At 69.6% G+C, this 109790-nt stretch carries 118 protein-coding genes and 2 tRNA genes (1 of these 120 running past the window's edge); 32 read left to right on the plus strand and 88 right to left on the minus strand.

The window, feature by feature from the left end; all coding sequences use genetic code 11:
• Positions 1-96 precede the first annotated feature (96 nt).
• The 3 genes from ACFW16_RS11760 to ACFW16_RS11770 all read right to left on the minus strand — a co-directional run bounded on the left by ACFW16_RS11760 (position 97) and on the right by ACFW16_RS11770 (position 8411).
• Positions 97-1887, minus strand: coding sequence for an ABC transporter substrate-binding protein (locus tag ACFW16_RS11760; protein ID WP_380305035.1), 1791 nt, complete (start codon positions 1885-1887; stop codon positions 97-99).
• Positions 1888-2149: 262 nt separating this feature from the next.
• A complete protein-coding gene (locus ACFW16_RS11765; RefSeq protein ID WP_380305037.1) occupies positions 2150-2911 on the minus strand; it encodes a GntR family transcriptional regulator in 762 nt (253 codons plus the stop codon).
• Between the two features lie 289 nt (positions 2912-3200).
• Entirely contained in the window at positions 3201-8411 is a 5211-nt protein-coding gene (locus ACFW16_RS11770) for an MG2 domain-containing protein (protein WP_380305039.1), read from the minus strand.
• Positions 8412-8572: 161 nt separating this feature from the next.
• Here ACFW16_RS11770 and ACFW16_RS11775 point away from each other — a divergent pair, with 161 nt between their 5' ends.
• Positions 8573-8932: a hypothetical protein gene (locus ACFW16_RS11775; RefSeq protein WP_380305041.1), complete on the plus strand. Its 360-nt coding sequence runs from the start codon at positions 8573-8575 to the stop codon at positions 8930-8932.
• A gap of 83 nt (positions 8933-9015) precedes the next feature.
• Here the strand turns inward: ACFW16_RS11775 and ACFW16_RS11780 are convergent, their stop codons facing one another.
• The 6 genes from ACFW16_RS11780 to accD (ACFW16_RS11805) form a co-directional block, all read right to left on the minus strand.
• Entirely contained in the window at positions 9016-9909 is an 894-nt protein-coding gene (locus ACFW16_RS11780) for a DMT family transporter (RefSeq protein ID WP_380305043.1), read from the minus strand.
• 151 nt (positions 9910-10060) lie between these two features.
• Positions 10061-10930 carry a polyprenyl synthetase family protein gene (locus ACFW16_RS11785; protein WP_380305045.1) on the minus strand — a complete coding sequence of 290 codons (870 nt, stop codon included), beginning with the start codon at positions 10928-10930 and terminating at the stop codon, positions 10061-10063.
• Positions 10931-10963: 33 nt separating this feature from the next.
• Positions 10964-11215: an exodeoxyribonuclease VII small subunit gene (locus ACFW16_RS11790; RefSeq protein ID WP_380305047.1), complete on the minus strand. Its 252-nt coding sequence runs from the start codon at positions 11213-11215 to the stop codon at positions 10964-10966.
• Positions 11216-11278: 63 nt separating this feature from the next.
• On the minus strand, positions 11279-12598 hold the full coding sequence (locus ACFW16_RS11795) for a bifunctional folylpolyglutamate synthase/dihydrofolate synthase (protein ID WP_380305049.1): 1320 nt from the start codon (positions 12596-12598) through the stop codon (positions 11279-11281).
• Positions 12591-13532: an acetyl-CoA carboxylase, carboxyltransferase subunit beta gene (accD, locus tag ACFW16_RS11800; protein ID WP_380305051.1), complete on the minus strand. Its 942-nt coding sequence runs from the start codon at positions 13530-13532 to the stop codon at positions 12591-12593. The genes ACFW16_RS11795 and accD (ACFW16_RS11800) overlap by 8 nt, the downstream gene beginning before the upstream one ends.
• 50 nt (positions 13533-13582) lie before the next feature.
• Positions 13583-14455, minus strand: coding sequence for an acetyl-CoA carboxylase, carboxyltransferase subunit beta (accD, locus tag ACFW16_RS11805; RefSeq protein ID WP_380305053.1), 873 nt, complete (start codon positions 14453-14455; stop codon positions 13583-13585).
• Positions 14456-14601: 146 nt separating this feature from the next.
• Here accD (ACFW16_RS11805) and ACFW16_RS11810 point away from each other — a divergent pair, with 146 nt between their 5' ends.
• The gene (locus ACFW16_RS11810) at positions 14602-14820 is read left to right on the plus strand and encodes an AbrB/MazE/SpoVT family DNA-binding domain-containing protein (RefSeq protein WP_380305055.1); all 219 of its coding nucleotides are present in this window, start codon (positions 14602-14604) and stop codon (positions 14818-14820) included.
• Positions 14817-15221, plus strand: a complete 405-nt coding sequence (locus tag ACFW16_RS11815) for a type II toxin-antitoxin system VapC family toxin (RefSeq protein ID WP_380305057.1) — start codon at positions 14817-14819, stop codon at positions 15219-15221. Before ACFW16_RS11810 ends, ACFW16_RS11815 begins: the two co-directional genes overlap by 4 nt.
• Positions 15222-15248: 27 nt before the next feature.
• Here ACFW16_RS11815 and trpA read toward each other — a convergent pair whose 3' ends face one another.
• The 12 genes from trpA to ACFW16_RS11875 form a co-directional block, all read right to left on the minus strand.
• On the minus strand, positions 15249-16070 hold the full coding sequence (gene trpA / locus ACFW16_RS11820; RefSeq protein WP_380305059.1) for a tryptophan synthase subunit alpha: 822 nt from the start codon (positions 16068-16070) through the stop codon (positions 15249-15251).
• Positions 16070-17302 carry a tryptophan synthase subunit beta gene (trpB, locus tag ACFW16_RS11825; protein WP_380305061.1) on the minus strand — a complete coding sequence of 411 codons (1233 nt, stop codon included), beginning with the start codon at positions 17300-17302 and terminating at the stop codon, positions 16070-16072. Before trpB ends, trpA begins: the two co-directional genes overlap by 1 nt.
• A 145-nt stretch (positions 17303-17447) precedes the next feature.
• Positions 17448-18107, minus strand: a complete 660-nt coding sequence (locus ACFW16_RS11830; protein ID WP_380305063.1) for a phosphoribosylanthranilate isomerase — start codon at positions 18105-18107, stop codon at positions 17448-17450.
• Positions 18104-18856, minus strand: coding sequence for an orotidine-5'-phosphate decarboxylase (gene pyrF, locus ACFW16_RS11835; RefSeq protein WP_380305065.1), 753 nt, complete (start codon positions 18854-18856; stop codon positions 18104-18106). Before pyrF ends, ACFW16_RS11830 begins: the two co-directional genes overlap by 4 nt.
• Positions 18853-19989: an NAD(P)/FAD-dependent oxidoreductase gene (locus tag ACFW16_RS11840; RefSeq protein WP_380305067.1), complete on the minus strand. Its 1137-nt coding sequence runs from the start codon at positions 19987-19989 to the stop codon at positions 18853-18855. The genes pyrF and ACFW16_RS11840 overlap by 4 nt, the downstream gene beginning before the upstream one ends.
• A 13-nt stretch (positions 19990-20002) precedes the next feature.
• The gene (locus ACFW16_RS11845; protein ID WP_380305068.1) at positions 20003-20251 is read right to left on the minus strand and encodes a toxin-antitoxin system HicB family antitoxin; all 249 of its coding nucleotides are present in this window, start codon (positions 20249-20251) and stop codon (positions 20003-20005) included.
• A 214-nt stretch (positions 20252-20465) separates the two neighbouring features.
• The gene (locus ACFW16_RS11850) at positions 20466-21413 is read right to left on the minus strand and encodes an ornithine cyclodeaminase family protein (protein WP_380305070.1); all 948 of its coding nucleotides are present in this window, start codon (positions 21411-21413) and stop codon (positions 20466-20468) included.
• A gap of 10 nt (positions 21414-21423) precedes the next feature.
• Positions 21424-21780 (minus strand): lipopolysaccharide assembly protein LapA domain-containing protein, encoded by a 357-nt coding sequence (locus ACFW16_RS11855; protein WP_380305072.1) that lies wholly within the window; start codon positions 21778-21780, stop codon positions 21424-21426.
• Positions 21781-21823: 43 nt separating this feature from the next.
• Complete coding sequence (locus ACFW16_RS11860) at positions 21824-22108, minus strand: integration host factor subunit beta (protein WP_342235324.1); 285 nt, start codon at positions 22106-22108, stop codon at positions 21824-21826.
• Between the two features lie 149 nt (positions 22109-22257).
• Positions 22258-23556 carry an MFS transporter gene (locus tag ACFW16_RS11865; RefSeq protein WP_380305074.1) on the minus strand — a complete coding sequence of 433 codons (1299 nt, stop codon included), beginning with the start codon at positions 23554-23556 and terminating at the stop codon, positions 22258-22260.
• A 166-nt stretch (positions 23557-23722) separates the two neighbouring features.
• Positions 23723-25450, minus strand: a complete 1728-nt coding sequence (gene rpsA / locus ACFW16_RS11870; RefSeq protein ID WP_380305076.1) for a 30S ribosomal protein S1 — start codon at positions 25448-25450, stop codon at positions 23723-23725.
• Between the two features lie 123 nt (positions 25451-25573).
• Positions 25574-26218 (minus strand): (d)CMP kinase, encoded by a 645-nt coding sequence (locus tag ACFW16_RS11875; RefSeq protein WP_380305078.1) that lies wholly within the window; start codon positions 26216-26218, stop codon positions 25574-25576.
• Between the two features lie 237 nt (positions 26219-26455).
• Between ACFW16_RS11875 and ACFW16_RS11880 the strand changes: the two genes are divergently transcribed.
• Positions 26456-26926, plus strand: coding sequence for a TIGR02300 family protein (locus tag ACFW16_RS11880; RefSeq protein WP_380305080.1), 471 nt, complete (start codon positions 26456-26458; stop codon positions 26924-26926).
• 116 nt (positions 26927-27042) lie between these two features.
• Positions 27043-27118: transfer RNA gene (locus ACFW16_RS11885), tRNA-Ala, on the plus strand.
• A 46-nt stretch (positions 27119-27164) separates the two neighbouring features.
• Here ACFW16_RS11885 and ACFW16_RS11890 read toward each other — a convergent pair.
• A complete protein-coding gene (locus ACFW16_RS11890) occupies positions 27165-27872 on the minus strand; it encodes a GntR family transcriptional regulator (RefSeq protein ID WP_380305082.1) in 708 nt (235 codons plus the stop codon).
• A gap of 33 nt (positions 27873-27905) precedes the next feature.
• On the opposite strand from ACFW16_RS11890, the gene ACFW16_RS11895 reads away from it, so the two are divergent.
• The 3 genes from ACFW16_RS11895 to ACFW16_RS11905 are packed head-to-tail and all read left to right on the plus strand — an operon-like array spanning position 27906 to position 31204.
• Positions 27906-28811, plus strand: coding sequence for an alpha/beta hydrolase (locus ACFW16_RS11895; RefSeq protein ID WP_380305084.1), 906 nt, complete (start codon positions 27906-27908; stop codon positions 28809-28811).
• Between the two features lie 18 nt (positions 28812-28829).
• Entirely contained in the window at positions 28830-30377 is a 1548-nt protein-coding gene (locus ACFW16_RS11900; protein WP_380305086.1) for an ABC transporter substrate-binding protein, read from the plus strand.
• A complete protein-coding gene (locus ACFW16_RS11905) occupies positions 30374-31204 on the plus strand; it encodes a carbon-nitrogen hydrolase family protein (RefSeq protein ID WP_380305088.1) in 831 nt (276 codons plus the stop codon). Before ACFW16_RS11900 ends, ACFW16_RS11905 begins: the two co-directional genes overlap by 4 nt.
• Positions 31205-31229: 25 nt before the next feature.
• Here the strand turns inward: ACFW16_RS11905 and ACFW16_RS11910 are convergent, their stop codons facing one another.
• The 6 genes from ACFW16_RS11910 to ACFW16_RS11935 form a co-directional block, all read right to left on the minus strand.
• Positions 31230-31721, minus strand: a complete 492-nt coding sequence (locus tag ACFW16_RS11910) for a GNAT family N-acetyltransferase (protein WP_380305090.1) — start codon at positions 31719-31721, stop codon at positions 31230-31232.
• The gene (locus ACFW16_RS11915) at positions 31718-32008 is read right to left on the minus strand and encodes a DUF1778 domain-containing protein (RefSeq protein ID WP_380305092.1); all 291 of its coding nucleotides are present in this window, start codon (positions 32006-32008) and stop codon (positions 31718-31720) included. Before ACFW16_RS11915 ends, ACFW16_RS11910 begins: the two co-directional genes overlap by 4 nt.
• A 73-nt stretch (positions 32009-32081) precedes the next feature.
• A complete protein-coding gene (locus ACFW16_RS11920; RefSeq protein ID WP_380305094.1) occupies positions 32082-33590 on the minus strand; it encodes a Ppx/GppA family phosphatase in 1509 nt (502 codons plus the stop codon).
• A 14-nt stretch (positions 33591-33604) separates the two neighbouring features.
• The gene (locus tag ACFW16_RS11925) at positions 33605-35797 is read right to left on the minus strand and encodes an RNA degradosome polyphosphate kinase (protein WP_380305302.1); all 2193 of its coding nucleotides are present in this window, start codon (positions 35795-35797) and stop codon (positions 33605-33607) included.
• 111 nt (positions 35798-35908) lie between these two features.
• Positions 35909-36826, minus strand: coding sequence for a polyphosphate kinase 2 (gene ppk2, locus ACFW16_RS11930; protein WP_380305096.1), 918 nt, complete (start codon positions 36824-36826; stop codon positions 35909-35911).
• Between the two features lie 105 nt (positions 36827-36931).
• A complete protein-coding gene (locus ACFW16_RS11935; RefSeq protein ID WP_380305098.1) occupies positions 36932-38470 on the minus strand; it encodes a helicase HerA-like domain-containing protein in 1539 nt (512 codons plus the stop codon).
• A gap of 110 nt (positions 38471-38580) precedes the next feature.
• Here ACFW16_RS11935 and ACFW16_RS11940 point away from each other — a divergent pair, with 110 nt between their 5' ends.
• Positions 38581-39096 carry a SixA phosphatase family protein gene (locus ACFW16_RS11940; protein ID WP_380305100.1) on the plus strand — a complete coding sequence of 172 codons (516 nt, stop codon included), beginning with the start codon at positions 38581-38583 and terminating at the stop codon, positions 39094-39096.
• Positions 39097-39353: 257 nt separating this feature from the next.
• Entirely contained in the window at positions 39354-39500 is a 147-nt protein-coding gene (locus ACFW16_RS11945) for a hypothetical protein (RefSeq protein WP_380305102.1), read from the plus strand.
• 9 nt (positions 39501-39509) lie between these two features.
• On the opposite strand, the gene ACFW16_RS11950 is transcribed toward ACFW16_RS11945, so the two are convergent.
• From ACFW16_RS11950 to parA, 5 genes are all read right to left on the minus strand, one after another.
• Positions 39510-40613 carry a cis-3-hydroxy-L-proline dehydratase gene (locus ACFW16_RS11950; RefSeq protein WP_380305104.1) on the minus strand — a complete coding sequence of 368 codons (1104 nt, stop codon included), beginning with the start codon at positions 40611-40613 and terminating at the stop codon, positions 39510-39512.
• A gap of 103 nt (positions 40614-40716) precedes the next feature.
• Positions 40717-41922, minus strand: coding sequence for an NAD-dependent formate dehydrogenase (locus tag ACFW16_RS11955; protein WP_380305106.1), 1206 nt, complete (start codon positions 41920-41922; stop codon positions 40717-40719).
• 289 nt (positions 41923-42211) lie between these two features.
• A complete protein-coding gene (locus tag ACFW16_RS11960) occupies positions 42212-42661 on the minus strand; it encodes a nucleoside 2-deoxyribosyltransferase (protein WP_380305108.1) in 450 nt (149 codons plus the stop codon).
• Positions 42661-43434: a histidinol-phosphatase gene (gene hisN / locus ACFW16_RS11965; RefSeq protein ID WP_380305110.1), complete on the minus strand. Its 774-nt coding sequence runs from the start codon at positions 43432-43434 to the stop codon at positions 42661-42663. The genes ACFW16_RS11960 and hisN overlap by 1 nt, the downstream gene beginning before the upstream one ends.
• A gap of 63 nt (positions 43435-43497) precedes the next feature.
• Positions 43498-44112, minus strand: a complete 615-nt coding sequence (gene parA / locus ACFW16_RS11970) for a ParA family partition ATPase (protein ID WP_380305112.1) — start codon at positions 44110-44112, stop codon at positions 43498-43500.
• 132 nt (positions 44113-44244) lie between these two features.
• Here parA and ACFW16_RS11975 point away from each other — a divergent pair, with 132 nt between their 5' ends.
• Complete coding sequence (locus ACFW16_RS11975; protein ID WP_380305114.1) at positions 44245-45216, plus strand: L-threonylcarbamoyladenylate synthase; 972 nt, start codon at positions 44245-44247, stop codon at positions 45214-45216.
• Positions 45217-45318: 102 nt separating this feature from the next.
• A complete protein-coding gene (locus tag ACFW16_RS11980) occupies positions 45319-46023 on the plus strand; it encodes a DUF899 family protein (protein WP_380305116.1) in 705 nt (234 codons plus the stop codon).
• Between the two features lie 39 nt (positions 46024-46062).
• Here ACFW16_RS11980 and ACFW16_RS11985 read toward each other — a convergent pair whose 3' ends face one another.
• Together ACFW16_RS11985 and ACFW16_RS11990 are read right to left on the minus strand one after the other, a co-directional pair.
• A complete protein-coding gene (locus tag ACFW16_RS11985) occupies positions 46063-46344 on the minus strand; it encodes a hypothetical protein (protein ID WP_380305118.1) in 282 nt (93 codons plus the stop codon).
• Positions 46345-46621: 277 nt separating this feature from the next.
• Positions 46622-47839 (minus strand): OpgC family protein, encoded by a 1218-nt coding sequence (locus tag ACFW16_RS11990; RefSeq protein ID WP_380305120.1) that lies wholly within the window; start codon positions 47837-47839, stop codon positions 46622-46624.
• A gap of 120 nt (positions 47840-47959) precedes the next feature.
• On the opposite strand from ACFW16_RS11990, the gene ACFW16_RS11995 reads away from it, so the two are divergent.
• Both ACFW16_RS11995 and ACFW16_RS12000 read left to right on the plus strand, forming a co-directional pair.
• Positions 47960-48877: a dienelactone hydrolase family protein gene (locus ACFW16_RS11995; protein ID WP_380305304.1), complete on the plus strand. Its 918-nt coding sequence runs from the start codon at positions 47960-47962 to the stop codon at positions 48875-48877.
• Complete coding sequence (locus ACFW16_RS12000; protein WP_380305122.1) at positions 48874-50628, plus strand: acyl-CoA dehydrogenase; 1755 nt, start codon at positions 48874-48876, stop codon at positions 50626-50628. The genes ACFW16_RS11995 and ACFW16_RS12000 overlap by 4 nt, the downstream gene beginning before the upstream one ends.
• A gap of 17 nt (positions 50629-50645) precedes the next feature.
• Here the strand turns inward: ACFW16_RS12000 and ACFW16_RS12005 are convergent, their stop codons facing one another.
• The 7 genes from ACFW16_RS12005 to ACFW16_RS12035 all read right to left on the minus strand — a co-directional run bounded on the left by ACFW16_RS12005 (position 50646) and on the right by ACFW16_RS12035 (position 57266).
• Positions 50646-51383, minus strand: a complete 738-nt coding sequence (locus ACFW16_RS12005; protein ID WP_380305124.1) for a hypothetical protein — start codon at positions 51381-51383, stop codon at positions 50646-50648.
• Positions 51349-51861 carry a DUF488 family protein gene (locus ACFW16_RS12010; RefSeq protein WP_380305126.1) on the minus strand — a complete coding sequence of 171 codons (513 nt, stop codon included), beginning with the start codon at positions 51859-51861 and terminating at the stop codon, positions 51349-51351. Before ACFW16_RS12010 ends, ACFW16_RS12005 begins: the two co-directional genes overlap by 35 nt.
• Before the next feature lie 103 nt (positions 51862-51964).
• Positions 51965-52666: a hypothetical protein gene (locus ACFW16_RS12015; RefSeq protein ID WP_380305128.1), complete on the minus strand. Its 702-nt coding sequence runs from the start codon at positions 52664-52666 to the stop codon at positions 51965-51967.
• 65 nt (positions 52667-52731) lie between these two features.
• Complete coding sequence (locus tag ACFW16_RS12020; protein WP_380305130.1) at positions 52732-53676, minus strand: ABC transporter permease; 945 nt, start codon at positions 53674-53676, stop codon at positions 52732-52734.
• Entirely contained in the window at positions 53673-54722 is a 1050-nt protein-coding gene (locus tag ACFW16_RS12025) for an ABC transporter permease (protein WP_380305132.1), read from the minus strand. The genes ACFW16_RS12020 and ACFW16_RS12025 overlap by 4 nt, the downstream gene beginning before the upstream one ends.
• On the minus strand, positions 54712-56277 hold the full coding sequence (locus ACFW16_RS12030) for an ABC transporter ATP-binding protein (RefSeq protein ID WP_380305134.1): 1566 nt from the start codon (positions 56275-56277) through the stop codon (positions 54712-54714). The genes ACFW16_RS12025 and ACFW16_RS12030 overlap by 11 nt, the downstream gene beginning before the upstream one ends.
• Complete coding sequence (locus ACFW16_RS12035; protein WP_380305136.1) at positions 56274-57266, minus strand: BMP family protein; 993 nt, start codon at positions 57264-57266, stop codon at positions 56274-56276. The genes ACFW16_RS12030 and ACFW16_RS12035 overlap by 4 nt, the downstream gene beginning before the upstream one ends.
• A 192-nt stretch (positions 57267-57458) precedes the next feature.
• Between ACFW16_RS12035 and ACFW16_RS12040 the strand changes: the two genes are divergently transcribed.
• Positions 57459-58058 (plus strand): DUF433 domain-containing protein, encoded by a 600-nt coding sequence (locus tag ACFW16_RS12040; protein ID WP_380305138.1) that lies wholly within the window; start codon positions 57459-57461, stop codon positions 58056-58058.
• The gene (locus ACFW16_RS12045) at positions 58055-58447 is read left to right on the plus strand and encodes a DUF5615 family PIN-like protein (protein WP_380305140.1); all 393 of its coding nucleotides are present in this window, start codon (positions 58055-58057) and stop codon (positions 58445-58447) included. The genes ACFW16_RS12040 and ACFW16_RS12045 overlap by 4 nt, the downstream gene beginning before the upstream one ends.
• A 42-nt stretch (positions 58448-58489) precedes the next feature.
• Here ACFW16_RS12045 and ACFW16_RS12050 read toward each other — a convergent pair whose 3' ends face one another.
• Positions 58490-59662, minus strand: coding sequence for an isovaleryl-CoA dehydrogenase (locus ACFW16_RS12050; RefSeq protein WP_380305142.1), 1173 nt, complete (start codon positions 59660-59662; stop codon positions 58490-58492).
• 170 nt (positions 59663-59832) lie between these two features.
• On the minus strand, positions 59833-62310 hold the full coding sequence (locus ACFW16_RS12055; RefSeq protein WP_380305144.1) for a calcium-binding protein: 2478 nt from the start codon (positions 62308-62310) through the stop codon (positions 59833-59835).
• A gap of 785 nt (positions 62311-63095) precedes the next feature.
• On the opposite strand from ACFW16_RS12055, the gene ACFW16_RS12060 reads away from it, so the two are divergent.
• Complete coding sequence (locus ACFW16_RS12060; RefSeq protein WP_380305146.1) at positions 63096-63371, plus strand: hypothetical protein; 276 nt, start codon at positions 63096-63098, stop codon at positions 63369-63371.
• Between the two features lie 126 nt (positions 63372-63497).
• Here ACFW16_RS12060 and mgtE read toward each other — a convergent pair whose 3' ends face one another.
• The 3 genes from mgtE to ACFW16_RS12075 all read right to left on the minus strand — a co-directional run bounded on the left by mgtE (position 63498) and on the right by ACFW16_RS12075 (position 67446).
• Positions 63498-64889, minus strand: coding sequence for a magnesium transporter (gene mgtE, locus ACFW16_RS12065; protein ID WP_380305148.1), 1392 nt, complete (start codon positions 64887-64889; stop codon positions 63498-63500).
• Position 64890: 1 nt separating this feature from the next.
• Positions 64891-67227 (minus strand): NADP-dependent malic enzyme, encoded by a 2337-nt coding sequence (locus ACFW16_RS12070; RefSeq protein WP_380305150.1) that lies wholly within the window; start codon positions 67225-67227, stop codon positions 64891-64893.
• A gap of 132 nt (positions 67228-67359) precedes the next feature.
• Positions 67360-67446 (minus strand) — tRNA-Leu (locus ACFW16_RS12075).
• Between the two features lie 87 nt (positions 67447-67533).
• On the opposite strand from ACFW16_RS12075, the gene lipB reads away from it, so the two are divergent.
• Entirely contained in the window at positions 67534-68220 is a 687-nt protein-coding gene (lipB, locus tag ACFW16_RS12080; RefSeq protein ID WP_380305152.1) for a lipoyl(octanoyl) transferase LipB, read from the plus strand.
• A gap of 1 nt (position 68221) precedes the next feature.
• On the opposite strand, the gene ACFW16_RS12085 is transcribed toward lipB, so the two are convergent.
• From ACFW16_RS12085 to ACFW16_RS12095, 3 genes are read right to left on the minus strand one after another with little or no spacing between them, the layout of a single operon-like run.
• Positions 68222-68524 (minus strand): CcdB family protein, encoded by a 303-nt coding sequence (locus ACFW16_RS12085; protein WP_380305154.1) that lies wholly within the window; start codon positions 68522-68524, stop codon positions 68222-68224.
• Positions 68524-68799 (minus strand): type II toxin-antitoxin system CcdA family antitoxin, encoded by a 276-nt coding sequence (locus tag ACFW16_RS12090; protein ID WP_380305156.1) that lies wholly within the window; start codon positions 68797-68799, stop codon positions 68524-68526. The genes ACFW16_RS12085 and ACFW16_RS12090 overlap by 1 nt, the downstream gene beginning before the upstream one ends.
• 51 nt (positions 68800-68850) lie before the next feature.
• Positions 68851-69021, minus strand: coding sequence for a type II toxin-antitoxin system CcdA family antitoxin (locus ACFW16_RS12095; RefSeq protein ID WP_380305158.1), 171 nt, complete (start codon positions 69019-69021; stop codon positions 68851-68853).
• 42 nt (positions 69022-69063) lie between these two features.
• Here ACFW16_RS12095 and ACFW16_RS12100 point away from each other — a divergent pair, with 42 nt between their 5' ends.
• Entirely contained in the window at positions 69064-70602 is a 1539-nt protein-coding gene (locus tag ACFW16_RS12100) for an ABC-F family ATP-binding cassette domain-containing protein (protein WP_380305160.1), read from the plus strand.
• A gap of 192 nt (positions 70603-70794) precedes the next feature.
• Positions 70795-72366: a methyltransferase regulatory domain-containing protein gene (locus tag ACFW16_RS12105; protein ID WP_380305162.1), complete on the plus strand. Its 1572-nt coding sequence runs from the start codon at positions 70795-70797 to the stop codon at positions 72364-72366.
• Positions 72367-72377: 11 nt separating this feature from the next.
• Here ACFW16_RS12105 and ACFW16_RS12110 read toward each other — a convergent pair whose 3' ends face one another.
• The 6 genes from ACFW16_RS12110 to ACFW16_RS12135 form a co-directional block, all read right to left on the minus strand.
• The gene (locus tag ACFW16_RS12110; RefSeq protein ID WP_380305306.1) at positions 72378-72737 is read right to left on the minus strand and encodes an NUDIX domain-containing protein; all 360 of its coding nucleotides are present in this window, start codon (positions 72735-72737) and stop codon (positions 72378-72380) included.
• Positions 72738-73048: 311 nt separating this feature from the next.
• Positions 73049-73336, minus strand: a complete 288-nt coding sequence (locus ACFW16_RS12115) for an acylphosphatase (RefSeq protein WP_380305164.1) — start codon at positions 73334-73336, stop codon at positions 73049-73051.
• The gene (locus tag ACFW16_RS12120) at positions 73333-73803 is read right to left on the minus strand and encodes a hypothetical protein (protein WP_380305166.1); all 471 of its coding nucleotides are present in this window, start codon (positions 73801-73803) and stop codon (positions 73333-73335) included. The genes ACFW16_RS12115 and ACFW16_RS12120 overlap by 4 nt, the downstream gene beginning before the upstream one ends.
• Complete coding sequence (locus tag ACFW16_RS12125) at positions 73800-74102, minus strand: hypothetical protein (protein ID WP_380305168.1); 303 nt, start codon at positions 74100-74102, stop codon at positions 73800-73802. The genes ACFW16_RS12120 and ACFW16_RS12125 overlap by 4 nt, the downstream gene beginning before the upstream one ends.
• 16 nt (positions 74103-74118) lie before the next feature.
• Positions 74119-76080 (minus strand): acetyl-CoA carboxylase biotin carboxylase subunit, encoded by a 1962-nt coding sequence (locus ACFW16_RS12130; protein WP_380305170.1) that lies wholly within the window; start codon positions 76078-76080, stop codon positions 74119-74121.
• A gap of 90 nt (positions 76081-76170) precedes the next feature.
• A complete protein-coding gene (locus ACFW16_RS12135; protein WP_380305172.1) occupies positions 76171-76629 on the minus strand; it encodes an Lrp/AsnC family transcriptional regulator in 459 nt (152 codons plus the stop codon).
• A gap of 120 nt (positions 76630-76749) precedes the next feature.
• Here ACFW16_RS12135 and ACFW16_RS12140 point away from each other — a divergent pair, with 120 nt between their 5' ends.
• From ACFW16_RS12140 to glgB, 3 genes are all read left to right on the plus strand, one after another.
• Positions 76750-77382 (plus strand): LysE family translocator, encoded by a 633-nt coding sequence (locus ACFW16_RS12140; RefSeq protein ID WP_380305174.1) that lies wholly within the window; start codon positions 76750-76752, stop codon positions 77380-77382.
• Between the two features lie 113 nt (positions 77383-77495).
• The gene (locus tag ACFW16_RS12145; RefSeq protein ID WP_380305176.1) at positions 77496-78812 is read left to right on the plus strand and encodes a hypothetical protein; all 1317 of its coding nucleotides are present in this window, start codon (positions 77496-77498) and stop codon (positions 78810-78812) included.
• 106 nt (positions 78813-78918) lie between these two features.
• Positions 78919-81159, plus strand: coding sequence for a 1,4-alpha-glucan branching protein GlgB (gene glgB, locus ACFW16_RS12150; protein WP_380305178.1), 2241 nt, complete (start codon positions 78919-78921; stop codon positions 81157-81159).
• Positions 81160-81290: 131 nt separating this feature from the next.
• On the opposite strand, the gene ACFW16_RS12155 is transcribed toward glgB, so the two are convergent.
• Complete coding sequence (locus ACFW16_RS12155; RefSeq protein WP_380305180.1) at positions 81291-81971, minus strand: hypothetical protein; 681 nt, start codon at positions 81969-81971, stop codon at positions 81291-81293.
• 152 nt (positions 81972-82123) lie between these two features.
• On the opposite strand from ACFW16_RS12155, the gene glgX reads away from it, so the two are divergent.
• The 4 genes from glgX to ACFW16_RS12175 all read left to right on the plus strand — a co-directional run bounded on the left by glgX (position 82124) and on the right by ACFW16_RS12175 (position 85780).
• Positions 82124-84223: a glycogen debranching protein GlgX gene (gene glgX, locus ACFW16_RS12160; protein WP_380305182.1), complete on the plus strand. Its 2100-nt coding sequence runs from the start codon at positions 82124-82126 to the stop codon at positions 84221-84223.
• Between the two features lie 100 nt (positions 84224-84323).
• Positions 84324-84800, plus strand: a complete 477-nt coding sequence (bfr, locus tag ACFW16_RS12165) for a bacterioferritin (protein ID WP_380305184.1) — start codon at positions 84324-84326, stop codon at positions 84798-84800.
• 124 nt (positions 84801-84924) lie between these two features.
• Positions 84925-85272 carry a DUF6152 family protein gene (locus ACFW16_RS12170; RefSeq protein WP_380305186.1) on the plus strand — a complete coding sequence of 116 codons (348 nt, stop codon included), beginning with the start codon at positions 84925-84927 and terminating at the stop codon, positions 85270-85272.
• Between the two features lie 4 nt (positions 85273-85276).
• On the plus strand, positions 85277-85780 hold the full coding sequence (locus ACFW16_RS12175; protein ID WP_380305188.1) for a hypothetical protein: 504 nt from the start codon (positions 85277-85279) through the stop codon (positions 85778-85780).
• An 18-nt stretch (positions 85781-85798) separates the two neighbouring features.
• Here ACFW16_RS12175 and phaR read toward each other — a convergent pair whose 3' ends face one another.
• Positions 85799-86440, minus strand: coding sequence for a polyhydroxyalkanoate synthesis repressor PhaR (gene phaR / locus ACFW16_RS12180; protein WP_380305190.1), 642 nt, complete (start codon positions 86438-86440; stop codon positions 85799-85801).
• 360 nt (positions 86441-86800) lie between these two features.
• Between phaR and ACFW16_RS12185 the strand changes: the two genes are divergently transcribed.
• Positions 86801-88126 (plus strand): alpha/beta fold hydrolase, encoded by a 1326-nt coding sequence (locus ACFW16_RS12185; protein WP_380305192.1) that lies wholly within the window; start codon positions 86801-86803, stop codon positions 88124-88126.
• Here the strand turns inward: ACFW16_RS12185 and ACFW16_RS12190 are convergent.
• Positions 88014-88868, minus strand: coding sequence for a 2-keto-4-pentenoate hydratase (locus tag ACFW16_RS12190; protein ID WP_380305194.1), 855 nt, complete (start codon positions 88866-88868; stop codon positions 88014-88016). The two genes, ACFW16_RS12185 and ACFW16_RS12190, sit on opposite strands and share 113 nt — an antisense overlap.
• Before the next feature lie 130 nt (positions 88869-88998).
• Between ACFW16_RS12190 and ACFW16_RS12195 the strand changes: the two genes are divergently transcribed.
• Entirely contained in the window at positions 88999-90171 is a 1173-nt protein-coding gene (locus tag ACFW16_RS12195; protein WP_380305196.1) for an acetyl-CoA C-acetyltransferase, read from the plus strand.
• A gap of 98 nt (positions 90172-90269) precedes the next feature.
• Complete coding sequence (gene phbB, locus ACFW16_RS12200; protein ID WP_380305198.1) at positions 90270-90992, plus strand: acetoacetyl-CoA reductase; 723 nt, start codon at positions 90270-90272, stop codon at positions 90990-90992.
• Between the two features lie 38 nt (positions 90993-91030).
• Here phbB and ACFW16_RS12205 read toward each other — a convergent pair whose 3' ends face one another.
• The gene (locus ACFW16_RS12205; RefSeq protein ID WP_380305200.1) at positions 91031-91384 is read right to left on the minus strand and encodes a winged helix-turn-helix transcriptional regulator; all 354 of its coding nucleotides are present in this window, start codon (positions 91382-91384) and stop codon (positions 91031-91033) included.
• A gap of 132 nt (positions 91385-91516) precedes the next feature.
• Between ACFW16_RS12205 and ACFW16_RS12210 the strand changes: the two genes are divergently transcribed.
• Entirely contained in the window at positions 91517-92533 is a 1017-nt protein-coding gene (locus ACFW16_RS12210; protein WP_380305202.1) for an NAD(P)-dependent alcohol dehydrogenase, read from the plus strand.
• Positions 92534-92587: 54 nt separating this feature from the next.
• Here ACFW16_RS12210 and ACFW16_RS12215 read toward each other — a convergent pair whose 3' ends face one another.
• From ACFW16_RS12215 to ACFW16_RS12225, 3 genes are all read right to left on the minus strand, one after another.
• Positions 92588-93118: a carboxypeptidase-like regulatory domain-containing protein gene (locus ACFW16_RS12215; RefSeq protein WP_380305204.1), complete on the minus strand. Its 531-nt coding sequence runs from the start codon at positions 93116-93118 to the stop codon at positions 92588-92590.
• Between the two features lie 204 nt (positions 93119-93322).
• Positions 93323-93523, minus strand: a complete 201-nt coding sequence (locus tag ACFW16_RS12220) for a hypothetical protein (protein WP_380305206.1) — start codon at positions 93521-93523, stop codon at positions 93323-93325.
• Positions 93520-93927, minus strand: a complete 408-nt coding sequence (locus tag ACFW16_RS12225; RefSeq protein WP_380305208.1) for a RidA family protein — start codon at positions 93925-93927, stop codon at positions 93520-93522. Before ACFW16_RS12225 ends, ACFW16_RS12220 begins: the two co-directional genes overlap by 4 nt.
• A gap of 104 nt (positions 93928-94031) precedes the next feature.
• Between ACFW16_RS12225 and ACFW16_RS12230 the strand changes: the two genes are divergently transcribed.
• Positions 94032-94925, plus strand: coding sequence for a LysR substrate-binding domain-containing protein (locus ACFW16_RS12230; RefSeq protein ID WP_380305210.1), 894 nt, complete (start codon positions 94032-94034; stop codon positions 94923-94925).
• A gap of 48 nt (positions 94926-94973) precedes the next feature.
• On the opposite strand, the gene ACFW16_RS12235 is transcribed toward ACFW16_RS12230, so the two are convergent.
• From ACFW16_RS12235 to fusA, 25 genes are all read right to left on the minus strand, one after another.
• Complete coding sequence (locus ACFW16_RS12235) at positions 94974-95564, minus strand: adenylate kinase (RefSeq protein ID WP_380305212.1); 591 nt, start codon at positions 95562-95564, stop codon at positions 94974-94976.
• On the minus strand, positions 95561-96913 hold the full coding sequence (gene secY / locus ACFW16_RS12240) for a preprotein translocase subunit SecY (protein WP_380305214.1): 1353 nt from the start codon (positions 96911-96913) through the stop codon (positions 95561-95563). The genes ACFW16_RS12235 and secY overlap by 4 nt, the downstream gene beginning before the upstream one ends.
• An 80-nt stretch (positions 96914-96993) precedes the next feature.
• On the minus strand, positions 96994-97509 hold the full coding sequence (rplO, locus tag ACFW16_RS12245) for a 50S ribosomal protein L15 (RefSeq protein WP_380305216.1): 516 nt from the start codon (positions 97507-97509) through the stop codon (positions 96994-96996).
• Between the two features lie 26 nt (positions 97510-97535).
• Positions 97536-97727: a 50S ribosomal protein L30 gene (gene rpmD, locus ACFW16_RS12250; RefSeq protein ID WP_342241628.1), complete on the minus strand. Its 192-nt coding sequence runs from the start codon at positions 97725-97727 to the stop codon at positions 97536-97538.
• Positions 97720-98328: a 30S ribosomal protein S5 gene (gene rpsE / locus ACFW16_RS12255; protein WP_380305219.1), complete on the minus strand. Its 609-nt coding sequence runs from the start codon at positions 98326-98328 to the stop codon at positions 97720-97722. The genes rpmD and rpsE overlap by 8 nt, the downstream gene beginning before the upstream one ends.
• 11 nt (positions 98329-98339) lie before the next feature.
• Positions 98340-98705, minus strand: a complete 366-nt coding sequence (gene rplR / locus ACFW16_RS12260; RefSeq protein WP_034836977.1) for a 50S ribosomal protein L18 — start codon at positions 98703-98705, stop codon at positions 98340-98342.
• Between the two features lie 11 nt (positions 98706-98716).
• The gene (gene rplF / locus ACFW16_RS12265; RefSeq protein ID WP_380305221.1) at positions 98717-99250 is read right to left on the minus strand and encodes a 50S ribosomal protein L6; all 534 of its coding nucleotides are present in this window, start codon (positions 99248-99250) and stop codon (positions 98717-98719) included.
• An 11-nt stretch (positions 99251-99261) separates the two neighbouring features.
• The gene (gene rpsH / locus ACFW16_RS12270; protein WP_380305223.1) at positions 99262-99660 is read right to left on the minus strand and encodes a 30S ribosomal protein S8; all 399 of its coding nucleotides are present in this window, start codon (positions 99658-99660) and stop codon (positions 99262-99264) included.
• 12 nt (positions 99661-99672) lie between these two features.
• On the minus strand, positions 99673-99978 hold the full coding sequence (gene rpsN, locus ACFW16_RS12275; protein ID WP_380305225.1) for a 30S ribosomal protein S14: 306 nt from the start codon (positions 99976-99978) through the stop codon (positions 99673-99675).
• Between the two features lie 17 nt (positions 99979-99995).
• Positions 99996-100535: a 50S ribosomal protein L5 gene (gene rplE / locus ACFW16_RS12280; protein ID WP_380305227.1), complete on the minus strand. Its 540-nt coding sequence runs from the start codon at positions 100533-100535 to the stop codon at positions 99996-99998.
• An 8-nt stretch (positions 100536-100543) separates the two neighbouring features.
• On the minus strand, positions 100544-100864 hold the full coding sequence (gene rplX, locus ACFW16_RS12285) for a 50S ribosomal protein L24 (protein WP_225767065.1): 321 nt from the start codon (positions 100862-100864) through the stop codon (positions 100544-100546).
• On the minus strand, positions 100861-101229 hold the full coding sequence (gene rplN, locus ACFW16_RS12290; RefSeq protein ID WP_380305230.1) for a 50S ribosomal protein L14: 369 nt from the start codon (positions 101227-101229) through the stop codon (positions 100861-100863). Before rplN ends, rplX begins: the two co-directional genes overlap by 4 nt.
• Positions 101230-101232: 3 nt before the next feature.
• Positions 101233-101514 carry a 30S ribosomal protein S17 gene (gene rpsQ / locus ACFW16_RS12295; protein ID WP_380305232.1) on the minus strand — a complete coding sequence of 94 codons (282 nt, stop codon included), beginning with the start codon at positions 101512-101514 and terminating at the stop codon, positions 101233-101235.
• 14 nt (positions 101515-101528) lie between these two features.
• Complete coding sequence (gene rpmC / locus ACFW16_RS12300; protein WP_138892691.1) at positions 101529-101735, minus strand: 50S ribosomal protein L29; 207 nt, start codon at positions 101733-101735, stop codon at positions 101529-101531.
• Positions 101736-101737: 2 nt separating this feature from the next.
• Positions 101738-102157 carry a 50S ribosomal protein L16 gene (gene rplP, locus ACFW16_RS12305; RefSeq protein WP_088152687.1) on the minus strand — a complete coding sequence of 140 codons (420 nt, stop codon included), beginning with the start codon at positions 102155-102157 and terminating at the stop codon, positions 101738-101740.
• A gap of 5 nt (positions 102158-102162) precedes the next feature.
• Positions 102163-102915, minus strand: coding sequence for a 30S ribosomal protein S3 (gene rpsC / locus ACFW16_RS12310; RefSeq protein ID WP_380305234.1), 753 nt, complete (start codon positions 102913-102915; stop codon positions 102163-102165).
• Complete coding sequence (gene rplV / locus ACFW16_RS12315) at positions 102915-103292, minus strand: 50S ribosomal protein L22 (RefSeq protein ID WP_034837015.1); 378 nt, start codon at positions 103290-103292, stop codon at positions 102915-102917. The genes rpsC and rplV overlap by 1 nt, the downstream gene beginning before the upstream one ends.
• 3 nt (positions 103293-103295) lie before the next feature.
• A complete protein-coding gene (rpsS, locus tag ACFW16_RS12320; RefSeq protein WP_342239776.1) occupies positions 103296-103574 on the minus strand; it encodes a 30S ribosomal protein S19 in 279 nt (92 codons plus the stop codon).
• 12 nt (positions 103575-103586) lie between these two features.
• The gene (gene rplB / locus ACFW16_RS12325) at positions 103587-104411 is read right to left on the minus strand and encodes a 50S ribosomal protein L2 (protein WP_380305237.1); all 825 of its coding nucleotides are present in this window, start codon (positions 104409-104411) and stop codon (positions 103587-103589) included.
• Between the two features lie 4 nt (positions 104412-104415).
• Positions 104416-104742 (minus strand): 50S ribosomal protein L23, encoded by a 327-nt coding sequence (locus ACFW16_RS12330; RefSeq protein WP_380305239.1) that lies wholly within the window; start codon positions 104740-104742, stop codon positions 104416-104418.
• Positions 104739-105359 (minus strand): 50S ribosomal protein L4, encoded by a 621-nt coding sequence (gene rplD, locus ACFW16_RS12335; protein WP_380305241.1) that lies wholly within the window; start codon positions 105357-105359, stop codon positions 104739-104741. Before rplD ends, ACFW16_RS12330 begins: the two co-directional genes overlap by 4 nt.
• 2 nt (positions 105360-105361) lie before the next feature.
• Positions 105362-106120, minus strand: a complete 759-nt coding sequence (gene rplC / locus ACFW16_RS12340; protein WP_380305243.1) for a 50S ribosomal protein L3 — start codon at positions 106118-106120, stop codon at positions 105362-105364.
• 10 nt (positions 106121-106130) lie between these two features.
• A complete protein-coding gene (gene rpsJ, locus ACFW16_RS12345) occupies positions 106131-106439 on the minus strand; it encodes a 30S ribosomal protein S10 (protein WP_026873858.1) in 309 nt (102 codons plus the stop codon).
• Between the two features lie 340 nt (positions 106440-106779).
• Positions 106780-107970 (minus strand): elongation factor Tu, encoded by a 1191-nt coding sequence (tuf, locus tag ACFW16_RS12350; protein ID WP_380305245.1) that lies wholly within the window; start codon positions 107968-107970, stop codon positions 106780-106782.
• A 29-nt stretch (positions 107971-107999) separates the two neighbouring features.
• On the minus strand, positions 108000-109790 hold the 3' portion of the coding sequence (fusA, locus tag ACFW16_RS12355; RefSeq protein WP_380305247.1) for an elongation factor G. 285 nt of this gene lie beyond the right edge of the window; only the last 1791 of its 2076 coding nucleotides appear in the window; its start codon lies beyond the right edge, outside the window; the stop codon is at positions 108000-108002.

Consider the following 109790-nt stretch of genomic DNA (forward strand, 5'->3'; position numbering starts at 1 on the left):
GGTCTCTGCCCATTCGCGCGCGGACGCGCGCAGACCCCTCCCCCTGCCCCCCTCCCGCAAGGGGAGGGGGGACAAGAAAAGAAGGGGCTCCAGCCACTACGGCGCGCCCGTCGGCTGCAGCGACGTGATCACCAAGAGGCCGGTATGGGCCCAGAACGCGCCGTTGGTGCCCAGGGCAGGGTTCGAGGCGCTCGGCCAACCCTTCCAATAGTGGTTGTTGTACGGGATCCGATGCAGCCACTGGATGACCGGCACGTCGATCACGTCGCGCCAGTAGATGCCGAGAGCCTTCGCCGCGCCTTCCTGGAACTTCGGGTCGTCGGAGGCGAGCGGCGAGATCTCGTCGAGGATCTTGTCGAGCTCGGGGTTCTTGTAGCGCGAGAAGCGGTTGTTGCCGGCCGCCGAGCCGATCGTGTTGCTGTACTTGCCATGGAACAGGTTCATGGCCTCGAACGGATCGTAGAGGCTGGCGCCGTGGCCGAAGAGATAGAGGCCGGGCTTGCCGTCCACCATCGCCTGATAGGCATCGGTGCCGAAGTTGACATTCGCGTCGAAGCCGGCCTGGCGCAGCATCTCCGCCAGGACCGGGGCGATGTCGCCATGGATGTTTTCGAAGGCATGGATGGTGGCGTCGAAGGTCTTGCCGTTCTTCTCCCAAAGGCCGTCGCCGTTCTTGGTGAAGCCGGCCTCGGTCATCAGCGTCTCGCTCTCCGCGACGTCGAACTTGCCGGGCTGGTACTTCGCCTGCTCGGCCTTCACGGCCTCGGACTCGGCGAATTTCTGCAGGTTCGGGTAGAGCGGGAACGGATAGATGGTCGCGATCTTGGCGCCGTCATACAGCACCTCGTCGATGCGATCGCGGTCGATCGCGAGGCTGATCGCCTTGCGCACCCGCACATCGCTGTAGGGCTCGAGCTGGGTGTTCATCCACAGCGAGTTCGGCCACCAGTCGAGATAGCCATAGGGTGATTCCGTGCCCGTCCAGGACTGGATGTCCGTGTTCTGCTCGACGATGTTGCCGATCACCTGGGCCCGCATGTCGACCGAGGAATCGAACTCGTTGTTCACCAGCCGCTGGGCCACCGTGTCGATCGGCTGGTTCAGCACGTTGACGATGACGACGCGCTTCACCGCCGGCTCGGCCATCCGCCCCGCCTTCACCGCCCACCAGTCGGGACGCAGGTCCATGATCTTCTGATTGGCGTTCCAGGCGACGACGTCGTAGGGGCCCGAATGCGGGATCTGGTCGAGGCCCACGGCCGCCGTCGGGTTCGGCTGGGCCGATTCCCATTCCGCCGGCACGATCGGCAGGCCGGTGTCGAACTTCTCGGTCAGCACCTCGAACTTGAAGCGCGGCGCCGGCTGCTTGAACTTGACCTCGACGGTCAGGTCGTCCTTGGCGCTGACGCTGTCGACGAATTGCTGGAAATGCGCGTGATAGGGCAGAGTCTCATACTTCATCTGTCCTTCGAAGGTGTAGACCACGTCCTTGGACGTGACTGGCTTGCCGTCGCTCCATCTGGCATCCTTGTTGAGCTTGATCTCGAGCGTCTTGAAGTCCGGCGTGTATTCCATGCTGTCGGCGAGCCACGGGATGAATTCGCCCTTGAAGATGGCGAAATACATCAGCGGCTCGAACAGCAGGTTGTTGCCTTCCTGATGCGTATAGCCCGGCAGCACCCAGGGGTTGGTGGTGCCGACGGAGGTGCCGCCCGCGACCCCCCAGCCGAGGACGAGCGTCTGGTTGCGGGGAACGCTCGGCAGCGCGCCCTTGGGCGTGATCTCCTGCGCGGCCGGCAGGCCGGCGCTCTGCGCGAAGGCCGCGGCCGGCGCAATGATCGCCGCCGCGGCGAGCACAAGGCCGGCAAGGCGTCTCAGATCGAACATAGGACAGATCTCCTCCCTGTGATTATCGAACGGTGCAAATGTCGTCTTTGCACCTCCCGGGCGCTTTTCCGGCGCGGCGATGCGCCTTCCCATTTTCACGAAGTCAAAAGATCTCACCACCCGACCGACAGTCGTCGATCGACCAAAAATCAACCTTCCCTTCCGGAAACGTGATGTCCGGCAGCTGCCTGCTTTCCTCCTCCTGCAGCGATATTGCCAGTCTTAAGCAATTCGCGTCTTGTATATTTTGCGACAGCCTAAGTCAGTTTCCTGATACGCTCAACTCTTTCCGACTGTTGCGGCGCGACGCACGCATCTGTTCGATGATGTGGCGGCCGGATCCCTCGACATGACGGGCGATCACGGCCGCCGCCGCATCGGCGTCATGGGCCTTGATCGCGTCCAGGACCTCCTGGTGCTCCCGCATCACCGCGGCCTGGCGGCCGAGCGAGATCGGCAGCCGCCGGCTGATCGCGCGCAGGATCTCGCGGTGCTTCCACCACAGATCGACCGCGTGCCGGTTGTAGTGGCGTTCGTACATCGTGTGGTGGAACTGGGTGTCGAGCAGCCCGTGCCGCACCGGGTCCGAGTAGTTGAGCCGCAGCATCTCGGCGTGCAGCGCCTCCAGCGCGGCGATGTCGGCATCGGTCGCGATGCCGACGAACCAGCGCGTCAGCGCCGGCTCGATCAGGACCTCGATCTCGTAGATGTCGCGGATGAAGTCCTCGTCGATCGGCCGCACGCGCGCCCCGCGATTGGGCGTCATCACGACGAAGCCCTCGCCGCGCAGCTGCTGCAGCGCCTCGCGCACCGGATTGGTCGAGGTGCCGTGCCGCCCGGCGAGATCGGCGACGATCAGGCGGGCATTGGCCGGGATGCGGCCCGAGATGATGTCCTCGCGGATCGCCTCATAGACCGAGGCCTCGCGGTCCGGCGCCTGGAAGGCCGGCAGGTCCAGGCCGGGAATGATGCTCATGGCCTGCGCTTCCATGCCGCCGTCGATGTCCAGCCTGGTGGCCGACACGCGATCCTCCGGATTTCGTGTACGATCTTTGTCGGAGTTGACGTGAAATGTCGAGTCTGGAGCATCGCGGGACGGGCCGATGATGATGTTCCATGGCCGTCAAGAGCGGAAAGCGGTCATCACCGCAATCAGCTGGACGGCAGAATCCGCCCGGAAGCCGGCGGGGAATTCGGAACATGGAATCCCACGGGAGATTCGCGGAATACTGAGCGCCTCTGACGAGGCGGCTGGCAGCAGATCTTGAAACCGGCATCCTCCCCGTCCGGGGACGGGGAGGATGAGCGGCCGGCTACTTCCGCGGCTCGATGGTCAGCGCCCCGAAGCCGCCGCGGGCGTTGTATTGCGGGCGGTACATGTCCTCGACATAGGGCGCCGGCAGGGCGAAGCGGCCCGGCGTCACGGCGCGGGCGAGATAGGCGACCGTGAAGTACCGGGTGTCGCTGGTCAGGTCGATCGCCGCAACGTAGCGGTCGTCGCGCATCTCGACATGCTGCGTGTCCGACAGCGTGTCGGCGATGTCGCCGAGCTGCGCGCCCTTGCCGACCGACGGGTTCTCGATCTCCAGCCCCGCCGGCAGCAGGTCGACCACCAGTGCCTGGTGGTCCAGGTCGTCGGTGGCGCGGCCGCGCAGCAGCACGGTGACGAGGTCGCCCTGCTTCACCGCCGTCTTGGCCGGGTCGAAGGGGCGGCCGTCGCGGTCGAGATAGGTGCGGGTGATCTCGAAGCCGTCGCCGCCCGCCGGCAGCGGCGCCGAGGGCACGCCGCGGACGGTCAGCACCTGCCGCATCGGCCCGTCGCCAGTGTTCTTCACCGGGATGCCGGCGGCCAGGGCCGCGGCGTCCGGGTTGAACCGGTAGACCGTCCCCGGATCCGCCACCGCGCGGCCGGCGACGTCGAGCGACAGCGGCGCGGCGCCGTCCAGCGCCGCGTCGGCCGCGATCAGCATCCAGGTCATGTCCTGGGTGCTCCACCACCGGTCCTTGGCGAACAGATCGGCGGCGATGTCGACCTGCTGCAGCACCGCGTCCTGCGGCTGCCTGGCTTCGTGCAGCAGCGCCGCGGTGGCGGCATGGTCGCGCAGCGGCGAGCCGTAATCGCCGTAGAAGTTGGTGGGACGCTCGGTCGAGGTCGCCGCGGCGAAGGCCTTGGCGGTGCGCGCCGTGTCGCCGAACTGGGCGGCGGCCGCGGCGATCTGCGCCTGCGACACCGGCGTCTGGTACTTCGGCAGGCAGTTGTCGACGTAGTAGCGCATGGTGCCGACATCGCCGCCGCCGGCCCGGGCCACGACATAGAGTGCATAGGCGCTGGCCGGGGTGCATTCCGTGCGCGCCTCGTACCAGTCGAGATAATTCGACAGGAACTTGATGCCGCGCTGGTAGGAGCGCTCGGGGATGCGGTAGCCGCCCTCGGCGCGCGCCCGGGTCAGGAAGTCGAGCGCATAGGCGGAGAGCCAGGGGTTGGCGTTGCCGAAGGGCGACCACATGCCGAAGCCGCCGCCCGGCTGCTGCGCCGTCATGATCCGGTCGATCGCCCCCTGCACCCGGCGGCGGACGTCGTCCGGCCGGAAGCCGCTGTCGACCTTCTCCGCCACCTTGGAGACGTAAAGCAGCGGCAGGGCGCGGCTGGTGGTCTGCTCGACGCAGCCATAGGGGTATTCGTCCAGCGACTTCAGCAGGCCCGGGATGTCGAAGGTCGGGCGGGTGGAGAAGCTGGCGAAGACCTGCACCGTGTCGGGCAGGAAGCCTTTCACGAGGTCGGCGTTCAGCACCGCCGACTGGCCGGGGTTGACGATGGTGGCGATGCGGTCGGTGGTCAGCGCCTGGGCCGGGCGCACCGACAGGTCCCAGTCGCGGTCGCGCTGGAAGCCGTCGGGACCGGTGACGCTGATCTTGATCTTGCCGACGCCGGTGGCGGTCGCGGTCAGCGGGATCGCCCGCCGCGCCTCCGCCCCGGCCGCGACGGTCTCGGTGAACTGGGATGCGGCGGCCGAGAGCGGGCCTTCGACCGCGACGCGGATTCCGTAGTCGCCGGCCGGGCCGGACAGGTTGCGCAGCGAGAAGGCCAGCTGCGCCTCGTCGCCCGGCGCCAGGAAGCGCGGCACGCCGATCTCGGCGATCACCGGGTCGCGCACCTTCATCGCGGTGGAGGCGGCGCCGAGCGCGGTCGGCGTCCAGGCCACCGCCATCAACCGCAGCTCGCCGTCGAAATCCGGCAGGTCGAGCGGCACGGAGACGCGACCGTCGGCGCCGACCGGCAGGATGCCGCTGTAGAGCGCGACGGTGCGGGTGGAACGCTTCGGCAGGCCGGACATCTGCGAGGCCGCGGCGTCGCCGCCGGTGCGGACCTGGCCGCGGCGGCCGTCGCTGACGATCAGCCTTCCGTAGGCGTCGCGCATCTCGACCCCGAGGGCGCGGCGGCCGAAATAATGGTCGGTCGGGTCCGGCGACTGGAAGTCGGTGAGCAGCAGGATGCCCTCGTCCACCGCAGCCAGGGTGACCCAGGCGCTCTGCCCCTGCGGCACGCCGGTGACGGTGAGCGGCAGGTCGAGCCGCTGGTTCGGCCGGATCTCGGCCGGCGCATCGATCGAGACGCCCAGCACCCGTTCGGTGACGTCGATGCCGAACCAGGCGACGCCGACGGCGCGGCCGGGGCCGTGCCGGCGCTGCCCGCCCTCGCCCGAGGGGCGGAAGGCGGTGGCCAGGACATAGGCGCCGGCGCCCCAGTCGGAGGAGACCGGGATCTCGACGGTGGCGCCGTCGGCCGGGACGGAGACGTCCCGCGTCTCCAGCACCCGGTCATTGGCGATGAACAGCAGCACGTCGCCGGCGAAGGGCGGCTCGATCCGCACCCGGGCGGTGTCGCCGGCCTTGTAGCTGGTGCGGTCGAGGGCGACGGTCAGCTTGTCCGGCGTCGGGTTCGGGTCGTCCGACACCCACCAGCCGGCATAGAACCGGGCCGAGGTGGCGCCGCCGCCCTTCGGGTCGTAGACGTCGAGCCGGAAATTGCCCCAGCCGACCGCCTGGCGGATCGCCGCCGGCGCGTTCGGGGCCACGTCGAGGGTGCCGTCCGCCACCTTGCGGTCGCGGGTGACGACCTTGTAGTCCCAGCGGCCGTCGGTTGAATACCACTGGTAGTCGTGGATCTCCTCCACCAGGTCCCAGCGCAGGCCACGGAGCGCGGCCGGGCGGCCGCCGGCGTCGAGGCCGATGACCTCGAAGCGCGCGTCGGAGCCCTCGGCCAGCGAGCCCGAGAACAGCGGCTTGACGCCGATCCAGGGATGCTCCTGCCGGACCGGCAGGGTCGTGGTCTCGTTGGCGGTGCGGCCGCTGGAATCGAACACCGCGGTGCGTAGTTCCGCCTCGAGCGGCACGGTGGTGTCGGGCAGGCCATCCAGGAGGATGTCGACCCGGCTCTGGCCCGCGGCGTCGGTCGCCGGGGTGGTGATCGGGCGGGTGCGGGGCGAGAAGGCGTCCTGCACCAGGCCGAACTGGTAGTCGGAGAAGTCCGGGAAGGGCTGGGCCGCCTGGCGCAGGGTCAGGCTGGCCTCGGTGGCGAGGTCGGCCGCTGGGGCGCCGTACAGGAACTGGGCGTCGATGGTGACGACCGCCGGCTTGGCGACGCGCAGGTCCTTGACCTCGGTCTTCAGGTCGACGCGGATCCGCGCCGGCACGAAGTCCTCGACCTGAAAGGCGGTGCTGCCGATCGCCTGGCCCTTCGGGTCGACATAAGCCTCCGCCATCCAGGTGCCGGTATAGGCGCTGTCGGCCAGCGGCACGTCGAGGCTGTAGGAGCCGCCGCCCTGGTCCGACACCTGCTGCACCCGGGCCTCGACCCCGTCCGGCCGGCTGATCTTGACGGTCAGCGGCACGCCGTCGATCGCCGCCGCGCGCTCGTTGCGCAGCAGCGTGGTCAGATGCACCGTCTCGCCCGGGCGGTAGACGCCGCGCTCGGGGTAGAGGAAGGCGTCGAGCGGCCCCGGCTCGGCCCGGCCGCTGACGCCGCGGTCGGACAGGTCGAAGGCCGGGCCGGTGAGATCAAGGAAGGTGAAATCGCCGGAGCCGTAGGCATAGACCGCGGCCGGCCGGTTGCCGCCCTGCCCGGCCATCACCCCGGCCGGGAAGGTGGCCAGGCCGCCGGCGTCGGTCTCAGCCTCGCCCAGCACCGAGTTGTTGCGGGCCAGCAGCGCCAGCTTCACGCCGGACTGGGCCTTGGCCGAGGACAGGGAGCGCGCCGTCACGGTCAGCCCCTGCTGGCCGGAGAAGGTGGCGAGGCCGAGATCGGTGACCACGATCCACTGCGTACCCGGGGTCTGGTAGCTGTCCCCCTCATCCGAGTTGTCTGCGGCCTTGGCGTCCACCGCCGCGAGCAGGTAGACGCCCGGCTTCGGCTGCGGCAGCAGCGTGTCCATCGGCACGCCGGTGATCGCCGCCTTGTTGGTCTCGCCCTCGACCGGCATGGCGCCGGACCACACCTCCTCGCCCGCATCCTGGGCCAGGCTGTCGACGTCGTAGCTTTCCAGCATCTGGCCGATGCGGCCCTGGGCCACCTGGTCGATCAGGTTGCGGTCGTTGATGCGCAGCAGGCGCAGCTTGACCTCGGAGACGTTGACCGTGGTCAGCGGCACCGTGCCCTCGCCGCCCTTGGGCAGGACATAGGCGCTGCCGCGGAACACCACGCTGGGCGCCCGGTCCTCGACCGTCAGGTCGAAGCTGTCATCGGCGGTGAGCGCGTCGCCGTCGACCGACTTGATGCCGGCCAGGAGCGTGACGGTGTAGGTCTGGCCGAAGGACACGCCTTCGAGGCACAGCTGCTTGTCCGACGGGATCACCTCGACCGGCACCGCCGGCTCGATCCGGACATAGTCGGAATAGCGGACGGTGCGGCCGTCGACGATCGGGTCGGAGAAGTCGGCGCAGAGCTGCGGCGCGTCGCGGTCGTTCTGGGCATAGGTCGAGGTGACGCGGAAGCCGTATTGCTCGCGCAGATTGGCGGCGTATTCGGTGTTGTCGTCGGTCGGCGCCAGCTGCGCGCCCTCGGCCGCGACCTTGATCGCCTCGCGGCCCTTGTCCTGCTGCTCCAGCCCCCGGGCCAGCAGGATCAGGGCGGCGCCGCGCAGCTTGTCGGTGCCGGCGTTGCTGTAGGCGGCGAAGGCGGCGTTCAGCCCGTCCTGCGAATAAGGCGAGGTCTGCTGCAACGCCTGGGCCAGGCCGTACCAGGCGCCGGCGTCGGCGGGACGCTGGCCGAGAATCAGCTGCCAGGCCGTGACCGCATCGCCCCAGCGCTCGCCCTGGGCGGCGTCGGCGGCGCGGGACCGCAGCACCTTCAGGTCGGCCCGCTGGTCGGCGGGGACGGCGCTGGCCTGCTGCTCCAGCTTCCTGGCGTAGGCCGCGGCGCCGGCGGCGAAGCCCGGCGCCTGGTAGGCGGAGGCGACGGGAGGGAGAGCCAGGGTCGCGGTCAGGAGCGCCGCCGCCGCGGCAAAGGTGGCGAAACGCAGCTTCATGGCCATGACATCCCCCATCACGGCGCCCCGACGGGCGGAGCCCCTGCGACAAACTATACGCGAGATCGCGTCGAAACCATGACGCAGCGGGGGCGACGGAACGGCCCTCCCCCTGCCGCGGCGACGCGACTATGATCGCGCGTCCTTCGCGGAGCCGCCCCATGATTCGACCCCTGGCGATCGTCCTTCCGTTGCTGCTGCCGGCCGCGGCCTTGGCCGCCGATACGCTGACCGCCGCCGAGATCCAGGCCCGGATCGTCGGCAACACCATCGAGGGCACGGCCGGCGACGTGGAATACACCGAGTTCTACGCCACGGACGGCACCATCCACGGGCTGGGCGACGACGGCCCCTATGCCGGGCAATGGTCGATCGAGGGCGACCGGATGTGCTTCGACCTGGGCGAGACCAAGGAATGCGACAAGATCCAGCTGGACGGCACCAAGGTGCAGCTGCTCGGCGATGACGGGTCGCTGGTCGCGGTCGGGGAGCTGAAGCCGGGGAATCCAGGGAATTTGTGAACCCGTAGGTCGGGTTCGCGATCGCGAACCCGACAGCGGATCATCCCGGCGTCAACATGTTGGGTTTGCCACGCGAACCCAACCTACTCTCCTTTGAGCTGCCGCTCGCGGTAGTAGATGAACAGGCCGGAGGCGATGATCACCAGGTTGCCGATGACGATGTTGGTCGTCGGCACGTCGCCCCAGACCGCCCAGCCGAGCGCCGCGGCAATGACGATGGTGGAGTACTGATAGGGCGCGACCACCGCGGCCGGGGCCAGAGACAGCGCCTTGTTCAGGCACAGATGCGCGCTCATCGCCACCACGCCGAGGCCGAGCAGCAGCGCCCAGTCGAACGGGGTCGGCGGCACCCAGGCGAAGGGCACGGTGGCGGCGCCGGCCAGGCCGGTGCCGACGATCTGGTAGGTGATCAGGCCGAGCCCGCCGGTGTGGCGGACGCGGCGGGTGACGATCAGGATCAGGCTGAACAGGGTGGCGCCGGCCAGCGCGATCAGGGCCGAGGAGGACAGCGCCGCCCCGGTCGGGCGCAGCACGATCAGCACGCCGATGAAGCCGATCAGCACCGCCGCCCAGCGCCGCGGCCCGACCTTCTCGCCGAGCAGCGGCACCGACAGCGCGGTGACGATCAGCGGCGAGGCCATGTAGAAGGTCATGACGTCGGCCAGCGGCAGGCCGCGCACGGCGAGATAGAAGATCGCGACCTCGGCCGCCATCAGGCTGACCCGCAGCAGGTTCATCCAGGGCTGGTCCGGCGTCAGCAGGCCGCGGAAGCCGCGGATCACCCAGGGCAGCAGCAGGATGAAGGCGCCGATGCTGCGGATCAGCAGCACCTGGCCGACCGTGTAGTCGGCGACCAGCCACTTGCCCAGCGCGTCATTGAAGGTGAACAGCGACATGCCGAGGAAGAACAGCAGGATGCCGGGCCCGTGCCCGCCCTCCGCCCGACCATCCAGCTTCTGGGCGCCGATCGCCGCCATTCCCGCGTTTCCCCCGTTCCGTTCGCCCCTCTCTGCCCGAGGAAATTGTCGGACGGAAGCGGTAAGGGCACGGGCCGGGCATGCAAGGGCGTCGGGGGCTGGTCCCACAAGTTGGGTTCGCTTGCCGGCGAACCCGACCTACGCGGTCACGTCAGGCCTTGCGTTCGACCACGAAGCGGGCGACGGCGCGCAGCGCCTCGGCCCGGTCGCCGAACACGTCGAGATGGCGGCAGGCCTGGTCGGCCAGCATCCGGGCCTGGGATTCGGCGCGCTCGAGGCCGAGGATCGAGACGAAGGTCGCCTTGCCCGCCGCCTGATCCTTGCCCGGGGTCTTGCCGATCTCCTCGGCCCGGCCGCGGACGTCGAGCAGGTCGTCGGCGATCTGGAAGGCCAGGCCCATGTCATGGGCATAGGCCTGCAGCGCGCCGCGCCGCGAATCCTCGATCTTGCCGAGGATCGCCCCGGCCTCGCAGGAGAACTCGAACAGCGCGCCGGTCTTCAGCCGCTGCAGCCGGGTGATGGCGCCGATCTCGGTCAGCGGCGCCTGCTCCGCCTGCATGTCGAGCGCCTGGCCGCCGACCATGCCGGCGGCGCCGGCCGCGCGGGCCAGGGCGGCGACCAGCGCGATGCGGACCTTCGGGTCGGCATGGGTCTCGGCGCCGGCCAGCACCTCGAAGGCCTGGGTCAGCAGCGCGTCGCCGGCCAGGATCGCGGTGGCCTCGTCATAGGCCTTGTGCGTCGTCGGCTTGCCTCGGCGCAGGTCGTCATTGTCCATCGCCGGCAGGTCGTCATGGACCAGCGAGTAACAATGGATCATCTCGACCGCCGCGCCGACGCGCAGGGCGCAGCTTTCGGCGACGCCGAACAGCCGCGCGGACGACACCACCAGGAACGGGCGCAGCCGCTTGCCGCCGCCCAGCGAGGCGTAGCGGATGGCGTCGGCCAGCGGCGGTTCGCCCGCCTGGGGCTTGGGCAGCAGGCGGTCCAGGACGCGCTCGAGCTGCGCGCCCGTCTCGGCCATGGCTTTGCTCAGATCAATCGACAAGACACGGCCTCAATCGAAAGTCGTGGGTTTGGCGGTGACGGTGCCGTCGGCGGCGCGCGAGATCATCTCGACCCGCGCCTGCGCCTCGCGCAGCTTCGCCTCGCAATGAGCGCGAAGCAAGGCACCGCGCTCATAGGCCGATATGTTGTCATCGAGCTTGCCCTGCCCCGCCTCGAGCTGGCGGACGATCGTCTCCAGCTCGGCGAGGGCGTCCTCGAAGCTCAGGGCGGCGATGTCGGCGGGAATGGGTCGGTCGGCCATGGGCTGTCCGTTCATATTCGGGCGGCGACAATAGGCGCGGCGGAGGAAAGTGGCAACGGGGCCTCAGCCGTTGCCGGCCAGCACCCGGCCGGCGAGGTAGAGCGAGCCGCAGATCAGCACCCGGCCGGGCGGGTCGCCGGGCCGGGCCGCGGCGGCGACCGCGGCTTCGAGGTCATCGGCCGCGGCGACATCGGTCAGCCCGACGGCGCGGGCGTGATCGGCCACGGCTTCGGCCGGCAGGCTGGCGTCCTCGCCCGGGATCCGCACGGCGCGGATCGACCGGACGAAGGGCGCCAGGGGCCGCAGGAACTCCTGCGGCTGCTTGCTCTCCAGCATGCCGCAGACCAGGTGCAGCGGCCGCGGGTCGAGCCCGCCGAGCCATTGCCCCAGCACCTCGCCGGCGCTGTCGTTGTGGCCGCCGTCGAGCCACAGCTCCCAGCCCGGCGGCAGCAGGGCGGCCAGCGGGCCGCGGGTCAGGCGCTGCAGCCGCGCCGGCCATTCGACCGAGGCGAGGCCGCGGCGCACCGCCTCCTCCGGGATGTCGAAGCCGGCGAGAAGGTCGCGCAGCCGGATCGCGGTGGCGGCGTTGGCGAACTGATGGTCGCCGGGCAGCGCCGGGCGGGAATAGGAGCGCTCTCCTTCGGCCGTGCGAAGAAGGAAGCCGGCCGCCGCGGGAGTCACCGACCAGTCACGGCCGGCGAGGTGCAGCGGCGCCCCGGCCGATTCGATCTCCCGGGTCAGGACGGCCAGCGCCGCGGCGTTCTGCTGCGGCGCCACCACCATCGGCACGCCGGGCTTGGCGATGGCCGCCTTCTCCGCCGCGATCGCCTCAATCGTGTCGCCGAGGAACTGCATGTGGTCCATGGAGATGCGGGTGACCGCGGTCGCGGCCGGGCGCGGCACCACATTGGTGCTGTCGTAGCGCCCGCCGAGGCCGACCTCGAGCAGAACCGCGTCGGCCGGGACCTCGGCGAAGGCCAAGAAGGCCGCGGCGGTCGTCGCCTCGAAGAAGGTCACCGGCTGGCCGGCATTGGCGGTCTCGACCCGCTCCAGCAGGTCGACCAGTGCCGCGCTGTCGATCAACGACCCGGCGAGGCGGATGCGCTCGTGGAACCGCACCAGATGCGGCGAGGTGTAGACATGGACGCGATAGCCCGCCTGCTCCAGGAAGGCGCGCAGGAAAGCGGTGGTCGACCCCTTGCCGTTGGTGCCGCCGACATGGACGACCGGCGGCAGGCGTAGCTGCGGGTCGCCCAGCGCCGCCAGCAGCCTTTCGGTGCGGCCGAGCGACAGGTCGATCCGCTTCGGATGCAGATGGGTCAGCCGGTCGAGCGCGGCCTCGACCTGCGCCAAGCGGGCCGCGGCCGCGCTTGCCTCAGGCACGATAGGCGGGCTCGCCCTCGATCACGGCCGCAGCGGCGAGGTCGGCCGGGTCGACCTCGATGTCGGCCGGGACCGGATGCAGCCCACCCGTCAGGTGGCCGAGGGTGCGGATCAGCGTCTCCCGCAGCTCCTTGCGCGTCACCACCACGTCGACCATGCCGTGGTCGAGCAGGTATTCGGCGCGCTGGAAGCCCTCCGGCAGCGTCTCGCGGATCGTCTCCTCGATCACCCGGGCGCCGGCGAAGCCGATCTGCGAGCCGCGCTCGGCGATGTGGATGTCGCCGACCATGGCGAAGGAGGCGGTGACGCCGCCCGTGGTCGGGTCGGTCAGCACCACGATATAGGGCAGGCCGGCTTCCTTGACCTGCTCGACCGCGATGATCGAGCGCGGCATCTGCATCAGCGACAGGATGCCTTCCTGCATGCGGGCGCCGCCCGAAGCCGGCACCACGACCAGCGGCGCATGCTGCATCACCGCCAGCTTGGCGGCAGCGACCAGCCCCTCGCCCACCGCCATGCCCATCGACCCGCCCATGAAGCTGAAGTCGAAGGCGGCGACCACGGTGTCGTGGCCGCCCATCTTGCCATGGGCGACGACGAGGGCGTCGCCGGCGCCGGTCTTGGCCTGCGCCTTCTTCAGCCGGTCGGTGTAGCGCTCGGTGTCGCGGAACTTGAGCGGGTCGACGGCCGGCTTCGGCAGCTCGATGGTCTCGTACTTGCCGTCGTCGAACAGCATGGCCAGCCGCTTGGTCGGCGACAGGCGCATGTGGTGGCCGCAATGCTGGCAGACGTAGAGATTCGCCTCCAGGTCGCGATGGAACAGCATCGCCTCGCAGTTCCCGCACTTCGTCCACAGATTGTCCGGCGTCTCCGGCCGGGACGAGGAGACGAGAGCCCGGATCTTCGGGCGGATGTAGTTGGTCAGCCAGTTCATGGCGCGGTTTTCCGCCTTTCGGCCCGGCGCGTCAAGATGAGGGGCGCCGGCTATGCCGCGGCCGCCCGGATGCCGCCGGTCAGATGGCCGAGGGTGCGGATCAGCGTGTCGCGCAATTCCTTGCGCGCGACCACGACATCGACCATGCCATGGTCCAGTAGGTATTCGGCGCGCCGGAAGCCTTCCGGCATGGTTTCGCGGATCGTTCCCTCGACCACGCGGCCACCGGCGAAGGCAATCTCGGCGCCGCATTCGGCGACATGCACGTCGCCGACCATGGCGAAGGAGGCGGTGACGCCACCGAAGGTCGGGTCGGTCAGCACCACGATATAGGGCATACCAGCGTCCTTCACCTGCTCGACCGCGATGATCGAGCGCGGCATCTGCATCAGCGACAGGATGCCTTCCTGCATCCGGGCGCCGCCCGAGGCCGACACCACGACCAAGGGCGCGTGCTGCGCCACCGCCAGCCTGGCGGCGGCGACCAGCCCCTCGCCCACCGCCATGCCCATGGTGCCGGCGATGAAGCTGAAATCGAAGGCGGCGACCACGGTGTCGCGATCGCCTAACTTGCCGTGGGCGACGACAATGGCGTCGTTGCGGCCGGTCTTGGCCTGGTCGTCCCTCAGCCGATCGGTGTAACGCTTGGTGTCGCGGAACTTGAGCGGATCGACCACCGGCTTCGGCAGCTCGATCGTCTCGTATTTGCCGTCGTCGAACAGCATGGCCAACCGCTTCGGCGGATCCAGCCGCATATGATGGCCGCAATGCTGGCAGACACGGAAGTTGGCCTCCAGGTCGCGATGGAACAGCATCGCCTCGCAACTCGGGCACTTCGTCCACAGATTGTCCGGCGTCTCCGGCCGGGACGAGGAAACGAGCGCACGGAGTTTCGGCCGAATGTAGTTGGTCAGCCAGTTCATGGCGCGGTTCTCCGCCTTTCGGCCGGGCGCGTCAAGATGAGGGCGCGTCTTGAGGGTAAGGAGATATCGCCTTATATGTAAGGCTGCAAAGCCTTACAGGGCCTTTACTAATGATGACACTCCTCACCGTCACAGCGAAGGGTCAAGTGACCCTCCGCAAGGAGCTGCTCCAGCATCTCGGCGTGGCGCCAGGGGACAAGATCGCCGTCGACCTGCTGCCGGATGGCCGGGCGGAGGTCCGGTCGGCAAAGGCATCGGGCACCATCGATGATTTCTTCGGCTGCCTAGCCGGGCCCGGGACGCCCAAGCTGTCGATCGAGGAAATCGGTGAAATCGCCGCTGCAGGATGGGCCGGCGAAAAGTGAAGATCATCGCCGACACCAACCTGCTGGCCCGAGCCGCTGTGCAGGACGATCCGGAGCAGGCCGCGCTGGCGGAAGCGACACTCCGCGACGCCGACAGCATCGCCATCACCCTGCCGACATTGTGCGAATTCGTCTGGGTATTGATGCGCGGCTACAAGAAGACACCGAGCCAGACCGCCGCGGCGATGCGCCGGTTGCTGAGCAGCGCCACCGTGGCGGCCGACAGGCCGGCCGCCGATGTGGGCCTTACCATCCTCGAGGCCGGCGGCGATTTCGCCGATGGCGTTATCGCCTTCGAGGGCCGCCGCCTGGGCGGCGAGGTGTTCGTGACCTTCGACCGCAAGGCGGCATCGCTGATCGAAGAGACCGGCACGAAGACGCAGCTTCTGTCCAGGACCTGACCTGCCGCCACCGACGGCAAGCAGCGCTCACCGTGCCCCGCGGACACCCTCGGCCAGGCGGCGCACCAGGGCCAGCGGCGACTCGACCGTAGCGGCGGTCGGGCGGCCATCGGCGTGCAGCGAGTGGCGGATCTCCTCGACGATGGCGGAGCCGACCACCGCGGCGTCGGCGATGCGGGCGATGGCGGCCGCCGCCTCCGGCGTGCGGATGCCGAAGCCCACGGCCACCGGCAGGTCGGTATGGCGCCGCAGCCGGTCGACCGCCGGCTGCACCGCCGCCGCATTGGCCGCGGCCGCGCCGGTGATGCCGGTGACCGAGACGTAATAGATGAAGCCCGAGGTGTTCCGCAGCACGGCCGGCAGCCGGGCGTCGTCGGTGGTCGGCGTCGCCAGGCGGATGAAGTCGATCCCCGCCGCCAGCGCCGGCAGGCACAGCTCGGCATCCTCCTCCGGCGGCAGGTCGACCACGATCAGCCCGTCCACCCCGGCCGCCTTGGCGTCGGCCAGGAAGCGCTCGACGCCGTAGGAATAGACCGGGTTGTAGTAGCCCATCAGCACCACCGGCGTGGCCTGGTCGCCGGCGCGGAAGCGGCGCACCAGGTCAAGCGTCTTGGCCAGCGTCATGCCGGCGGCCAGCGCCCGCAGGCCGGCTGCCTGGATCGCCGGGCCGTCGGCCATCGGATCGGTGAAGGGCATGCCGATCTCGATCAGGTCGGCGCCGGCCTGGGGCAGGCCTTCGAGGATCTTGAAGCTCGTCTCCGGATCCGGATCGCCGGCGGTGACGAAGGCGACCAGGGCGGCCCGATCTCTAGCCTTCAGCTCGGCGAAGCGTGCGGTGATGCGGGTCATCAGATCTGCACTCCGAGCGCGTCGGCCACCGTGAAGATGTCCTTGTCGCCGCGGCCGCTGAGGCACATGACGAGCAGGTTGTCCTGGGGCAGGTCGGGCGCGATCTTCATCACATGCGCCAGGGCATGGGCCGATTCGAGCGCCGGGATGATGCCTTCGAGCCGGGCGCAGAGCTGGAACGCCTCCAGCGCCTCCGTGTCGGTGACGGAGACGTATTTCACCCGGCCGACATCGTGCAGCCAGGCATGCTCCGGCCCGATGCCGGGATAGTCGAGGCCGGCGGAGATCGAATGCGCCTCCTCGATCTGGCCGTCGGCGGTCTGCAGGAGATAGGTGCGGTTGCCGTGCAGCACGCCGGGGCGGCCGCCGGTCAGCGACGCCGCATGCTGGCCGCTGTCGAGGCCGTGGCCCGCCGCCTCGACGCCGTGGATCGCGATCTCGGGCATGTCGAGGAAGGGGTGGAACAGGCCGAGGGCGTTGGATCCGCCGCCGATCGCCGCCACCAGGGTGTCCGGCATGCGGCCTTCGGCCTGCATGATCTGGTCGCGCGTCTCGTTGCCGATCACCGACTGGAAGTCGCGCACCAGCAGGGGGTAGGGATGCGGGCCGGCGACCGTGCCGATGATGTAGAAGGTGTCCTCGACATTGGTGACCCAGTCGCGCAGGGCCTCGTTCATCGCGTCCTTCAGCGTCCGGCTGCCGGAGACGACGGGCACCACCTCGGCGCCCAAGAGCTTCATCCGGAACACATTCGGCTTCTGCCGCTCGATATCGACCTCGCCCATGTAGATGGTGCAGGGCAGGCCGAACAGGGCGCAGACCGTGGCGGTGGCGACGCCGTGCTGGCCGGCGCCGGTCTCGGCGATGATCCGGGTCTTGCCCATGCGCCGGGCCAGCAGCACCTGGCCCATGCAGTTGTTGATCTTGTGCGCGCCGGTGTGGTTCAGCTCCTCGCGCTTGAAGTAGACGCGGGCGCCGCCGAGCTGCTCGGTGATCCGCTCGGCGAAATAGAGCGGGCTGGGCCGGCCGACGTAATGCGTCAGGTAATAGCGCAGTTCGCTGCTGAACTCGGCGTCCTTGCGGGCCGAGGCGTAGGCCTTCTCGACCTCCAGGATCAGCGGCATCAGCGTCTCGGCGACGAAACGGCCGCCATAGAGGCCGAAGCGGCCGTTCTCGTCCGGGCCCGTGCGGAAGCTGTTCGGACGGGGCTGGAAGGGTGCGGTCTCGGTCACGCGGGGCGGCTCCCGGCACAAATCGTGGCATCAATGGGGCGGAGGGAGCCGTGACCTTAGCGGCGACCGCGGCGCGCGCCAAACATTTGTGGCGAATGCCCGAGGCGCGCGCATCGCAGACCCGCATGGAGTGCAGGGCGGGCGGTCAGACCTTGGCGTCGGCCAGGGCCCGGACCGCGGCGAGGAAGCGCTGCACCCGCTCCGGGGTCTTGTGGCCCGGGCGCTCCTCGATGCTGGAGGAGACGTCGACCACGGTGGCGCCGGTGCGGGCCACCGCCTCGGCGACATTGGCCTCGGTCAGGCCGCCGGCCAGCATCCAGGGTTTCGACCAGGTCCGGCCGGACAGGATCGACCAGTCGAAGGCCAGGCCGTTGCCGCCCGGCAGGGCCGTGACGCCCGGGGGCGGCTTGGCGTCGAACAGCAGCCGGTCGGCCACCGCCTCATAGGCCGGGATCGCGGCCAGGTCGTCGACGGTCGCGATCTTGACCGCCTTCATCACCGGCATGGCCCAGCGGCCGCGGATCTCGGCCACCCGCTCCGGCGTCTCGGCGCCGTGCAGCTGGATCATGTCGAGCGGCACCCGGCCGAGCACGGAGGCGAGCTCGTCCTCCGTCGGGTCGACGAACAGGCCGACGCTGCGCAGCCCCGTCGGCACCTGGCGCGCCAGCTCGGCGCCCAGATCCGGCGCCACCGACCGCGGGCTGGGCGGGTAGAAGTTCAAGCCGACCCAGCGGGCCCCATGCTTCGCCGCAGCCTCGAGCACCTCGGGGGTGCGGATGCCGCAGATCTTGGCTTCGACGGTCATGACTCAGGAGTCTGGGGTGCCGCGGCCTCGGCATCAAGCGCGAGGCCGAGCTGGGCCGCTATGTCGCGCGCCGCGGCGGCGGGGTCGGCGGCGCCGGTGATCGGGCGGCCGATGACGAGATGGGTGGCGCCCGCCTCCATCGCCTCCTTCGGCGTCATCACCCGCTTCTGGTCGCCGGCGGCCGCGCCGGGCGGGCGGATGCCGGGCACCATCAGCACGGTCGAGGGCTTCAGGATGCGGCGCAGCCGGGCGATCTCGGTCGGGGCGCAGACGATGCCATCGAGGCCGCTCGATTCGGCCAGCCGGGCCAGACGCTCGACCTGGCCTGCGACCTCCATCCCCTGCCCCACCGCCTCGAGATCGGCGACGTCGAGGCTGGTCAGCACGGTGACGCCCAGCAGCTTCGGCCGCGGCACGCCCAGCTTGTCCGCCTCGCTCGCAGCCGCCTCGGCCGCCGCCTGCATCATCGCCCGGCCGCCGGCGGCGTGGAGGGTGATGTAGGTCGGGGACAGCGGCACCACCGAGCGGATCGCGCCGGCCACGGTGTTCGGGATGTCGTGCAGCTTGATGTCGAGGAACAGCGGCACGCCGGTGGGCCGGGCCGCCCGCACCCCTTCCGGCCCCGCCGCCATGAAGAATTCGAGGCCGAGCTTGATGCCGCCGACGGCGTTTGCGACCAGGCCGGTGAGCCGCTTCGCCTCGTCCAGCGTCGGCGCGTCGATGGCGCAGAAAACCGGATTCGTGGTCATGCTCGATCTCCCTCCGCCGGCAGGTGGCCGGCCGCCCAGGACGTCAACTCGTCGGCGGCGCGCCGGCCGAGCACGCCGTCGGCCACTGCCCGGCCGATCAGCGCCCCGAACTTGAAGCCGTGGCCCGAGCAGGGGCTGACCAGCCAGGCCCGGCCGCGCCGCTCCAGCACGAAGCGGCTGTCCGCGGTGAAGATATAGCGGCAGGGGCGGGCTTCGAGAATGCGATACTCGTCAAGGCTGCGCAGCACCGGCCGATAGCGCTCGCGGAAGGCCTCCGCCTCCCCCGCCGCGACGGCCGGGTCGGCCTCGGGGTCGGCCCGGCGCTTCCAGGCGCCGACGCCGATCTTCAGCCGGGTGCCGCCGACCGGCGGGATCGCCCAATGGTCGTCGGGGAAGCCGCAATCGATGATGCCCGGCGCCGCGGCCCAGGCGGCGGCGACTTCGGCCGGCGGATCGAGATAGACCACGAGCTGGCGGTAGGGCGTGAGCCGCCCGGCCAGGTCCGGGAACAGCCCGCCGACCCAGGCGCCGGCCGTGACCACGACCGAATCGGCCTGCAGGGTCTCGCCCGAGGCCAGGGTGCCCGAGGCCAAGGTGACGGTGCCGGCCTCGGCATCGACCGCCCGGACCGGCGCGTCCGGCCGCAGCGTCACGCCGGCGGCGCGGCACAGATCGACCAGGGTCGCGACGATGCGGTCGGCGAACAGCACGCCGCCCTCGGGCATGAACAGGCCCCAGCGGATGCCGTCCGGGATCAGGAACGGGAAGCGGCGTGCCAGCTCGTCCGGCGGCAGCAGCTCATAGGCGGCGCCGAGCGCGTCGAGCGGGGCGCGGCAGCCATCGGCCCAGTCGCCCTCGGCCCGGCTGAAGGCGATCGAGCCGCAATTCTCGTAGTGGCGCACGCCGGCGGCGGCCCAGACCTCGTCCCAGGCGGCATAGGCGTCGAGCGCCATGCGGGTGTAGCCGGGCCGGCCAGGATAGAGGGCGCGGATCAGCCGGTGGCTGTCCCAGGAAGCCGCCGACGGGTTCGGGATCGGCCCGCGCTCCAGCAGCGTGACGGCCTCTCCGGCCCGGGCCAGGTGCCAGGCGGCGGCCAGCCCCATCACCCCGGCGCCGACGACGATGCTGGTCATGCTGTCTTCCCGATCAGGATTCGATCTGGTCGTCGGCCCGCGGCGGATTGCCGATGCCGGCCTTCTCCAGAACGGCTTTGGCCCGGCCGGGCGCGACACGGGCGGCCCGCGCGGCGAAGTAGCGTTCCGCCTCCGCCTGGGCACCGACTCGGGAGGCCACGGCCACCGCGATGAACTGGTTCAGGCTGACGCCGGCCTCCGCTGCCTGGGCCGCTGCCTTGTCCTTCAGATCGTCCGGCAATCGCAGGGGAAAGACGCTCATGTCCTGATCCTCTTGAGAACCGTCCCAGGCCGCTCGACGGCGATGCCGATCATCTGCGACGCCGCCTCATTCAAGCACACTCGCACCCCACACTGTCATGCCCGGGCTTGACCCGGGCATCCATGGAATGTCGATGCCGCTCCGGGGGGCCCCTGGATTGCCGGGTCAAGCCCGGCAATGACAGAAAGGGGAAGCGCGTGCGTGATCCGCTTTGCTAAGCCCCCTGCCCTTCCAGCGTCGCGACCGCCAGGCGGGCGGCGGCGAGGTCCTCGAGGGCGGTGCCGACCGATTTGAACAGGGTGATCTCGTCCGGCGAGCCACGGCCCGCCGCGGTGCCGCGGGTCAGGTCGTGCAGGTCGGCCAGGATCGCGTCCGCGCCGATCACCCCGGCCTGGATCGGCTGCAGCAGGTCGCCGGCCTCGGCCAGCGCGCCGGCGCGGGTGTCGACGAAGATCCGCGCCCGGCGCACCGCCTCGTCGTCGCTCTCGCGCATCGCGGGCAGATAGGCGCCGGCGAGGTCGAGATGGGCGCCCGGCTGCAGCCAGGCGCCGCGCACGATCGGCTGGCGCGACTGGGTGGCGCAGGAGACCAGGTCGGCCGCGCGCACCGCCGCCTCGAGGTCGGCGACGGCACGGACCGGCAGGCCCTCCGCCGCCAGTGTCTTCGCGAGCTCCGCCGACTGCTCCGGCCGGCGTGTCCAGATCGCGATGTCGGTGAGCGGCCGCACCGCGGCATGGGCGCGGATGAAATGCGGCGCCAAAGCCCCGGCGCCGACCATCACCATGCGCGACGCGTCCGGCCGGGCCAGATAGTCGGCGGCCAGCGCCGAGGCCGCGGCGGTGCGGCGGTTGGTCAGCGTCGGCCCGTCCATGATCGCCCGTGGCACGCCGGTGGCGCCGTCGAGCAGCAGGTAGGAGCCGACGATGAAGGGCAGGTCCTTCGCCGGGTTGCCCGGCATCAGCGACACCAGCTTGATGCCGATCGCCTGCTCACGCTCCCAGGCCGGCATGATCAGCAGGGTGGCGTCGCCGGCCGCGGTCGGCATGGTGTGGTGGTGGCGCAACGGTGCCTCCACCTCGCGACGGAAGGCCTGGCGCAGCGCCTCGATCAGGGCGCGTGTGTCGATCGCCCGGTCCAGGGCGGCAGCGTCGATGGCGAGCATGATGATGTCTTCAGCGCTGGCCGGCGGCAGGCAGGGCCGGGCGGGCCGGATCGCCGTTGCGGTTGGCGGTGGCCGGGATGCCGGGGCGCTGCCGCGCCTTCAGCCCCTCCAGATCCTTCTGGGTCGCGGCCAGCCGGGTCTCCAGCCGGCGCATGCGCAGGCCGGTGGCAAAGCGGCCGAACCAGAGGACGAGGCCGCCGATCACGACGCCGAACAGCAGCGGCAGCAGCGCCACCAGATAGACCGGCGCGTCGATCCGGAACGGCAGCGGCCAGAGGCCGAGCGTCACCGCCTCCCGGTTGCTGATCGCGAAGGACAGCAGCAGCAGGGCGAAGGGGATGGTGACGATCCAGGCGATGTACCGCACGGGCTATCCCTCGTGGTGGGCCGGGCCCGGCGTCGCCGGCCCGTCAGTCATCGGTGTTCAGCCGCTCGCGCAGCTGCTTGCCGGTCTTGAAGAACGGCACCAGCTTCTCCGACACGTCGACCGCCACGCCGGTGCGCGGGTTGCGCCCGGTGCGGGCGTCGCGGCGCTTCACCGAGAAGGCGCCGAAGCCGCGCAGCTCGACCCGCTGGCCTTCCGCCAGCGCCGCGGTGATCCGGTCGAAGATGGTGGTGACGATGCGCTCGACGTCACGCTGGTAGAGATGCGGATTGCGCTCGGCAAGCCGCATGATCAGTTCGGACTTGGTCATGTCTCCCGAATCCCTGTCCGCCGCCTTTTTGTCGACACGGGTCACAGCCGCATCGCCTCGCTTGAGTTGACGGCAGCCGGATGGTGCCAGCACGGCCGCGCGAAAGCAAGGGCAAGTGCTTCTGGACAAAGGGATTTCCGCCCCGAGGATCACTCCGCCGGGCGCATCTCCGGGGCCGTGCCGCGACGGCCGCGGACCACCAGCAGGGTCGCGACCAGGCCGCACAGCGCCGCGAAGGACACCCACAGCCCGGGCATCGCCGAATTGCCGGTGGCGTGGATCAGCCAGGTGCAGATCGCCGGGGTGAAGCCGCCGAAGGTCGCGGTGGCCAGGCTGTAGGCCAGCGAGAAGCCGCTGGTGCGCACATCCTCCGGCATGATCTCGGTCAGGAACGGGATCATCGCGCCGTTGTAGCTGCCGTAAAGGAAGGACAGCCACAGCTCGACCTCCAGCAGCCGGCCGAAGGACGGGGCGTCGACCAGCCACAGCATCGCCGGATAGGCGGTGACCAGCATCAGCACGGTGCAGGCAACCAGAATGGGCGTGCGGCCGACGCGGTCGGACAGGGCGCCGGAGAGTGGCAGCCAGATCAGGTTGGTGATGCCGATGCACAGCGTCACCACCAGGCTGTCGATGCCGGCCAGGTGCAGCGCCTGGTTGCCGAAGGTCGGGGTATAGGCGGTGATCAGGTAGAAGCTGACCGTGGTCATCGTCACCAGCATCATGCCGAGCAGGACGATGGCCCAGTTGTCGGCCAGCGAGCGCAGGATCTGCGACACGGTCGGGCGGCGGTGCGCCCGGGCCTGGAAGGCCTCGGTCTCCTGCAGCGAGCGGCGCAGCAGGAAGATCAGCGGCACGATCAGGCAGCCGACCAGCAGCGGCACCCGCCAGCCCCACAGGGCGACCTGGTCCGGCGGCAGCAGCGCGCTGAGCAGCACGCCGAGGAGGGCGGCGACGATCACGGCCACCTGCTGGCTGCCCGACTGCCATGCGGTATAGAGGCCCTTGTTTCCCGGCGTCGCGATCTCGGCCAGATAGACCGAGACGCCGCCGAGCTCGACCCCGGCCGAGAAGCCCTGCAGCAGCCGGCCGAGCAGGACCAGGACGGGCGCCAGCAGGCCCAGGGTCTCGTAGCCCGGCAGCAGACCGATGGTCAGGGTGCCGACCGCCATCAGCCCGAGCGTCAAGAGAAGGCCGGCGCGCCGCCCGTGCCGGTCGATATAGGCGCCGAGCACCAGGGCGCCGAGCGGCCGCATCAGGAACCCGGCTCCGAAGGTGCCGAGCGACAGCATCAGCGAAGCGAACTCGTTCCCGGTCGGGAAGAAGACCTTGGCGATGTACGCGGCGTAGTAGCCGTAGACCATGAAGTCGTACATCTCCAGGAAGTTGCCGCTGGAGACGCGGAGGACGGCCATCGCCTTCGATCGGGAGGTCGCGGCTGCGCTCATGATGGGGCCTTTCGGAATCGGAACCGGCGCTTTCTTTCCCCCCGATCCCGTCCCTCGGCTTCTGAAGGCCGGTTGTCAATGGCCGGATTGGTCGAAGCTGAGCCCAAAAAGGAAAAGGCCCGCCTCCTTGCGGAGGCGGGCCCGGCCGAGGCCGTGAGGCCCAGGCTTACTTCTCTTCGGTCGTATTCTCGCGCGCCTTGCGCAGGGCAGCGCCGAGGATGTCACCCAGCGAGGCGCCCGAGTCGGACGAGCCGTACTCGGCCATCGCCTGCTTCTCCTCCTCGACCTCCTTGGCCTTGATGGAGAGCGAGACCTTGCGGGCGGCGCGGTCGACCTGCATCACCTTGGCGTCGACCTTGTCGCCGACGGAGAAGCGGTCCGGCCGCTGCTCCGACCGGTCGCGCGACAGGTCGGACTTGCGGATGAAGCCGATCAGCCCGTCGCCGACCGAGACCTCGACACCGCCGTCGTTCACTTCCGTGACCGTGCCGGTGACGACCTCACCCTTGCGCAGGCCGCCGGTGGTGGCCGCCTTCTCGAAGGTGTCCTCGGTGAGCTGCTTCATGCCGAGGCTGATGCGCTCCTTCTCGACGTCGACGTCGAGGACCTTGACCTTGACCTGGTCGCCCTTCTTGAACTCCTGGATCGCCTCTTCGCCCGGACGGTCCCAGGCGATGTCGGAGAGGTGAACCATGCCGTCGATCTCGCCCGGCAGGCCGACGAACAGACCGAATTCGGTGATGTTCTTGACCTCGCCCTCGAGCTCGGTGCCGGCCGGGTACTTCTCGGCGAACACCTCCCACGGGTTCGGCAGGCACTGCTTCAGCCCGAGGCTGATGCGGCGCTTCACCGGATCGACGTCGAGCACCATCACCTCGACCTCCTGGGAGGTGGAGACGATCTTGCCCGGGTGGACGTTCTTCTTGGTCCAGCTCATCTCCGAGACATGGACCAGGCCTTCGATGCCCGGCTCCAGCTCGACGAAGGCGCCGTAGTCGGTGATGTTGGTCACGCGGCCGCGGAAGCGGGCACCCGCCGGGTACTTGGCGACCACGCCCTCCCACGGATCGGCCTCGAGCTGCTTCATGCCGAGGCTGATGCGCTGGGTCTCCGGGTTGAAGCGGACGACCTGGACCTTGACGGCCTGGCCGATCTGCAGCGCCTCGGACGGGTGGTTGATGCGGCGCCACGCGATGTCGGTGACGTGCAGCAGGCCGTCCACGCCGCCCAGATCGACGAAGGCGCCGTAGTCGGTGATGTTCTTGACCACGCCCTCGAGGACCTGGCCTTCCTTGAGGTTGGCGACCAGCTCGGAGCGGGCCTCGGCGCGGCTCTCCTCGAGCACGGCGCGGCGCGACACCACGATGTTGCCGCGCGAGCGGTCCATCTTGAGGATCTGGAACGGCTGCGGCGTGCCCATCAGCGGGCTGATGTCGCGCACCGGCCGGATGTCGACCTGGCTGCCCGGCAGGAAGGCGACGGCGCCGTTCAGGTCGACGGTGAAGCCGCCCTTGACCTTGCCGAAGATCACGCCGGTGACGCGCAGCTGATCGGTGAACGACTTCTCGAGCGCGGTCCAGGCCTCTTCACGCTTGGCCTTCTCGCGGGACAGCACGGCCTCGCCGTTCTTGTCCTCCATGCGCTCGATGAACACCTCGACGGTGTCCCCCGGGACGAGCTCGACCTGCTGGCCCGGAACGGCGAATTCCTTGAGCGCCACGCGCCCCTCGGACTTCAGCCCCACATCGATCAGCACCATGTCGTTGTCGACCGAGATCACCCGGCCCTTGACGACGGTACCCTCGAAGCTCTCGGACTGGCCGAGCGACTCCTCGAGAAGGGCGGCGAAGCTTTCCCTCTCGGTCGATTTGACGGCGGCGGAACTAGTAGCCATGAAAACTCCCGTTAGAGACAAACCGGTCGCCGCGCCGGCGGGTCGTCCCGCCTGGGAGAGCGCGATGTCCGGGTCGGGCCCGATGCCCGAATCTCCATCATTCGATCGACGACGGCCCGAGGGTCAGACGGCGTCGCGCGGGGGGCCGATCCGGCGGGACACATAAGCCAGAGCCTGATCGAACACCTGGTCCGCCGTCAGCTGGCTCGTATCCAACAGAAAAGCGTCGCTCGCCGGGACCAATGGGGCCACGGCGCGGCGACGGTCGCGCTCGTCTCTCTGTCTCAGGTCGTCGAGGACCTCCTTGTATATAGACTGGTGGCCGCGGTCCCGCAACTCCTTCCACCGGCGCGCGGCGCGGGTCTCCAGCGTGGCGGTGACGAAGATCTTGGCCGGGGCGTCCGGGCAGATCACCGTGCCGATGTCGCGGCCGTCGAGGACCGCCCCCGGCGGATGCGCGGCGAAACGGCGCTGGAAGTCGAGCAGCGCGGTGCGCACCCCGGGGATGGCGGAGACCCGGCTGGCCGCCTGGGCCGCGGCGTCGCCGCGCAGATCGGGGTCCCCGAGCGTCGCCGGGTCCAGCGCCAGCACCGCGGCGAGGCCGGCGATCGGATCGTCCGGGCTGCCGCCGGCGCGCAGCACGGCGACGCCGACGGCGCGGTACAGCAGGCCGGTGTCGAGATGATCGAAGCCGTAGGCGGCAGCCAGGCGGCGGGCCAGCGTGCCCTTCCCCGAGGCGGCGGTGCCGTCGATGGCGATGACGGTCATGCCGCCGGCTTCCAGGCGCCGGACGGGCGCGAGATCACGAGTTGCAAGGCGACCTTCCCCATCACCGGCCCCGGGTTGCGTCCCGGGGCGAGAGCTGCCGAACCCGCGGGCTGATAGCATGGCAGGGACGGCGGTGGAACGGCGAGCCGCGATCATCGCGGCGTTTTGTTTTTGACAGCCGGCATTCCGCGTGGCAGATGGCGCCCTCTATCCCGACATGACCCGAGGAGGCTCGGCGTGGCGAAGCCTGAATGGGGCGCCAAGCGCATCTGCCACAATTGCGGGGCCCGCTACTACGATCTGCAGCGTGACCCGATCATCTGCCCGAAATGCGGCACCGAGTACGACCCGGAGGCCTTCCTGAAGTCGCGCCGGTCGCGCTCGACCATCATCGACGAGCCGGTCGAGAAGGTGCGCGCCGTCAAGAACGACAGCGACGCGTTGCTCGAGGACGAGACCGAGGAGGAAGAGGCCGTCGAGGACGAGGCGGCCGAAGAGGTCGAGGTGATCGACGAGGGCGACCTCGACGAGACCTTGGTCGAGGAGGACGAGGACGTCCCCGTCAAGGAGAAGGCGCCGGCCGACGAGTTCGACGCCGAGGAGGATCTCGGCGAGGACGAGGACGTTCTGATCGAGGACGCCGACGACCTCGCGGAAGAGGATGTCGACGTCGAAATCGAGGATGACGGCGAGGAGCGGAACCGCTGATCGCGGGGCCAGAAAAAATCCCGCAAAAAACCTCTTGCATAGGCGGGGCGGTTGAATAATATCCGCCCCCGCCGACGCCACCCGGAAAACACGCCGGACGCGTCGCCCAGAGTTTCGGGGCCATAGCTCAGCTGGGAGAGCGCTACAATGGCATTGTAGAGGTCAGGAGTTCGATCCTCCTTGGCTCCACCAAGACAGGGCCCAGCCGGCAACGGCTGGGCCCTTTCTGTTCGGGCCCTCACCGCCGGTTGATGTGGTGGTCGATCAGTTGCCGCAGCACCGCCGCGTCGCGGGCGCGGATGGCGGCGACCATGGCGTGGTGCTCCTGCGCGCTCAGGCGCAAGCCCGCCAGGGTGAACCAGCGGCCGGTGGTGCCGGACTGGCCGCGCTCGCGCATGTCGTGGATCAGCGCCGCCAGCACCGGGTTGCCGGCGATGTCGTAGAGCCGGCGGTGGAAGGCGTAGTTCAGCTCGGTCCGGGTCGGCGGGTCGGCGGTCTCGATCGCCTGCTCGAAGCGCGCGGCGATGTCGCCGAGCTCCGCCAGGTCGGCCGCGGTCGCCCGCGCCACCACCGGCTCCGCCGCGCCGGTCTCCAGGATCGTCCGCACCGCCTTCAGATGCAGCAGTTCCTCCGGGTCCGGGGCCGCCACCCGGAAGCCGCTGTTGACCTTGTGCTCGACCAGCCGGCGGTTCTTCAGCTCGACCAGCGCCTGCCGCACCTCGAAGCGGTTGGCCTCGTAGCGCTCCTGCAGGTCGATCTGCTTCAGCCACTCCCCGGCCCGGTAGACGCCGTAGAGGATGTCGTCCCGGATCGCCTCGACCAGCGTCTCGACCCGCCCCCGGTCCATGCCCTGCCGCTTCATCTTCTTCGGTGTCTCGTTCTGCGCCTGCTTGCGGCCCTTGTAGCATGCCGGGTTGTCGTCCGCGATTTTGACGTCTATCGTCACGGAAAAATTGGCGCCAATTTTGGAGAATGCCAGATGGCCGATGGCGGCGTGCCGAAGGCGGATCTCGAAACCGGGCGTGCGGCGGGTCCCGGAGCGGCAGTGCGGCCTGCGCCGGCCGGTCCGCGTCGGACAGGCACCACGCCCCTGCTCTCCTGCCGGGCCGATCCGCGCTTCGGCTACAGCCTGTTCGTCCCGCCCCGTCTGCGCGGGACCGACCGGGTGCCGCTGCTGGTGTCGGTGCATGGCAGCCTGCGGGGCGTGGAGTCGAGCCGCGACGCCTTTGCCGACTTCGCCCGCTGGCACGGCGCCGTGGTGCTGGCGCCGCTGTTCCCGGCCGACCCGCTCGGCGACGGCAACGAGGACGGCTACAAATACATGGTCGAGGGCGACATCCGGTACGACCGGCTGCTGCTGACCATGGTGGCGGAGGCCGAGGCGCGCACCGGCCTGGGCTTCGACCGCTTCTGCCTGGCGGGCTTCTCCGGTGGCGCCCATTTCGCCCACCGCTTCCTGTATCTGCATCCGGAGCGGCTGCGCGCCGTGTCGATCGGCGCGCCGGGATCGGTCACGCTGATCGACCCGAAGCGCGACTGGTGGGTCGGCACGCGCGACATGGAGCGGCTGTTTGGCCGCGCCCCGGATCTGGAGACGATGCGCCGGGTGCCGGTGCATCTGGCGATCGGCGACAGCGACCTGGAGACGGCGTCGATCACCCACCGCCCCGGCAGCCGGCACTGGATGGAGGACGCCAACCGCGCCGGGGCCAACCGCATCGCCCGGCTGACCAGCCTGCGCCGCAACCTGCAGGCCCATGGCCTGGCGGTGCGGCACGACATCATCCCCGGCGCCGCCCATGATTTCGCGGCGGTGGCGGAGCGGGCGCGCGACTTCTTCCACGACGTGCTCGGCCCCGGCCGGGCACCCACTTTCGGCTCATAACCACAAACAGGGGGCAGAATGAACCGGCTCATGCTTCTGGCCACGGCGGCGGCGCTTGCGGCCCTCCCCGCGGCAGCCGAGACGCCGCCACGCGGCGGCACCATCAGCACCGTGCTGTCGGCCGACATCCGCAGCACCAATCCCGGCGTCGACCGCGACGGCGCCACCGACATCGTGCACCAGCACATCGTCGAGGGGCTGGTCGGGTTCCGCGAGGACCTGGAGGTCGGGCCGATGCTGGCCGATCGCTGGGACGTGTCGCCGGACGGCAGGACCTACACCTTCCACCTGCGCCGCGGGGTGAGGTTCCAGAACGGCGCCACCATGACCTCGGCCGAGGTGAAATGGTCCTGGGACCGGCTGATGGACCCGGCCACGAAATGGCGCTGCCGCGACGTCTACACCGGCGACAACGGGCTGAAGGTCGAGAGCGTGACGGCGCCGGACCCGGACACCGTGGTCTATGTCCTGGACCGGCCGAGCGCCGGGTTCCTGTACAACCTGGCGCGGATGGATTGCGGCGGCACGCCGGTGCTGCATCCGTCCTCGGTCAAGCCGGACGGCAGCTGGGACAAGCCGGTCGGCACCGGCCCCTTCATCCTGTCCGACTGGCGGCCCGGGCAGTACATCGAGCTGACCCGGTTCGACGGCTACACCCCGCGCGACGACGCGATGAGCGGCTATGTCGGCCGCAAGGAGGTGTTCGTCGACAAGGTCCGCTTCAACGTCATGCCGGATTCGGCGGCGAAACTGACGGCGCTGCAGGCCGGCGCGCTGGACACCGCGCCCTTGGAATCGCAGGACCGGATCCAGCTGCGGGAGAATCCGGCCTTCGCGGTGCAGTCCAGCATCACCCCGGGCTGGGAGGCGCTGATCCTGCACTCCGAGGATCCGATCCTGCAGGACAGGCGGGTGCGGCAGGCGATCGTGATGGCGCTGGACCGCGCCGCCATCGCCGAGGCCGTCACCTTCGGCGGCTCCAAATTCCAGGCGACGCCGGTGCCGGAGTTCAGCCCCTACCACTCCCAGGCCCAGACCGACGCCCTGCCCTACGACCCGGAGCGGGCCAAGGCCCTGCTGGCCGAGGCCGGCTACAAGGGCCAGCGCATCGTCATGACCGCGAACAAGCGCTATGCCGAGATGTATGATTGCGGCGTGCTGATGCAGGACATGCTGCGCAGCGTCGGGCTGAACATCGAGCTCGAGGTGCTGGAATGGACCGCCCAGCTGGACGCGTACCAGACCGGCAAGTTCCAGACCCAGTCCTTCTCCTACTCGCCGCGGCTAGACCCGCTGGGCCAGTGGGAGCGGATCATCGGGCCGCAGCCGCGCAAGATCTGGAAGGACCCGCGCGCCATCGACCTGCTGGCCCAGGCCAACGCCACCACCGACCGGGCGCAGATGCAATCGGTGCTGGACCGGATCGGCCGGCTGTTCACCGAGGAGGTGCCGGCCGCCAGCCTGTATCTGCACGCCTCGGACTACGCCGTGGCCAAGCGAATCGAAGGCTTCAAGGTCTGGCCGGCCGACGCGCCGCGCTACTGGAACGTCCGGGTGGTCAAATGACCGTGATCCGCGCCGCCTGCATCCAGCTGAATGTCGGCCCCGAGGTCGGCCCCAACCTCGCCGCCGCCGGCCCCTTGATCCGCGACGCCGCCGCCCGCGGCGCGACGCTGATCACCCTGCCGGAGGTGGCGGATGCGATCATCGAGGACCCGGCGCTGCTGCGCGAGCGGGCGCAGCCGGAGGAGCGTCACGAGGCGCTGGCCGGCTACCGCGCCCTGGCGCGGGAGACCGGGACGGCGCTGCTGCTCGGCTCCGCCGTGGTGCGCACGGACGGGCCGCGCTTCGCCAACCGCTCCTACCTGCTCGGCCCCGATGGGGCGATCCTGGCCCGCTATGACAAGATCCACCTCTACGACGCCGATTTGCCGGACGGCGAGGTGCATCGCGAGAGCGCGCAGTTCGCGCCCGGCGGCACCGCGGTGGTGGCGCGGCTGCCGGGCGGCGGCCGGCTAGGGCTGACCATCTGCTACGACCTGCGCTTCCCGCAGCTGCACCGGGCCCTGGCCAAGGCGGGGGCCGAGATCCTGGCGGTGCCCGCCGCCTTCGCCTGCGCCACCGGCGCCGCGCATTGGGAGGTGCTGCTGCGGGCCCGGGCGATCGAGACCGGCTGCTTCGTCCTGGCCCCGGCCCAGACCGGCACGCATCACCTGGGCCGCCGCACCTGGGGCCATTCGCTGATCGTATCGCCCTGGGGCGAGGTGCTGGCCGATGCCGGGACCGAGGTTGGGGCGATCCTGGCCGATCTCGACCTCGATCGCGTCCGCGCCGCCCGCGCGGCCCTGCCGACGCTGACGCACGACCGGCCATTCGAGGTGGTGGAGGCCTGAACGCGCCCTCGCCGTAGATGGCCGGTTACAGGCTCGCCTTCAGGTCGGCCAGCGGGAGCATCAGCGTCATCGGATCGAGCGGCGACGGCTCGAAGCCGATCCGCTCGTAGAACGCCCTGGCCTCGGCCGACAACGCATGCACGATCATGCCGCGAATCCCGATGATGTCGGCCGCCTGGATGACACGCAGGCCAGCGTCCTTCACCAGCGCGCGGCCGAGGCCCCCGCCCTGACGGGACCGGTCCACCGCGAGCCGGCCGAGGACGACCACCGGGATCGGGTCCGGCATGTTGCGGCGGAAGCTGCCGGGCGCGGCGTCGATAGCGATCGCGCTCGATGCCAGGGCGTAGTAGGCCAGCACGCGACGACCGTCACAGGCGACGAAAGTGCGGGACGCGCCGGTCGTCTGGTTCTTGAGGGCCCGGCGCTTCAGCCAGTTGTCCAGGCTCTCGACGCCCGACCCGAACGCTTCGACATCATGATCCGGTGCCAGCGGCTCGGGCGCCGAGATCGTCATGCCTTGTCCCAGGGAGCCTTGGTCTGCATCGTCCGGCGCAGCCGCTCATTGGGCTGGGGCGGCATGTCCAGCCGGGCCAGGAACGCGGCATAGGCTTCGGGGCTGGCCAAAATGATGGTCTGGTCGAGCAGCGCCTCTTCAGCGGCTGCACGCGCGGCGTCCAGCACGAAGTCCGTGCGGTTCTTCCCCCGCGCCTTCGCCGCGCGGTCGATCAGGCTGCGTTCCTCGGGCTTGATGCGGATGTTCAGCGTTTCACGCTTGCTGGACGCGGCGCGCGGCGTGGGCATGGCTCGGCCTCCTACGGGTCCAGCCATCATAGCACGACCGTAGTGTCGACGTCATTACGCCACGGACTTCGCCCTACCCCGCCGCCCGGCGCGTTTCCTCGATCACGACGCGGCCGGGCTTGCCCAGGGCCTTGGCGACGGCGTCGAGCCGGCGGTCGACGGCGAGGCCGGTCAGCGCCTCCTCGTCGGCCGGCAGGGTCAGCACCACCGATTCGCCCGAGACCGTGAGGCTGGTGCGCTCGAGCAGCGAGGTGGCACCGCCGGTCAGGGTGTGGGCCAGGCGCAGGGCCTGGCCGAGCAGCAGCACCCGGCTGCGCATCCCCTCGGTCAGCAGCTCCAGCACCGGACCGGTCAGCGCGTCGCCGAGGCTGCCGCCGTAACGGACATAGACTGCGGCCGCCAGGAACACGCGCTCGGCATGGTCGAGCCCGGCGACCGGCATGCGCAGCACCCGGAGCCAGGCGTGCTCGGCGCGATAGTCGGGATGCTCGAACCAGCCGATGTCGGAGAGCAGGCTGGCCGCCTGGCGCAGCCGCGCGTCGTCCGCCGTCTCCTCCGGGAACACCGACCGGGTCCATTCCGCCACCACCTCGGCATGGCCGAAGCGGTCGAGCCGGTGCGCCAGCTCGGCGGCGGCGAAGATCAGCGGGTCGCGCGCCTGGTCCTCCGGCGGCAGCAGGTCGTAGAGATGGCCCTCGCGCAGGCCGAGGGCGGAGAACACCACCCGCGCCGGCTTCAGCGTCTTCAGCACGCCTTCCAGCACCAGCGCCGCCATCGGCAGCATCTCGACCCGGCGGCGGGAGATCGAGGCGCCGGACAGGGCCCCCTTGCTCTGCTTCGCCACCAGCCCGACGAAATCGGCCAACGCCCCGGTCGGCACCGTGTACTGGTGGATGATGTGCAGCGGGTGGTTCACCCGCTCCATGTAAAGCTTGGCGATGGCACGCCAGGCGCCGCCGACCGGGTAGAAGCTGCGGCCGGCATAGGCGGGCAGCCAGTCCTGCTGGCCCAGCGTGTCGAGCACGACGCTGCGCGCCTCCTTGCGCGCGCCGGTCTCGTCCATCAGCCGGAACGGGCCGAGCGGCAGGGTCACCTGCTCGTCGATCTCGCCGCGGTCGAGGCCGACCAGCTCGAGCGAGCCGCCGCCGAGATCGCCCATCACGCCGTCGACGTCGCGGATGCCGGAGAGGACGCCGAGCGCGGACAGCCGCGCCTCCTCCACCCCGCTGATCACAGTGACCGGCAGGCCGCAGCGGCGCTCGACCTCGGCGACGAAATCGGCGCCGTCCTCGGCCTCGCGCACCGCCGCGGTGGCCAGCACGTCGACCCGGTCGACGCCCATGCCTTCGAGCAGGCGGGTGAAGCGGGAGAGATTGTCGAGCGCCTGGACCACGCCCTCCGGCGACAGGCGGCCGGCCTGGCCGAGGCCGCGGCCGAGGCCGCACATCACCTTCTCGTTGAACACCGGAACGGGCGACCGGGTCACCCGGTCATAGACGACGAGGCGGATCGAGTTCGAGCCGATGTCGATGACGCCCACCCGCCCCGGCCGGGACGGCACGATCGGTCCGATACGGAACACCGAGCCTCTGATCCTTATTCCGCGGGCTTGACCAGGCGGCGCGGGGCCCGTTTCGCATCCTTCAGCGCGCTGCCCCGGCCGGACAGGCTGGGGTTGGTCATGAAGTACATGTGTGCGCTGAAGGCATCCTCCGGCGCGTCGAGCCGATGATAGCGGCCATCGGGGTCGAGCATCCAGGTGTTCGATTCATCCTTCAGATTCGCCAGCATGATCTGCTCCATCACCTGCTGGCGGACCGTCGCGTTCTCGAGCGGCACCAGGCTCTCGATCCGGCCGTCGAGATTGCGCGGCATCCAATCGGCCGAGGACAGGAACACCTTGGCCTGGCGGGACGGCAGCTTCTGGCCGTTGGCGACGCACAGGATGCGGGCGTGCTCGAGGAAGCGGCCGACGATCGAATGCACCCGGATGTTCTCCGACAGGCCGGGCACGCCGGGACGCAGGCAGCAGATGCCGCGGATCACCAGGTCGATCTCCACCCCGGCCTGCGAGGCCTGGTAGAGCTTGTCGATGATGCTGGCGTCGACCAGGGCGTTCAGCTTGACCCAGATCTGGGCGGGCTTGCCGGCCCTGGCGTTGTCGATCTCGGCCTCGATCAGCTCCATGATCCGGCTGCGCAGGAACAGGGGCGCGATCGACAGCTTGTCCAGCTTCGCCGGCTTGGCGTAGCCGGTCATGTAGTTGAACACCGCCGCGGCGTCGCGGCCGAGGGCCGGGTCGCAGGTGAAGAAGCTGAGATCGGTGTAGATCTTGGCGGTGATCGGGTGGTAGTTGCCGGTCCCGAAATGGGTGTAGGTGCGCAGGCCGCCCTGCTCGCGCCGCACCACCATCGAGACCTTGGCGTGGGTTTTCAGATGGATGATGCCGTAGACCACCTGGGCGCCCGCCCGTTCCAGGTCGCGGGCCCAGCGGATGTTGGCCTCCTCGTCGAAACGGGCCTTCAGCTCGACCATCGCGGTGACCGACTTGCCAGCCTCCGCCGCCTCGACCAGGGCCTGGACGATCGGCGAGTCCTTCGAGGTGCGGTACAGGGTCTGCTTGATCGCCACGACGTCGGGGTCGCGCGCCGCCTGGCGCAGGAACTGCACGACGATGTCGAAGCTCTCATAGGGGTGGTGGACGACGATGTCCTTGGCCCGGATCGAGGCGAAGCTGTCGCCGCCGAAATCCCGCACCCGCTCCGGGAACCGGGCGTTGTAGGGCGAGAACAAGAGCTCCGGCCGCTCGTCGACGATCAGCTTCCTGGTGTCGCTGAGGCCGAGCAGCCGGTCCATGGCGAAGACGTCGTCCTCCTTCACCTTCAGCTTCTCGCAGACGAAGCGGCGCAGCGAATCCGGCACGTCGGCGGAGACGGCAAGGCGGATGACGATGCCCTTGCGCCGGCGCTTCAGCGCGCTTTCGAAGGTCTTGACCAGGTCCTCGGCTTCCTCGTCGATCTCCATCTCGCTGTCGCGGATCACCCGGAACACGCCGCTGGCGACCGGCGTGTAGCCGGGGAAGAGGCGGTCGAGGAACAGCTTGACCACGTCCTCGATCAGCACGAAGCGGATCGGCGACCCCGGCAGGCGGGTGAAGCGGTCGAGCTGCGGCGGCAGCGGTACGATCGCGTCCATCTCGTCCTGCGTCTCTTCCCCGCTGTTGACCAGGGTCAACGCCAGGCACAGGCCGAGATTGGGGATGAAGGGGAAGGGATGCGCCGGATCGATGGCGAGCGGCGTCAGCACCGGGAACATCTCGTTGAGGAAGCGCTCCTCGAGCCAGGCCTTCTCCGGCCTGGTCAGCTCGTCCTGCCCGACCACGGCGATGCCGGCGGCGCGCAGCTCCTCGCTCAGCGCCCGCCAGCAATGCTGCTGGTCGCGCATCAGCTCCTGCACCCGGATGCTGATCTCGCCGAGCTGCTGCGCCGGGCTGAGCCCGTCCTGGCTCGGCGAGACGACGCCGAGCGCGACCTGCGCCTTCAGCCCGGCGACGCGGACCATGTAGAACTCGTCCAGGTTGGAGGCCGAGATCGACAGGAAGCGCAGCCGCTCCAGGAGCGGGTAGCGGGTGTTGTAGGCCTCCTCCAGGACGCGCTGGTTGAAGGCCAGCCAGGACAGCTCCCGGTTGATGAAGCGGTCGGGCGAATCCGCGGGGATCGCGGGCAGGGCGGGAGCGCGGACGGCCTCCGGCGCCTCGGCGGACACGGCCTCGGCGGTGCTCTGCAACATGCTCACGGGTCGCCTCCGAACCTTCATCGATCGCAACAAAACTGTAATATCAAGCCCTTACCAGGCCGATCTCAGCGCCACTATACACAAGCCCGGACCGGAAGCGCCACGTCAGTAGCGCTGGGGCACGTAGAGCTCGGCCGGCAAGGTGCGACGCTCGTAGTTCGGGTCGAACATCCGCTCCGGCAGCGTGATCTCCTCATGCGGCACATCCCCGTAAGGCACCATCGAGAGCAGGTGCGAGATGCAGTTCAGGCGCGCTCGCTTCTTGTCGTTGCCTTCCACGATATGCCAGGGCGCCTCGGGGATGCTGGTGCGCTCGAACATGGCCTCCTTGGCCTTGGTGTACTGCTCCCAGCGCACCCGGGACTGCAGGTCCATGGGCGAGAGTTTCCACTGCTTGATCGGGTCGTGGATGCGCATGAGGAAGCGCAGCTGCTGCTCCTCGTCGGTGATGGAGAACCAGTACTTCACAAGGATGATGCCGGAGCGCACCAGCATGCGCTCGAACTCCGGCACGTCGCGGAAGAAATCCTCCACCTGGCCTTCGTTGGCGAAGCCCATGACGCGCTCGACGCCGGCGCGGTTGTACCAGCTGCGGTCGAACAGCACGATCTCGCCCGCAGCCGGCAGGTGCGGCACGTAGCGCTGGAAGTACCACTGGGTCTTCTCGCGGTCGGAGGGGGCGGGCAGAGCCACCACCCGGCAGGTGCGCGGATTGACGCGCTGGGTGATGCGCTTGATGGCGCCGCCCTTGCCGGCGCTGTCGCGGCCCTCGAACAGGACCACCATCTTGAGGCCCTTGTGGTGCACCCAGTCCTGCAGCTTCACGAGCTCGCCCTGAAGGCGCAGCAGCTCGTTGAAATAGGTGTGCCGGTCGAGGGTGTTCTTCTGGCGCCTCTCGAGCAGAGCGCGCAGCTCCGGCGGGACGCGGGCGTCGTCGAGCGCCTGCTCGAGCTCCTCGTCCATGTCGTCCTCGAGTTCGATCTCGAGCCAGCTGCGGGTCTCGGTGTCTTTCAGTTCAGCCATGTGCCTGCCTCCTGCTGCCGCCCACCCGTGTACCCGGAAGCTACTGCAGTTTGGTGACAGTGGTCGCCGGCCGGGCTCCCCGCCCCTCCCTCCGGACGCTTCGCCTCAGCGCCTCCCGCCGAAGATCGAGCCGAGGATGCCGCGGACCACGGCGCGGCCGATGGTGCCGCCGAGCGTGCTGGCGCCCGAGCCGCCGACGCTGCGACCGAGGCTGCGGCCGAGCTGGGTGCCGACCGAGCTGCCGGCGTTGCGGATCACGTCGCGGAAGATGCTCTCGGCCATGCTGGGGCTTTCCTTGACCTGGCCCTTGGCCTCGGCCTTCGCCTGGGTCTTGGCCTCCGCGGCGGCCGCCACCTCCTGCTGCGCGTCGGCCGCCTTGGCGCTCAGCTTCTCATAGGCGGAGTCGCGGTCGACCGCGGTGGCGTATTTCGTGCCCATCCCCCCGGCCGCGATCGCCGCCTGGCGCTCGGCGTCGGTGATCGGGCCGAGGCGGGAGACCGGCGGGCAGACCAGCGCCCGCTCGACCACCTCGGGAATGCCCTTGGGGTCGAGAAAGGAGACCAGCGCCTCGCCCACCGCCAGCTCCTGCAGGGCGCGGGCGACGTCGAGCCCGGCCTCGGTGCGGAAGGTGTCGGCGCTGGCCTTCAGCGCCTTCTGGTCGCGCGGGGTGAACGCGCGCAGCGCGTGCTGCGCCCGGTTGCCGAGCTGGGCCAGCACCTTGTCCGGCACGTCGATCGGGTTCTGGGTGACGAAATAGACGCCGACGCCCTTGGAACGGATCAGCCGCACCACCTGCTCGACCTTCTCGACCAGCGCCTTGGGCGCATCGTCGAACAGCAGATGCGCCTCGTCGAAGAAGAACACCAGCTTCGGCTTGTCCGGGTCGCCGACCTCGGGCAGGCGCTCGAACAGCTCGGACAAGAGCCAGAGCAGGAAGGTGGCGTAGAGCCGCGGCGCCTGGATCAGCGTCTCCGCCGCCAGCACGTTGATCACGCCGCGCCCGTCCGAACCGGTGCGGATCAGATCGAGCAGGTCCAGCGCCGGCTCGCCGAAGAAGGCCTCCGCCCCCTGCTGCTCCAGCACCAGCAGCTGGCGCTGGATGCTGCCGACCGAGGCCTTGGAGACGTTGCCGTAGACGCCGGTGAACTTCGACGCGTTCTCGGCCATATGGGCCAGCAGCGCCTGCAGGTCCTTGAGGTCGAGCAGCAGCAGCCCTTCCTCGTCCGCCGCCTTGAAGGCGATGTTGAGCACGCCCTCCTGCGTGTCGTTGAGCTGCAGCAGGCGGGACAGCAGGAGCGGCCCCATCTCCGCCACCGTGGCGCGGACCGGCGTGCCCTGCTTGCCGTAGAGGTCCCAGAACACGGTCGGGAAGCCCTGGTATGTGAGCTCGCCGAGGCCGAGCGCCTTGGCGCGCTCCTCGATCTTGGGGTTGGCCGCGCCGGGCTGGCTGATGCCGGCGATATCGCCCTTCACATCGGCGACGAAGACCGGCACGCCGGCCTGGCTGAAGCCTTCGGCCAGAACCTTCAGCGACACCGTCTTGCCGGTGCCGGTGGCGCCGGCGATCAGCCCGTGGCGGTTGCCGAGGCCGAGCAGCAGCCGGTGCTCGCGCTGGCCCTTGGCGAAATAGAGTCCGTCGGTCATGTCCGTCTCCTCGGCCCGCAGCCCGGCATAACGGGCGCATCGCCGCATGGTGCCTCGCGCCTGGACGCGGCGCCAGATGTTGCGCGAGGGTAGGCCCGCGAGGAGGCGCGATGAAGACCCTGATCCTGCTGCGGCACGCGAAATCCGACTGGGCCGATCCGACCCTGGCCGACCACGACCGGCCGCTGGCGGCGCGCGGCCGCGACGCCGCGCCCCGGATGGGCGCCTGGCTGAAGGCGCACGGACCGATGCCGGACCTAGTGCTGTGCTCGACCGCCGCCCGTGCCCGGCAGACGCTGGCGCTGGCGCTCGAAGCGCTGGGCGCCGCCCCCGAGACCCGCTTCGACCGCGGCCTGTACCTGGCCGGCGGCGCCGGGGTGCTGGCCCGGCTGCGCCGGACGCCGGATGAGGCGGCGACGGTGCTTCTGGTCGGCCACAACCCGGATCTGGAACAGCTGGCGCGCCGGCTGGCGACCACGGGCGACGCGGCGGCACGGACCCGGCTGGCGGAGAAATATCCGACTGCCGGCCTGGCGGTAATCGAGCTGCCGGTCGAGCGCTGGGCCGAGACCGGCCCGGGCGGGCGGCTGGTGGCGTTCGAGACACCGAAGACGATGAAGAGCTGATCGCCTCAATTTCGCCCAAATCAGGGACAGGCGATCGAAAGACCCGAAATAACAATCGGACTTCTCAACCGTTCCAACCTTTCAAATTATTCATCATATCTGAACTCTCCGGCGATCTGACACCCACACGGAGACGCGCTATCCTTTGAATGAACTTATCGTAAGATGACAGATACTGACGACGGGACGAAATCTCAGAGGCGTGGAAACGACACCGCGTCCCCATCGGGCGCGGACGTCAGCAGAGGATGTTCGCCATGTCGCGTCTCTCCGCCCGCCTGCTCAAGACCGGTGCGGCCCTGATCGCAGCCTCCACCCTGGCCGGCTGCGTCGTCTATCCCGCCTATCCGCACCCGGTCTACTACCACCACTACTACTACCACCCGTACTATCACGGCTGGTGAGCCGGCCTCCTACTCGACCACGAAGACCGGATCGCCGATCACCGCCGGGTCCGGGGTCACGCCCAGGCCCGGCGCGGTGCCGGCGGCCATCCGGCCGTGCCTGCGGCGCGGCGCGTCGGGTGCGGTCGAGACGGTGACGTAGGAGTTGAAGTCGGTCGCCGAGAACAGGAGCTCCGGCGGGGTCGAATGGGCGAGATGGGCGATCGCCGCCGTGGCGACGTCGCCGCCCCAGGTGTCCTCGATGGTCATGGCGATGCCGAGGGCGGCGCAGAGGTCGCGGATCTGCCTCGCCCGGGTCAGGCCGCCAACCTTGGAGATCTTCAGGTTGATCACGTCCATGGCGCCGTCCGCCACGCCGCGCAGCACCGCCGGCAGCCCGTCGATCACCTCGTCCAGCACGAAGGGCCGGGCGGTGCGGCGGCGGATCGTCAGGCACTCCTCGTAGCTGCGGCAGGGCTGCTCGATGTACACGTCGACATCGCGCACGGCGTCGACCACCCGCGCCGCCTGGTGCATCAGCCAGCCGGTGTTGGCGTCCGCGATCAGCACGTCGCCCGGCCGCAGCTTCGCGGCCACGGCGTGGATGCGGGCGATGTCGGTGTCCGGGTCGCCGCCGACCTTGAGCTGGAACTTGGCGTAGCCCTGGGCGCGGTATTCCGCGACCCGCGCGGCCATGGCTTCCTGGCTCTCCTGGCTGATGGCGCGGTAGAGGGCGAAATCGTCGCCATAGCGGCCGCCCAGCAGGTCGCAGACCGGCAGGCCGGCGGCCTTGCCGAGGATGTCCCAGCAGGCGATGTCGATCGCCGACTTGACATAGGGATGGCCGCGCATCGACCGGTCGAGATGGCGGTCGAGCACGCCGAGCTGCCGCGGGTCGAGCCCGATCAGCCCCGGCGCCAGCTCGCGCAGCCCGGCGCGGGCGCCGGCGGCATAGGCCGGGAGGTAGGCAGGGCCGAGCGGGCAGACCTCGCCCCAGCCGGTCAGGCCGGCATCGGTGTCGATCCGCACCAGGGTGCTGTCGAACACGGCGACGGCGTTGCCGCCGGACCATCTGTAGCTGCCCTCGTGCAGCGGCAGGTCGACCTGATGGACGGCGATCCGGGTGATGCGCATGGGGCCCTCGGAGCAGTGGCGCGGAACCTTCGCGCGCCCTGCCCCGGGCTGTCAAACCGCCGGGGACCGGCCGGTGCGGACCGCGCCGGCCGGCCGCACGGGCTCAGGCAGGCTTCTTGAACCGGGCGGCCTCGCCCGAGCCGCCGGTGGCGTTGCCGGCGCTGTAGGAATGGGCGCCGGCGCCCGCTAGCTTGCCGCCATCCACGATCAGGTATTCCTCGCGGATCGGCCGGCCCTCGAACCAGCACTCCAGGATCTCGCGCACGCCGGCGGCGTAGCGGGCCTGGGCCGACAGCGACGTGCCGGAGATGTGCGGCGTCATGCCGTGATGCGGCATGGTCCGCCAGGGATGGTCGGCCGGAGCCGGCTGCGGGAACCAGACGTCGCCGGCATAGCCGGCCAGTTGGCCGCTCTCCAGCGCCGCGGCGACGGCATCGCGGTTGCAGATCTTGCCGCGCGCGGTGTTCACCAGATAGGCGCCGCGCTTCATCTTGGCGATCATCGCGGCGTCGAACAGGTTCTCGGTCTCCGGGTGCAGCGGCGCGTTGATGGTGACCACGTCGCAGACCTTGACCATGTCCTCCGCCGTCGGGTGCCAGTCCAGCTTCAGCTCCTGCTCCACCGCCTCCGGCAGGCGGTGCCGGTCGGTGAAGTGCAGATGCACGTCGAAGGGCTTCAGCCGACGCAGCACGGCGAGGCCGATCCGGCCGGCGCCCACCGTGCCGACATGCATGCCCTCGATGTCGTAGGACCGGGCCGCGCAGTCGGCGATGTTCCAGCCGCCTTTCACCACCCATTGGTAGGAGGGGATGTAGTTGCGCACCAGCCCGAGGATCATCATCACCACGTGCTCGGCCACGCTGATCGAGTTGCAGTAGGTGACCTCGGCCACGGTGAGGCAGCGGTCGATCGCCGCCTGCAGGTCGACATGGTCGGAGCCGATGCCGGCGGTCAGGGCCAGCTTCAGCTTGGGCGCCCTGGCGATGCGCTCCGCCGTCAAATAGGCCGGCCAGAAGGGCTGCGAGATCACCACGTCGGCGTCCGGCAGCTCCTGGTCCAGCCGGGAATCGGCGCCGTCCTTGTCGGAGGTGACGACCAGGGTGTGGCCGAGGGATTCGAGCCAGCGCCGCAGGCCGAGCTCGCCCGAGACGCTGCCCAGCAGCGTGCCGGGGACGAAATCGATCGCCTTCGGCGTCGGCAGGGTCTGGCCGCCGGGATAGCGCTCGAGCTTCGGCAGGTCGTCGCGGGCGTAGGAGGTCGGGGTGCCCGTCACCGGGTCGTCGTAGAGAACGCAAACGATCTTGGCCATTCCAGTCTCCTCCCTTGGAGAAGAGCCGGTCCGATCCGCCGCCGCGGCGGGATCGCCGGGCGGTCCGGCGGGATGGCGAAGGGCTGAGCCCGTCTGGTCTCGCGGAACTCTGGGGGCCGGGCCCGGATCGGACCGTGACACCGCGGCCACGATGCGACAGGCGAGGCGCCATGTTCAAATCGATACTTCCGATCGAATGATCGACGTTGTTTATCAATCGTGAGCATTCGACGGGCTCAGGACCGCAGTGAGGCGGGCCGCGGACGAAGCCGCCCGGCGGCCGTGCCGCTCAGCGGATGCCCGCGAGATAGCCCAGCAGCGCATCCGCGTCGTCGAACACGGCGTCGAGCGGCATCGCCAGCATCGGGTTCAGCTTGGCGCCGAGGAAGGCGGCGCGGGAATCGGTGTGCAGCCCGACCAGCCGGCGCCCGGGTTTGGCCAGCTGGCGGTGGGCATAGGCCATGCCGAGCTCCAGCGCCGCGCCCTCGTCCGGCACCCGGCCGTCGAGCACGAACAGCAGCACGTCGCAGGCGAAGACCTGGTCGCGGTCGATCTCGAAGATCGCCCGGCGCCGCTGCTCCGGCGGCATCGACGCCCAGGGCTCGCGGCTGCTCTCCACCCCGTCGCGCTGCGGCAGGAAGACGGTGAAGCCCAACGCCTCGATCCGCTCCGCCAGCACGGCGTTGAATACCTGCTCAGCGGCCGAAAACAGCGGCCCGGCGAAGTACAGGCGCGGCATCAGCCGCGGCCGATCACGTCCAGCGCCGCCCGATGCAGGTCCGGAGTGGCGGCGGCCAGGACCTCGCCCGAGGAGTCGAGCCCGAGCGGCCGGCCCTGCCAGTCGGTGATGACGCCGCCGGCCCCCTCGATCACCGGCACCAGGGCCATGTAGTCGTAGGGCTGCAGGCCGCGCTCCATCACCAGGTCGATGCAGCCCAGCGCGACCAGGGCATAGCCGTAGCAGTCGAGGCCGTAGCGCCGGTGCTTCACCGCCCCGGCCAGCCGCGCGAAGGCCTCGAGGGAGTCGCCCGAGAACACCTCCGGCGAGGTGGTGGTGAGGATGGCGTTGCCGAGGCCGCCGCAGTCGCGGGTTCGGCAGGGCTTGCCGTCGGCCAGCGACGGCTGGCCGGCATGGCCGACGAAGCGCTCGCCCAGCGCCGGCATCTCGATCACGCCGACCCGCGGCTGCCCCTTCTCGACCAGGGCGATCAGCGAGCCGAACAGGGGCACGCCGGCGATGAAGGCGCGGGTGCCGTCGATCGGGTCCAGCACCCAGACCAGGTCGCGGTCGAGGCCCTCGCGGCCATGCTCCTCGCCGAGGATGCCGTGATCGGGGTAGCGGCCGTTGATCATCTGCCGCATCAGCTGCTCGACCGAGCGGTCGGCCATGGTCACCGGTGAGTCGTCGGCCTTGTCCTCGACCGCGAGCCCGGTGCGGAACCAGCGCATCGCCGCCGGGCGGGCGGCATCGGCGAGGCTTTCGGCGAAGGCGACGAAGGGATCGGCGGTCATGGCGCGGACTCGGGGCTTCGGGCGGAGGCCGCAGCCTCGCCGGAAACGCAGGCGGGGGCAAGCCTACGCGCGAAGGGCGGCAGCCAGAGCCGCGATCTCCTCCGCCCCCTTGGTCGCCGGCGCGGCCTCGACCAAAGTGCGGCCGGACAGCATCGCCGCGGCGAAGCCGGTGCGGTTGCCGATCCGGGCCGGCAGCACCGGGATGCCGAGCCGGCCGATCTCGGCCTCCAGCGCATCGGCGACCCTGGAGCGCGGCGGCACCCGGTTCAGCACGATCCGGGCCGGTACCTTCTCCTCCGCCGCCAGGTCGAGCGTCGGTTGAGTGGCCCAGAGGTCCATCGGGCTGGGCTGGATCGGCACCAGCACCAGCTGCGCCGCCCGCACCGCGATGCGGGCGTCGGAGGCGGCATGCGGCGGGCTGTCGATCAGCACCAGGTCGTGCTTGGCCCGCGCCCGGTCGACCTCGGCCGGCACCCGCCAGCCGGTGATCCTGAGATGGGTGAAACCGGGGTCGTCGCCCCGCGCGTCGACCCAGCGGCTGAGGCTGCCCTGCGGATCGATGTCGACGGTCGCGACCGTGAGGCCGGAACGGACGAAGGCGGCGGCGAGATGCGCGACCAGCGTGGTCTTCCCCGCCCCGCCCTTCTGCTGCGCCACGGTGATCGTCCGACCGGCCATTCGCACCCTCCGTTTCGCGGAAGTGTCGCCCGGCTTTTGCTGCAGCGCAACATGAGATCTCCGGCCGGGAGATGGCGGCCTCCCCCTGAGCGCATTGGCACCCCGGCGGCGGATCGGGCTATTAGAGCGGGCATGGACACCGACCCGATCAAGACCGAGATCGTCGATGACGGCCCGGCGGGCATCGCCCGCGCCGCGGCGCTGCTGCGCGAGGGCCGCCTGGTCGCCTTCCCGACCGAGACGGTCTACGGGCTGGGCGGCGACGCCACCGATGACCGGGCCGTGGCCGCGATCTTCGAGGCCAAGCGACGCCCCAGCTTCAACCCGCTGATCTGCCATCTGGCCGATGCCGAGCAGGCCGAGGATCTGGTGCTGTTCGACGATCGCGCCCGGCGGGTGGCCGAGACGCTGTGGCCGGGACCATTGACGCTGGTGCTGCCGCGGCGCAACGGCTGCCCGGCATCACTCTTGGCCTCCGCCGGGCTGGACAGCCTGGCGATCCGAGTGCCGGCACATCCGGCCGCGCGACGCCTGCTGGCCGCGGTCGGCCGGCCGGTGGCGGCGCCCAGCGCCAATGTCTCCGGCGCTGTCAGCCCGACCACTCCACAACATGTTTTGGACGGGCTGTCCGGCCGGGTGTCGCTGGTGGTGGCCGGCGGGCGCTGCGCCGTCGGGCTGGAATCGACGGTGCTGGACCTGACCGGCGAGCGGCCGGTGCTGCTGCGCCCCGGCGGGGTGACGATCGAGGAGCTGACCGCCCTGCTGGGCCCCATCGCCCTGCCGGAGAAGGATCCAGAGCGGCCGGCCTCGCCCGGCCAACTGGCCAGCCACTACGCCCCGCGGGCGCAGGTGCGGCTGAACGCCAGCGCGATCGGGCCGGACGAGGTGCTGCTGACCTTCGGCCCCGACCTGCGCAGCGGGCCGAAGGTGATGAATCTGAGCGACAAGGGCAACCTGGCCGAGGCGGCGGCCAACCTGTTCGCCATGCTGCGGGCGCTGGACAAGACCGGCGCCGGCACGATCGCCGTGGCGCCGATCCCCGAATCCGGCCTGGGCGCCGCGATCAACGACCGGCTGCGCCGCGCCGCGGCCCCACGCCCCTAGGGAGCGAACGATGATCCATCCGGTTCAGGTCCGGGAGTCGTCCGCTGTCGAATCCCGCCCCACGCCGACGACAAGATACGTCAACCCGTGGAGGACCTCCCGATGGACGCGAAGACTCTGACTCCCGCGGCCGAGCTGGCCCGTGCCAACCCCGTCCGCATTCCCAACGAAAGCGCCGAGTACCGCGCCGCCCGCACCGCGCTGCTGGCCGAGGAAATCGAGCTGCGGCGCCATATCGAACGGGTCGCCGCCCAGCGCCGCGCCCTGCCGCCCGGCGGCGCGGTGACCGGCGACTATCGCTTCGAAGGCGCCGATGGTCCGATCGATCTCGCGGGCCTGTTCGGCGACAAGCAGACGCTGGTGGTCTACAGCTACATGTTCGGGCCGCAGCGCGAGCGCCCCTGCCCGATGTGCACCAACCTGCTGGGGGCCTGGGAAGGCAACGCCGCCGATATCGGCCAGCGCGTCTCGCTGGCCGTGGTCGCGCGCTCGCCCTTCGCGCGGCTGGCCGACTGGAAGCGCGAGCGCGGCTGGCGCGACCTGCGCCTCTACAGCGACCTGAACGGGGCCTATTCGCGCGACTACTTCGGCGTCGCGCCCGACGGATCGGACATCCCGGCGCTGAACGTGTTCATCCGGCGCGACGGCACGATCCGCCATTTCTGGGCCGGCGAGATGACCGGCGCCACCGCCGATCCGGGCCAGGATCCGCGCGGCGCCCCCGACCCGGCGCCGCTGTGGATGGTGCTGGACTGCACGCCGGAGGGCCGGGGCACCGACTGGTATCCGAAGCTGAGCTACGACTGAGAGGAGCGGCCGGGCGCGGTCGTCCCGGCCGCGTCCGCCTCACCAGTGGCCGCGACGCCCCCAGCCGCCGCGATAGTGGCGGTGGTGACGATAGCCGTCATCGTCATCGGCCAGCGCCGCGCCGAGGGCGATGCCGCCGACCGCCAGCAGGCCGGCCGCCAGAGCGGTGTTGGTGTCCTGCTGCTGCCGCTCCGCCTGGGCCTGGTAGGACAGCGGGCCGACGGAGTCGCAGGCATAGGGATCGCCATAGGAGCATTGCTGCGAGGCGTAGTTCAGCTGCATCTCGCTCGGGGTCGGCCCGCAGGCCGCCAGGGCGACCAAGATTCCAACGATACCAACCCGAGAGAGTCGAGACCCCAACGAACCGGCAACCATATTCATCTCCAGCCGACCAAGCCTTCCCCAGTCGGCACGCCGTTTTCCAATTAAGGCAATTCCATGGCAACTTCACGGCGAACCCTGGAATTACCCACAGGGCGGCGGGAAGACTTTCGATGTCCGGCGCCCCTTCCGCCTCAATACACGGGCGACACAGATCATTCCGTCGATCGACTGGGCGGAACCGAAAGGCCGATGCGGCCCGGTATCGCGGGTCCGGCTACAGCGCCCGCCGCGGAGCCAGGCGCAGCCGGACCATCGCCGGGGCCGGCATCGGCTGCGTGCGGGCAGACCGGGTCCGATGGGCCGGGACCGGCCGGGACGCGGCATCGCGGCCGCGCTTCCAGGGCTGGCCATTGAACCAGGCGGCGCCCCTGGCCCAGACCCAGAGCAGGGCGATGCCGCCGAGATTGACCACGAGATGCGGCAGCAGCCCGGCGCCCGTCTGGTCGAGGACGATGCCGCCGACGAAGGACAGGGCCATGCCGAGCAGGAACACCGACAGCGAGTGCCGGCCCATGATCGCCACCGGTTCCGCCCCCCGCGGGGTGATCAGGCCCGGCGCGGCGCGCAGCAGCGACACCACGACATAGGCCAGGGCGAAGAAATGCAGCAGGCGCAGCGGACCGACATCGGTCTTGCGCGCCAGCGGCTCCAGGATGTCGCGCATGCCGGCGAACAGGCCGCCGTCCAGCCGCACCAGCGACAGCGCCAGCGCGGCGCAGAAGACGAGATAGATCACCGCCACGGTGATGCGGCTGCGCGTCGCCTGCGGCACCTCGAACCAGCCGGCGCCGTAGCCGTAGCCGGCGACGAACAGGACCTGCCAGGCGAAGGGGTTGAAGAACCAGCCGCGGCCGGTGGTGGCATCCGCCACCAGGTTCCAGTCGCCCACGATGGCGCCGACATAGAGCACCGCCGAGGTCGCGACCACGAGGGCCGGCGAGAGGCGCGCCAGCAGCACCATGGCCGGGATCGCCGCCAGCAGCAGCATGTAGAGCGGCAGGATGTCGAAATAGTTCGGCACGTAGTGCAGCGACAGCAGGGCGACCAGAGACCCGCCCGGGTCCTGGAAGAACCGGTCGATGCCGAGGCGGGAGATGTAGTTCGGCTCGGCGAACATCCGGTTCGCCACGACGATGACGCCGCAGATGAGGATGAACAGGCCGATATGGGCGCGGTAGAGCTGCCAGACGCGCTGCGCCACCCGGCCGAGCCCGGCCAGGAACCCGGCCCGGCCGAAGCTGCGGCCGAACGCCATCGCCGAGGACAGGCCGGCCAGGAAGATGAAGATCTCCGCCGCGTCGCTCAACCCATACATCCGCGGCGTGAACATTCCTGCAATGTTCCCGGGCATATGGTTGACGAAAATGATGATCAGCGCGAGACCACGGAAGAAATCGATCCGAACGTCCCGCACCGGCGTCTGTGCGGTCATTTCATCTCTCCGACTGCATCGGCCCGACGAGGCAATGCATTTGGGGAACGCTTCATACAGGACGAGGTTCCCTCGAAAACCGAGTCGTGGAACACTGCCGCACGGAGGGGCGGATTGAGCATGTTTCGCCTGTGCATCGCGATCCTGCTGCTGGCCGTCGGGCCGGTCCTGCACCGGCCTGCCCGGGCCCAGGGCATGGCACCGGCCGAGACCGTGATGTTCAAGAGCCTGTCCGGCGAGGTGATCACCGGACGCCTGTTCCTGCCCAAGGCCGCGGGCCCCTTCCCGGCCGTGGTCGGGCTGCACGGCTCCGGCGGCTATGCCCCGGCGCATGACCGCTGGGCGACCCGGCTGACCGCCAGCGGCTATGCCATGTTCCTGGTCGACAGCTACACTCCGCGCGGCTATCGCGAGATCGCCTCGGTCGGCCTGTCGACGATCCCGGTCGAGCTGCGCGTCAAGGACGCGGTCGGTGCCCTGGAATACCTGCAGACCCGCAAGGAAATCAATCCCAAGCAGATCGCCGTGCTCGGCTGGTCCCAGGGCGGCACCACCGCCGTCGCCGCCGCGGCGACGATGCGCCAGTCCCTGATCGCCAAGACGGCGCCGCATTTCGCCGCGGCGATCGCACTCTACCCCCGCTGCAACCAGTACATGACCGACGCCCAGCCGGTCGGCGACACGCCGCTCCTGGTGCTGATGGGGGCGGCCGACAGCGTGACCCCGGCAGCGGCCTGCGACACGCTGTTCGACGCCTGGCTGTCCAAGGGCGCCGCGGTCAGCCTGATCGTCTATCCCGGCATGCAGCACAACTTCGACTTCACGGCCCCGACCACGGCGATGCTGGACCGGGCCCAGCCGATCGCCGACCCGCCGGCGCTGAGCCCGAGCTGGACCCCGGTCGACGATGCCGAGCTCCGCGCCCTGAGCTTCCTCGACAAGCGGCTGGGGCTTGATTTGGGCGCCGGTTCGGTGAAATCTCCCCTTTACGTAAACGGAAACTCGAACCAGACCGGAAGCCAGGGAGTCGTCCGATGACCGCCTATGCCGCGCCGATCTCCGACATGCGCTTCGTGCTGCGGCATCTGGTCGGCCTCGACAGTATCGCCGCCTTGCCCGGTAAAGGCGAGACGACGCCGGAGCTGGTCGAGGCGGTGCTGGAGGAGGCCGGCAGGCTGGCGGCCGAGGTCATCGCTCCCCTCAACGCGATCGGCGACCGCGAGGGCGCCCGGCTGGAGAACGGCGTGGTGCGCACCGCCCCCGGCTTCCGCGAGGCCTATGCCCGGTACCGCGACGGCGGCTGGAACGCCCTGCCCTTCGAGGCGGAATGGGGCGGCCAGGACCTGCCCTGGGCGGTGGCGATGGCGGTGTCGGAGATGTGGCAGTCGGCCAGCCTGGCCTTCGGCCTGTGCCCGGTCCTGAACCAGGGCGCGGTCGAGGCGCTGCAGGCGCACGGCTCGGACGAGCAGAAGCGGACCTACCTGCCGAAACTGGTCTCCGGCGTCTGGACCGGCACCATGAACCTGACCGAGCCGCAGGCGGGATCAGATGTCGGCGCGGTGCGGACCAAGGCGGAGCGGCAGGCCGACGGCAGCTACCGGATCACCGGCCAGAAGATCTTCATCACCTATGGCGACCACGACATGGCCGATAACATCGTCCATCTCGTGCTGGCCCGCACGGCGGACGCGCCGGCCGGGATCAAGGGCATCAGCCTGTTCCTGGTGCCGAAGCTGCTGCCGGACGCCGACGGCAATCCGGGCGAGCGCAACGACCTGCGCTGCGTCAGCCTGGAGCACAAGCTGGGCATCCATGCCAGCCCGACCTGCGTCATGGCCTATGGCGACGCCGGCGGCGCCACCGGCTTCCTGATCGGCCAGGAGAACCGCGGCATCGAGTACATGTTCACGATGATGAACAACGCCCGGCTGACCGTGGGCCTGCAGGGCGTGGCGATCGCCGAGCGCGCCACCCAGGCGGCCGAGGCCTATGCCGCCACCCGGGTCCAGGGCAAGCCGATCGGGGTGGAGAACGGCGCGCCGATCGCGGCCCATCCCGATGTCCGCCGCATGCTGCTGTCGATGCGCTGCCTGACCGAGGCGGCGCGGGCCCTGACCTACAGCGCCGGCGCCGCGCTGGACTTGGCGCGCGGCCATCCCGACCCGATCGAACGCGCCCGCGCCCAGGCCCGGGTCGACCTGCTGACGCCGGTGGTGAAGGGCTGGAGCACGGATGTCGGCTGCGAGGTCGCCTCGACCGGCATCCAGGTGCATGGCGGCATGGGCTATATCGAGGAGACCGGCGCCGCCCAGTTCCTGCGCGACGCCCGGATCACCCCGATCTACGAAGGCACCAACGGCATCCAGGCCAACGACCTGGTCTTCCGCAAGGTGGCGCGGGACGGCGGCGTCGCCGCCCGGCAGCTGTTCGAGGAGATGGCGCGGACCCAGGCGGAGCTGGCCCCGGGCGCGGCGCCGATCCGCGACCGGCTGGTGGAGAGCCTGGCGGCGCTGATGGCGGCGACCGACTGGGTGGTCGAGACCGCGCCATCGAACCCGGCCGCCGTCGCCGCCAGCGCGGTGCATTACCTCCGGATGTTCGGCCTGGTGGCCGGCGGCTGGCTGATGGCCCGGGCGGCGCTGGCCGAGGACGACGATCCGGAGTTCCGCGCGACCAAGCTGGCCCATGCCCGCTTCTTCGCCGAGCAGTTCCTGCCCCAGGCCGCCTCTCTGCTGCTGCCGATCACCGAAGGCTGGCGGAGCGTGGTGGAGGCGAAGGGGGTCGTGTGAGCCGAGCGATGCCGTAGCTACAGGGCAAATTCCCCCTGTGTCGCTACGTCCAGCCGGATCACGCCGAGAAGCTGCCAAGTCTGAGGGCGTTTGGCTTGATTGCCGATCGCAAAGGCCATGCCTGCGCGAGGATACTCGTCATTGAATATGTCGGCCATCCAGCGCAAGGCATCGGCTTCACTGGTTCTCTGGCGCTGACGCCAGAACATGGCGTGAGCTTCCCAATCACCGTTTTGATAGTCGTGCTTGCCGCTGTCGTCCTCGAACTGAAATCGGAATTCGAATGGGGATGGCTCAAGCTCGGCAAGTTCCTTATCGAACAATAGGGCCTGCCGTGCGGCATGGCGGTAGGCCTCCCGCTCTTCTTCGATTTCCACGGCAGTCTTTCGCTTGTAGATGAAGCGAGTATTCCTTGGCCGGACAAGAGCCAACGACTGGCCCCGTTCGGCCGCCTCTTTGCCAGAGCCGACGATCATCGGGGTCAGGAGTGCGACGCGCTCTCGCTCAGGAAGGCTGCCATCAACGACGATACTATCTTCATGAATATGGCAGCTCTCCGCGCGCGTGTCCGACGTCGGTCGACGAAAGCCGAACGCCACCCAATCCCAACGTTTGAAGCTGCTCTCACCCTTAAGATGCCGGAAGCGGACAGGGAAAAGACGCTTCCATTGCCTGTTGGCGGTCACCCCCGCGCAGCAGACGGTCTCGCCATAAGTCTTGCTAGGCTGCGGCAGCGCCTTGACGAGAATAACCACCCGGCTGCTTCGTACCGTACCGTTCATAGCGGCTTGGCAAATCACCGAAGAGATCAAATACAGACATCCCGTGGGCTTTCAGCCGATCGGCGATGATTGTCCGATGGCAGCCCTTCGGGTCGCGCTCAAAACACAAGAGACAGGTTGCACCCTGCGAGGCGACATCCGCAAGAGATTGGAATGCCTCCTGCGGCCCCGCGCCGTCCAAATGAGTCGTGTAGATGCGCTGGAATTCAGCATGCCGACCAGCACGAGCGGCCTCTCGCCCCGGCTTAGGGTCTCCGAGATCAACGAAATGCCGGTAGGCGATGCCTTCGGCTTCCAGGCGAGTTCGCAAAGCCGTCTTTGAGAAGCCCGGCTTCCGCGATATCGCCACCGCACGGACATCCGCCAGCACCTCAACCCCCATGATCTTCAGGGTCTCGATGAAACGGGAGATGTCCGTTCCCTCATAGCCGATCGTATAGACGGTCGTCACTGTACTGCCTCATCTGCCCGGAGCCGCCCCGCACGCGGCGAAGCTCCCGCATAGTCTCCGGAACGAGGCAACGACGCAACGCGACAGATCTACAGGTCGTGCCTCAGGCGTGGATCCCCAGCCGCTGGACCTCGGCGGCGGCGTCGCGCCATTCCTGGGCGTAGTCGACGTCCTGGTAGTTCTCGAACCACGGGCCGCCGCGGGTGTAGTGCACCGCCTGCGGGTACCCCTTCGCCGGCTTCGGGTACCAGCCCTCGAGCCAGTTCCAGCCGGTGTCGAGCGAGCCGATCTGGTCGTCCGCCAGCCACTGGAAGCGGTGCAGGAAGGCGCCGGTCTCGCGGTTCACCACCTCCGGCGTCAGCGTCGCATTGGCCGGGTGGCCGCAGTTGAACAGCATCAGGCTGGACCAGTTCTTGCGCGGATAGGCCGCCTGCGGCTTGCCGTCCATCTTTACCGCCTCCTTCGGCTGATAGTCGTGCTGCACGACCATCACCGCGTAGCGGTCCCGGGCCTGGGCGAAGAGGTCGGCGATGTCGGCGAACCACAGGAAGTCGCAGTCGCAGAACACCGCCCAGCCCTGGTACCCGGCCAGCGCCGGGACCAGGAAGCGGCTGAAGGTGAACTCGGTCGAGCCCAGCGTGTCGACCGGGCGGGTGTAGATGCCCTGCGCCCGCAGCTCCGGCAGCTTCAGGGCCGAGACCTCGACCGGCTTCGACGCGTGCTGCAGCACCGAATGACGGCAGACCTGCCACGCGATGTCCTCGCGCGAATCGTAACCGACATAGAGGCGCAGCTTTTCGCTCATTCCCGAACTCCCCGCTTTGCGACCGGCTCGCAACTGCCCCTCCTAGCACGGGCAGCCGCCGTAGTCTAACGCTCCCCCTTGCGATAGGGCACCATCAGCGCCTTCGGCACCGCCGCCCGGCGCGACATGGCGATCAGGGCGAGGATGCTGAGCAGATAAGGCAGCATCAGGAAGATCTGATAGGGCACCACGCCGCCGGCCAGCTGCTGCAGCCGGACCTGGAAGGCGTCGAAGGCGCCGAACAGGAGGGCGCCGAGCAGCGCCTTGCCCGGCCGCCAGGAGGCGAACACCACCAGCGCGATGCAGACCCAGCCACGGCCGGCCACCATCTCGAAGAAGAAGGCGTTGAAGGCCGACATGGTCAGGAAGGCGCCGCCGACCGCCATCAGCGCCGATCCGGCCATGACCGCGCCGAGGCGAACCGCGACGACGTCGAGCCCTTGAGCCTCGGCCGCCGCCGGGTTCTCGCCGACCGCACGCAGGGCGAGGCCGAGTGGGGTGCGGTATAGGACCCAGGCGGTGACGGCGACGGCGGCCAGCGCCAGATAGGTCAGCGGCGACTGCTGGAACAGCACCGGGCCGATCCAGGGCAGGTCGGACAGGCCGGGCAGCGCCACCGGCTGGAACGGCTCGATCCGCGGCGGAGTCGAGGCGTTCGGCAGCACCATGCGGTAGGTGAAGTAGGACAGGCTGGTGGCGAGCAGCGTGACGCCGATGCCGGTGACGTGCTGCGACAGGCCGAGCGGCACGGTGAAGAGGGCGTGCAGCAGGCCGAAGGCGGCACCGACCCCGGCGGCGAAGAGCACGCCGGTCCACAGGTCGCCGCCCTGGTAGACCCACATCCAGCCGGCCATGGCGCCGGCGGTGAAGATGCCCTCGATGCCGAGGTTCAGCACCCCGGCGCGCTCGCAGATCAGCTCGCCCAGCGTGCCGAAGACCAGCGGCGCGGCGATCCGCAGCGCCGCCGCCCAGAAGCTGGCGGCCAGGAGGATGTCGAGCACCTCACTCATCGCCACCTCATCCGGTAGCGCAGGACGATGCCGGAGAGCAGCACCGTCAGCAGCGAGGTGGCGACCACCAGATTGGCGATGTAGCTGGAGACGCCGATCGCCCGGCTCATGCTGTCGGCGCCGACGAAGACCGCGGCCACGAACAGCGCCGCCAGCAGCACGCCGAGCGCATGCAGCTGCGCCAGCATGGCGACGACGATGCCGGCATAGCCGTAGCCGGGCGACAGGTCCTGGGTCAGGTAGCCCTTCAGCCCCGCCACCTCGCCCACCCCGGCCAGGCCGGCCAGGGCGCCGGAGATCAGGCCGACGCGCAGCATCACCCGTCCGACCGGCATGCCGGCGAAGCGGGCGGCGGACGGGTTGGCGCCGGTGGCCCGCATCTCGAACCCCCAGGTGGTGCGCGCCAGCATCAGCCAGACCAGCAGCGCGGCGACGACGGCGATCACCAGCCCGGCATGGATGCGGGTGCGCGGGATCAGCTTGGGCAGCGCCGCGGCGTCGAGGATCGGCGCCGATTGCGGCCAGCCCATGCCCATCGGGTCCTTCATCGGCCCTTCCAGCATCATCGACACGAACAGCAGCACGACGAAGTTGAGCAAGAGGGTCGTCACCACCTCGTCGACGCCGAGGCGGGTCTTGAGCAGCGTCGGCCCCGCCATCCACAGCCCCCCGGCCAGCGCGCCGGCCACGAGGATCAGCGGCAGCAGCGCCCAGCCGGGGAGATCGAGCGCGCCGGAGCCCAGCGCCGTCGCCGCCAGGGCGCCGAGATAGAGCTGCCCCTCCGCCCCGATGTTCCACAGCTTCGCCCGGAAGGCGACGGTGGCGGCGAGGCCGGTCAGCACCAGCGGCGTGGCGCGGGACAGGGTCTCGGCGATGGCGAAGCGGGAGCCGAAGGCGCCCTGGATCATCACGCCATAGGCTTCGAGCACGGGCGCGCCGGCCCAGAGCAGCGGGATGGCGCAGAGCAGCAGCGCCAGAACGGCGGCGCCGACGGAGGCGCCGAGCACCAGCAGCGGCGAGGCGCGCTCGCGCGGCTCAAGACGCATGGGCGAGCCCCGGCTCCTGCCCCGCCATCATCAGGCCGAGCGCGCGGATGGTCAGCTGCTCCGCCGGCCAGGGCCGGGTGAGACGGCCGCGATAGATCACGGCGATGCGATCGGACAGGGCGAACAATTCGTCGAGATCCTCCGAGATCAGCAGCACCCCGGCGCCGCGGTCGCGCGCGGCCAGCAGCCTGCCGTGGATCTCCGCCACCGCGCCGACATCGAGGCCGCGGGTCGGCTGGCACGCCAGGACCAGGCCGGGCGACCGCTCCAGCACCCGGCCCAGGATCAGCTTCTGCATGTTGCCGCCGGACAGCAGCCGGGTGTGCGCCTCCGGCCCCGGACAGCGCACGTCATAGGCGCCGATCAGCCGCCGCGCCCGGTCGCGCAGGGCGGCGCGGCGCAGCAGGCCGCGGCGTTGCGCCTCCGGCCCGCGGTAATCCTCCAGCGCCGCGTTCTCCCACACCGTCATGTCGCCGACCACGCCGTCGCGGTGGCGATCCTCCGGGATGCGGCCGACCCCGGCCGCGACCATGGCGGCGGGGGAGCCGAGCGGCGCCGTGCGGTCGAACAGGACGACACGTCCGGCCTCCGGCGCGGCCAGGCCCGAGACCAGCTCGGCCAGCGCCGCCTGGCCGTTGCCGGAGACGCCGGCGATGCCGATCACCTCGCCGCCGCGCAGCGCGAGCGACACGCCGTCGAGCCGCTTCCGGCCGTCGGCGCCGCTGAGAGTGACGCCGTCCAGCGCCAGCACCGCAGCGCCGGGCACAGCTGGACGTCTTTGCACTTCAGGGATGGTCCGGCCGACCATCGCCTCGGCCAGGGCGGCCCGGTCGACCCCGGCCGTCGCCATCTCCGCCACCACCCGGCCGGCGCGCAGGACCACGACGCGGCGGCTGATCGCCAGCACCTCGGCCAGCTTGTGCGAGATGAAGACGATCGCCAGCCCCTGCCCCGCCAGCCGGCGCAGCACCGCGAACAGCCCGTCGGCCTCCTGCGGGGTCAGCACCGCCGTCGGCTCGTCCAGGATCAGGATCCGGGCGTCGCGGTACAGCGCCTTCAGGATCTCGACCCGCTGCCGCTCGCCGACCGAGAGGCCGGAGACCATGGCGTCGAGCGGCACAGCGAGGCCCGAGGCCTCGATCAGCGCGGCCAGCTTCGCCCGCGCCGCGCGCCGCCGCAGCGCCGGGCGCCACAGCGGCTGCGAGCCGAGCACGATGTTGTCGAAGACGCTGAGATTGTCGGCCAGGGCGAAGTGCTGGTGCACCATGCCGATGCCGGCCGCCAGTGCCGCCTGCGGCGAGCCCGGGCGCAGCGGCACCAGGCCGCCATCCGGCGCCGCCACCTCGACCGTGCCGGCATCGGCGACGTAATGGCCGAACAGGATGTTCATCAGCGTGGTCTTGCCGGCACCGTTCTCGCCCAGCAGTGCCAGCACCTCGCCGCGGGCGAGGTCGAGGTCGATGCCGTCATTGGCGAGCAGGGTGCCGAAGCGCTTGGTGATGCCGCGCAGGCGCAAGGCCGGCGCGGCACCCGATCGGTCGGACGGCGGCGTCACAGCGTCGGCTTCGGCTCGCTGTCGTCGACCTTGACCGTGAAGCCGCCGCTCTCGATCTCCTTCTGCCGGGCGGCCACCTTGTCGATGATCGCCTGATCGACCAGCTTCGGGTCGAGCGGGGCCAGCGTGGCGCCGCCCGCCTTCATGGCGCTGTAGGGGCCGTAATCCTCGGCCTTGAAGCTGCTGCCCGCCACCGCCCTGAGGGCCCGGTCGATGGTCGGCTCCATGTGCCAGAGCGCGCTGGCCACCACCGTGCCGGGATATTCCGACTGGGTGTCGATGACGTTGCCGATGGCCAGCACCTTGCGCTCCTTGGCCGCGTCGGAGACGCCGTAGCGCTCGGCATACAGCACGTCGGCGCCGGCATCGACCATCGCGAAGGCGGCTTCCTTGGCCTTGGGCGGGTCGTACCAGGAACCGATGAAAGTGATCGAGAACCTGACCTGCGGGTTGACCTCCAGCGCCCCGGCCATGAAGGCATGCATCAGCCGGTTGACCTCCGGGATCGGGTAGCCGCCGACCATGCCGATGGTGTTCGACTTCGTCTTCAGCCCAGCGACCATGCCGGTGAGGTAGGAGGCGTCCTGGATGTAGTTGTCGAAGACCGAGAAGTTCGGCTCGGCCGGCGGCAGGCTGGAGCCCATCAGGAAGGCAGTGTCGGGATAGTCCTTGGCCACCGCCCGGGCACCGCGCTCGACCCCGAAGGCCTCGCCGATGATCAGCGTCTTGCCGGCCTCGGCGTATTCGCGCATGACGCGCTCATAGTCGGTGTTCGACGTGTTCTCGGAATAGACGTAGTCGATCTCGCCGCGTGCCTCGGCCGCCTTCAGCGCCTTGTGGATGCGGCTGACCCATTGCTGCTCGACCGGCACGGTGTAGACCGCCGCCACCGCCAGCTTGTCCGCGGCATGGGCCTGCGGCAGCGCCGCAGCCCCGAGCATCGCCACCGCCGCGCCGAGCATCGCCCGGCGGCTCCATCGTCCCAGCATCATGTGCCCCCTGTTCTTGTGATCTTGACCAGCCGGTCAAGTGTGCAGAAACCAGCGCGGGGTGCAACCAGCCTCGGCAAGAGATCGCCGTCATCGGCATGGGCAGTGAGGTCACGGCAACGGCCGATCTTGACCTCGCCGGGGCACGGTATCAAATTCATCGGCATGGCGCAGATACATTTAGGAGAGCACGTGCCGACGACAGCCGATGACCTGACGGTCGGCGAGGCGAGTGTCGTCACCGACCTCCGCCCAGGCCAGATCAACGACGCGATCGACCGGAGACGCATCCCTCCCCGCTGGGTGACGTCGAGGGGCCGCAAGCGGTTGGTGCACAGGGAGGGGCTGGTCGTCTTCGCAATCGAGAAGTCCGTGGCGATGCAGGTTCCCGCGAAGGTGCGCCAGCGCTGGTACGATCAACTGGCGGAAGGTGCGTCCCTAAGACGGGTGTCGACGACGGATCCCGAAACCAACGTCACTTACGAGGTCGATCTCCAGGGCTATAGGGCAACCATCGACAGACGGTGGAAGAAACTAAGGGAGGCGCAGCGCCTGATCGTCGAAGACCCGGGCGTCCAGGCAGGTGCAGCAACCTTCAAAGGAACCCGGATCCTGGTTCACCCGATCGCGGACGCGCTCGCCGCGGGCATCTCCGAATCGGAGCTGCTTGAAGATTATCCACGGCTGACTCCATCGATGCTCGAATCCGCCCGGATCTGGTGCCTGGCCTATCCCCGACGCGGCCGCCCTCGTACCAAGGCGCCATCTGCTGCCGACAAACCCGGGCGGTGACCGCGCCCTGCTTCCTGATCGACGAGTGCCTCTCCCGCGCGCTCTGCGACATAGCCCACAAGCGTGGCTATGCCGCCCAGGCGCTCGTCGATCTCGGCAGGGCCGGAACCAAGGATTGGGATGTGATGAAGATCGTCGCCGAGCGCGACCTCATCCTCGTCACCAACAACGTTGTCGATTTCGTCGCCTTGTATGCGCTCCGCCCGCTCCATCCGGGTGTGGTGCTGCTGAAGGGCCGCATCCTGGGCCGGGATGCGCAATGCCAGGCCTTCGCTGCAGCCCTCGACGACATCGACACCGATCCGGATGTGGTGAACTTGGCCGTCGAGGTCGTGCCCGGCGCGCCGTCGCAATGGTCCGTCCAGCGGTATCCGCTGTCCAAACCCTGACTTCATGCAGTGCGAAATGCTGAGCCACCCGGCCCGGCCGCCCTACCCCTTCAGCCCGATCAGCTCGCGGCCGATCAGCATGCGGCGGATCTCGGAGGTGCCGGCGCCGATCTCGTAGAGCTTGGCGTCGCGCAGCAGGCGGCCGGTGGCGAATTCGTTGATGTAGCCGTTGCCGCCCAGGGCCTGGATCGCCTGCAGCGCCATCCAGGTCGCCTTTTCGGCGGCATAGAGGATGGCGCCGGCCGCGTCCTGCCGCGTCACCCGGCCCCGGTCGCAGGCCCTGCCGACGGCGTAGACATAGGCGCGGCTGGCGTTGAGGGCGACATACATGTCGGCCACCTTGCCCTGCATCAGCTGGAACTCGCCGATCGGCCGGCCGAACTGCTTCCGGTCGCGGACATAGGGCAGGACGATGTCGAGGCAGGCCTGCATGATGCCGAGCGGCCCGCCGGCCAGCACCGCGCGCTCGTAGTCGAGGCCGCTCATCAGCACACGCACGCCCTCGCCGACCCGGCCGAGCACGTTCTCCTCCGGCACTTCGCAATCCTGGAACACCAGCTCGCAGGTGTTGGAGCCGCGCATGCCGAGCTTGTCGAGCTTCTGCGCCGTGGAGAAGCCCTCGAACCCCTTCTCGACCAGGAAGGCGGTGATGCCGCGCGGCCCCGCCGCCGGGTCGGTCCTGGCATAGACCACCAGCGTGTCGGCGTCGGGCCCGTTGGTGATCCACATCTTGGTGCCGTTCAGGACCCAGCGGTCGCCCTTCTTCTCGGCCTTGAGCTTCATGCCGACGACGTCGGAGCCGGCCCCCGGCTCGGACATCGCCAGGGCGCCGACATGCTCGCCCGCCACCAGCTTCGGCAGGTAGCGGCGTTTCTGGTCCTTGGTGCCGTTCAGCCGGATCTGGTTGACGCAGAGATTGGAGTGGGCGCCATAGGACAGGCCGACCGAGGCCGAGGCGCGGGAGATCTCCTCCATCGCCACCATGTGCTCGAGATAACCCATGCCGGCGCCGCCATACTCCTCCTCGACCGTCACGCCGAGGACGCCGAGGTCGCCCATCTTGCGCCACAGGTCCGTCGGGAACTGGTTGTCGCGGTCGATCGCGGCAGCGCGCGGCGCGATCTCGGCCCCGGCGAAGCCGCGCACCGAATCGCGCAGCATGTCGGCGGTGTCGCCGAGCATGAAATCGAGGCCTTGCGGCTCATTGGGGATCATGGGGCGTCGCTCCCGGTGACGGTGTTCCCGGCACTGTAGCGCAGCCGTTGCCGCAAAGGAAAAGCCCCGCGATGCCGAAGCACCGCGGGGCTGCCCTCACTGACGGATCGGTGTCCCGGACGCCTGTGGGCCAAGCGTCCGGGCCGATCCCCCCGACCGGCCGAAGCCGGTCAGAGCACGAAGTCGCTCACGAGGAAGGTGGCCGCGCCCTTGACCTGGATCTCGAAGTCGGCCCTGCCGTCGCCATTGACGTCGCCGCTCAGGATCCCGCCCTGGAAGTGCAGCTGCCCTGCCACGCCGGTGAAGTTGGCCGTCCCGATGAAGGTGAAGGCCTGGTCACCGGCCACCTTGGTGCTGGCGTCGATGTAGTGCAGGTCGATCTTGTCGCCCTGGCTGTGGCTGAAGTCGGTGATCACGTCCCGGCCCGAGCCGACCGTGGACTGCCCGATCGCCATGAACCGGAAGCTGTCGGCGCCCGCGCCGCCGGTCAGGGTGTCGGTGCCCCAGCCGCCGTCGAGGGTGTCGTTCCCGGCCTTGCCGTCGAGCGTGTCGTTCCCGGCCATGCCGAGCAGGCCGTTGGCCAGCTCGTTGCCCAGGATCGTGTTGTTCGCGGCATTGCCGGTGCCGAGCGAGCCCGCGCCCTGCGCCAGCATCAGGTTCTCGACGTTGTCGGCCAGGGTCCAGCTCTTGGTCGCGACCACCCAATCGGTCCCGCCATTGGCCTGTTCCTGGGTCCGGTCGCCGAAGTTGTCGACGTAGTAGGTGTCGTTGCCGATGCCGCCGATCATGATGTCGGCACCGGTGCCGCCGACGATCACGTCGTTGCCGATGCCACCGGTGAGGGTGTCATTGCCGGCATCGCCGTAGATGGTGTCGTTGCCCGTGCCGCCGTCGATGCGGTCGTCGCCGGCATTGCCGTGGATCCGGTCGTTGCCGAGATAGCCGTTCAGGATGTCGGCATTGGCGGTGCCGTTGACGTTGTCGGCCGAACCGGCCACGTCGCCGACGATGTTGGCCAGGGAGTTGGCCCCCAGGCCGACGACGTTCAGGACCGAGCCGAGCAGGCCGCCGACGACGCTGAGCGGACCGACATTGGTCAGGCCGCTGACGTCGATGCTGAACACCGCGTCGCCGAGCGAGGACAGGATGGTGTCGAGCGCAGCCTCGAGGCTGACGCCGCCGCCGAGCAGGCTGCCCAGCAGGCCGTCGAGGTCGATGATGCCGCCCAGCCCGTCGCCGCCCAGCAGGCCGCCGAGCGTGCCTTCGACCGTCGCCAGGACGCCGCCGAGGATGCCCTCGACCAGGCCGCCGATGCTGCCGAGGTCGATGCCGCCGAGGCCGCCGCCCAGCACGTCGCCGCCGAGGATGCCGTCCAGCAGGCCGGTGACGGTGCCGAGCAGGCCGCCCAGCAGGTCGCCGCCCAGCAGGTCGCCGCCGAGCAGGCCGCCCAGCAGGCCTTCGACCGTGGCCAGGATGCCGCCCAGCAGGTCGCCGCCGCCGGTGACGCCGCCCAGCAGGTCGCCCAGCACGCCGGTGATGCTGCCGAGCAGGTCGCCGCCCAGCAGGTCGCCGCCGAGGATGCCGTCCAGCAGGCCGGTGACGGTGCCGAGCAGGCCGCCCAGCAGGTCGCCATCGAGGATGCCGCCGCCGATGCCACCGAGCAGGTCGCCGCCGAGCAGGCCGTTCAGCAGGTCGCCGACCGAGCCGAGCAGGCCGCCCAGCAGGTCGCCGCCGAGCAGGTCGCCGCCGAGCAGACCGCCGACGATGCCCTCGACCGCGCCGATCAGACCGCCGAGCAGGTCATCGCCGCCGAGGATGCCACCCAGCAGGCCGCCGAGCAGGTCGTCGCCACCCAGAACACCGCCGAGCAGGCCCTGGACCAGGTCGAGCACGCCGCCGAGCAGATCACCGCCCAGCAGGTCGCCACCGAGGATGCCGCCCAGCAGGCTGTTCACCGAGACGAGCAGGCCGTCGAGCAGGTCGCCGCCCAGCAGGCCGCCGAGCAGGTCGCCACCCAGCAGATCGCCGCCGAGCACACCCTCCAGCAGGCTGCCGACCGTGTCGAGCACGCCGCCGAGCAGGCCGCCGTCCAGCAGGCCGCCGAGCAGGTCGCTGCCGCCGAGGATGCCGTCGAGCAGACCGTTGGCCGTCTCGAGAGTACCGCCGAGAATGCCGCCGGCATTGCCCCCCAGGAGCCCGCCGAGCAGATCGCCATCGAGGATGCCGCCGAGCAGGCCGCTGACCGTCTCGAGCACGCCGCCGAGGACGCCACCCAGCAGGTCGCCATGCAGCAGGTTGCTGAGCAGATCCTCGACCGAACCGAGCAGGCCGCCGGTGAGGTCACCGCCGAGCGCGCCGCCGAGCAGACCGTTGAGCAGACCGTCGACCAGGCCGAAGACGCCGCCGAGGAGCCCTTCGCCCTCGCCGCCGCCGAAGACCAGGCCGTCCAGGGAGCCCAGGACGCTCTTCACCGTGCCGATCACGCCGCTGAGGAGATCCTCGCTGAGCAGATTCCCGAGCAGACCGTCATCGCCCAGCAGCCCGCCGAGAAGGCCGTCGCTGCCGAGCAGGCCGCCGAGGAGACCGTCATTGCCCAGCAGACCGCCGAGCAAACCGTCATCCCCGAGCAGGCCGTCAAGAAGACCCATGTTTTCCTCCTCCAAGAAACATTTGCCAAGCCGACAGCCCGGCCGCCGCCCACCGGGCGAACCAGCCGGCATTCAGGCAAAAAACGATAGATCTGTCCATGGAAATTCCCGTTTTTTACTTTTCAATGACGAAATAGATGGATGAATTTGGTCCCACATAAGTTCAGTCATCAAATAGGGGTTTATCGTTTCCTTAATTAGGATATTTAATTACTTCTACTTGAAATTTACTTTCTCACAAGAATTTCGGAGCGCCCGTTTGATGCGAGAAATATGCCTCCGAGCTCAACGGGATACGCCGAACCGGGACGCCCGGGCGGGGCGCCGTCCGAATCGTGCGACCGGGGCGAGGCGGCCCCCACGGCCCGGCGGCCGGCCACAGACGGGACCGGCAGGCATTCGCGGCAGGATCGGCCCCGTCATTGCTTGCGAACGCCTGCGGATGAGCTTCCGGCCCCCGGCATTGCTTGGCACGAGCAGAAACGCGGGAATGGCGACTGGCCGGCCGGCCCGCGACGACTGCGGCCGGTCTTGGACTCTTCCGCATGCCCATGGATCGCTGCGGGCCGCCATCGGGCGCCGACGCGCCGGGCGGCGGCGACGGGCCGGAACGGAGCCGTGAGCGATGGTCGCATTGCCGGCGCCGCCGGGGTAGACTCGCACGGTTCCGTGAGAACGGCTGGACAGCAGCCGGGATCGCCTCGTACAACCCTGGGTATTCATGACGGGATATGCATTGCAATTGAGCAGCAGTCCCGGATCCGGTGAGGGAGGGCATATTGAACGTGGAATCCACTGGCATTAGCGAAGCCGAGCTGCGCGACGCATTGAAGAAGCTGGCAGTGGCGAGCGACCTGCGCTTCGGCCAGGTGGTCGGCCTGGCGGCGCTGGTGGCGCTGCTACCCGGCGTCGAGGCGATCCCGGTCGAGAAGGTCGAGGAGGTCGTCGAGCGGCTGACCCGCGGCGTTCCGGGCGGCCAGAACCTGAAGATCCCGGCGGTCAACATCGCCCGCAACGTGATCACCGCCGCCGCCGAGGCCAAGAGCTCCGGCACCGCCTGAGGTTCGGAGATCGTCTGTCTTCCCGTTGGAAGTAGGTTGGGTTCGCGGTCGCGAACCCAACATGGCAGTCGAGCGTTGGGTTCGCCGAGGCGAACCCAACCTACGATTCACATCAGGCCGTGCACGTCAGAGCAGGATCAGGGCGGCCAGGCCGAGGAAGGCGAAGAAGCCGACCACGTCGGTGACGGTGGTCAGGAACACGGCGCTGGACACCGCCGGATCGATCCCGAAGCGCTGCATCGCCAGCGGGATCACGGTGCCCGAGAAGGCCGCCGCCAGCAGGTTGATGATCATGGCGGCGCCGATCACCACCGCCAGCCGCGGATCCGCGAACCACAGCCACACCACCCCGCCGGCGATCGCCGCGAAGAGCAGGCCGTTGATCACGCCGACCAGCACCTCCTTCCACAGGATGCGGACGGCGTTGCTGTCGTTCAGCTCGCGCATCGCCAGGGCCCGCACCGCGACGGTCAGGGTCTGGGTGCCGGCATTGCCGCCCATCGAGGCGACGATCGGCATCAGCACGGCCAGCGCCACCACCTTGCTGATCGTGTCCTCGAACAGCCCGATCACCGACGAAGCCAGGACCGCGGTCAGCAGGTTGACGAACAGCCAGGAGAAGCGCGAGCGGGTGGTGGCGGCGACGTCGCGGTACAGGTCGCTCTGCTCGCCGATGCCGCCGAGGCGGAAGATGTCCTCCTCCGCCTCCTCGTCGATGACGTCGACCACGTCGTCGAGGGTGATGACGCCGAGCAGCTTGCCGTTCCGGTCGACCACCGGCGCCGAGACCATGCCGTAGCGCCGGAACAGCAGCGCCACCTCCTCCTGGTCCATCTCGGCCGGAATCGGATGGATGTCCTCCAGCTCCAGCTCGGCCAGCTTGGCCGGGCGCCGGCCGCGCAGGAAGCGCGACAGCGGCAGCTGACCGCTGGGGTTGCCGTGCAGATCGACCAGGAACAGGCTGTAGAACTCGTCCGGCAGGTCCTCGGCGGTGCGCAGCCAGTCGATGACCTTGCCGACGGTCCAGTAGTCCGGCACCGACACCAGCTCGCGCTGCATCAGGCGGCCGGCGGAGTATTCCGGGAAGTCCAGCCCTTCGAGCAGGACCCGCCGTTCCTCCGCCGGGACATTGGCCAGGACCGCGTCGCGCCCGCCCTCGTCGAGGGTCTCGATCAGGGCCAGCGCGTCGTCGGAATCGAGCTCCTGCAGCGCCGCCGCGACGTCCTGCGGCCCGAGCAGATCCAGGACCTCCTGCCGGACGTCCTCGTTCAGCCAGGCCAGCGCCTCGGCGTCGGTGGTCAGTTGCACCCGGATCAGGCCGACGACGACGCGCCGGTCGTCCGGATGCAGCGCCTCGATCAGCGCCGCCAGGTCGGCGGAGTGGAGCGGCGCCAGCCGCTCCTCCACCTCGCCGAGGCGGTGGTCGTCCAGCGCCTCCTCGATCCCCTGCACGAAGCCGGGCGGCAGGCCGTATTCCTGGGGCTCGGCTACCGCCGCTTCGCCGCCGGGCGCCGTCACCTCACACCGACAGGGCTTCGAGCGCCACGTGCGACGCCTGCCGCGCATGGGCGTCGATCGGGCAGACCGCCCCCGCCAGCTGGGCGTCGACCGTGGCGATCGCGGTGACGTTGACCAGGCCGCGCACCGTCACCGACGGGGTGACGATATGCGCCGGCCGGGCGACGCCGAGCAGCATCGGGCCGATCGAGATCGCCTCGCCCAGCACCTTCAGCATGTTGAAGGCGATGTTGGCGGCGTCGAGCGAAGGCAGCACCAGCAGGTTGGCGCTGCCGGTCAGCTTGCTGTCCGGGAAGATCCGCTGGCGGACCTCCTCCGACAGCGCGGCGTCGGCATGCATCTCGCCCTCGACCTCGAGGGCCGGCGCCTGCTCGCGGATCAGGGACAGCGCATGGCGCATCTTCACCGGCGACGGCCCGTCCATGGTGCCGAAGTTGGAATGCGACAGCAGCGCCACCTTCGGCACGATGCCGAGGCGCCGCACCTCCTCCGCCGCCAAGAGCGTGGTCTCGGCGATCTGCGCCGGCGTCGGGTCCGGGGTGATGTAGGTGTCGGCCAGGAAGAAGGTGCCGCGCGGCAGCACGAGGGCGCTGAGCGCGGCCGGGGTCGTGACCCCCGGCGCCAGGCCGATGACGCTGAGCACGTCGCGCAGATGCGGCCGGTACGGGCCGTAGCTGCCGCAGACCATGGCGTCGGCTTCCTGCTTCTGCACCATCAGCGCCGCGATCACGGTCGAGTTGGTGCGAACCACGGTGCGGGCGACGTCGGGCGAGACGCCGCGCCGGGCCAGCAGCTGGTGGTACAGGCGCCAGTATTCGGTGTAGCGCGGATCGTCCTCGGGATCGACCAGCTCGACGTCGCGGTCAAGCTTCAGCCGCAGGCCCAGCTTCTCGATCCGGCGTTCGACCACGCCGCGGCGGCCGATCAGGATCGGCTTGGCCAGCTGGTCGTCGAGCACGATCTGGACCGCACGCAGCACGCGCTCGTCCTCGCCCTCGGCGTAGACGACGCGCTTGGGCTCGGCCTTCGCCAGGTTGAACACCGGCCGCATGACGAGGCCGGAGCGGAAGACGAACTCCTCCAGCTTGCCGACATAGGCGTCGAAATCCTCGATCGGGCGGGTGGCGACGCCGGAGTCCATCGCTGCCCTGGCCACGGCCGGCGCGATCTTGATGATCAGCCGCGGATCGAAGGGCTTCGGGATCAGGTATTCGGGGCCGAAGCTGAGCTGCTGGTCGCCATAGGCGGTGGCGACGATGTCCGACCCCTCCTGCATCGCCAGGTCGGCGATCGCCTGCACCGCGGCGATCTTCATCGCCTCGTTGATCGCGGTGGCGCCGACGTCGAGCGCGCCACGGAAGATGAAGGGGAAGCAGAGGACGTTGTTGACCTGGTTCGGATAGTCCGACCGGCCGGTCGCCATCACCGCGTCGGGGCGGATGGCCTTGACCTCCTCCGGCATGATCTCCGGCGTCGGGTTGGCCAGCGCCATGATGATCGGCCGGTCGGCCATGCTCTTGACCATCTCGCCGGTCAGCACCCGCGGCGCCGAGAGGCCGAGGAAGATGTCGGCGCCGCCGATCACCTCGGCCAGGGTCCGCGCCTCGGTCCTGCGCGCATAGCGCTGCTTGCGCGGATCCATCAGCTCGTTGCGGCCGTCCCAGACCACGCCGGCGATGTCGGTGACCCAGATGTTCTCGATCGGCAGCCCCATGTCGACCAGGAGGTCGAGGCAGGCCAAAGCGGCGGCGCCGGCGCCGGAGGTGACCAGCTTGACCGATTTCAGCTCCTTGCCGACGACGCGCAGCCCGTTGGTGATGGCGGCGGCGACGATGATGGCGGTGCCGTGCTGGTCGTCGTGGAAGACCGGGATCTTCATCCGCGCCCGGGCCTTGGATTCGACCTCGAAGCACTCCGGCGCCTTGATGTCCTCGAGATTGATGCCGCCGAAGGTCGGCTCCAGCGCCACGATGATGTCGACCAGCTTGTCCGGGTCGGTCTCGTTGACCTCGATGTCGAAGACGTCGATGCCGGCGAACTTCTTGAACAGGACGCCCTTGCCCTCCATCACCGGCTTGGACGCCAGCGGACCGATGTTGCCGAGGCCGAGCACGGCGGTGCCGTTCGAGATCACGGCGACGAGGTTGGCCCGGCTGGTGACGCGCGAGGCCTCCTGCGGGTCGGCGACGATCGCCTCGCAGGCCGCGGCGACGCCGGGGGAATAGGCCAGGGCCAGGTCGCGCTGCGTCGCCAGCGGCTTGGTCGGGGCCACCGCGATCTTTCCGGGCGTCGGGAGGCGATGGTAGTCGAGGGCAGCTTCGCGCAGATCGCTGGACATCAGGGGATCCGGACAGCGTTACGGGTCGAGCCGTTATAGGCAGCGTTCCGCCCGGGCGGAAGGGCCGCGTCGGGAGGCTGCCCCGCCAGAAACGCGAAAGGCCCGCCGGTGAGGGCGGGCCTTGCGAAGAGATGGTGCGGTCGAGAAGACTCGAACTTCCACGGGGGTTAGCCCACAGCGACCTCAACGCTGCGCGTCTACCAATTCCGCCACGACCGCACGGCAGGCACGCCCACGAGGGGCCTTGCCTTCCGAGGTGCGGGGGGATTAGCAGATCGGATGCGCCCGATCAAGCAGCCCGATGAGATGATCGCGATTCCGTCTCCCGCCATCGCCGAAACCGCCGTTCCGGGCGCCTTGACGCGGCTTGCGCCCGACTGGCGCATCGACGACGGCGCCGTGCCCTATCCCGAGGCGCTGGCGGCGATGGAGGCCCGGGTGGCGGCGATTCGCGCCGGCACCGCGCCGGAGCTGGTGTGGCTCTTGGAGCACCCGCCGCTCTACACCGCCGGCACCAGCGCCCAGGACACCGACCTGCTGACGCCCGACCGCTTCCCGGTCTACCGCACCGGCCGCGGCGGCCAGTACACCTATCACGGGCCGGGGCAGCGGGTCGGCTACGTCATGGTCGACCTGAAGCGCCGCAACCCGGACGTGCGCGCCTATGTCCATGCGCTGGAGGAGTGGCTGATCCGCGCCCTGGCGCGGTTCCAGGTGAAGGGCGAGCGGCGCGAGGGCCGGGTCGGCATCTGGGTCGAGCGCGACGGCTTCGAGAAGAAAATCGCTGCGATCGGGGTGCGGGTGCGGCAATGGGTGACCTTCCACGGCGTGGCGCTGAACGTCGACCCCGACCTGTCGCATTTCGCCGGCATCGTGCCCTGCGGCCTGGCCCAGTACGGCGTCACCTCGCTGGTCGATCTCGGCCTGCCGGTGACTATGGCCGACGTCGACCTGGCGATGCGCGAGGCCTGGGACGAGGTGTTCGAGAGGTGAGTCAGAAGCCCTGGAGCAGGAAGTCCAGGGCGTCGACGATCACCGAATGCTGGTCGGCCAGCGAGGCGACTGGATTGCCCAGCTCGGAGGCTCGAACCGCCCCCGTATGCGTCGTCTGCAGGAAGTATCTTTGGCCGTCGATCGAGAAAATCGGCTCCAGCCGTTCCTGTTGGCCGCCTCGATAGACAGGCAACGGGATCAGCGGAACCACGATCCGTGTGGCCAGATGGTCGTGGAACTCCGATTGCACGTTCAGCACCAGGGTGCCGCCAAGCCTGCTCACCCGATGCACATCGAACCGCATCAGAAGAGCCGCAGCGATTCCAGGGTCAGCCCATGCTGCTCGACCCATTCGTTGTGGCTCTTGATCGCCTCTGCGTTTCGCTGCTTCCAGAGCTCGCCCTCATGGCGGCGTACCGCCTCGATGATGGCGTCCTCAGCGATCCTGGAGATGTTCAGGCCGTACTCCTTCGCCCGGCGGGTCGCCTCCGCCGAGAGGGTGAGGTTGGTTGCGCGGCGCGGTGCGCGTCCTTCATCGATCATCGTCATAGGCATATGATGCGCATTGAGGATGCGCATTGCAAGCTCGTAATCGATTTATTCTTCTGCCCGTGAGCAGGATAGACCGCATCAGAACCGCCGATACTTCGCCAAGAGGAGACCTTCCCTCTTGACCCGTTCGTTGTGGCTCCGGATCGCCTCGGCATTCTCCTCCTTCCACCGCACCGCTTCGTCCCGACACTTGGCCTCGTCGGCCGCATCCTTCGAGTCACGATCTTTCGTCTTGTTCCGATCGGGCATCTGGTACCCTCCCCGGTCCGATCGCCGCATCCGGGTCCCATCATGCTCCTCCAAGCCGAAGCCATCACCCTCAAGATCGGCGGCCGGGCGCTGTTCCAGGATGCCAGCTTCACCGTCCAACCCGACGACCGGATCGGCCTGGTCGGCGACAACGGCAGCGGCAAGTCGACGCTGATCCAGGCGCTGCTCGGCGAGATCGAGCTGGACCGCGGCCGCATCGCACGCCGGCGCGGCCTCTTGATCGGCCATGTGCCGCAGGCGGTGCCGGCCGGAATCCTGCCCCTGACGCTGCACGAGGCCATGGTGCGGGCCCTGCCCGAGACGGCGCGGGACGACCAGGCCTGGCGCGCCGACATGGTGCTGGACGAACTGGGGATCGAGCCCGAGCAGTGGCACCAGCAGACGGTCGCCGAGCTGTCCGGCGGCTGGCAGCGCCTGCTGCTGGTGGCGCGGGCGACTCTGGCCGACCCGGACCTGCTGATCCTGGACGAGCCGACCAACCATCTCGACGTCGGCAAGGTGATGCGGCTGGAGCGCTGGCTGACCGAGCATCTGCGCCTGCCCTTCATCCTGGTGTCGCATGACCGCGAGTTCCTGGACCGGGTCACCGACCGCACCATCATCCTGCGCGGCGACCGGGTGCGGAGCTACGGCACCTCCTTCTCGCAGGCGCGGCAGGAGCTGATTCGCGAGGACCTGGCGGCGCTGCAGCAGGCCGAGCGCGACGAGAAGGAGGTCGAGCGGCTGGAGCGGGCGGCCAAGCGGCTGGCGATCTGGTCCAACCTGAAGGGCCACAACCCGGACATGGCCCGGCGCGCCAAGGCGGTGGCGTCCCGCGCCGAGCAGCGCCGGGCGGAGGCCACGGTGGCGCATCGCGAGGCGCGGCGGGACATCAACCTGGACACCACCGAGGTGCAACGCGCCACGCTGGTGCGGCTGAAGGACCATGTCGTGCGCACCGAGACCGGGCGGGAGCTGCTGCGCATCGAGCAGGAGTTCATCCGCCGCGGCGACCGCATCGCGCTCCTGGGTCTGAACGGCACCGGCAAGTCGCACCTGATCCGCGACCTGATGGCGGCGATCACCCGGGCGGCGGCGGGCGACGCGCCGCTCGGCCAGTCGATCACCGCCAACCCGCAGCTGCGGCCCGGCTATCTCGACCAGCACCTGTCCGACCTGCCGCGGCAGATGCCGGTGAACCGGGCGCTGCAGGCGGCCTCGACCCTGCGCGACGCCGAGCTGGTGCGGGATCTGCACAACATCGGCATCCCGATCGAGAAGCAGGCGACGCCGATCGCCAACCTCAGCTACGGCGAGCAGCTGCGCGTCACCTTCCTGCTGCTGCGGCTGCGCCAGCCCAACATCTATCTGCTGGACGAGCCGACCAACCACCTGGACATCGCCGGACGGGAGCGGCTGGAGGACCTGCTGTCGCGCGACGACACGACCTGCGTCTTCGTCACCCACGACCGGCGCATGCTGCGCGGCATCGGCACGCGGTACCTGGAGATCCGCAACCGCCGGCTGGTCGAGGTCGACGGGCCGGACGAGTTCCTGGAGCGGGCGGCGGCCGCGGCCTGAATCGGCCGGGAGCGATCCCCGGACGCTCCTTGTCGCCCACCGCGCGTCCGCGGCTAGGAAGGATCTCCAATCCGCTGTTAGGATAGGGTCGTTTCAAGGGCGACCATCCTTTCGGACGGGCCACCGAACGGCTGCAGCCTGAACCTGCCCGGCGCGGAAACAAGGCGGGCGATTCGAGCCGACGGAGCGCGCATGTCCGACACCATCGATCAGATCCGGGACGCCTACGACACGGTCCCGTATGAGTCCCATTCCTTCCCGACCACGTCCCCCGACCACCTCGAGACGGTCGCGCATCTCTTCGGCCTGTCGGCCCCGAAGGTCGCGACCAGCCGGGTGCTGGAGCTGGGCTGCGCGTCCGGCGGCAACATCCTGCCGCTCGCGGTGCGCTACCCGGAGAGCCGCGTGGTCGGTATCGACCTGTCGCCGGTCCAGATCGACGCGGGACGGAGAGCCATCGCCGAACTCGGGCTGAGCAACATCGAGCTGCACCAGGGCGATCTGAGCGAGATCGCCCCGACGCTCGGGGTCTTCGACTACATCATCTGCCACGGCGTCTACAGCTGGGTGCCGCCGGAAGTGCGGGAGGCGATCCTTCGCGTCTGCCGCGAGAACCTCGCCCCGGACGGCGTCGCCTTCGTCAGCTACAACTGCTATCCCGGCTGGAAGGCGAAGGAGGTCATCCGCGACGCCATGATCCTGCGCGGCCGCCAAGCGGGGTCGAAGGAACAGCCGCTGGCCTATGCCCGGGGGATGATCGATTTCCTCTCCGGCGTCACCGCCCCCGACAGCCTGATGGGCCGCATCGTGGCCGAGCAGAGCGGCGCGCTGAAGTCGTTCCACGAATCCTACCTCCAGCACGAGTTCCTCGAGCTCTACAACGCGCCCTGCTATTTCGGGGACTTCGTCGCGGCGGCGGAGAAGACCGGGCTGGCCTATCTCGGCGATGCGGTGCCGTCGTCGATGTTCGCCGCCAATTTCGGCGAAGCCGTCGCCGGTCCGTTGCTGCAGGAATGCGGCGACAGCCAGGTCCGGCTCGAGCAGTATCTCGACTTCGTCAGCAACCGGACATTTCGCCAGACCCTCCTGGTCCATGCCGACCGGGCCGGCGATATCCGCTACCGCCTCGACGGCGAGCGGCTGCGGGCGCTCCATGTCGCCGCCTTCCTGCCGCCCCAGGGAGACGCCGTGCTGGACGATGCGCCGCGGCCCTACGGCCCGCCGAGCCTCCGCCCCGTGATACTGCCGCGGCGATCGGTCAAGGCGGCGGCGGCGGCGCTGACCGCGGCCTGGCCGGGGACGCTGGATTTCCGGTCGCTGATGGCGGCGGTCGAGGCCGCCCTCCCCGGCGAGATGCCGGCCGAAGCCGAAGCCGAGGTGACCGATCTCGTCGAACTGCTGGTGATGCTCGATCGCGGAAAGATCCGGCTGAACCCGGTGGCCAGGCCCGGGCCGACGGTCGCGATGCCCGAAGCGTGGCGGCGTTACGCGGCCTGCACGGCGGAGGCGGGCACGGCCCGGATCACCAATGCCTGGCACGAATCGGTCGTCCTCGACGTGGTGGAACGCTGCCTGATGGCGCATCTCGACGGAACGCAGGGGGAAGACGATTTGGTCGATCGGCTCGTCGACTGCGTCGCGAAGGGCGATCTGACCTTCCAGCTTGCCGACCGGACGGCGAGCGACCCCGACGACATCCGGCGCTGCGCCAGGGAGCACCTCGACCGGGTCAAGGCCCGGTTCCCCCAGCGCTTCGTGTTCTGAAGTGGCGTGGCCTAAGCCGCCTTCGCCGCCTCCAGCGCCACCCGGGTGGCCAGGGTCAGCGGCTGCGGCAGGGCGTCGGGGGCAAACCAGCCGATCGCGGCCAGGGCGGCCGGCTCGCGGTTGACCGGTTCGCCCGCGGCGACGGCGGCGCGCCAGACCGGCGCCACCCAATGGGTGCCGGCGGCGCGGTCGATCTGGTCGACCAGGCAGAGCAGCCCGTCGAGCCGCAGCGCGACGCCGAGCTCCTCCGCGATCTCGCGCCGCACCGCGGCCTCGACCGTCTCGCCGAAATCGACCTTGCCGCCGGGCAGGCCCTGAGCCCGTATCTCCCACACTCCCTGCGTCCTGCGTCGTCTTGCGGTGAGTCGGATGCGGGGGCGGGACGCGAAAAACGTATAGGGACATACGGTTGAGCGTCCCGCCCTCGCAGGCGGCCACCGCAAGACGACCCTTCGGGCCGGTTGAAAATGCCGACAGGGTGCGTCGAACGGCTTGCCCGATGCATGAGCATCGCGCTGCGCCGCCCTCCTGCCCCGTCGGCATTTTGAACCGGCGCAGGACACAGGGAGTGTGGGAGATACGGGCTGGTGCCCGGCCTCCGGCTCGCGCAGCCGCTGCACCAGCAGCAGCCGGCCGGCATCGTCGCGGATGAAGGCGCCGACGCCGAGCCGCGGAGCGCCGGTCACAGCGTCGGCCATTGGGCGAAGCCGGGATGGTCGGGCGGTTCCGCCTCCGCCGTCTGCACCCGGTCGACCAGGGCCACGCTCGGCCCGCGGCGGCAGGCCGCGATCACCTGGTCGACCGCATCGGCGGGGCCGGACAGCAGCGCCTCGACCGAGCCGTCGCGGCGGTTGCGCACCCAGCCGTCGAGCCCGGCCGCCGCGGCCTGGCCGGCCAGCCAGGCGCGGTAGCCGACGCCCTGGACCCAGCCGGTGATGCGCAGCGACACGGCCTTGCGATCAGCGCTCATTCCTCGTCCTCCGGTTCGTCCGGGAGCACGCCGCCGTACAGCGCTGCGGCGACCAGGCGGACGGCGTAGCGCGCCTCGGCCTCCAGCCGCTCGGCCTCGAACCAGTGCATGTCGACCGTCAGCGTCGGCGGGTCCGAGACGTGCAGCGCCCGGTTGCGGGCCCGGCGCAGCGTGTCGAAGCGCTCGTCCAACCCCGCCTCGGCGAACAGCGCCCCGGCATTGAGATAGGGGTCGACCGCGCGGCCGGAGGCGATCGCCTGTTCGCGCAGATGCGCCTCGACCACGGCGACGGCGAGGATCACGGTGGCGATCCAGGCGCCGGCGCCGAACACGGTCTCGAGCTCGACCAGCAGCGCCTGGGTGTGGTCGCCGACCGCCACGGCGGGACGCCCCCCGGTCCCGCGGCCGGCCATGACGTCGGCGAACCAGCGGGTGCGGACCTCCACCTCGTCACCGCCGCCTTTCACTGGGCGAAGATCTCCTCGCATTTGCGCAGGTCGCCTTCGATCCGCGTCTTCTCTGCGCTGGGCGGGCGGTTCGGGCCGGCCAGATCCTTGATCCGGGTGCAGTAGTCGGCCCAGACGCCCATCGCCCGGTCGTCGACCCGGATCATGAAGGGGTCGGTCGGGCCTGGCGGCGCCTGCAGGTCGTCGCCGCGCATCTGGGCGATCGGCGGCGGCGGCCCCGGATTCTCCGGCGGGGTGAAGCCGTCGCCGCAGCCCGCCAGGAGCAGCGCCGGCAGGACGATACGGAGGATTCGGTTCATGGCGTTCTCCCGGCCCTCAGGCCGCTGCGAATTCCAGGATCTTCTGGTCGACCGCCAGGCTGTCGCCCGGCTTGGCGTGCAGGGTCCCGACCACGCCGTCGCGCTCGGCCCGCAGGATGTTCTCCATCTTCATCGCCTCGACCACCGCCAGCTCCTGCCCGGCGCGCACCGGGTCGCCCGGGGCGACCGCGACCGAGACCAGGAGCCCGGGCATCGGCGACAGCAGGAAGCGCGACATGTCGGGCGGCGCCTTGACCGGCATCAGCTCGGCCAGCGCCGCAGCGCGCGGCGTCAGCAGCACCAGGTCGGCCTCGCCGCCGGCATGGGTCAGGCGCAGCCCCACCGGGCGGCGGTCGACCTGCGCCACCATCCGCGCGCTATCCACCGCGCCGTCGAACAGCAGCTCGCCCGGCCGCCAATGCCCCCGGATGGCGAAGGACCGGCCGTCGAGCGTCACGCGCCAGCCATCGGCATCCTCCGCCACCGTCACCGGCCGGTTCTGCCGGCCGGCGCGCAGCACCCAGTCGCGCGCGCCCTGCCCCGCGCCGCGCAACGCCCGGCGGTGCAGCAGGGCGGCGCCGAGCGCCGCGACCCGGTCGGCGGCCTCGCCCGCCGGTGCCGTGCCATGAAAGCCGTCCGGGAACTCCTCGGCGATGAAGCGCGTGGTCAGCCGGCCCTCGACGAAGCGCGGATGGTGCATCAGCGCCGCCAGGAACGGGATGTTGTGGTTCACGCCGCGGATCACGAAGCCGTCGAGGGCGCTGCGGATCGAGGCGATCGCCGCGGTCCGGTTCGCCCCGATGCCGATCAGCTTGGCGATCATCGGGTCGTAATGCATCGAGATCTCGCCGCCCTCGTCGACGCCGGTGTCGACGCGGACCTGCGGCCCCTCCTCCGGCGCGCGGTAGCGGGTCAGGCGGCCGATCGAGGGCAGGAAGCCGCGCAGCGGGTCCTCGGCATAGACCCGGGCCTCGATCGCCCAGCCGTCGAGCCGCACATCCTCCTGCCGGAACGGCAGCTCCTCGCCGGCGGCGATGCGGATCATCAGCTCGACCAGGTCGAATCCGGTCACCGCCTCGGTCACCGGATGCTCGACCTGCAGCCGGGTGTTCATCTCCAGGAAATAGAAGGAGCGGTCGGCGCCGACGATGAACTCGACCGTGCCGGCGGAGCGGTAGCCGACCGCGCGGGCCAGGGCGCAGGCCTCGGCCCCCATCGCCCGCCGGGTCGCCTCGTCGAGAAAGGGCGACGGCGCCTCCTCGATCACCTTCTGGTGGCGGCGCTGGATCGAGCATTCGCGCTCGCCGAGATGGACGGTGTTGCCGTGGGCGTCGGCCAGCACCTGGATCTCGATGTGCCGCGGCTGCTCGATGAACTTCTCGGCGAAGACCCGGTCGTCGCCGAAGGCGGAGCGCGCCTCGTTGCGGGCGGAGCGGAAGCCGTCGCGCGCCTCGTCGTCGTTGCCGGCGACGCGCATGCCCTTGCCGCCGCCGCCGGCCGAGGCCTTGATCATCACCGGATAGCCGATGCGGCGGGAGACCTCGACCGCCTCCTCCTCGTCCGCGATCGGCGCCAGGTGGCCGGGCACGGTCGAGACGCCGGCGGCCTGGGCCAGCTTCTTCGATTCGATCTTGTCGCCCATCGCCTCGATGGCGCCGACGCCGGGGCCGATGAAGGCGATGCCCGCCGCCTCCAGCGCCGCGCAGAAGCGCGGATTCTCCGACAGGAAGCCGTAGCCGGGATGCACCGCCTGGGCGCCGGTCGAACGACAGGCATCGATGATGCGGTCGATCGCCAGATAGGACTGGGCCGAGGGCGCAGGGCCGATCGGCACCGCCTCGTCGGCCATGCGGACATGCACCGCGTCGGCGTCGGCCTCGGAATAGACGGCCACGGTCTTGATGCCCATGCGCCGCGCGGTCCGGATGACGCGGCAGGCGATCTCGCCGCGATTGGCGATCAGGATCTTGTCGAACATCGTCCCTTCGGAGGCGGTCGGGCCATGGGCGCAAGATTGCGTCCCAGTCATGCCGCGCCGCAACAGGAAAGCGGTGGGGCTTGCTTCCGCCTACTCCCCCGCCGGCGGCAGCACGCGCCCGGCGACCGGCGAGGACAGGATCAGGGAGGAGGTGGTGGCGCCGAAGGCGGCGAGGCGCAGCAGGATCTCGTCGAGATGCTGGATCGACCGGGCCACGACCTTGAACACATAGGCGTCCTCGCCCGCGACCTCGTGACACTCCACCACCTCGGGCACGGTGCGGGCGAAGGCCTCGACCGCCGGGAACGTCTCGGCCCGGCAGCGCAGCCGGACGAAGGCGGACAGGCCGTAGCCGAGCCGGGCGCGGTCGATCTCGGCCCGGAAGCCCTTGATCACGCCCTGGTCCTCCAGCCGCTTCACCCGCTCGGCCACCGCCGGCGGCGACAGGCCGACCAGCCGGCCGAGCTCGGCATAGCTGGCGCGGGCGTTCTCCTGCAGCGCCAGCACCAGGGTGCGACCGATGGCATCGAGGCGGAGTTTCACGTCCATCCGAATCGCCCCCGTTGGTTTCAATCCCGCATTGGTTTAATCGAAGGGCCGGCGAACCACCATTCGCGATCGTTTTGTCGTAACACGACGTAACACGAGGCCGGCGGCACCCCACACGTGATGACCGATCCCTTCCTGTTCGCCAAAGGCGTCGCGCTCGGTATCGCCATTGCCGCGCCGGTCGGCCCGATCGGCGTCCTCTGCATCCGCAGGACACTGATCCACGGCCCCCGCTTCGGCATCCTGACCGGCATCGGCGCCGCCTTCGCGGACGGGCTGTTCGGTCTGATCGCCGCCTTCGGCATGGTGGCGCTGAGCGCCTGGCTGATCACCGTGAAGGACGCGCTGCACCTGGTCGGCGGCACCGTGCTGGCCGTGCTGGCCGTGCGCACCCTGCTGCATGCCGGCCATATCGAGCGCGACCCCGAGACCGGGCGGACCGAGGGCAGCGAGGTCACGGCGGTGGTCACCGCCTTCCTGCTGACCCTCAGCAATCCGATGACGATCCTGACCTTCGCCACCGCCTTCACCGCGGTCGGGCTGGCGGAAACGCTGTCCTTCGCCTCCGGCCTGATCCTGGTCGCCGGCGTGCTGCTCGGTTCCGCCTCCTGGTTCACGACGCTGAGCTTCGTCGTCTCCGCCACCGGCGGCCGCCTGACGCCGCGGACGCTCTTGTGGATCGACCGCGTCGCCGGGGTGCTGCTGCTGCTGTTTGCCGCCTACATGTTCCTGGCGCTGTATTTCCGCTGGTAGCCGCTCCGCTTCGTTCTGGCGGATTGACAAGCCGCGCCGCTCTGGCCGAGTGTGCCCGCCCTGCCGGGAGGCTCGAGACTCCCGCCCGGAGAACTGAACGGACGCGTCCTGGTATGAATCTTTCGATCCTCCGCGCCGGTGTGGCGCTGCTCCCGCTTCTGTTCGCCGCCCAGGCGCTCGCGCAGCAGGCCGCGCCCCCGGCACCACCCGCCAAGCCGGCGGAGGCACCCGCGGCCCCGGCCGCCCAGCCGGCGCCGGCGCAAGGCCAGCCGGCGCAGGCGGCGCCGCAGGGACAGCAGATCCCGCTGCCGAAGGAATTCAAGATCGATGCGGGCGGCTGGAAGGGCGGCGCCGTTCCCAACCCGACCAATGGTCAGTTCGCCTATTGCGGCATCCAGAAGCCCTATGACGGCAACCAGCTGCTGTCCTTCCAGATGGCTCCCGACTACGCCTTCAACGTGGCCGTGATCCGGAAGGACTGGGGGCTGAAGGAAGGCGACAAGGGCCAGGGCCGCATCCGGGTGGATGGCAGCTTCGACAAGAGCTTCGAGGCGCTGCCGGTCAACCCCGAAGCCTTCGTCCTGCCGGCCGCGGCGCAGAGCGGGGACCTGTTCCAGGCCCTGGCCAAGGGCAACAAGGCGATCGTGACCACCCCGAAGGGCGAGTACACCTTCGCCCTCAGCGGCACCGGGGCCGGCCTCGGCGCGCTGAAGAGCTGCATCGACGCCGCGCGCCAGCTGCTGACCCAGGCCCGGGCCAACACCCCGCCGGCCGACCCGCGCGCGCTGATCGGCGCCCAGGGCTTCGGCATGCCGGTGGGCGCGCTGCAGGACATCCTGAATGGCGCCGGCCTGCAGAATGTCGGCATCGCCGATCCGCGCAAGCTGCCGCGCGACCCGCTGCAGATCAACCAGGCCTGGCAGGTCGGCACCGACGGCAAGGTCGTCGGCGGCCTGCACCAGGAGCCGCGCGGCGACGCGGTCGAGATCGACCAGTTCGCCAAGCGCTATCTGGAGATCATGAAGTCGGTCTGCGGCACCGACTGGCAGAGCAGCGACCAGCCGGCCACGATCGAGGGCCCCTATGCCGTCAAGCGGGCCGAGCTGAGCTGCACGATGAACCAGCAGAAGATCGCCGCGGCGCTGGTCTTCACCCTCGACGACAATTACTACAGCGCCTTCTTCCACCAGGCGTTGCAGACCGACAAGGCGCTGGCGGAAGACGCCTCGAACAAGCTGGCCACCTTCATCCAGACGCAGATGGCCGCGGTCGAGGCGGAGAAGCAGAAGCAGAAGCAGCAGCAGAACGGCCAGGCCGCCCCGCAAGGCGCGGCGCCGGACGCCGGCCAGCCCGCCGCCCCGGCCACGCCCGCAACGCCGCCGGCCGAGGGCGCCCAGCCGCCCGCGGCCGCGCCCGGCTCCGGCGGCTGACGACCGAAACCACCACGGCACGCGACACGAGGGCGGATCCATCCCGGATCCGCCCTTGTTGTTTCCGGCAGGAACCGGTCAAGATCACGGGAGGATGGAGGCCTCGATGACGCACGCCGCCCGACCACCGGCCGAGACGGACGCCCGGGACAGCCTGACCGAGCCGGCCGACATCGCGGCGCTGGCCGCCTCCGACCACCGCGACCCGTTCGGCGTGCTCGGCCCCCATCCCGCCGGAAGCGGCACGGTGCTGCGCTGCTTCCGCCCCGACGCCGTGGCGGTCGAGGCGATCGACCCGGACAGCGGCGCGGTGCTGGCACGGCTGGCCCGGCGGCATGCCGACGGGGTGTTCGACGGCCGGATCGATCGCCCCTTCCCGCAGCGCTACCGGCTGCGCATCGACTACGGCACGGCCGGCGGGATGTGGGAGATCGAGGATCCCTATCGCTTCCCGTCCAGCTTCGGCGAGCTCGACCTCCATCTGCTGGGCGAGGGCACGCATCTGGAGCTCTATGAGCGGCTCGGCGCCCATCCGCGGACGCTGGACGGGGTGGACGGCACGGTCTTCGCCGTCTGGGCGCCGAACGCCCGCCGCGTCGCCGTGGTCGGCGACTTCAACAGCTGGGACGGCCGGCTGCACCCGATGCGGCTGCATCCCGGCATCGGCGTGTGGGAGATCTTCCTGCCCGGCGTCGGACCCGGCGCGGCCTACAAGTTCGAGATCCGCGGCCCGACCGGCGACCTGCTGCCGCTGAAGACCGACCCCTTCGCCTTCCGGGCCGAGCATCCGCCGAAGACCGCCTCGATCGTGCACGGCCTGCCCGACCCCAGCTGGGACGACGGCCAGTGGCTGGTCGGGCGCGCGGCGGCGCAGCGGCGCGACGCGCCGATCAGCATCTACGAGGTGCATCCCGGCTCGTGGCGCCGGGTGCCGGAGGACGGCGGCCGGCCGCTGTCCTGGCGCGAGCTGGGCGACCAGCTGGTGCCCTACGCCGCCGGCCTCGGCTTCACCCATATCGAGCTGCTGCCGGTCAGCGAATATCCGTTCGACGGGTCCTGGGGCTATCAGCCGATCGGCCTCTATGCCCCGACCAGCCGCTTCGGCCCGCCGGAGGATTTCGCCGCCTTCGTCGACCGCTGCCACCGCGCTGGGCTGGGAGTGCTGCTGGACTGGGTGCCCGGGCATTTCCCCAAGGACGAGCACGGCCTGGCCCGGTTCGACGGCACCGCCCTCTACGAGCACGCCGATCCGCGCCAGGGCATGCACCAGGACTGGGGCACGCTGATCTACAATTACGGCCGGGCCGAGGTGCGCAACTTCCTGCTCGGCAATGCCCTCTTCTGGCTCGACCGCTTCCATGTCGACGGTCTGCGGGTCGATGCCGTGGCCTCGATGCTCTACCTCGACTACAGCCGCAAGGCCGGGGAATGGGTGCCGAACCGCTTCGGCGGCCGCGAGAACCTGGAGGCGGTGGAGTTCCTGCGCCAGACCAATGTCGAGGTGTTCGGCCGGCACGAAGGCGTGACCACCGTGGCCGAGGAATCGACCGCCTGGCCCGCCGTGTCGCGCCCCGCCCATCTCGGGGGCCTGGGCTTCGGCTACAAGTGGAACATGGGGTGGATGAACGACACCCTGCGCTACATGCAGAAGGACCCGGTGCACCGCCACTGGCACCATTCCGACCTGACCTTCGGCCTGCTCTACGCCTTCAGCGAGAACTTCGTGCTGCCGCTGAGCCACGACGAGGTGGTGCACGGCAAGGGGTCGCTGCTGGGCAAGATGCCGGGCGACGACTGGCAGCAATTCGCCAACCTTCGCGCCTATTACGGCTTCATGTGGGCCCATCCGGGCAAGAAGCTGCTGTTCATGGGCGGCGAGTTCGCCCAGCGCAACGAATGGGACCACGACCGCAGCCTGGACTGGCACCTCTTGGACGGCGAGCGCCATGCCGGGGTGCAGCGGCTGATCGGCGACCTGAACCGCCTGTACCGCGAGCTGCCGGCCCTGCATGTGCACGACTGCGAGCCGCAGGGCTTCGACTGGGTCGACGCCAGCAACAGCGCCGATTCGATCCTGGTCTGGCTGCGCCGCGGCAACGAGGGCGACCGGCCGGTGCTGGCGGTGTCGAACTTCACCCCGGTGCCGCGCCAGGGCTACCGCATCGGCGTGCCCCATGGCGGCCGCTGGGTCGAGCGGCTGAACACCGACGCCCAGATCTATGGCGGCTCCGGCATGGGCAATTTCGGCGGGGTCGAGGCCGAAACCGCACCCTGGCATGGCCGCCCCTGCTCGATGCTCGTCACCCTGCCGCCGCTGGCGACCGTGCTGTTCGAATGGGCGGGGTGAGGCGGCGATCCAGTCCGATGTAGGTTGGGTTCGCGGCAGCGAACCCAACAGGCACAGGTCGCGCGTTGGGTTCGCCAGGGCGAACCCAACCTACGATTTCTGGTGGTATGGGCGGTGAAGCTGCCCCGCCGCTACGGCTTCGCCGCCTCGGCCTGGCGCTTCAGCTCCTCCGCCGTGCGGGCGATCTGGGCCTGCAGGTCGGCGAGCTGCTGGCGGACCGCGGCCAGGTCGCCCTGGGTCTTGCCCAGCTGCTCGGTCGCCTGCGCCAGCTGGCCGTTCACCGCGGCGGCGTCGGCGTTGAGCCGGCCGTAGCTGTCGCGCTGCGCCGCCTCCTGCCCACGCAGCTGCTCCAGCCGGCCATCGGCATCGGCGATCTCCGCCTGCCTGGCGGCGAGCTGCGAATCGGCGGCCTGCGCCTGCTGCTGCGTCGCCTGGATCCGCGCCGCGGCCGCGTCGGCCTCCTGCGCCGCCTGGTCGCGGCGCCGGGTGGCATCCGCCAGGGCGGCCCGGCCCTGCTGGAGCAGGGCCTGCAGCTTTTCCGATTCGGCCTTCAGCGCGTCGCGGTCGGCGCCGGCCCGCTTCAGCGCCGCCAGCTCCTGCTCCGCCGCCTCCAGCCGGCCCTGCAGCCCGTCGCGGGACTGGCCGGCGCTGCGGCTTTCGACGCCGAGATAGATCGCCGCGACCAGGGCGACGAAGGCAACGATGATCGCGGCGATGACGGCGATTCGCGGCCCTTCCGGATCGCGCGGGGGAACCTGGTGCGGATCGGTCGGCGCGGCCGGGCTGTGGTCGGGATCGGCGAGGGTCGTCACGCGGTCGGTCCTTTCGGCAGGTCGGCTGGGCAACGCCTAGCGGCGAAACTTGGTGAAAACGTGTCGGCGGTGGCGGCGGCGCGATGGCCGGTGGACGGCCCCCCGCCGCGGGCCCCATCCTGCCCGCGGGACAGGATCGAAGGAACCCCGCGATGCCGCTGCCCGATCGGATTCCGGCCGGACGCCCCTGGCCGCTCGGCGCCACGCCGGCGGCGGACGGGGTGAATTTCGCCCTGTTCTCCGCCCATGCCGAGCGGGTCGAGCTGTGCCTGTTCGATGCCGAGGGGCGGCAGGAGGTCGCGCGCCGGGACCTGCCGGCCCGCACCGACCAGGTCTGGCACGGTTTTCTGCCCGGCGCCGGGGCCGGCACGGTCTACGGCTTCCGCGTCCACGGTCCCTATGCACCCTTGGACGGCCACCGCTTCAACCCGAACAAGCTGCTGCTGGACCCCTATGCCCGCGGCCTGGCCGGCGGCTTCCGGTGGGACGATTCGGTGCATGGCTACACCCGCGGCGACCCGGCGGCCGACCTGTCCTTCGACCCGCGCGACAGCGCCCCCTTCGTGCCGAAATCGGTGGTGGTCGACCCGGCCCACGACTGGGAGGGCGACGAGGCGCCGCGCACGCCCTGGTCCGACACGGTGATCTACGAGGCCCATGTCCGCGGCCTGACCATGCGCCACCCGGGCGTGCCGGAGCCGCTGCGCGGCACGCTGGGCGGGCTGGCCCATCCGGTGATGGTCGACCATCTGCACCGGCTCGGCGTCACCGCGGTCGAGCTGATGCCGGTGCACGCCTTCCTGGACGAGCGGGCGCTGGTGGAGCGCGGCCTGAAGAACTACTGGGGCTACAACACCGCCGCCTTCTTCGCCGTCCATCCGTCCTATGCCGGCCCCCTGCCTCCGCTGGAGGCGCTGCGCAACGCGGTCAAGGCGCTGCACCGGGCCGGCATCGAGGTGATCCTCGACGTCGTCTACAACCACACGGCGGAAAGCGACGTCTTCGGCCCGACCCTGAACTTCCGCGGCATCGACAACCTGTCCTACTACCAGCACGCGGCACATGACCGGCGCGAGCCGTTCAACCCGACCGGCACCGGCAACGCGCTCGACCTCGGCCATCCGCGGGTGCTGCAGATGGTGATGGACAGCCTGCGCTGGTGGGTCGAGGCGGCGCATGTCGACGGCTTCCGCTTCGACCTGGCCACCACCCTGGCCCGGGTGGAGTGCGAGTTCACCCCCGCCGCCCCCTTCCTGCAGGCGGTGGCGCAGGACCCGGTGCTGGCCCATGCCAAGCTGATCGCCGAGCCCTGGGACATCGGGCCCGGCGGCTGGCGCGTCGGCGAATTCCCCACGGGCTGGTCGGAGTGGAACGACCGATACCGCGACGGCGTCCGCCGTGCCTGGCGTGGCGATCCGGGCCAGCGGCCGGAGCTGGCGCGGCGCGTCTCGGCCTCCGCCGACCTGTTCGACCGTGACGGCCGCGGCGCCCGGACCAGCATCAACTTCGTCACCGCCCATGACGGCTTCACCCTGGCCGACCTCGTCTCCTACGCGCAGAAGCACAACGAGGCGAATGGCGAGGGCAACCGCGACGGCACCGGCGACAACCATTCCGACAATGGCGGCGTCGAGGGGCCGACCGACGATCCGGCGATCCTGGCCCGGCGGCTGCGCCGGCGGCGCAACCTGCTGGCCACGCTGCTGTTCAGCCAGGGCGTGCCGATGCTGCTGGGCGGCGACGAGCTGGGCCACAGCCAGCAGGGCAACAACAACGCCTATTGCCAGGACGGACCGCTGACCTGGCCGGACTGGGCCGCCGCCGATCCCGCCTTCCTCGATTTCGCGGCCCGGGTCGTGGCGCTGCGCCGGGTCCATCCGGCCCTGCGCCAGCCCCGGTTCCTGCACGGTGCCCCGGATGGGCCGGACGACCTGCCCGACATCGCCTGGCTGCGGCCGGACGGCCAGCCCATGGCCTCGGCCGACTGGGACGACCCGGCCGGCGTCGGCCTCGGCGTGCTGCTGAGCGAGCCGGGCACGCCGCCGCTGCTGCTGCTGCTCAACCCCGGGCCGGCGGACATCCCCTTCGTCCTGCCGCCCGGCGGCGCCTGGCACCCCTGGCTCGACACGGCGCGGACGCCCGCCGTGCCGCGGCTGGATGCGGCGGCGGCCTATCCGCTGATGGCGGAAAGCTTGGCCTTGCTGGCGCTCGGCGCCGCCTCGCCCGCAGAGATCGGGAATGAATTGCAATAAAGCTGCGATTGTTTCTCAATCACAGAAGTAAAACTTTACGGAATCCTGTAATCGTTCTAAGGTGCGCCCTCCGAATTGACGAACACCGGCCGAGGCGACGATGCAGGGCGACAAGAAAGTCATCACCCACCTGAACGCGGTGCTGAAGAACGAACTGACCGCGATCAACCAGTATTTCCTGCATGCGCGGATGCTCAAGAACTGGGACATCAAGCGCCTGGCCAAGAAGGTGTATGAGGAATCGATCGGCGAGATGAAGCATGCCGATCTGCTGATCGAGCGCATCCTGGTGCTGGAAGGCCTGCCGAACCTGCAGGATCTCGGCAAGCTCGGCATCGGCGAGAACGTGCCGGAGATGCTGGAATCCGATCTCGGCCTCGAGACCTTCAACCAGAAGACGGTGAAGGAGGCGATGGCGCATTGCGAATCGGTGCGCGACTTCGTCTCCAAGGACATCCTGCTGAAGATCCTGGGCGACACCGAGGAGCACATCGACTGGCTCGAATCGCAGCAATACCTGATCAGCCAGATGGGCGTGCAGAACTACATCCAGCTGGTGTCGACCGACGAGGAGTGACGGGATCGTCCCTCCCTGCTTCGGGCAGCCCCGCTTCGGCGGGGCTTTTTTCTGCCCGGGAGATTGCATCGCGGAGCCGGCACCCAACCTGATACGGAGGCCCATCAGCGCCGGGAGAAGACCGATGCCCCGCAGCGTGCCGATCGTCCTGCTGGCGGCCCTCGTGCCCGCCACCGCCCTGGCCCATCACGGCTGGAGCTCCTACGACGCCAACACCACGCTCACGCTCTCGGGGCCGATCGAGACCGCGAGCTACCAGAACCCGCATGGCCTGATCACCCTGACCCAGGAGGGCAAGACCTGGCAGGTGGTGCTGTCGCCGCCGTCGCGCATGGACCGGCGCGGCCTGCCGCGCGAGGACCTGGCCGTCGGCACGCCCGTGACCGTGGTCGGCTATCCCAGCCGGGCGGTCGCGGACGAGATGCGGGCCGAGCGGATCACGATCGGCGGCCGCACCGTCGAGCTGCGCTGAGCCGATGGAGCACGGCCCCAGGGGCAGCGGCCTTCTCGCCGAGGGCGCGGCGCTGCTCGAGCACTCCCCTTTCGGCGCGCTGATGCGCGATTCGCTGTGGCTCTACCCGGCGGCCAACCTGCTGCACCTGCTCGGGCTGGTGCTGCTGGTCGGCGGCATCGGGCTGCTCGACCTCCGCCTCGTCGGCTTCGGCCGCGCGCTGCCGGTCCGCGTGGTGTCGCGCCTGCTGACCCGGGTCGCGCTGGTCGGCCTGGCGCTGATGGCCGCGACCGGTGCTGCGCTGTTCGCCGCCGATGCCGGGCCGCTGGCCGCGACCGACATCTTTCAGTTGAAGATCCTGGTGATCGCGGCGGCGCTGGCCAACGCGATCGCCTTCCGCTGGCTGTGGCAGCGCTCGCTGCCCGACTGGGACCATACCCCGCCGCTGCTCGGCCGGATCCAGGCGGCGGGGTCGATCGTGCTCTGGTTTTTTGCCGGCGCCCTCGGCCGGCTGATCGCTTACGGTTGAACCTACGTCTGCGCCCGGTCACCGCTTCGGCTTGTTGATCGCCTCGATCTGGCGCTGCAGGTCATCGAGCTTCTGGCGCAGCGTATCGATCGATCCCTGCTCCGACGGAGCGGCGGCCGGCGCCGGTGCCGCCGGCTGGGAGGGCTGCCCACCTTTGCCGGCCTGGGGGCCGAAGGGGGTGAACATCTGCATCGCCCGCTCGAACAGGGCCATGTTCTGCTTGCCCATTTCCTCCAGCGCGCCGCCGAACGGGAACACCCCGCTGACGTCCTTGAAGTACTGGCGCATCTGGTCCTGGTTGCGGGCGAAGGCCTCCATCGAGGATTCGAGGTAGCGCGGCACCATGAACTGCAGGTTGTCGCCGTACAGGCTGATCAGCTGCCGCAGGAAGCCGATCGGCAGCATGTTCTGGCCCTTGCCCTCCTCCTCGACGATGATCTGGGTCAGCACCGAGCGGGTGATGTCTTCGCCGGTCTTGGCGTCGTAGACCACGAATTCCGTGCCGTCCTTGACCATCTGGGCCAGGTTCTCGAGCGTCACATAGCTCGACGTCGCGGTGTTGTAGAGCCGGCGGTTGGCATATTTCTTGATGGTGATGGGAGCGCTCTTCGGCTCCTCGGCCGACGGGGCGGTTCCAGGGGCGGCCTGACTGGTCGGCATGGGTGTCCCTATCGCTTCTTCCGGCCGCGGGCTCACGGCCGCTTTCACTGAATTGAGGCCTATACTGGTCCGACCGGGGCGGCATGTCACGATCCTTTCGCATCGCAACACGCGCCGGGCATAGGCAGGCCCGGCGGGGCCGACTATGATCGCCGCCGATGACCGCGCCGAAACCGCCCCATGATCCGCCGCCCGGCGACGGCGACAGCCCGGACGACCTGGCCCGCCGCTTCCTCGATCTCTGGCAAGAGCATTGGACCGCAACCCTGACCGATCCCGAGACGCTGCGCGGCTGGGCCGCCCTGCTGGATCCCGGCCATGTGTCGCGGATCATGACGGGCTTAAGCGGGAGGGCCGGCGATGACGCTGCGCCTCGGCCCCCGGCCGCTGCCGCTGCATCTGGCCGCGGCGGCGGCGAGCCTGACGAGCGGGATCGCCGCATTGCCGCTCTCGAGGAACGCGTCGCCCGGCTCGAAGCCGCTGTGGCCGGAGCCGCTGCGCCGCGCCGCCGAACGCCTCGCAAGCCTACCCCCTGACGCCGCCGGCGCCGCCCTGGCGCGGGAGGCGACGCGGCGCGCCGCCGGCTTCCTGACCGGGCTGGAGCGCTACATCCGCCACCCCTATCGCCGCGGCCTGCCGGAGGCACCGGTGCTGTGGCGGGACGGATCGGCCCGGCTGCGGGACTACGGGTCGACGGAGGGGGGCCCCGCCGACGGGCTGCCGCTGCTGGTGGTGCCGTCGATGGTCAACCGCGCCTATGTGCTGGATCTGACGGCGGAGCGCAGCCTGCTGCGCTTCCTGTCGGCGCAGGGCCTGCGGCCGCTGCTGCTCGAATGGGACGTGCCGGACGCGGCCGAGCGCGACTTCACCCTGACCGACGTGCTCCTGCGGCGGCTGGAGCCGGCGCTGGACGCCGTTCTCGCGGCTGCGAAAGGACCGGTCGGGCTGCTGGGCTACTGCATGGGCGGCACGCTGGCGGCGGCGCTGGCGGCGCGGCGACCGGACGACATCGCCGGCATCGCCTTCATGGCCGCCCCTTGGGACTTCCATGCCGATGCACCGCACCAGGCCGAGATCGGCCGGATGGCGGCGGCGGCCAGCCTGGCCGTCATCGCGTCGCTCGGCGTACTGCCGGTCGACGGCATCCAGGCGCTGTTCACCACGCTCGACCCGCTGACCGCCCTGCGCAAGTTCAGCGCCTTCGGCCGGCTGGCCCCCGGCTCACCAGAAGCGGAACGCTTCGTGGCGCTCGAAGACTGGCTGAACGACGGCATCCCGCTGCCGGGGCCGGTGGCGCTGGAATGCCTGGCCGGCTGGTATGGCGAGAACATGCCCGGCCGCGGCGCATGGCGGATCGACGGCGCGCCGGTGCGGCCGGAGGCGATCCGCCGGCCCAGCCTGCACCTGATCCCGGCCCGCGACCGCATCGTGCCGCCGGCCAGCGCCCGCGCTTTGGCCGAGCGCATGCCGGGCGCCGAGCGGATCGAGCCGACGCTCGGCCATATCGGCATGGTGGTCGCCGGCGGCGCCGAGACCCAGGTCTGGCGGCCGCTGGCGGCATGGCTGGCCGCCGCTATTCGAACCGGAGGGACAACGTCACCGGCGCGGCCGAAAGCCCGTCGTAGCGCAGCGTCACGGTCCCGCCGGGCGCCGGCTGCGCCGGCGGGCCGAAGGAACCGAGGCTGACCAGCTGCCCCGGCCGCAGCGCCTCGCCCCGCGCCGCGAGGTCCTGCGCCAGCCAGGTCACCGCGTTCAGCGGATGGCCGAGGATGGCGGCGCCCGGCGCCTCGGTCAGCACCTTGCCGCTGCCGTCGGCCAGCGAGACCGTCATCGTCGCCAACCGCTCGGCGAAGCCGGGGTCGATCGCGATCGGCTCTCCCAGCACGCCGAGGCGCGCACCCACATTAATTGCAGCAATCGAGGCCGCGGTCGGCTTCTCGTCCGGCGCCAGGGCCAGGTCGGCCAGCTCGATGAAGGGGCGGAGCGCCGAGAGATGCGCCAGCACCTCGGCCGGCGTCTTCGCCTGGTTGACGCCGGCGTCGCCGATCACGGCGACCAAGTCGGCCTCGACCAGCGGCCTGGCGGCGAAGCCGGCCGGGACCGGCGTGCCCGGCGCCAGCAGCATCCGCTGCAGCAGCACGCCCGAGACCGGATGGTCGACGCCCAGCCGTTCCTGCATCGCCTTGCCGGTCAGGCCGACCTTGTAGCCGACCGGCGGACCGGCATCGGGCGCGAGGTCCCGGACCAGCGTCTTCTGGACGCAGGCGGCGGTGGCGTCGTCGATCCCGGCGAGGCCGGACACGGTCGCCTTCGCCCGCCAGGCCGCGGCCGCACGCGCGGCAATGGCGGCGCAATCCTCGGCCGCCAGCGCCGGCATCGTTCCCACCAGCGCGGCCAGCGCCAAGGCCCGCAGCAACGACTTGCGCATCGATCCCTCCCCCCTTCGCCCAGCCCCTCCCGTCGCGGTTGCACAGGCGGAAGGGCAGTGGCTATCGTCACCTTAGCGCAATTCGACCGGTGCGGCCCGGCCGCGCCGAACAGCAAAGGGAAACGCCCCTATGACCAATGTCGTCATCGCCGCAGCCGCGCGCACGCCGGTCGGGGCCTTCAGCGGTGCCTTCGCCGCCGTGCCGGCGCATGAGCTGGGCACCGCCGCGATCACCGCGGCGCTGGGCCGGGCCAAGGTCGAGGCCGCCGAGGTCGACGAGGTGGTGCTGGGCCAGGTGCTGACCGCCGCCGTCGGCCAGAACGCGGCGCGCCAGGCCGCGATCGCCGCCGGAATCCCGCGCGAGGCCACCGCCTACGGCATCAACCAGGTCTGCGGCTCCGGCCTGCGCACGGTGGCGCTGGGCGGCCAGGCGATCGCCCTGGGCGACGCCCGCATCGTCGTCGCCGGCGGGCAGGAGAGCATGTCGCTGGCGCCGCACGCGCTGCATCTGCGCAGCGGCACCAAGATGGGCGACGCCAAGATGGTCGACACCATGATCCGCGACGGGCTGTGGGACGCCTTCAACGGCTATCACATGGGCAACACGGCGGAGAACGTGGCCCGGCAGTGGCAGATCACCCGCGACGAGCAGGACCGCTTCGCGCTGGCGTCGCAGCAGAAGGCGGCGGCGGCGCAGCGCGAGGGCCGGTTCAAGGACGAGATCGTCCCGGTCACGGTCAAGGGCCGCAAGGGCGACACCGTGATCGACGCCGACGAGTACCTGAAGCCGGACACCACGATTGAGGTGCTGGCCAAGCTGCGCCCGGCCTTCGATAAGGAGGGCACGGTCACCGCCGGCAACGCCTCCGGCCTCAATGACGGCGCCGCGGCGCTGGTGCTGATGACCGAGGAGGAAGCGGCGCGTCGGGGCATCACTCCGCTGGCCCGCATCGCCTCCTGGGCCACGGCCGGCGTCGACCCGGCGGTGATGGGCTCGGGCCCGATCCCGGCCAGCCGCGCGGCGCTGAAGAAGGCCGGCTGGACCGCCGAGCAGCTGGACCTGGTCGAAGCCAACGAGGCCTTCGCCGCCCAGGCCTGCGCGGTGAACAAGGATATGGGCTGGGACCCGGCCCGGGTGAACGTCAATGGCGGCGCCATCGCCATCGGCCACCCGATCGGCGCGTCGGGCGCCCGGATCCTGACCACCCTGCTGTACGAGATGGGCCGGCGGGACGCGAAGAGGGGCCTGGCCACCCTGTGCATCGGCGGCGGCATGGGCATCGCGCTCTGCGTCGAACGCTGAGACCGGCGCCTCTCCGCTGAGGCGCCGCTTCCGGGGCCGCCCGCCGATCTCTCTCGTCGCGGCCGGCGGCCCTTCAAATCCAACCCTGGGAGGACGCTATGGGACGTGTAGCGGTGGTGACCGGCGGGACGAGAGGGATTGGCGAGGCGATCTCGCTGGCCCTGAAGGAGAAGGGCTACAAGGTCGCCGCGACCTATGCCGGCAATGATGACGCCGCCCGCGCCTTCAGCGAGCGGCACGGCATCAGCGTCTACAAGTTCGACGTCGCCGATTTCGAGCAGTGCCAGGCCGCGATCGCCAGGATCGAGGCCGAGCTCGGGCCGGTCGAGGTGCTGGTCAACAACGCCGGCATCACCCGCGACGGCACCATCCACAAGATGGACCGCCATGCCTGGGACGCGGTGATCGACACCAATCTCGGCTCCTGCTTCAACATGTGCCGCTGCGTCATCGACGGCATGCGGGCGCGCAATTTCGGCCGGATCGTCAACATCGGCTCGATCAACGGCCAGGCCGGCCAGTACGGCCAGGTGAACTACGCCGCGGCGAAGTCCGGCATCCACGGCTTCACCAAGGCGCTGGCGCAGGAAGGTGCCGGCAAGGGCATCACCGTCAACGCCATCGCGCCCGGCTACATCGACACCGACATGGTCCGCGCCGTGCCGCCGAACGTGCTGGAGAAGATCGTCGCCAAGGTGCCGGTCGGCCGCCTGGGCAAGGCGTCGGAGATCGCCCGCGGCGTGCTGTTCCTGGTCGATGACGAGGGCGGCTTCATCACCGGCTCGACCCTGTCGATCAACGGCGGCCAGCACATGTATTGAGGCGCCCCGGGGAGGGCCCGGACCGGACCGGTCCTCCCCTACGCCGCCTCGGCCGTTCCCTCCACCCGGTCCCGGAAGCTCTGCCCCCAGGCCTTCATGGCGTCGAGCACCGGGGCCAGGGTGCGGCCGTATTCGGTCAGCGAATACTCCACCCGCGGCGGCACCTCGGCGAAGACCCGCCGGTTCAGGATGCCGTCCGCCTCCAGCTCGCGCAGCTGCAGCGTCAGCGAGCGCTGCGTCGCGCCGCCGACGGTCTTCCGCAACTCGCCGAAGCGCTTCGGCCCGTCCAGCAGCTGGTACAGGATCACCGGCTTCCACTTGCCGCCCATGACGGCGAGCGTGACCTCGACCGCGCAGCCGTAGGACCGGCGGGCCTGTTCTCGTGGCGGCATTTCGTCTCCATAGGTGCAAAGGAGTATCCTATGGCAAGAAATGTTGCCTTCTTGCGTCGAGGCCTGCAAGCCGCAACATAGCGCCCATGCCGCTATCCGGCGGCGATCCCGACACATCGGAGACCTGGAGCCATGCGCCAGTACCGCCTTCCCCGCATCGGCAGCATCGATGACCTCACCCTCGCCGAGACCGAGACGCCGGCCCCCAGCCGCGGCCAGGCGCTGGTCCGGCTGCGCGCGGCGTCGCTGAACTACCGCGATCTGATGGTCGCCACCGACCGCTACGGCCGCGGCGCGCCGCGGCCCGACCTGGTGCCGCTGTCGGACGGCGCCGGCGAGGTGGTGGCGGTCGGCCCGGACGTCACCCGGGTCAAGGTCGGCGACCGCGTCGCCGGCATCTTCATGCAGAGCTGGATCGGCGGCGAGATCGACGCGGCCGACCAGGCCAGCGCCCTGGGCGGCGCGGCCCATGGCGTGCTGGCCGAGCACCGGGTTTTCGACCAGGACGGGCTGGTGCATCTGCCCGACCACCTGTCCTTCGAGGAAGGCGCGGCCCTGCCCTGCGCCGGGGTGACCGCCTGGAACGCGCTCTATGGCGGCCAGCATCCGCTGCAGCCGGGCGAGACCGTGCTGGTGCTGGGCACCGGCGGCGTCTCGATCCTGGCCTTGCAGTTCGCCCACGCTGCCGGAGCGCGGGTGATCGCCACCTCCTCCAGCGACGCCAAGCTGGAGCAGGCGAAGGCCCTGGGCGCCGCCGAGCTGGTCAACTACCGCCGCCATCCGGAGTGGGAGAAGGAGGTGCTGCGGCTGACCGGCGGGCGCGGCGTCGATCACGTCATCGAGGTCGGCGGTGCCGGCACCGTGCCGAAGTCGATCGCCGCCACCCGGATCGGCGGCTTCGTCCATCTGATCGGCGTGCTGACCGCCGGCAGCCCGTTCGAGCCGACGCCCCTGATCGGCCGGTCGGTGACGCTGCGCGGCCTCTATGTCGGCTCGCGCCAGATGTTCGAGGCGATGAACCGGCACATCGCCCGGGCCGGCATCAAGCCGGTGATCGACCGGGTCTTCCCGTTCGAGCAGGCGAAGGACGCCTACCGCCACCTCGAGGCGGCGGGCCATGTCGGCAAGATCGTGATCGCGATCGGATGACGAAGCAGCGGTCGGACCTGACCCGCAACGGGCCGGTCCGGCCGCCAGTTCATCTCACCAGGGCGATCCGCCGACCTTTCCAGTCTTCAGGTCGACCGTGAAGAACTCCACCCAACCGACATTGCTGGCATCACGGCTGCAGCAAAGGATCCGGGCGACAGTCGCGTTCGTTTCCTGGCCCGCCTCGACCCGCACACCGTCCTCCCATAGCTGGATCCCCTGCGCTGTGTCCGTGTCGCGGATCCGCCATAAGGCGATCGTTTTCAGGTTCCACACCCCGGCCGGCAAGTCGGTGAACTCGAAATATCCCTGTGAATTGCATGTGGCATCCCGCTGAACTCCCCGATCCTTGGGAGCGTTCGGCCCGACGGCCAGCACCTTCAGCCGGGCACAAGTGACCATGTCGCCGGTAGGCAGGATAACGTAGCCGCGTCCCCGGACCGTCCCGGTCGCCGGCTGAGCCGAGGACGCCACCACGCCGGCGTCGGCAGCCGATGCCGACGGCTGGGCCTTAGGCGCTGCGGTGTTGCATGCGGCAAGCAAGAGCGCGACGGCCAGACCGGCGCCCATTTCCAAAAGCTTCATGAAATCCCCCTCGAAATTCCGGCTGGCAGGCCCATCGGCGCAAACCGGTCGGAGAAGGGTATCACGCCGGTTTCGATCAGCCAGGATGTCGGCTGGCGTCTAAGGAGCTGCGATTGCGTCTTCTCGAAGCCCAGATCTGCCTGCAGCTGGGCGGATAGGTCGTCCAGACGCAACGATTGGAGCCGTCCTCGCGATCGGGTGACCTCAGAGGAAGCCCCGGGGCGGCTTTTGCCAGCCCCGCCACCTCTCGAGCCCCAGATCGGCCCGGAGATGCTCGGAGAGGTCGCCCGGCCGCAGCACCGGGCGACGGCGCCGCAGCAGCGACGCGAACGACAGCACTTTTCCGGCAAGGCAGCGCACCGCCGTCGGCAGCCGAGCCGAAGGGACGGCCGGCACCGTGCTCATCCCGGCACCACGGCGAGCACGTCGAGCTCGAACAACAGCCCTTCGCGGAAGAAGCGCGACAGTTGCAGCGTCGTGCTCACCGGCGGCGCCGCCACGTTGACGTAGCGGTCGCGCACCTCGCGCAGGATCGGGCCCTGGGCGGCGAAGTCGGTGACGAACATGCCGAGCCGGATCACGTGCTCGAAGCCGCTGCCGGCGGCGGCCAGGCCGGCCTTGACGTTCTCGAAGGCCTGCACCGCCTGGCCGGCGAAGTCCGGCGCGGCGATCGACCCGTCCGGACGGATGCCGACCTGGCCGGCGAGCTGGACCAGCCGGGCGCCGGCCGGGATCAGCACCACCTGGGAATAGCCGTTCGGCGCCGGCATCATGTCGGGGTTGAGGAAGGTGGGGGCATCAGTTGCCATCGCGGCTATCCTGGCTGGAAAGGATCGGCGGACGATGCGCCGCCTCCTGCCGCTGAACCACGCAGGGCCTCGCCGCCGATCATAAGCCAGGCTTATACTGAGCCATGCCGACCGACAGCCTGCCTTTGCCCGCCCTGCACGCCTTCGAGGCGGCGGCGCGGCATGTCAGCTTCACCCGCGCAGCGGAGGAGCTGGGGCTGACCCAGGCGGCCGTCAGCTATCACGTCAAGCGGCTGGAGGAGCGGCTGGGCGCGCCGCTGTTCGCCCGCCGCGGCCGCAGCCTGGCCCTGACCGAGGCCGGGGAGCGGCTGGCGGCCGAGGCGGTCGACGCCTTCGGCCGGCTGCGCGCCGCGGTCGGCGGCGAGACGGATGCGGCGGGCCGCACCCTGTCGATCGTGTCGGTGCCCACCTTCACCACCCATTGGCTGGCGCCGCGGCTCGGCGCCTTCCAGGCCGCGCATCCAGAGCTTGCGGTCAAGCTCGCCACCAGCACCGAACTCGGCGACAGCATCGACGGCGAGCTCGCCGCCGATATCGAGATCCGCGCCGGGCCAAGCGGCTTTCCGCCGCGCTTCATCGCCCACAGGCTGCTGGAGGTTCGCCTCGCCTGCGTGGTGGCGCCCCGACTCGCGGCCGGGCTGCGCAAACCGGCGGATGTGCTGTCGCTGCCGCTGATCGGCATGAGCATGAGCTGGGATGCCTGGTTCGAGGCCGCCGGCGTCGATGCCCCGGCGGCGCTTCGAAAGCCGGCGCCGCGCTTCGACAACCAGGCAGCCTCGGCGCAGGCCGCCGCGGGCGGGCTCGGGGCGGCCCTGGTCACGCCCGACCTCTTTGCCGAGGACCTGGCCACCGGACGGCTGGTCGCGCCCTTCCCGCTCCTGGTCGATCGCGCCAAGGGCTACTGGCTGGTCTACGCCGCGGACCAGCGCCACCGGCCCAAGATCCGCGCCTTCCGCGACTGGATCGTCGCAGCCGCCGCGGCCGGCCCGAGATCATAAAAAAGGCGGCCCGAAGGCCGCCCTGATTGTGTGTCCCGGCCTCTTCGGTCAGGAGGCCGCGTCCGCCGCTTGCAGGCCGAGGATGGCCTCGATCTGCCGGGTGACCGCGTCCATGTCGGCCATGCCGTCGACCGCCTTCAGGAGCCCCTTGTCGCGGTAATAGGGGATGATCGGCGCGGTCTGCTCGCGATAGACGCCGAGGCGCTTGCGCAGCGTCTCCTCGGTGTCGTCGGAGCGCTTCTCGGCCGACTGGGCGGCGCGGTTGGCGACCCGGGCGAACAGAGCCGCCTCGTCGACCTTCATCTCGATCACCACGGCCAGCGACTTGCCGTGCCGGCCCAGCATCTCGTCCAGCCCCTGGGCCTGGCGCACGGTGCGCGGGAAGCCGTCGAGGATGAAGCCGCGGTCGCAGTCGGGCTGCGCGATCCGCTCCGCGATCATGTCGAGCATGGTCTCGTCGGTGACCAGATCGCCGCGGTCCAGGACCTCCTTCACCTGCCGGCCCAGCGGCGTGCCGGCGGCGATCGCCGCCCGCAGCATGTCGCCGGTCGAGAGCTGCTTCAGCCCGTACCGATCCTCCAGCCGTTTCGCCTGCGTCCCCTTCCCTGCCCCGGGCGGGCCCAACAGGATCAGATTCATCGACGGCTCCCCCGCAGCTTCGATTTCTTGATCAGCCCTTCATACTGATGGGCCAGGAGATGGGAATGGACCTGGGCCACCGTGTCCATGGTGACCGTGACGACGATCAAGAGGCTGGTGCCGCCGAAGTAGAACGGCACCGCGTATTGCGACGTCAGGAACTCCGGCAGCAGGCAGACCACCGTCAGATAGGCGGCACCGATCACCGTGATCCGGGTCAGCACGTAGTCGATGTAGTCGGCGGTCGACTTGCCCGGGCGGATGCCGGGGATGAAGCCGCCATACTTCTTCAGGTTGTCGGCCGTCTCCTCCGGATTGAAGACGATCGCGGTGTAGAAGAAGCAGAAGAAGATGATCAGCCCGGCATAGAGCGCCATGAACAGCGGCTGGCCATGCGCCAGCTGGCTCGCGATCCAGGACACCCAGCCGCCGGCGCCTTCCGCCTGGTTGCCGGCGAAGCCGACCAGCGTCGCCGGCAGCAGCAGCAGCGACGAGGCGAAGATCGGCGGGATCACGCCCGAGGTGTTGAGCTTGAGCGGCAGGTGCGAGCTCTCGCCGCCGAACATGCGGTTGCCGACCTGGCGCTTCGGGTACTGCACCAGCAGGCGGCGCTGCGCCCGCTCCATGTAGACGATGAAGAAGATCACCGCCACGCAGAGCACCAGCAGCACCAGGATGACGAAGGGCGACAGCGCGCCGGTGCGCCCGAGCTCGAGCATCTGCACCAGGGCGTGCGGCAGCGAGGCGACGATGCCGGTGAAGATGATCAGCGAGATGCCGTTGCCGACGCCGCGCGAGGTGATCTGCTCGCCCAGCCACATCAGGAACATGGTGCCGCCGACGATGGTGACCACCGTGGTGAAGCGGAAGTACCAGCCGGGATCCACCACCGCCGCGCCGACCGAGCCGTGCACGCTCTCGAGGCCGACCGCCAGCGCATAGGCCTGGGCCGTGGCCAGCACCACCGTGAAGTAGCGGGTGTACTGGTTGATCTTCTTGCGCCCGGCCTCGCCCTCCTTCTTCAGCGCCTCGAGCGTCGGCGACACCGCCGTCAGGAGCTGGATGATGATGGAGGCCGAGATGTACGGCATGATGTTCAGGGCGAAGATCGTCATGCGGCCCAGCGCGCCGCCGGCGAACATGTTCAGGATGCCGAGGAGACCGCCGCCCTGCTGGGTGAAGATCTCCGACAGCACGCGGGGATCGATGCCCGGAATCGGCACATAGGTGCCGATGCGGTAGATGATCAGCGCGCCAAGGGTGAACCAGATGCGCTTGCGGAGCTCCGTGGCCTTGGCGAAGGCGCCGAAGTTCAGGTTCGCAGCGAGCTGTTCTGCAGCAGATGCCATGCACGGCCTCGAATGAAAAAGGCGGGGACTGCGAACATGCGCGGTCCCCGCCCCTGTTTTACCCGCGTTGGACGGCGGCGTTAAGCCTGGGACGACGCCCCTGCGTCACTGTCGACAGCCTCGGCCGGGGCCGGGCTGGTCTGGACCACCGAGCCGCCGGCCTTCTCCACCGCCGCGACCGCAGCCGCCGAGGCGCTGTGGACGTGCAGGGTGACCTTGGCCGAGATCTCGCCCTTGGCCAGCAGACGGACGCCGTCGAGCGTCTTGGCGATCAGGCCGCCGGCGACCAGCGCCTCGGCATCGACCGGCTTGGCCGCGTCGACGCGGCCGGCCTCGATCGCCTTCTGCAGGCGGCCGAGATTGACCACGGCGTAGTTCGACCGGAACTTCTTGTTGTTGAAGCCCCGCTTCGGCAGCCGCATGTAGATCGGCATCTGGCCGCCTTCGAAGCCCTTGAGGGCGACGCCGGTACGGCTCTTCTGTCCCTTCACACCACGGCCGCCGGTCTTGCCCTTGCCGGAGCCGATGCCGCGACCGACGCGGATGCGCGACTTGCGCGCGCCCGCATTGTCGCGGAGATCGTTGAGTTTCGTCATGATTGCTCCTCAGGAACAGACGGGCCTCAGCCCGCCTGCTCGACCCGCACCAGGTGCTTGACCTTCTCGATCATCCCGCGCACCGCCGGAGTGTCCTCCAGCTCGCGGGTGCGATGCAGCTTGTTGAGGCCGAGGCCGACCAGCGTCTGGCGCTGGTCCTGCCGGCGGCCGATCGGGCTGCCGATCTGGGTGACGATCACGGTCGACTTGTCAGCCATTCGCGGCCTCCACCACCTCGACGCCACCCTCGCGCTTGCCCGCCGGGCTGCCGATGATGTCGGCGACGCGCTTGCCGCGCCGGGCGGCGACGGCCCGCGGGCCCTCGATCGTCCGCAGCGCCTCGAAGGTCGCCTTGATCATGTTGTGCGGGTTCGACGTGCCGATCGACTTGGCGACGACGTCCTGGACGCCCAGCGCCTCGAAGATCGCGCGCATCGGGCCGCCGGCGATGATCCCGGTGCCCTGGGTGGCGCTGCGGAGCTGGACCTTGCCGGCGCCGAAGTGACCCAGGATGTCGTGATGCAGCGTCCGGCCCTCGCGCAGGGGAACACGGATCATGCTGCGCTTCGCCTGCTCGGTCGCCTTGCGGATCGCCTCCGGCACCTCACGGGCCTTGCCCGAGCCGTAACCGACCCGACCGCGGCCGTCGCCGGTGACCACCAGGGCGGCGAAGCCGAAGCGCCGGCCGCCCTTCACCACCTTCGCGACGCGGTTGATGTGGACGAGCTTCTCGATCAGCTCCTCACCGGCATCCCGCTCGCTCGGGCGCTTGTCGCCACGATCCCGAGGACCGCGCGAGTCTCTGCTTTCGCGTGCCATACGCGTGCTCCTCAGAAGTCCAGGCCGCCCTCACGGGCGGCATCGGCTAGGGCCTTGACCCGGCCGTGATACAGGTAGTGTCCACGATCGAACACGACCTTGTCGACGCCGGCCGCCTTGGCGCGCTCCGCGAGGAGCTTGCCGACCGCGGCCGCGGCCTCGATGGTGGCGCCGGTCTTCAGCGACCCGCGCAGGTCCTTCTCGATCGACGAGGCGGCGGCAAGGGTCTTGCCGGCCTGGTCGTCGATGACCTGGGCGTAGATCTGCTTGGAGGACCGGAACACGGACAGGCGAACCCGGCCATAGCGGGCCTGGCTCAGCTTGTGGCGGAGACGCTCCTTGCGGCGCTCGCGCAGCTCGTTGGTCTTGGTGGTCATCCCGGCCGTCCTTACTTCTTCTTGCCTTCTTTGCGCAGGATGGTCTCGGTCTCGTACTTGATGCCCTTGCCCTTGAAGGGCTCGGGCTTCTTGTACCCGCGGATTTCCGCGGCGACCTGACCGACGCGCTGCTTGTCGAAGCCGGTGATCGAGATGGAGGTCGGCTTCTCGCACTTGATCGCGATCCCCTCGGGGATCGCGTAGCGCACCTCATGGCTGAAGCCGAGCGTCAGCACCAGCTCCTTGCCCTGGACCGCGGCGCGGTAACCGACGCCGTTGATCTCGAGGTTGGTGGTGAAGCCCGTGCTGACCCCGACCACCATGTTGTTGATCAGGGTGCGGCTGGTGGCCCACATGGTCTGCGCCAGGCGCGACTGGCTCTTCGGCTCGACCTTGATCGCGCCGTCTTCCATCGAGACCTTGATCTCGTCGTTGACCGCGAGCTTGAGCTGGCCGAGCTTGCCCTTGACCGAGACGGCCTGGCCCGAGACCGAAGCGTCGACCCCGGCCGGCACCTTGACCGCGTGTTTGCCGATTCGTGACATCGCCGGTCTCCTCAGAACACGCGGGCGAGGATCTCGCCGCCGACATTGGCGGCGCGGGCCTCGACATCCGACATCACGCCGCGCGGCGTCGACAGGATGGAGATGCCCAGCCCGTTGTACACCTTCGGCAGGTCCTTGATGCCCGAGTAGACGCGGCGGCCCGGCTTCGACACGCGGTCGATGCGCTTGATCGCCGGCTGGCCCTCGGCATATTTCAGCTCGACCTTGATGGCCGCGATGCCGGTGCTGACCTCATGGGTCTCGTAGCCGCGGATGTAGCCCTCGCGCTTCAGCACGTCGAGGACGTTGGCCCGCAGCTTCGAGGCCGGGGTCTCGATCACGGCCTTGCCGGCCCGCTGGCCGTTGCGGATACGGGTGAGCAGATCGCCCAACGGATCACTCAGCGACATAATCCGTACTCCTTACCAGCTCGACTTGGTCATGCCGGGGATCTGCCCGCGCGAGGCCAGCTCGCGCAGCGCGATACGGCTCAACTTGAAGCGCCGGTAGAAGGCCTTCGGGCGACCGGTCAGCTCGCACCGGTTGTGGATGCGCACCGGAGAGGAATTCCGCGGCAGCTCCGCCAGCTTCAGGCGGGCGGTGAAGCGGTCTTCCATCGGCAGGCTTTGGTCGTTGGCGATCGACTTCAGGCGCTCGCGGCGGCCGGCGAACGCCTTCGCCAGCTTCTCGCGACGCTTGTTCTTCTCGACCGAGCTCTTCTTGGCCATGATCTATCCTTGCTCGTTCAGCTGACGAACGGGAAGTCGAAGGCCTTGAGGAGTGCACGCGCCTCCTCGTCGGTCTTCGCGCTCGTCACGATAACGATGTCCATTCCCCGCACCGTCTCGATCTTGTCGTAGTCGATCTCGGGGAACACGATCTGCTCCTTGATGCCGAGGGCGTAGTTGCCCCGGCCGTCGAAGGACTTGGGCGACAGGCCGCGGAAGTCGCGGACCCGCGGCAGGGCGATGTTCACCAGGCGGTCCAGGAACTCGTACATCCGCTCGCGGCGCAGAGTGACCTTGGTGCCGATCGACATGCCTTCGCGCAGCTTGTAGACCGCGATCGACTTCCGGGCCTTCGTGATCACCGGCTTCTGGCCGGAGATCAGCGTCAGCTCGGACGCGGCCGCCTGGATCTTCTTGCTGTCGGCGACGGCATCGCCGACGCCCATGTTGATGATGATCTTCTCGATCCGCGGCACCTGCAGGTCGTTCGCGTAGGCGAAGTCCTGCTTCAGCTTCGGCCGGATGACCTTGTCGTAGTGGGATTTGAGACGGGACATGGCCACCCTCACCGATCAATCACTTCGCCGGAGGCCTTGGCGACCCGGACCTTGCGGCCGTCCTCGAGCGTCTTGAAGCCGACGCGGGTCGGCTGGCCGCTCTTCGGGTCGACATGCGCCACGTTCGAGACGTGCAGCGCAGCCTCCTGCTCCACGATCCCGCCCTGCGTCTTCGCGGACTGGCGGGTGTGGCGCTTCACGATGTTCACGCCGCGGACGACGACGCGGTCGTCGGCCGGACGGACCTCGATGACCTCGCCCTTCTTGCCCTTGTCACGGCCGGCGAGGACGACGACCTGGTCGCCTTTCTTGATCTTCGCAGCCATCACAGCACCTCGGGAGCCAGCGAGATGATCTTCATGAACTTCCTGGCCCGCAGCTCGCGAGTCACGGGCCCGAAGATGCGGGTGCCGACCGGCTCGCCCTGCTTGTTGATCAGCACGGCCGCGTTGCGGTCGAACTTGATCGTCGAGCCATCCGGGCGGCGCAGTTCCTTGGCGGTCCGAACGATGACGGCGCGATGCACGTCACCCTTCTTCACGCGGCCCCGCGGAATCGCCTCCTTGATCGACACGACGATGACGTCGCCGACGGTGGCGGTCCGGCGGTGGGAACCGCCCAGCACCTTGATGCACATCACCCGACGGGCGCCGGAATTGTCGGCGACGTCCAGATTCGTCTGCATCTGAATCATGGTTTACGCTCCCGAAACAGCGGGGTCGGCCGACACGCCCAGGGCGCTGGCCTCGGTCTCGGACAGGACGAGCCAGGACTTCCGCTTGCTGATCGGCCGGGTCTCGATGATCGAGACGCGGTCGCCGACCTTGCAAACGTTGGCCTCGTCGTGGGCGAGGTACCGCTTGGTCCGCTTGATGAACTTCTTGTAGACCGGGTGCATCAGGTTGCGTTCGACGAGGACCGTGACGGTCTTGTCAGTCTTGTCGGACACAACCGTCCCGATGAGCACGCGCCGCGGCATGGCTCACAATCCTCTTACTTGGCCGGCGCGGCATCCTTGCCGCGCTGGCCCATGACGGTCTTGATGCGCGCGATGTCGCGACGCACGACGCGAACCCGCGCCGTGTTCTCGAGCTGGCCCGACGCGGCCTGGAAGCGCAGGTTGAACTGCTCCTTCTTCAGCGCGAGCAGATCGTCCTTCAGCTGGTCCGGCGTCTTGGCGCGGACGTCTTCGATATCCATGGTCAGACCTCCTCTCCAAGGCGGGCAATGAACTTGCAGGCGATCGGCAGCTTGGCGGCGGCCAGGGCGAAGGCTTCCTTCGCCAGGTCGCCGGGCACGCCGTCGAGCTCGAACATGACGCGGCCGGGCTTGACCTTGGCGGCCCAGAACTCCGGCGCGCCCTTGCCCGAACCCATGCGGACTTCGGCAGGCTTCGACGACACGGGCACGTCCGGGAAAATCCGGATCCAGACCCGGCCCTGACGCTTGATGTGGCGGGTGATCGCGCGGCGGGCCGCCTCGATCTGCCGCGCCGTCAGCCGGGCCGGCTCCTGCGCCTTCAGGCCGTAGGCGCCGAAGTTCAGCGTGGTGCCGCCCTTCGCAACGCCGTGGATCCGGCCCTTGTGCTGCTTGCGGTACTTGGTGCGCTTGGGACTCAGCATGATCCTCAGCCCTCCCGACCGCGATCGCGATCGCGGCCACGACGGTCGTCACGACGATCGCCACGCTCCGGCCGGGCCGAAGACGGGCCGGCGGCCGCCTCGGCCGCCCGCTTGTCCTGGGCCATCGGGTCATGGGCGAGGATCTCGCCCTTGAACACCCAGACCTTGACGCCGCAGGTGCCGTAGGTGGTCTTCGCCGTCGCCGTGCCGTAATCGACATCGGCGCGCAGCGTGTGCAGGGGCACGCGGCCCTCGCGGTACCACTCGGTGCGGGCGATCTCGGCGCCGCCGAGGCGGCCGCCGCAGTTGATGCGGATGCCCTGGGCGCCCAGGCGCATCGCGTTCTGCACCGCGCGCTTCATGGCGCGGCGGAACGCCACGCGGCGCTCGAGCTGGTTGGCGATGTTCTCGGCGACCAGCTTGGCGTCGATCTCCGGCTTGCGGATCTCGACGATGTTCAAGCTGACCTCGCTGCCGGCCATCTTCGCCAGCTCCTGGCGGAGCTTCTCGATGTCGGCGCCCTTCTTGCCGATCACCACGCCCGGACGGGCGGTGTAGACCGTGACGCGCGCCTTCTTCGCCGGCCGCTCGATGACGATGCGGCTGATGCCCGCCTGGGCCAGACGCTTCTCGAGGAACTCGCGGATCTTGAGATCGGCGTGCAGCAGGCCGGCATAGTCCTTGGTCGCGAACCAGCGCGAATCCCAAGTCCGGTTGATGCCGACCCGAAGGCCGATCGGATTGACTTTCTGACCCATTACGCCGTCTCCCGCTCCCGGACGATGACCGTCAGGTTCGACCAGAGCTTCTCGATGCGGGACGCACGGCCGCGGGCGCGGGCATGGAACCGCTTCATGACGATCTGCCGCCCGACATAGGCCTCGGCGACGTAGAGCCGATCGACGTCCAGCTGGTGATTGTTCTCGGCATTGGCGATCGCCGACTGCAGCACCTTCTTCACGTCGTCGGCGATGCGACGGCGGGAGAAGGTGAGCTCGGCCAGCGCCTTGGCCGCATCCTTGCCTCGGATCGACTGAGCGACGAGGTTCAGCTTGCGGGGGCTGGTGCGCAGCGTCTTCGCAAACGCGCGCGCCTCATTCTCCGCAAGGCGAGGGGGGTTCTTCTCCTGTCCCATCGCTTACTTCCTCTTCGACTTCTTGTCCGACGCGTGGCCGTAGTACGTCCGCGTCGGCGAGAACTCGCCGAACTTGTGCCCGACCATGTTCTCGTTGACCACGACCGGCAGGAACTTCTGCCCGTTGTAGACACCGAAGGTCAGGCCGACGAACTGCGGCAGGATGGTCGAGCGACGCGACCAGATCTTGATGATCTCGTTCCGGCCCGACGAGCGCGACTTGTCCGCCTTCTTCAGCAGATAGCCGTCGACGAACGGGCCCTTCCAAACGGAGCGTGCCACCGTCGCTCTCCCTTACTTCTTGCGACGGCGGATAATGAGCTTATCCGTCGCCTTGTTGCTGCGGGTCTTGCGGCCCTTGGTCGGCTTGCCCCACGGGGTGACCGGATGACGGCCGCCCGAGGTGCGGCCTTCGCCACCACCATGCGGATGGTCGACCGGGTTCATGGCGACACCGCGGGTGACCGGCTTCTTGCCGAGCCAGCGGTTGCGGCCGGCCTTGCCGATCGAGATGTTCGACTGGTCCGGGTTGGAGACCGCGCCGACCGTGGCGAAGCACTCGCCGCGCACGATGCGCAGCTCACCCGAGGCCAGCTTCAGCTGGGCGTAGCCCATGTCGCGGCCGACCAGCTGGGCGTAGGTGCCGGCGGAACGCGCCAGCTGGCCGCCCTTGCCGGCCTTCAGCTCGACATTGTGGACGATCGTGCCGACCGGCATGCTGCGCAGCGGCATGGCGTTGCCCGGCTTGATGTCGACCTTCTCGCCGGCGACGACCTTGTCGCCCGCAGCCAGGCGCTGCGGCGCCAGGATGTAGGCCTGCTCGCCGTCCTCGTAGGTGACGAGGGCGATGAAGGCGGTCCGGTTCGGATCGTATTCCAGGCGCTCGATCGTGCCGACGACGCCGAGCTTGCGGCGCTTGAAGTCGATGATCCGGTAGGTGCGCTTGTGCCCGCCGCCCTGATGGAAGGCGGTGATCCGGCCGGTGTTGTTGCGGCCGCCCTTCTTGGTCAGGCCTTCGGTCAGGGTCTTGACCGGCTTGCCCTTCCACAGGCCCGAGCGATCCACCTGGACCAGCTGGCGCAGGCCCGGGGTGATGGGATTGAATGTCTTCAAGGCCATCGGATCAAACCCCCGTGGTCACGTCGATCTGCTGCCCTTCGGCGAGCGTCACGACGGCCTTCTTCACATCCGAACGCTTGCCCGGGAGGCCCCGGAAGCGCTTGGTCTTGCCCTTGACGATCAGCGTGTTCACCGCGGTGACCTTGACGCCGAACACGCCTTCGACCGCACCGCGGATCTCGGGCTTGGTGGCGTCGAGCGGCACCTTGAACACGACCTGGTTGTGGCCGGCGGCGAGCGTCGCCTTCTCGGTGATCACCGGCGCGCGGATGATGTCGTACATCCGCGGGGTGACGGCCGTGTCGGCCTTCTTCTTGCGGGAGCGGATCATTTCAGGCGAGCCTCGAGCTGCTCGACCGCCTGGCGCGACAGCACGAGGGTGTCACGGCGCAGGATGTCGTAGACGTTGGCGCCCTGGCTGGGCAGCACGTCGATGAACGGCAGGTTCCGGGCGGCGAGAGCGAAGTTGGTGTCGATCTGCTCGCCGGCCAGGATCAGCGCGGAGTCGAGACCCAGCGCGGTCAGCTTGGCGGCGAGGCCCTTGGTCTTGTGGCTGTCGGCCACGACCGCATCGACCACGACCAGCTTGCCGTCGGCCGCCTTGGAGGACAGCGCGTGGCGCAGGGCCAGCTTGCGGACCTTCTTCGGCAGGTCGTGCGCATGGCTGCGGACGACCGGCCCGAAGATCCGGGCGCCGCCGCGGAACTGCGGCGACCGCGTCGAGCCCTGGCGGGCGTGACCCGTGCCCTTCTGCTTGTAGGGCTTCTTGGTCGTGCCGCTGATCTCGCTGATGCCCTTGGTCTTGTGGTTGCCGGAGCGGCGCTTGGCCAGCTGCCAGTTCACCATGCGGAAGAGCAGATCGGTGCGGACCTCGAGACCGAACACGGAATCGTCGAGCTCGATCTCACCGGCGCTGGTGTTGTCGAACGTCTTGACGGCGATCTTCATGCTCAGCCCTCCTGACCGGCAGCGTCAGCCGCAGGAGCTTCAGCAGCCCCGGCTTCGGCAGCAGGCGTCTCGGTCGCCGCAGCGGCAGCCTTGCGGACCGCACCCGGGAACGGGACGTCCTTCGGCGCCGGCCGCTTGGCCGCGTCGCGGATCAGCACCCAGCCGCCCTCGGCGCCCGGAACCGCACCCTTGACCATGATCAGGCCGCGCTCGACATCGGTGGTGACGACGGTGAGGTTCTGCACCGTCACCCGCTCATCGCCGAGATGGCCGGCCATCTTCTTGTTCTTGAACACCTTGCCGGGGTCCTGCCGCTGGCCGGTCGAACCATGCGACCGGTGCGAGACGGACACGCCGTGCGAGGCGCGCAGGCCACCGAAGTTCCAGCGCTTCATGACGCCGGCGTAGCCCTTGCCGATCGAGGTGCCGGTGACGTCGACGATCTGGCCGGCCAGGAAATGGTCGGCGGTCAGTTCGTCACCGACGGTCAGCAGCGCATCGCTGCTGACGCGGAACTCGACCAGCTTCTTCTTCGGCTCGACCTCGGCCTTGGCATAGTGGCCGCGAACCGCCTTGGAGACGTTCTTGACCTTGGCCTTGCCGGCACCGAGCTGCACCGCGGTGTAGCCGTCGGTCGCCTCGGTCTTCACCGCGACGACCTGGACGCCGTCGAGCTTCAGGACCGTGACCGGGACGTGCTGGCCCTCGGCGTCGAAAATTCGTGTCATGCCCAGCTTCTGGGCGATCAATCCGGAGCGCATCGTCACCGCCTCAGAGCTTGATCTCGACATCGACACCGGCCGCGAGGTCGAGCTTCATCAGAGCATCGACGGTCTGCGGCGTCGGGTCGACGATGTCGAGCAGACGCTTGTGGGTGCGGATCTCGAACTGCTCGCGCGACTTCTTGTCGACATGCGGCGAGCGGTTGACGGTGTAGCGCTCGATGTTCGTCGGCAGCGGGATCGGCCCGCGCACCCGAGCACCGGTCCGCTTCGCGGTGTTGACGATCTCGCTGGTCGACTGGTCGAGCACGCGATGATCGAACGCCTTGAGGCGGATACGGATGTTCTGACTGTCCATCGTTCTGTATCCGAGTGTTCTTGCCGAGAGGTGGAAAACCGGCTCATTCCGGCCCCCACGTCGCGAACAGTCCAAAAAAAAACTCACCCAAGCCGCGAGGGGGCTCGGGTGAGGCGCGTTTCATAACCGAGCCCGCCCCGAATGTCACGCCCGGAATCCGGGTCGTGACGCTTTCGTGATCGGGCCCGCCATGCGCGAGGCTCAAGGCTCGTCGCCCATCGCCTCTCTCATCCCGGGCCGCCCTTTCCGTGCCGCCTTGCGGCGGGGGACGGAGGTACGGTCCTTGGTCCTTCACGAGCCGGGAGCCGAGGCCCCCGACCCATGATCCTTCAAGCCATCATCACTTGATGATGGAGGCGACGACGCCGGCGCCGACGGTGCGGCCGCCCTCGCGGATGGCGAAGCGCAGGCCCTCATCCATCGCGATCGGCGCGATCAGAGTGACCTTCATCGAGATGTTGTCGCCCGGCATCACCATCTCGGTGCCCTCCGGCAGCTCCACCACACCGGTCACATCCGTCGTCCGGAAGTAGAACTGCGGACGGTAGTTGGTGAAGAACGGCGTGTGACGGCCGCCCTCTTCCTTGGTCAGGATGTACGCCTCGGCCTTGAACTCGGTGTGCGGCGTGATCGAGCCCGGCTTGGCCAGAACCTGGCCGCGCTCGACCTCCTCGCGCTTGGTGCCGCGCAAGAGCGCCCCGATGTTGTCGCCCGCCTCGCCCTGGTCCAGCAGCTTGCGGAACATCTCCACGCCGGTGCAGGTCGTCTTCACCGTCGGCTTCAGACCGACGATCTCGATTTCCTCACCCACCTTCACGATCCCGCGCTCCACGCGACCCGTCACCACCGTGCCGCGACCCGAGATCGAGAACACGTCCTCGATCGGCATCAGGAACGGACGGTCCTTCGGACGCTCCGGCTGCGGGATGTAGCTGTCGACCTTCGACATCAGCTCCAGGATCGCGTCACGACCCAGCTTCGCGTCGCCGTCCTCCAGCGCCACCAGCGCCGAGCCCGGCACGATCGGAATGTCGTCCCCCGGGAAGTCGTAGCTCGACAGCAGCTCCCGGACCTCGAGCTCCACCAGCTCCAAGAGCTCCGGATCGTCGACCATGTCGACCTTGTTCAGGAACACCACCAGCGCCGGAACGCCCACCTGCCGCGCCAACAGGATGTGCTCGCGCGTCTGCGGCATCGGCCCGTCCGCCGCCGACACCACCAGGATCGCGCCGTCCATCTGCGCCGCACCCGTGATCATGTTCTTCACGTAGTCGGCGTGGCCCGGGCAGTCCACATGCGCGTAGTGACGGTTCGCCGTCTCGTACTCCACATGCGCCGTCGAGATCGTGATCCCGCGCGCCTTCTCCTCCGGCGCCTTGTCGATCTGGTCGTACGCCGTGAACGTCGCCCCGCCAGACTCCGCAAGGATCTTCGTGATCGCCGCCGTCAGCGACGTCTTCCCGTGATCCACGTGGCCGATCGTGCCGATGTTGCAGTGCGGCTTCGTCCGCTCAAACTTCGCCTTCGCCATTCTCTCTCTCCGTTCTTCTCACGCGCGCATCAAGCCAGCTTGGCGCGGACTTCGTCGGCGATCGCCTGGGGCACTTGCTCGTAGTGATCGAAGTGCATCGAGTACTGGGCGCGGCCCTGGGACATCGACCGCAGGGTGTTGACGTAGCCGAACATGTTGGCCAGCGGCACCATCGCCGCGATGACCTGGGCGTTGCCGCGGCTGTCCATGCCCTGGATCTGGCCGCGCCGGCTGTTCAGGTCGCCGATGACGTCGCCCATGTAGTCCTCGGGCGTCACCACCTCGACCTTCATGATCGGCTCGAGCAGCGCCGGCCGGGCCTTCGGAATGCCCTCGCGGAACGCAGCACGGGAGGCGATTTCGAACGCCAGCACCGAGGAGTCGACGTCGTGGTAGGCACCGTCGATCAGGGTCGCCTTGAAGTCGATCACCGGGAAGCCGGCGATCACGCCGGTGTCCTTGGCCGAGTTCAGGCCCTTTTCCACGCCCGGGATGTATTCCCGCGGCACGGTGCCGCCGATGACCGAGCTTTCGAACTGGTAGCCCGACCCCGCGGGCAGCGGCTCGAACACCAGCTTGATGCGGGCATACTGGCCCGAACCGCCGGTCTGCTTCTTGTGGGTGTAGTCGATCTCGGACCGCTGGGTGATGGTCTCGCGATAGGCCACCTGCGGCGCGCCGACATTGGCGTCGACCTTGAACTCGCGCTTCATGCGGTCGACCAGGATCTCGAGATGGAGCTCGCCCATCCCCTTGATCACGGTCTGGCCGCTTTCCGCATCGACGGCGACGCGGAAGGACGGATCCTCCTGCGCCAGGCGCTGCAGCGCGGTCGACATCTTCTCCTGGTCGGCCTTCGACTTCGGCTCGACCGCGACCTCGATGACCGGCTCCGGGAACTCCATGCGCTCGAGCACGATCGGCTTGGCCGGATCGCACAGCGTGTCGCCCGTCGTGGTGTTCTTCAGGCCGACCAGCGCGACGATGTCGCCGGCGCTGGCCTCCTTGATCTCCTCGCGGTTGTTCGCATGCATCAGCAGCATGCGGCCCACCCGCTCCTTCTGGTTCTTGACCGAGTTCTGGACGTAGGAGCCGGCCAGGAGCGTGCCCGAATAGATGCGGGCGAAGGTCAGCGAGCCGACGAACGGGTCGGTCATGATCTTGAAGGCGAGAGCCGAGAACGGCGCCTCGTCATTGGTCGGCCGGGTGTCGGCCTCGTCCGAATCGATCTTGTGGCCCTGGACCTCGGCGACGTCGAGCGGCGACGGCAGGAAGTCGACCACGGCGTCGAGCAGGGTCTGCACGCCCTTGTTCTTGAAAGCGGAGCCGCAGAGCACCGGCACGAACTTGAACGCCAGCGTACCCTTGCGGATGCAGGCGCGCAGCTGGTCCGGAGTCGGCTCGGTGCCCTCGAGATAGGCTTCCATCACCGTGTCGTCCATCTCGACCGCGGTGTCGAGCAGGGCCTGGCGATACTCCGCTGCCTTCTCCTTCAGATCGGCCGGGATGTCCTCGAAATGGAAGCTGGCGCCGAGGCTGTCGTCCTCCCAGATCACCGCCCGGTTCTCCACCAGGTCGACGATGCCGGAATAGTCGCCCTCGATGCCGATCGGCATGTTCAGCACCAGGGGCACCGCGCCCAGCCGGTCCTTGATCATGTCGACGCAGCGATAGAAGTTCGCGCCGATCCGGTCCATCTTGTTGACGAAGCAGATCCGCGGCACGTGGTACTTGTCGGCCTGGCGCCAGACGGTCTCGGACTGCGGCTCGACGCCGGCCACTGAATCGAACACCGTCACCGCGCCATCGAGCACGCGCAG

The sequence above is a fragment of the Inquilinus sp. NPDC058860 genome, assembly GCF_042743185.1.
In the GTDB taxonomy this organism is placed as follows: domain Bacteria; phylum Pseudomonadota; class Alphaproteobacteria; order DSM-16000; family Inquilinaceae; genus Inquilinus.

Bases quoted from the DNA above. Each gene is read 5' to 3' on its own strand.
- ACFW16_RS11940 (WP_380305100.1), top strand. From the start codon at position 38,581: ATGAAGACCCTGATCCTGCTGCGGCACGCGAAATCCGACTGGGCCGAT.
- ACFW16_RS12205 (WP_380305200.1), bottom strand. From the start codon at position 91,384: ATGCCGCCACGAGAACAGGCCCGCCGGTCCTACGGCTGCGCGGTCGAG.
- ACFW16_RS12095 (WP_380305158.1), bottom strand. From the start codon at position 69,021: ATGCCCGATCGGAACAAGACGAAAGATCGTGACTCGAAGGATGCGGCC.
- ACFW16_RS11860 (WP_342235324.1), bottom strand. From the start codon at position 22,108: ATGACCAAGTCCGAACTGATCATGCGGCTTGCCGAGCGCAATCCGCAT.
- ACFW16_RS11840 (WP_380305067.1), bottom strand. From the start codon at position 19,989: ATGACCAGCATCGTCGTCGGCGCCGGGGTGATGGGGCTGGCCGCCGCC.
- rpsQ (WP_380305232.1), bottom strand. From the start codon at position 101,514: ATGCCGCGGCGCGTGCTCATCGGGACGGTTGTGTCCGACAAGACTGAC.
- rplV (WP_034837015.1), bottom strand. From the start codon at position 103,292: ATGGGACAGGAGAAGAACCCCCCTCGCCTTGCGGAGAATGAGGCGCGC.
- rpmC (WP_138892691.1), bottom strand. From the start codon at position 101,735: ATGGATATCGAAGACGTCCGCGCCAAGACGCCGGACCAGCTGAAGGAC.
- ppk2 (WP_380305096.1), bottom strand. From the start codon at position 36,826: ATGGCTGAACTGAAAGACACCGAGACCCGCAGCTGGCTCGAGATCGAA.
- ACFW16_RS12145 (WP_380305176.1), top strand. From the start codon at position 77,496: ATGAATCTTTCGATCCTCCGCGCCGGTGTGGCGCTGCTCCCGCTTCTG.
- ACFW16_RS12105 (WP_380305162.1), top strand. From the start codon at position 70,795: ATGTCCGACACCATCGATCAGATCCGGGACGCCTACGACACGGTCCCG.
- ACFW16_RS11975 (WP_380305114.1), top strand. From the start codon at position 44,245: ATGGACACCGACCCGATCAAGACCGAGATCGTCGATGACGGCCCGGCG.
- ACFW16_RS12140 (WP_380305174.1), top strand. From the start codon at position 76,750: ATGACCGATCCCTTCCTGTTCGCCAAAGGCGTCGCGCTCGGTATCGCC.
- glgB (WP_380305178.1), top strand. From the start codon at position 78,919: ATGACGCACGCCGCCCGACCACCGGCCGAGACGGACGCCCGGGACAGC.
- phaR (WP_380305190.1), bottom strand. From the start codon at position 86,440: ATGCCGACCAGTCAGGCCGCCCCTGGAACCGCCCCGTCGGCCGAGGAG.
- rpmD (WP_342241628.1), bottom strand. From the start codon at position 97,727: ATGGCTGACAAGTCGACCGTGATCGTCACCCAGATCGGCAGCCCGATC.
- ACFW16_RS12050 (WP_380305142.1), bottom strand. From the start codon at position 59,662: ATGATCCCCAATGAGCCGCAAGGCCTCGATTTCATGCTCGGCGACACC.
- ACFW16_RS11925 (WP_380305302.1), bottom strand. From the start codon at position 35,797: ATGTTGCAGAGCACCGCCGAGGCCGTGTCCGCCGAGGCGCCGGAGGCC.
- ACFW16_RS11960 (WP_380305108.1), bottom strand. From the start codon at position 42,661: ATGCCGCGCCTGTACTTCGCCGGGCCGCTGTTTTCGGCCGCTGAGCAG.
- ACFW16_RS12175 (WP_380305188.1), top strand. From the start codon at position 85,277: ATGGAGCACGGCCCCAGGGGCAGCGGCCTTCTCGCCGAGGGCGCGGCG.
- ACFW16_RS12230 (WP_380305210.1), top strand. From the start codon at position 94,032: ATGCCGACCGACAGCCTGCCTTTGCCCGCCCTGCACGCCTTCGAGGCG.
- ACFW16_RS12085 (WP_380305154.1), bottom strand. From the start codon at position 68,524: ATGCGGTTCGATGTGCATCGGGTGAGCAGGCTTGGCGGCACCCTGGTG.
- ACFW16_RS11955 (WP_380305106.1), bottom strand. From the start codon at position 41,922: ATGGCCAAGATCGTTTGCGTTCTCTACGACGACCCGGTGACGGGCACC.
- ACFW16_RS12190 (WP_380305194.1), bottom strand. From the start codon at position 88,868: ATGCGCAAGTCGTTGCTGCGGGCCTTGGCGCTGGCCGCGCTGGTGGGA.
- ACFW16_RS12170 (WP_380305186.1), top strand. From the start codon at position 84,925: ATGCCCCGCAGCGTGCCGATCGTCCTGCTGGCGGCCCTCGTGCCCGCC.
- tuf (WP_380305245.1), bottom strand. From the start codon at position 107,970: ATGGCGAAGGCGAAGTTTGAGCGGACGAAGCCGCACTGCAACATCGGC.
- ACFW16_RS11760 (WP_380305035.1), bottom strand. From the start codon at position 1,887: ATGTTCGATCTGAGACGCCTTGCCGGCCTTGTGCTCGCCGCGGCGGCG.
- lipB (WP_380305152.1), top strand. From the start codon at position 67,534: ATGATCGCGATTCCGTCTCCCGCCATCGCCGAAACCGCCGTTCCGGGC.
- ACFW16_RS11990 (WP_380305120.1), bottom strand. From the start codon at position 47,839: ATGACCGCACAGACGCCGGTGCGGGACGTTCGGATCGATTTCTTCCGT.
- ACFW16_RS11865 (WP_380305074.1), bottom strand. From the start codon at position 23,556: ATGAGCGCAGCCGCGACCTCCCGATCGAAGGCGATGGCCGTCCTCCGC.
- rpsH (WP_380305223.1), bottom strand. From the start codon at position 99,660: ATGTCGCTGAGTGATCCGTTGGGCGATCTGCTCACCCGTATCCGCAAC.
- ACFW16_RS11850 (WP_380305070.1), bottom strand. From the start codon at position 21,413: ATGCTCGCCATCGACGCTGCCGCCCTGGACCGGGCGATCGACACACGC.
- ACFW16_RS11995 (WP_380305304.1), top strand. From the start codon at position 47,960: ATGTTTCGCCTGTGCATCGCGATCCTGCTGCTGGCCGTCGGGCCGGTC.
- ACFW16_RS12195 (WP_380305196.1), top strand. From the start codon at position 88,999: ATGACCAATGTCGTCATCGCCGCAGCCGCGCGCACGCCGGTCGGGGCC.
- ACFW16_RS12225 (WP_380305208.1), bottom strand. From the start codon at position 93,927: ATGGCAACTGATGCCCCCACCTTCCTCAACCCCGACATGATGCCGGCG.
- ACFW16_RS11830 (WP_380305063.1), bottom strand. From the start codon at position 18,107: ATGACCGTCGAAGCCAAGATCTGCGGCATCCGCACCCCCGAGGTGCTC.
- ACFW16_RS11915 (WP_380305092.1), bottom strand. From the start codon at position 32,008: ATGCCCACGCCGCGCGCCGCGTCCAGCAAGCGTGAAACGCTGAACATC.
- glgX (WP_380305182.1), top strand. From the start codon at position 82,124: ATGCCGCTGCCCGATCGGATTCCGGCCGGACGCCCCTGGCCGCTCGGC.
- ACFW16_RS11950 (WP_380305104.1), bottom strand. From the start codon at position 40,613: ATGCGCATCACCCGGATCGCCGTCCATCAGGTCGACCTGCCGCTGCAC.
- accD (WP_380305053.1), bottom strand. From the start codon at position 14,455: ATGAACTGGCTGACCAACTACATTCGGCCGAAACTCCGTGCGCTCGTT.
- ACFW16_RS12210 (WP_380305202.1), top strand. From the start codon at position 91,517: ATGCGCCAGTACCGCCTTCCCCGCATCGGCAGCATCGATGACCTCACC.
- trpA (WP_380305059.1), bottom strand. From the start codon at position 16,070: ATGACCCGCATCACCGCACGCTTCGCCGAGCTGAAGGCTAGAGATCGG.
- ACFW16_RS11900 (WP_380305086.1), top strand. From the start codon at position 28,830: ATGAACCGGCTCATGCTTCTGGCCACGGCGGCGGCGCTTGCGGCCCTC.
- rplB (WP_380305237.1), bottom strand. From the start codon at position 104,411: ATGGCCTTGAAGACATTCAATCCCATCACCCCGGGCCTGCGCCAGCTG.
- ACFW16_RS11790 (WP_380305047.1), bottom strand. From the start codon at position 11,215: ATGGCCGACCGACCCATTCCCGCCGACATCGCCGCCCTGAGCTTCGAG.
- ACFW16_RS11875 (WP_380305078.1), bottom strand. From the start codon at position 26,218: ATGACCGTCATCGCCATCGACGGCACCGCCGCCTCGGGGAAGGGCACG.
- ACFW16_RS12130 (WP_380305170.1), bottom strand. From the start codon at position 76,080: ATGTTCGACAAGATCCTGATCGCCAATCGCGGCGAGATCGCCTGCCGC.
- ACFW16_RS12235 (WP_380305212.1), bottom strand. From the start codon at position 95,564: ATGAATCTGATCCTGTTGGGCCCGCCCGGGGCAGGGAAGGGGACGCAG.
- phbB (WP_380305198.1), top strand. From the start codon at position 90,270: ATGGGACGTGTAGCGGTGGTGACCGGCGGGACGAGAGGGATTGGCGAG.
- ACFW16_RS12115 (WP_380305164.1), bottom strand. From the start codon at position 73,336: ATGAGCGCTGATCGCAAGGCCGTGTCGCTGCGCATCACCGGCTGGGTC.
- ACFW16_RS12000 (WP_380305122.1), top strand. From the start codon at position 48,874: ATGACCGCCTATGCCGCGCCGATCTCCGACATGCGCTTCGTGCTGCGG.
- rpsE (WP_380305219.1), bottom strand. From the start codon at position 98,328: ATGGCACGCGAAAGCAGAGACTCGCGCGGTCCTCGGGATCGTGGCGAC.
- rplN (WP_380305230.1), bottom strand. From the start codon at position 101,229: ATGATTCAGATGCAGACGAATCTGGACGTCGCCGACAATTCCGGCGCC.
- ACFW16_RS11935 (WP_380305098.1), bottom strand. From the start codon at position 38,470: ATGACCGACGGACTCTATTTCGCCAAGGGCCAGCGCGAGCACCGGCTG.
- rplE (WP_380305227.1), bottom strand. From the start codon at position 100,535: ATGTCCCGTCTCAAATCCCACTACGACAAGGTCATCCGGCCGAAGCTG.
- rplP (WP_088152687.1), bottom strand. From the start codon at position 102,157: ATGCTGAGTCCCAAGCGCACCAAGTACCGCAAGCAGCACAAGGGCCGG.
- ACFW16_RS12330 (WP_380305239.1), bottom strand. From the start codon at position 104,742: ATGATCCGCTCCCGCAAGAAGAAGGCCGACACGGCCGTCACCCCGCGG.
- rplR (WP_034836977.1), bottom strand. From the start codon at position 98,705: ATGACCACCAAGACCAACGAGCTGCGCGAGCGCCGCAAGGAGCGTCTC.
- ACFW16_RS12215 (WP_380305204.1), bottom strand. From the start codon at position 93,118: ATGAAGCTTTTGGAAATGGGCGCCGGTCTGGCCGTCGCGCTCTTGCTT.
- ACFW16_RS11845 (WP_380305068.1), bottom strand. From the start codon at position 20,251: ATGAGCGTCTTTCCCCTGCGATTGCCGGACGATCTGAAGGACAAGGCA.
- hisN (WP_380305110.1), bottom strand. From the start codon at position 43,434: ATGACCGCCGATCCCTTCGTCGCCTTCGCCGAAAGCCTCGCCGATGCC.
- rplC (WP_380305243.1), bottom strand. From the start codon at position 106,120: ATGCGCTCCGGATTGATCGCCCAGAAGCTGGGCATGACACGAATTTTC.
- ACFW16_RS11775 (WP_380305041.1), top strand. From the start codon at position 8,573: ATGATTCGACCCCTGGCGATCGTCCTTCCGTTGCTGCTGCCGGCCGCG.
- ACFW16_RS11910 (WP_380305090.1), bottom strand. From the start codon at position 31,721: ATGACGATCTCGGCGCCCGAGCCGCTGGCACCGGATCATGATGTCGAA.
- rplO (WP_380305216.1), bottom strand. From the start codon at position 97,509: ATGACGAAACTCAACGATCTCCGCGACAATGCGGGCGCGCGCAAGTCG.
- ACFW16_RS12020 (WP_380305130.1), bottom strand. From the start codon at position 53,676: ATGAGTGAGGTGCTCGACATCCTCCTGGCCGCCAGCTTCTGGGCGGCG.
- ACFW16_RS12090 (WP_380305156.1), bottom strand. From the start codon at position 68,799: ATGCGCATCCTCAATGCGCATCATATGCCTATGACGATGATCGATGAA.
- ACFW16_RS12125 (WP_380305168.1), bottom strand. From the start codon at position 74,102: ATGAACCGAATCCTCCGTATCGTCCTGCCGGCGCTGCTCCTGGCGGGC.
- ACFW16_RS11945 (WP_380305102.1), top strand. From the start codon at position 39,354: ATGTCGCGTCTCTCCGCCCGCCTGCTCAAGACCGGTGCGGCCCTGATC.
- ACFW16_RS12185 (WP_380305192.1), top strand. From the start codon at position 86,801: ATGACGCTGCGCCTCGGCCCCCGGCCGCTGCCGCTGCATCTGGCCGCG.
- ACFW16_RS11905 (WP_380305088.1), top strand. From the start codon at position 30,374: ATGACCGTGATCCGCGCCGCCTGCATCCAGCTGAATGTCGGCCCCGAG.
- ACFW16_RS12100 (WP_380305160.1), top strand. From the start codon at position 69,064: ATGCTCCTCCAAGCCGAAGCCATCACCCTCAAGATCGGCGGCCGGGCG.
- ACFW16_RS11785 (WP_380305045.1), bottom strand. From the start codon at position 10,930: ATGGCCGAGACGGGCGCGCAGCTCGAGCGCGTCCTGGACCGCCTGCTG.
- rpsJ (WP_026873858.1), bottom strand. From the start codon at position 106,439: ATGGACAGTCAGAACATCCGTATCCGCCTCAAGGCGTTCGATCATCGC.
- accD (WP_380305051.1), bottom strand. From the start codon at position 13,532: ATGAACTGGCTGACCAACTACATCCGCCCGAAGATCCGGGCTCTCGTC.
- ACFW16_RS11895 (WP_380305084.1), top strand. From the start codon at position 27,906: ATGGCCGATGGCGGCGTGCCGAAGGCGGATCTCGAAACCGGGCGTGCG.
- rplD (WP_380305241.1), bottom strand. From the start codon at position 105,359: ATGAAGATCGCCGTCAAGACGTTCGACAACACCAGCGCCGGTGAGATC.
- secY (WP_380305214.1), bottom strand. From the start codon at position 96,913: ATGGCATCTGCTGCAGAACAGCTCGCTGCGAACCTGAACTTCGGCGCC.
- ACFW16_RS11780 (WP_380305043.1), bottom strand. From the start codon at position 9,909: ATGGCGGCGATCGGCGCCCAGAAGCTGGATGGTCGGGCGGAGGGCGGG.
- rpsC (WP_380305234.1), bottom strand. From the start codon at position 102,915: ATGGGTCAGAAAGTCAATCCGATCGGCCTTCGGGTCGGCATCAACCGG.
- rpsN (WP_380305225.1), bottom strand. From the start codon at position 99,978: ATGGCCAAGAAGAGCTCGGTCGAGAAGAACAAGCGTCGCGAGAAGCTG.
- ACFW16_RS12015 (WP_380305128.1), bottom strand. From the start codon at position 52,666: ATGAGCGAAAAGCTGCGCCTCTATGTCGGTTACGATTCGCGCGAGGAC.
- ACFW16_RS12055 (WP_380305144.1), bottom strand. From the start codon at position 62,310: ATGGGTCTTCTTGACGGCCTGCTCGGGGATGACGGTTTGCTCGGCGGT.
- ACFW16_RS12025 (WP_380305132.1), bottom strand. From the start codon at position 54,722: ATGCGTCTTGAGCCGCGCGAGCGCGCCTCGCCGCTGCTGGTGCTCGGC.
- pyrF (WP_380305065.1), bottom strand. From the start codon at position 18,856: ATGACCACGAATCCGGTTTTCTGCGCCATCGACGCGCCGACGCTGGAC.
- bfr (WP_380305184.1), top strand. From the start codon at position 84,324: ATGCAGGGCGACAAGAAAGTCATCACCCACCTGAACGCGGTGCTGAAG.
- parA (WP_380305112.1), bottom strand. From the start codon at position 44,112: ATGGCCGGTCGGACGATCACCGTGGCGCAGCAGAAGGGCGGGGCGGGG.
- ACFW16_RS12135 (WP_380305172.1), bottom strand. From the start codon at position 76,629: ATGGACGTGAAACTCCGCCTCGATGCCATCGGTCGCACCCTGGTGCTG.
- ACFW16_RS12220 (WP_380305206.1), bottom strand. From the start codon at position 93,523: ATGAGCACGGTGCCGGCCGTCCCTTCGGCTCGGCTGCCGACGGCGGTG.
- ACFW16_RS12070 (WP_380305150.1), bottom strand. From the start codon at position 67,227: ATGTCCAGCGATCTGCGCGAAGCTGCCCTCGACTACCATCGCCTCCCG.
- ACFW16_RS11770 (WP_380305039.1), bottom strand. From the start codon at position 8,411: ATGAAGCTGCGTTTCGCCACCTTTGCCGCGGCGGCGGCGCTCCTGACC.
- ACFW16_RS12035 (WP_380305136.1), bottom strand. From the start codon at position 57,266: ATGCTGGGACGATGGAGCCGCCGGGCGATGCTCGGCGCGGCGGTGGCG.
- ACFW16_RS11980 (WP_380305116.1), top strand. From the start codon at position 45,319: ATGGACGCGAAGACTCTGACTCCCGCGGCCGAGCTGGCCCGTGCCAAC.
- rpsA (WP_380305076.1), bottom strand. From the start codon at position 25,450: ATGGCTACTAGTTCCGCCGCCGTCAAATCGACCGAGAGGGAAAGCTTC.
- rplF (WP_380305221.1), bottom strand. From the start codon at position 99,250: ATGTCACGAATCGGCAAACACGCGGTCAAGGTGCCGGCCGGGGTCGAC.